Raw genomic sequence first — 114,828 nt, 5'->3', positions numbered from 1 at the left:
ACAACGGCGGCGCGATGATGGCCAGCTCAGAAGTGACCATCGCGGAGCTCCTGAAGGACAAGGGCTATGCTACCGGCATATTTGGGAAGTGGCATCTCGGCGACAACTATCCCATGCGGCCCAGCGATCAGGGCTTTGATGAGTCGCTGATTCACCTGTCCGGAGGGATGGGGCAGGTCGGCGACATCACGACCTATTATCAGGGGGACCGTAGCTATTTTGACCCGGTACTTTGGCACAACGACCGACAGGAACGCTACCAAGGCTACTGCTCAGACATCTTTGCGTCGGAGGCGATCAAGTTTGTTGAGAAGAACAGGGACAGGCCATTTTTCACCTACCTCTCCTTCAACGCCCCCCACACGCCGCTTCAGGTACCCGAGGAATACTATCAAAAATACAAGGACATAGACCCTGGGGCTGGATTTGGCCGGGACGGAAGACCTTTTTACCCCATGTCTGACAAAGACAAAGAGGATGCGAGGAAAGTCTATGCGATGGTGGAAAACATCGACGACAACTTGGCCAAGCTTTTTTTCAAACTCAAAGAACTCGGAATCGAGGACAACACCATCGTGATCTTCATGACCGACAACGGGCCGCAGCAGCAACGCTATGTGGCAGGCCTGAAGGGAAGAAAGGGGAGCGTTTCCCAAGGCGGGATCAAGGCACCTTTTTTCATCAAGTATCCCGCAGGATTTGAAGGCAACCGAGACATCTCTGGCCTTACTGCACACCTGGATGTGCTGCCGACTTTGGCGGATCTCTGCGGATTTGATGAGCCAAAAGACCGTGTGATCGACGGCCAGAGCATGATGCCGCTCATCGAAAACAGGAAAGTAGACCCTGACCAGCGAAGCTACTTTTCCTACTGGACCAGGAAGTCGCCCGAGCTGTACCAAAACATTTCCCTGCAAAGGGGCGGCTGGAAGCTGGTTGGCAATACCGCCTACGATGCTGAAATTGACGCTTTTGAACTGTATGACTTGGACAGCGATCCCTACGAAGAACATAATCTCGTTGCAACCAAACCCTCGAAAGCGAAGGAGCTAAAAGGGGAAATGGATGAACTTGTTGAAGTCCTTGCACAGGAGGAAAACCTGCTCCATCCTCCGCTTATCCAGATCGGCTATGGTGTGGAAAATCCCGTTTTCCTCAATCGAAATGATGCCTCCGGCGAGCGGGGGATCTGGGATCAGGAGGACATCTACGGCTATTGGAGAGTGGAGGTAGCCGCGGGGGTGTACGATATTCGGTTCAAGTTTGTGAAGCCCGTGCCTGCTGGCGGAAAGATGACTCTGGAGCTCGGTACCCAAGCGCTGGTTTTCGATGAGCCGTCTACGGGCACTATCGAGTTGATGGAAGTGAAGGGCGTTCGATGGGGGGCCAGCCAGGGGGATCTGCTGCCTTTCTATACGGTGGGAGGCAAGCGTTACTTCCCTTTTTGGGTGGAGCTGGAGAAAAAATAGGTCAGGCGGAGCTCGGCAGGGAGTCGGATTGATAGGAAAAAAGCGGTCATTAGACCGCTTTTGCTGTTTCCATCTGGTTGATGATGTCCTCGTAGTCGAGCTTGTCCCAGTTTTCTGTGATCAGGGGATTGGCCATCACCTTGTTCATCACTGCTTCTTGGAGCTTGCCCTGCGCATAGGCCTCTGCGTAGCCCATGTCGGAGAAAGTGACCATGGTGTAGAGCGGGATCCAGTCATTGGGATAGAGCTCATGCAGTTTGGCTTCGATTTTCTTGCGGAGCAAAAACTTCGGATCTCCCACCGAATCCCTCATTTCCTTGAAGTTTTCCATGGCCAGCTGGCAGATGGCATCGGTATCCGGCTTGCGCTTTTTCTGGAATTTCTCAAAAACCAAATCCCAAGCGTTCGTTCCCAGTTTCTCGATCAGGCCGTTGAGGATGTAGCAATCCTCAAAGCCGCAGTTCATGCCTTGTCCGTAAAACGGCACCATCGCGTGGGAGGCGTCGCCAAGGAGAAGGGCGTTGCCTTGTACCCAAGGGAAGCACTCGATATTGATCAGGGCGGCGGTTGGGTTTTTGAAAAACTCTTTTTTCAAATCCGGCATCAGCTGGTAGGCATCGTCGAAATAGGCCCGGAACATCGTTTCGAGGTCTTTTTCGTCACGGATTTTTTCGAAACACACCTTGGAGCCTTCAAAAGGAAGGAAGAGTGTGCAGGTAAAGGACTTGTCGGGATTGGGCAGGGCGATGAGCATGAATTTGCCTCGCGGCCAGATATGCAGCGCATTGGGATCCATGGCAAACTCCCCTTCGGCGGTCGCCGGTATGGTCAGTTCCTTATATCCGTGGGGGAGGTATTCTTGGGTGTAGTTGAAGCGGATCTGCTTTTGCATGGACATGCGGAGGGCAGAGTAGGCGCCGTCCGCCCCGATCACTACGTCGGGTTGGAGTGATTTTTCCCCTTCAGAAGTTTCGAACAGGATTTCGTTTTTTTGAAAATCCACATCCAGGCACTTATGCTCAAAGTGCACCGTTGCGCCCAGCCTCTCCGCCTCTTCGACCAGCATTTGGTTAAACTTCCCCCTGGAGATCGAGTAGATCGCCTGATTGGCTTTGCCATAGGGGATAAAGGTCGTCTTGCCATGCTCGTCATGGACCTTGCGCCCATACATGGGAATTGCCAGGGGAAGGACTTTGTCTTTCAACCCCACCTGTTCCAAGCTTTTCCAGCCTCTATGGCTGAGGGCCATATTGATGGATCTGCCGGCTTCGGAATAGGGGGTTTTGCGCTTGTCAGGCCGCTTGTCGTAGACGGAGACGTCCAGGCCTTGACGCTTGAGATATATGGCCATCAGGCTGCCGATCAGGCCGGCACCCAGGATGGTGATTTCGTTTTTTTTCATCGGATAAGTTTACCCACGCTTCTTTCAAGCGAATTTCTCCAAGGATTGTTCCAAAATCTGTGCAAATCGAAACACGTCCATGAAGCTGTTATACAGCGGAGTGGGAGCCAGACGGATCACATTCGGGTTTCTCCAGTCGCCTACCACTCCATGTTTATAAAACTCATCGAACACGGCTTTACCGCCCCGATGAATCAGCAAAGATAACTGACAGCCTCTTTCTGCGGGATTTTTTGGGGTAATAATTTCCAAAACGCCTGATTCTCCGCTGATTTCACGGATCAAGAATTCGAGGTATCCCGTGAGCTTTTCGCTTTTTGCCCGGAGGTTTTCCATCCCGGCTTCTTGGAAAATATCCAGGGAAGCCTGATGTGCCGCCAGTGCCAGCACGTTGTTGTTGGCCAGCTGCCAGCCGTCGGCGCCAAACATGGGCACGAAGCCTTTTTCCATCTTGAAGCGTTCGTCTTCGTCGTGTCCCCACCAGCCTGCAAAGCGCGGCAGATCGGGACGCTCGGCATAGCGCTCGTGCACGAAAATGCCCGAAATATTGCCCGGGCCGGAGTTGAGGTACTTGTAGCTACACCAGGTGGCAAAGTCCACATCCCAGTCGTGGAGCTTCAGAACGGCATTTCCGGCGGCATGGGCGAGGTCAAAACCTGCCACCGCGCCGACCTCATGCGCCGCAGCGGTGATCGCCTGCATGTCAAAAAGCTGCCCGGTGTAATATTGGAGGCCCGCCATATTGACCATAGCCAGCTTGTCTCCTTGCTTTTTGATCTCTGTAAGAATGTCCTCCGTGCGAAGCGTGTGCTCTCCCGGTCTTGGGGTCAATTCCACCAGCGCATCTGCCGGATCCAGGCCGTGAAACTTGATCTGCGACTCCAGCATGTATTGATCTGAAGGGAAGGCTCCCGCCTCCACGATGATCTTGTACCGCTCTTTGGTAGGGCGGTAAAAAGAGACCATCAGCAGGTGGAGATTGACCGAAAGGTGGTTCATCGCCACTACCTCGTGCTCGTGGGCACCGACGATTTCGGCCAGGGCTGGCTTGGATTTTTTACGCACGTGATACCAAGCGTCCTCCCCATGAAAATGCCCGTCCACCGCCAGATCCGCCCAATTGTTCAGCTCCCGCTCCAGGTGGTCTTTGACCGATTTGGGCTGTATGCCGAGCGAGTTGCCACAGAAGTAGATGGCCGCTTTGCCATTGACCTTTGGGAAATGGAATCGGGATCGGAAGGATGCCAAGGGGTCTTGGGCGTCCAGCTGTTGGGCAAAGTGCTCTGAAAATTGGTAGGGAAGAAAACTCATAGGTGGTTGAATCAAGTTGTAAAGTGGCAAAGTGGCAAGGTTGTAAAGTGCTTCGCTTCGACGATGTCAACTTTGCAACTTTTAAACTTTGCCACTTTTCAACCCTTACTTTTCCATATAAGTCCCGCAGGCTTTGCAGGTTCGCAACGCATCGTTTGACCAGAAGCGATCCATGATCGGAGGAAGCTGGGTGACGATATCGGTGAGCTCGACGTATTCCTCGTGGAGCTTTTCCCCGCAGTTTTCGCAGTGCCAGATAAAGCCGTCCAGCTCTCCGGCTTGGCGGTATCGCTCGATCACCAGGCCAACGGTGTTAGCCGGGCGGCGTGGCGAGTGGGGCACTTTGGCAGGAAGAAGGAAGATCTCTCCCTCCTTGATCTCGATGTCCTTGGGCTTGCCGTCCTCGATGATTTTCAAGACGATGTCGCCTTCCAACTGATAGAAAAACTCCTCGCTTTCGTCGTAGTGGTAGTCCTTGCGGCTATTGGGCCCGCCCACGACCATGACGATGAAGTCGCCGTTGCCTTTGTACACCTGCTGGTTGCCGACGGGCGGCTTGAGGAGGTGGCGGTTGTCATCAATCCACTGTTTGAAATTGAAGGGTTTTGCTACGGCCATGGTATGTTTAGGTTTGAAAAGGGATTTGTGCCAAAGATAAACATTGAAGCGAAAAACTCGGCCTCGGTTTCCCTTGACACTGCAGTAAGTTCGTCAATCAAAAATCCTAGCTCGTAACTCCATTTTGCCTTATTTTGTCCGAAAATCCCCCGCATCCATGACCTACCCCATAGCCGATATGCACTGCGATCTCTTGTCTTTTATGGCAAAAATCCCCGGTGCCAATCCTTTTGACCCCGAGCAGATCGCCTGCGCTTTTCCCTGGATGAAAAGCGGGGGCGTGAAAATGCAGGTGACGGCGATCTACACCGATGTGAAGCCCGGCAGCATGGAGATGGCCAGCAGGCAGGCGGGGATTTTTGCAGATTTGCTGCGCAAAGAAGCCGAAACCGTCACGCGTTTTGACTCGGAATACATCCAAAATGCCGAAGCCCGGGAATCCCTCGGTATCATCGCCTCCGTGGAAAATGCCGCGGGATTCGGCGATGAAACTGCCGACTGGAAAGCCATCTACTCCCAGTTTGACGCGATTGTAGACACTGTCGGGCAGCTGGCGTATGTCAGCCTGACCCACCATACCGAAAACCGCTTTGGCGGAGGCAACTATACGGAGGGGATCGGCCTGAAAGACGACGGAAGAAAAATCCTCGACTATATGGCCGGCAAGCGGATTCCCATCGACCTTTCCCATACGTCGGATTTTTTGGCCGAAGGCATTTTGGCCCACATCGACCAAAACTCGCTGGAGATTCCCGTGATCGCCAGCCACTCCAATTTCCGCTCGATCTGGGATCACAAGCGCAATCTCAGCGACGAGTTTGCCCAAGAAATCGTCCGCCGTGGAGGCATCATTGGGGTGAATTTCCTTCGAAACTTCCTGGACCCAGAGGTGCCGGAACGGCTTTATGAACATTTGCTTTTTGGCCAAAAGCTGGGAGAAAACGCGATCTGCTTTGGCGCCGATTTCTTCTACACCCAGGACTTTCCGGACAAGAGCCGCCATCCTTTTTACTTTCCCCTGGCGGAAAATTCCAGCAAATACCCCGATATTCTGGAGTATTTGGCCACGAGCCTGTCAGAGGCCCAGCTTCGCAAACTGGCCTTCGAAAACGTGTTCAACTTCTACCAAAAACTCTGGAGCTGATGTCTAGCCATCATTTTGTCAAGGAACAGCAGGAGCCCGCCGTCTTTATCCTGAGCACCGAGGGACTGGCTTTTGATTCGGTTTCGCCGCTGCTGGAGTGGGTGCCGACGGTACTGGTGTGGCAGGATTGCCTGGATACCGTGCTGAGCTGGGGGATCAAAGTCGACGTGATTCTGGCCGAAGAGAGCTTCCAAAAAGACAATATCCAGCTGCTGCAAGAGCAATATCCCGTTCGTTTTCTGACCGCAAGCCCGGCCAATTTCCTCCACGAAGGCCTGCAATACCTGCTGGCCTCCCAGCATCGGGGAGCGCATCTGGTGGGTTTCGACCATTCCAAGCTCGACAGCTTGACTGCCGAATTGGAGTTCTTGGAGTTGACCGTCTTGGACGAGGGCTGGAAGTACTACCCGGTCAAGACTAGGGATTTCAAAAAGTGGTTTGTAGCCTCGACCATCCGGATTCTTGGGCGGGAAGGCATGCCACTGGAGGTCGCCAACTCAGACGGCAAACTCTTTCTGCCGCTTTTCTACCTGACCCAGGTGGAAGTGCCCGAAGGCATCACCGAGATCAAGGGAGCTGAGCTTTTTTGGGTGGGGGAAGAGGTGTAACGATTGAAAAATTGGAAGATTTGAAAATTGGAAAATTGGTGTCGGATGGTGTCAGACTGAGCGGAGTCGAAGTCTTCAAAATTCAGTTTTCGTATTTTTAGAGTCGGGTACAACAATTGAAAAAGGCGGTTATAATTAAATCCCGCCAGATGAACTAGACCCATCATCTTCTTGAAATGACAAATTTGAATTTAAAGTCTTGCGATTTTCACGAATAATATCATAAAATCGACTGAGCTTTTTTGCGTTTTCATTTTTCGCAAGGTCAGCAAGAATGGCTGAATTGTAGTCAGACACTAGTTTTTCTTCTCCAGTTCTTTTTTCCAAAGATGCGACTCTATTTGAGAGGCTTCTTAATATAGTTAACATTTCGTTTTGAATGTCAGCCGAAGATCTTTTAGCGGTTTCCTCTTTAATTGGCCTTTTTGCGATAGTATTGTTAATTGTTAGCTGGAGATCGGGGTAGTATTTATCAACCACCTTGTTTAAAATATGATGACTAACCTTGTTCTCCTCGAGAAGGTCATTGAGATTTAAGATTAATTTTTTAATTCCATCCTCGTCAGATTTTGAAAGGTTAAAATTTGAAAGAGGTCCCTCAACCTGATGTGGTTCCAAGTCGATCAACAGCACGAAAACTCGGTTTGCGGAAAATCCTTTTGCTAGTGCTCCAGCTTCAAACTGAATCCATGGTTCATGTTGATTTTCAGGAGTGAGGAAAATAATCCCTGCATTGGTTTTTGCCAACTGGGTATTTAATTCGTTAATCCAAACAATGCCGCCAGACAAATCTTTTGGAGAAAAAAAAGGAATTATTTTTTGATTGACGCATTGAATCCACTCGTGGAATGCTTCAGCAACAGCTTGACTACGATCTTTTGACCAGCTAAGAAATAGATTCATAATGCGATTTTATATGAAAAGTAATAAAAAAAAATAGTCAATTGGCAAGTTAGAGTTTATGACTAAGGTGCATACTAGATGTAGTTACTTTAGGGATTCAGAAAAATTTCAAATTACCAAAACAACTAGAGTGAATTCGCCAGCTCTGTCAATTTAAAGCAATTAAAAAAAGGAAGACCTTCGCCTTCCTTTCCAATAACTTATAACTCAATTACTATTTCTACTCCCTCACCCAGCCTACTTTTTCAGCCAGTGATTCTCTTTTGCCTTCCGGCCAGTTGTCGGAAGCGGGTTTGGCCACGTAGAAAAAGCCCATCAGCATATCCTCGCCTTCCAGGCCGAAATCTTCTCTAGCCTCTGGCCAGAAGGTTGGCCCGCCGGTTCCCCAGTAGCAAGCCAGGCCATGCGCGCACGCAGTCAGGTACATATTCTGAACCGCCATGGCTGTCGCTGCGATCTCCTCCATTACCGGAATGCCGGATCCTTCGGTGCGCTTCATCAAGATCGCGATGATGTGCGAAGACTTCAGCGGCATTTCCTTAAACTTTTGATAGGTCGCCTCGATGAAGTTGGTGCCGTTTTTCTCCGCTCTGTGCTTGTACAGTTCCGCCTGATAGTCGGCGAATTTCTTCAATCCCGCGCCGGTATAGACGATGAATCTCCAAGGCTGGGTCAGCTTGTGGGTAGGCGCCCAGTTGGCGTTTTCGAGGATTTCCTCGATGATGGAGTCGGCTACGGGATCGTTTTCCTTAAACTGTGCGGCAAAAAGCGAGCGGCGTCCGCGGATGATTTTGTTTACTTCTTCGATGCTGAAATCGGGTCTTTGCATGATCTATTCTTGGTGTATTTTAATCGTTCAATTGAATTTAGGAGCTGTAAGTTCGTCAAGGCACTAAAAACCGGATTCGATTTTTAGAATCGCTTCTTGCTCATGGGATAAAAAGTCACGGATTTCGCTTTTCCTCGAAAGCAAGGTTTGGGCGATGTTCTTGGTCGACGTGTTACCCAGTCGGAGCCATATTATTTTCGGGGGAGAATTGAGTAGTACAGAAAGGTCGGCGAAGTCAGAGTCAAATGTTACTATAGCGAATCCGGCTTGTTTTGCCCAACTCCAAATCTCTCGATCCGTTTTCCCTTCCAATCCGACTTCCCTGACCTGCTTGCAATCTGGGAAATCAGCAGAAATCTCCTTTAGAATCCGATAGGAAATATTTTGGTCAAAAAGTAAGGGCATAGGGCTGACTAAGCATATTTCAACTTCTGCTCCCTGTCAGCAGCGTAGGCCAGACAGGCTCGGATTTGTTCAGAGCTCAGTTCGGGAAAATCTTCCAATATTTCCTCCAACCTCATTCCCGAAGCCATCCAGCCTAGGACATCCGAAACAGTGATCCTAGTACCGACTAGATAGGGTTTTCCAAAACGAACATTTGGATCTATGGCGATATATGTTGAATAGTCCATGGGGGAATTTACGAATATTTCGTCCAAATGATTTTTCCTAGGGCAGTTTCCAATCCTGGCTTTCTTCCAATTTGTAGCAAATCCACTGTCTCAGATCTTAAGTCTAGCGTCTAAAGTCTTACTCTCAATAATTCCACCCCAGCTTCACTCCCCCATACCAGTTCCTCGTCGGTGCAGGCTGATAATATCTCCCTCCGAATGCGTTGAGGTCATTGCCCAGGGAATAGCTTTCGTCCAGCAGGTTGTCCACCCCGGCAAAGAGCTCCAGATCCCAATCGCCCAGGCTTTTCACCCAGCCAAACCGTAGATTGACCAAGTTGTATGCGTCCTGATAGACCGTATTGGCATCGTTGAGTGGGATTTCGTCGGTAAACTGATGGGTCAGATTGAGGTAGATCCCAGGCCGGGTACGCAGGTCGATCCGGCTCACCAGGTTGTTGGGCGGCACGCCGGTCAGGTCATTGCCAGAGAAGTCATTGTCCTGTTTTTGGTAGTCCTTGAAAGTGAAAAACTGCCCGGTGTAGGCGGTTCCGATCAGCAGGTCCTTGACAAATCCACCGGCATTTCTCAGTAGGGCATAGTCCAAAGAAGCTTCGATGCCCTTTTGGTCGGTCGAGCCGGCATTTCTGAAAAGCACCACCCCGTTTTCATTGGTATAGGTGGTGATGGTCTGGTCGAGTTGGAGATAGTAGGCAATCAGCTCGATGTTGATTTTCTCCCGTCCAAGTCTATAGCCCAGTTCGAAGTTGGTGCCTTTTTCCGCTTCCAGATCCAAGTTGACGCTGCCCTCGTTGGTGCGGATCTCGTCTATGGTGGGAGGGGAAAAGCCTCCGCTGACCGAGGCATAGACTGAACTGAATTGATTCAGGCGATAGTTCAGCGCCACTCTAGGCACTACCACGGGATCAAAATCGCGGCTTTGGACACCCGTCGCGCCCCCGGAAGCATTGATCTGTCGGTCGATTTCATAGCCGGAGAAGTTTTCGCTCAGCCCAAGTGTGAAAAGCAAGGCCTCTGTCAGATCCCACTCCGCTTGCTGGAAGAGGAATCCCTGATACGCGCGCAGCTTGTCTGCAAAGCGGACCGTATCGGCCACGCCGGAGCGGTTTCCAAAGTTCTGCGCATCCGTCAGGCTGTTTTGGTATTCACCGCCAACCACGAGGCGCAGCGTCTTTCCCGCCAGCTTTCCGTCGTGGACGAACTTCGTGCGAAGCCCGTATCCGAATCCCAATTCCTTCTTGTAGTCCAGAATAAAGGGGTTTTCAAAGTCGTTCGTATTCAGGTAAAGCGTAGTCGTGTTGCTGGTTTTCTCCGAAAAACGGTATAAATGTCCCAGCGAAAACAAGACCGCCTGCTGGGAAATGGAGCTGTTTTGCGCTACCGAACCCGGACGGGCCTGGGTTGGATCGGCCGCCAACTGATCGGCATTCAGCGCTCCGGGGATCTGATAGTCGAGATCAGAAACCAGTAATTGCGTGCGGATTTCCTGTTTTTCCGACACCGGAAAGAAGCCGCCCAACTGGAATACTTGGCGGTCCACGGCGGAGTGCTCGCGATACCCGTCGGACTTTTGGGACACAACCGAAGCCTCTATCCCACCTTCTCCCACTTGCTGGGAAATCCCTACCCGAAACCGAGAAAGTCCGAAATCTCCGGCCAAAAAGTCCGTGGAGACGCGATTGCCAACCAAGCTGGGCTGGCTGAAAAGAGAGATCGCACCGCCATTTCCCGCGCCATAGATACTCCCGGAGGGGCCTTTGACCACTTCAGAGCTACGGATATTGGACAAATCGAGAAGATTTAAAGCCGTAGTCCCATCCGGCGCGGTGAAAGGCACCTCATTCCAATAGACTTTGACATTCCGCACCCCAAAAGGCGAGCGCAAGGAACTGCCCCGGATCGAGACCCGATAGCTTGCCGGAGCTCGTTCCTCGATACGGACGCCGGATTTTTGGTTGAAGGCATTGACCGGCGAGTTTTCATTGAACCTGCTAAAATCACGTTCGGTAAGCTGCACTACCGCCGCCGATTGCTCCAGCAGGGGACGCTCCGACTCGAAGGCTGTCACCGTCACCGAGCCCAGATTCATCACCATGGGCTCCAATCGCACCTCATGCTCACCTGCTTCAAAAAGCCGCTCAAAGGACTCGTATCCTTCCAGCGCAAAGGAAATCCTCAGCGCGTTGCCAGGGAAAGCCAGAGTACCGGAAGCGTTGGTCCGCTGTAGGGGAAGATTCGCCACCTTCACCCGCACGTTTTCCAAAGGAACGCCTGTGGACTTGTCGGTCACGCGGACTTGGATTTGCGCCTGTAGGCCGAGGCTAGCCAAAAAGAACAATAGGAATAGGGCTTTTTTCATGTGGGAAATTAAGACGAAAGCCAGAGAAAATGGCTCGAATATTTTTTGGCGGTACGATTCGGGTTTTAGCCAAAAGCTTCGACATACAGAAGTTGTCGAAAAGCTATCCCCTTGATTCCTTGGAAAAAACGAATTAAAAAAATACTTTTTGCAAAGGGACAGAGCGACGGCGTTTTTTTAGATCAGTACAAGCACAGACGTCTCCAAATACTACATACCAAATACCACTTACCCAAAAGCCATGAACCGCCTTCGATACGTTCTGTTTTTTGCGCCAGCGCTCTTGCTCACCCTCGGCTGCGATGCCCAGCTCATGGCCGACCGGGACAAAAGCGGCGACATTCCCTTCAAAAAGACTGTACTTTTCGACCACTTCGTCACCGAGGGTGTGGCGGTCGGCGATGTAAACCAAGACGGTAAGATCGACGTGATGGCGGGGCCTTTTTGGTTTGAGGCACCTAGCTGGACCAGGCATGAGATCTACGAACCCAAACGCTACGTCCCCGAGAAGGAATGGAGCAACTCCATGCTGAACTTTGCCTTGGATGTCAATCATGACGGTTGGGTGGATTTGATTCGGGTGGATTTCCCGGGCAAAGCGGTCTATTGGCATGAGAACCCAAAAGGGAAAGATCAACATTGGCCGGTTCACATGATCCACGAAACCGTGGGCAACGAGTCGCCCAACTTCATCGACATGGACGGGGACGGTCGAAAGGACATCCTCTGCGGGGACGTGGCCAACAAGCAGATGATCTGGCTGAAAGCTCCGACCGATGCAGGCGACTTGATTTGGAAAAAGTACACCATCAGCCTTCCGGGTACGCCCGGTTCGGAAAACTTTTCCCACGGCTTGGGCTATTCCGACCTCAGCGGCGATGGGAAGCCGGACGTGATCGTGCGTGAGGGCTGGTGGGAAAATCCCGGCGATCCCACCCAGCCCCACTGGAACTGGCATCCTTCCAATCTTGGGGAACCAGCTTCGCACATGTATGCCGCGGACTTCAACCAAGACGGATTTGCCGATGTCTTCGCGGCTTCGGCCCATGAGCGGGGCATTTGGTGGTATGAAAACAAAGGGGATGGAAGCAGCCAAAACTTTGTCCGACACATCCTCACGGAGGAAATGTCCGAGACCCATGCGGTGGCCTTTGAAGACGTAAACGGGGATGGGCAAAAGGACTTTGTCACCGGCAAGCGCTACTATGCCCACATGCGGGAGGGCACGGGTGCTCTGGAGCCCGCCTATCTCTACTGGTTTGAGTATGTCGCAGGAAAGGAACCCCAGTGGCTAGCCCACCAGATCGACGACGATTCCGGAGTCGGCCTCAACGTGGTCGCCGAGGACATCAACGGAGATGGGCTTTTGGACGTGGTGATCGCCAACAAGAAAGGGATTTTTGTGTTTGAGCAGTTGGATTGAAAAAGTGGAAAACTTGAAGATTGGAAAATTCCACCGGCACTTTTAAAGCCAACCTACACTTCCGTCAAACCAATTATCAATAGACATTGATCAATTTTCAATAACCAATAACCTATTATTTCTAATAACACTCAGGTACTTCCTGTAATTTTTTCTTTATAATCCCGCTTAAAATCGGTAGGTTTTCGCCCAAATACTACCCTATGAAAAAGTACGTCTGGCCATTTTTAGCCCTTGGATTAAGCTACTGTCAAGAAAAAGCCGCTCCCCCTGCCCCGGTTTTGCCGGTGCCACACGAGCGCCAGATCGCTTGGCAGGAGATGCAGTTTTACGGTTTTGTCCATTTCAACATGAATACCTTCTCCGATCGGGAGTGGGGATTTGGGGACGAAAAGCCAGAGCAGTTTAATCCTACCGAGCTGGACGCCAGACAGTGGGCCCGCGTGGCCAAAGAAGCAGGCATGAAGGGCCTGATCATCACTGCCAAGCACCACGACGGTTTTGTGCTTTGGCCCTCGGCCTATACCGAGCACTCTGTAAAAAATAGCCCATGGCGTGATGGAAAAGGCGATTTGATCCGCGAATTCGTGGATGCCTGTAGGGAATACGGCCTGAAGGTGGGCATCTATTATTCCCCATGGGACCGCAACCATCCCGACTACGGCAAGCCGGAATATGTCACTTACATGAAAAACCAGCTCACCGAGCTCCTGACCAATTACGGGGAGATCTACGAGGTGTGGTTTGACGGAGCGAATGGCGGTGACGGCTGGTACGGCGGCGCCAACGAGGAGCGAAAAGTGGAGAAGCGAACCTACTACGACTGGCCGACCATGCATGCCCTGGTGCGTGAGCTGCAGCCCAACGCGATGATGTTCAGTGATGCGGGTCCGGACGTGCGATGGGTGGGCAACGAGCACGGCTTTGCCTACGAGACCACCTGGTCCAACCTGATGCGGGACTCCGTCTACGCCGGAATGCCCGGTTTTGAGAAATGGGCAGGCGGGCAGGAAAACGGAACCCACTGGGTGCCTGCCGAGTCTGACGTGAGTATCCGTCCGGGATGGTACTACCACCAATACGAAGACCACAAAGTGCGCTCCCTGCCGGATCTGATGGAGATCTATTACCATAGCATCGGCCAAAACAGCTCGCTGCTGATCAATTTCCCGGTCGATACTCGAGGTCTGATCCACGAGAAAGACGAGGAGGCTATCCTGAAGATGGCTGCCAAAGTGAAGGAAGATTTTGCGGTAAACCTGGCCAAAGACGCGAAGCTGCAAGCAAGCGCGGATCGCGGCTATGGCTATGAGGCAAAAAACCTCAACGACGGTGACTTTGACACCTACTGGACCACGGCAGACGGACAGGTGCAGGCGTCCGTGGAGATCGACTTTGGAAAGGAAGTCTCCTTCAACCGCCTTCTGCTCCAAGAGTATGTGAACTTGGGACAGCGTGTGAAGTCTTTTTCCCTGGAAAAAGAAGCCAATGGCAGCTGGGAAAAAATCGCCGAAGGCACCACGATCGGCTACAAGCGCATCCTGAGATTTGACGATACCCAAGCCCAGAAAATCCGGGTGAATTTCCTTGATGCCAAAGACATTCCAGTAATCTCCGAAATCGGGGTTTATTCGGCTCCAGCCCTGCTTTTTCCTCCCAAAATCGAAAGAACTCCGGCAGGCAAGGTCAGCATTGCCGCTGCCGAGTCGGATCTGGAAATCTACTACACCACGGATGGCTCGGCCCCCGAAAAGGGCAAAAACGCCTATTCCGGGGATTTTGACGTGCTTTCTGCCCAGACTGTCCAGGCGATTGCGGTAGATCCAAAAACCAGGAATGTCTCCGAGGTCGCCCGTGTGGATTTTGACCTGCCAAAAGCCGGATGGAAAGTGGCTAGCTCGGACGAACGCTCCGGCCGCGCCATCGACGAAAACATCCACTCCTACTACACGACTGAAAACGACGTCTTCCAGGTTGACTTGGGCACAACTGCAGCACTGAGCGGCATCTCCTACTTCCCCATGCAGGCGCGCTATCCGAGTGGATTCATCGCGGACTACACCGTGGAGGTGAGCGAAAACGGCAGCTCTTGGAAGGAAGTCGCCCGGGGCGAATTCTCCAACATCGCGGCCAGCCCCATCGAGCAATATGTGCGCTTCGATAAGGTGCCTGCCCGCTACGTGCGCCTGAAATCCCTGAAAACCACCGACGGCAACAAGGCCACCGTGGGGGAATTCGGCGTGATCACCCGCTAATACTGAAAACAATTTTGTGGATTCTGGGCAAATTGGCTACTTTCTCGGCTCAATTTGCCTAGAGCCCAAACAATCAACCTATGAACAGACGCATCGCCCTGCGGCATCTGGCTTTGATCTCGGGAGGACTTGTACTGATTCCTTCCTGTGATTTCAGCAAAGAGGACATCCTCGCCGCGTACGACAATCTCAAAGTCACCGCCTCCCAAAAGACGCTTTTGGGCTTGATCTCCGACACCATCATCCCGGCTGGGGAGATCAAGGGAGCCCTCGATTTGGAGGTGCCTGATTTTATCCTGGTCATGGTAGACGATTGTTTTACCCAGGAAAACCAGGAGAAATTTTCCGCAGGTCTCGCCGCCTTCCCCGAACAGGTGAAAGCAGCCACCGGGAAGAAGTTTGAGGAGCTTTCTACCAAGGAAAAAGAAGAGGCCATCCTCGCGGCGACCAAGCTGGAAGGGGACGATACCGAGGAGGGGAAAAAGAAAGCCGCCGTGGCCTATTTCCTCAATTCCACCAAAAGACTGACCATCCAAGGCTACATGGCCTCCGAATACATCCAAACCGAAGTCATCCCCTATTCCCTCATTCCCGGTGAATACAATGGAGCAGTTCTCATCTCCGACCTCCAAAAACCAAGAGTAAATGGCTAATCTGAATATCCGCAACAAACAGGAACGAACCTATCAGGCTATTGTCATCGGGTCGGGGATCAGCGGAAGCTGGGCAGCCAAAGAGCTGAGCGAGCTGGGTGTAAAAACCCTGATGCTGGAGCGTGGCCGCAATGTCGAGCATGGCAAGGACTATCCGACCACGACCATGCTTCCTTACGAATTTGAGCACCGTGGACAGATCCCCGAGAAGATCAAGGAGGAAAACCCCGTGGTCAGCCGCTGCTATGCCTTTCGCGAGGATGCGATGCATTTTTTTGTGAAAGACAAAGAGCATCCCTACGTGCAGGAGAAGCCTTTTGACTGGATCCGTGGCTATCAGGTAGGAGGAAAATCCCTGCTGTGGGCGCGCCAAGTGCAGCGCTGGTCCGACTTTGACTTCGAAGGGCCGGCCAGAGACGGATTTGCCGTGGACTGGCCGATCAGGTACAAGGACATCGAAAAGTGGTACAGCTATGTCGAGAAATTTGCCGGAGTCTCCGGTTTCAAGGACGGCATAGACGTACTGCCGGACGGGGAGTTCCTTCCCGGATATGAGCTCAACATCGTGGAAAAACACTTTGCGGAGCAGCTGAAAAAAAACTACGGCGGTACCCGCCACATGATCTCTGCCCGCTGCGCGCACATCCACGGCAATGCGGAATATTACGCCCAACAAGGCAGAACGCTTTGCCAAAACCGAAACCTCTGCCAGCGGGGCTGTCCCTTTGGGGGCTACTTCAGCGCCAACTCTTCAACCATCCCCTGGGCCTTGAAGACCGGAAACCTGACCCTGAGACCGGACTCGGTGGTGCACTCGATCATCTATGACGAGGAAAAAGGCAAGGCGACCGGCGTTCGCGTGGTGGATCGCCTGACCAAGGAGACCGAGGAGTTTTACGCGGATGTGATTTTCCTAAACGCCGCCGCCCTAAACTCCAACCTGGTTCTGCTCAACTCCACCTCCAACCGCTTTCCCAATGGCCTAGGCAACGACAACGGCCTACTTGGCAAGTACGTCGCTTTCCACAACTACCGCGCACAAGTGTCCGGGACTTGGGAAGGACACAGCGAATACACCACTTCGGGCGGGCGTCCGACCAGCGGCTATTTCCCCAGATTCCGAAACGTGTACAAGCAGGAGACCGACTTCCTGCGCGGCTATGCGGCGGGCTTCTCCGCCAGCCGAGGAGTCAGGTCAAGCCAAGACGGAATCGGCATGGAGCTCAAAAACAGCCTGCTCAATCCAGACCAATATGGCCCTTGGCACGTGGGTTCGCACATGATGGGCGAAACTATCCCCAAGGAAAGCAACTACGTCGCGCTCGACATGAGCCAAAAAGACGAATGGGGCATGCCGCTGCTCAAAGTTAGCGTGGACTACGACGACAATGACGAGAAGATGATCAAGGACTACCAGGAGCAGATGTCTGAGATGTTTGAAAAGGCCGGGATCACCAATATCCGGGTCAATGACGACCATAGAATCCCAGGCCTCGATATCCACGAGATGGGAGGCGTGCGCATGGGCAGAGACCCCAAGACCTCACTTTTGAATGCCAATCACCAGCTCCACGCCGTACCCAACGTGTACGTGACGGATGGAGCTTCTATGACCTCCACTTCTACGCAAAACCCTTCCCTGACCTACATGGCCTTTGCAGCGAGAGCTGCGCACCATGCGGTGGCAGAAAGCAAAAAGTGAAGGCTGAAAGCTGAAATTCAAAATCTGGATGTTGACGACGTCGGAGAAATTGATTTTTGAGTTGTGAGCCCAGTTTATAGCCCTGAATTGGGCGAGGATGTCCCCTGTTGTCATAGGGACTGATTTTTCTGATTTGTACCATTTGGGGCGGGGGCGGGCTTGTGTCTTGGCAATTTCTGAGGCCAGCAAAAGCATGGAATGAAAGGCGGTGAGGAATGATGCCGGGCGGACGATGGCCAGTTTCAGGTGTCTAGCAAATAGCCAAACTAAAGGAAACAGCAAAAGCGGTCGCTAGACCGCTTTTGCTGTCTTGGGACACTTGGTGAAATCGACAGCTTTTCTCAGAAATCAAGTTTCAGTTGTCCCCCAGTTCCCTTTTTTCCTCGAAAAACAAAAGTTGTGACTTTTTCAAAACGGTTTCTCTGTTCATGATGAAAAGGTCTACGTAGTAGTAACATTTCATTGACGTCGGAGGAAGCTTTGAATGCTTTGTCCTTCCAGTCTCGCCAAGCATTTTCAAATTGCTCGGCGTTCATAGATCTCGCGATTGTCAGGTGAGCATTGAATGAAAAATGGGAGTTGTCGTTATTGAAGCGGCTCGATGAGTCCCTCGAACCCTTTGACAGCTCATGGAAAGGTTCTTTGTTGGCGATATCGAGAAATACTACTTTCTTCGGGAAACTTCCGAAACCATCAAACTCAGCTGTAAAGGGTGTGACAGTCATCGCAAATTCCCTTAGCTTATCGACAATTTTTGATTCCAGTTTTTTACGAAGCAAAAAAGTGCCAACGGTGATGTGGGGAGAAAGCATGTCCGCCTGGAGGCAACGGTAGTTCTTAGTAAACAATCGCTTTAGGTTCCAAGCGAAACGGCCAACTGTCTCGTTGGGGGTGGTCAGCAACAGATATTCATAGACGCGTTCCGATGCCAAATACTTTGGTTTTTCGTTTCCCATGATAAAGATGACTGGTTGGAATTGTCAGCTGAAAGTAGAAGTCTCTATTGCTCGACTTCCTCTACCTGCGCTATTTCATAGGCATTTTTGCCATCGACTTGGACTGGCAAGTAGTAGGTGTCGCCATATTTCACGTAGGTCTGGTCGCCAACTTTTACTTCTTCGGCACCCTCGGGCAGATTGTCCACCACCGCCCCCGCCGGAGGAGGGACTACCGTGTATTCACCGTTTTCTTTCTCGTAGAAAGTCCCTCCATAGTAGTAGTTGTTTACGGTAGGGCTGACCTCCACCGTCTGTGCGTCGCTGGGGATGACCTTTACCGTGGCGCCTTGTGGGGCTTCCACTGCCACGTATCCACCATCCGATTCGGTGTAAAAGACTCCCTCATCGTAGTGGTATTTCTGGTTTTCGACGCTGACGACGATCGCGGTGACCGCCAGGGTTGCCACGAAGAATCCCCATGGGTGCCAAGCAGGGCCCCAATAGAAAGGCGTGTAGGGATGATAGTAGTAAGGACGGAAGCATGAAAATCCATACCCTCCCCAAACCACCGGGGGGCGGGGGTAGGGACGATAGGGAGGGCGATAGGCCACATTTCGGGTATTTCTTACATTGATGTTGACGTTTCTGCTGTTGTCGATGTTGACTCGGTTTCCCACATTCGTGTTGTTACCCACCCGATTTCCCGAGTTGTTGCCCACTCGGTTTCCGTTGTTGCTGCCGACTTTGTTGTCCTTGACACTGGCCACCTTGCTGTTGTTGGCCGGTTTGGAAGTCACCCTGCTGGAGCCCCCGTTGACGGTGGCTCGGGAACTGGAATTGGCGGGTCTGGTGGAGGTCTGAGGCCGGGAGCTGGTGGCCGGTCTTGAGGTAGCACGGCTCGGCGTACGGGAGGGGGGCTGGGTGCGCTGGGGTGCGCTGCGGGTAGTGGTGGGTCTGGCTCCACCTCGTCCTGAAGCGGCACCGTGCATGCGCTGCGCTGAGGCAAAGTCCGGCAGGATCAGCATTGCCATGATTCCCATCATCAATATTGCGAGTTTGGTCTTGTTCGTTTTCATAGGCTTAGCTTAAAATGTTCAGTCCTTTTTTATCCAAGTGATCTGTCGGGCACTGGGAGGAGGCAAAAATTCAAAAATGGAAGAAGGATACTCGCGATTGAGCTCCCAGTCGTAGAAGTCGGTTTCGTGTTGGTGGGAGTAGGGGCCATCCAAGTAGGTGATCAGCACCTTGCGGGGTAGGAAATAGCCGTCGTCGGAGATCCAGAGCTGAAAAGTGGCGTTGGCATTGGCTGCGCCGATATGGAAGGCGCGAGTGCCGTCGATGTGGGTGACTCCCAAAAACTCGACATGGTCCATCTCTTCGACAAAGTCTTTGGAAAAAGATGGGTAGAAAAGATCCGCCAAGGTCATCTCCACGCCAAAGTCGTCGTACAGCCAGGCGATGGTTTCGATCAGGTTGTTGGGGGCGTCAGCGACCGCATACAGGTTGTTGGCAAAGGAATAATACACGACCTGCGAGCCGTTGTAGCTGTATAGGTCGTCTTTTTCCTCGCCGGACACCCGCACCGAAAACTTGTCCGGACCGAGAAAGCGGGCTTTGCTGGAGCCAAATTCCTTGATGAAGAAGTCTTCGGAGTAAACGACGTCCTTGGCTACGTCTGTGCTGAACCCTACCGACTTCAGCTCGCCAAACAAGCCGCTCATCTTGTCCAAGATCATGACAGCGGTGGAGTCTATTTTTCCTTCCTGGGCTTGCGCAAAGTGGCTTGTGAAAATCAGCGCCAGCCCCAAACAAATCTTTTTGAGCATAGGTAAAAATTATGGTAAATGAAAAAACGCTTTCTAAAGCTAGCGAATCGAGCGGGGATTGTTATTACCGAATAGTTAAAAAGAAAAGCAAGCGTGTTTAGTTTTTGCAAAAAAAGGGACACTTCGGAGCAATGCATAGCGGTGAACGGACTCTTGGCCCTGCCTCGCCTGATCGGATTTTGTTTGCCTGGAGAGAAGGTTTGTCAGATTTTTCGGCTGAGCCAGGTCAGGAAACCGAATGCCAGCAGGAGCTTCAGGCAGATCGCGAGGAAAAAATAGACGAGGATAGTGTCGGGGTTTTGTCCGGGCACCAAGTCGGCTAAGCCAGCGTCAAACTCCCAATCCCATCCTGTGAAAAAGCCCTCCGAGGCCAAGTAGGCCATGTATCCGCTGCCCATCAGGAGAAGGGCCAACAGCGCTTGGGCGATTTTCACGAATGTCTTGCCCAGAAGGGCGCCGGGGTCGGAAAGGGAAAGTGTCGCGCTCATGGGGTGGGAGTTTGCTCCAAGGTAGCAAAAACAAAAAAAGGAATCCAGAGATGGATTCCTTTTTGGGATATCGGGCAAGACGGATCTTAGTGTCTTGGTCTGATTTTTTCCTTGATACGTGCAGCTTTACCCTGACGTCCTCTCAGGTAGAACAGACGGGCTCTTCTCACTTTACCTTCTCTCAACAGGTCGATTTGCTCGATGGCTGGGGAGATGATAGGGAAGATACGCTCTACGCCTACACCGTTGGAGATTTTGCGTACGGTGAACGTCTCACCGTTGCTGTTAGGGTTTTTGCGCTGGATCACAGTTCCCTGAAACTGCTGGATACGCTCCTTGTTACCTTCTTTGATACGTACGTGTACGTTGATGGTATCACCGGCTTTGAAAGAAGGGAATTTAGCTCTTACCTCGCTGTATTCCGCCTCTACAATTTTCATTAGATCGCTCATAGCTTTATGTTTTTATGCTTTCGCAGTTCCCGCCGCAGCGGTTTAAATGAATTACTTTTTTATACTCTTGCCTCGCCTACTCCCATCCGCTGCCCTCGAGCAGGTCAGGGCGTTTTTCCTTGGTGCGGCGAACCGACGCTTCAAATCTCCACTGGTTTATCTTGGCTTCATGGCCTGACAGCAGTACTTCCGGTACGCCCATTCCCTCGTATTCCGCGGGGCGGGTGTACACTGGCGGCGCCAGCAGGCCATCCTGGAAGGAGTCCGTCAATGCCGAGGTCTCGTCATTGAGCACGCCAGGGATCAGCCGGATGATGGCATCGGCGACTACCGCCGCGGCCAGCTCCCCTCCGGAGAGGACAAAGTCCCCTATGCTGATTTCCCGGGTGATGAACTTGTCCCGCACGCGCTGATCGACCCCCTTGTAGTGACCGCAGAGGATCAGGAGGTTTTTCTGCAGCGAGAGCGAGTTGGCCATGGGCTGGTCAAAGGTGTCTCCGTCAGGCGTCATGTAGATGATCTCATCATACGTTCGGTCTTTTTGGAGCGCCTCGATGCATCGGGCGATGGGCTCGATCATCATGACCATCCCGGCACCTCCGCCAAAGGCATAGTCATCGACTTGGCTTTGCTTGCCGATGGCATAGTCGCGGAGATTATGCACTCGGACGGTAGCGAGTCCCTTGTCCTCTGCTCTTTTCAGAATAGAGTGCGAAAAAGGTCCCTCCAGCAGGCCCGGCACCACGGTGATGATGTCTATGTGCATGGCTCAGTCTTCCAGATAGATGTCAAGTAAACCTTCGGGCAGTTGGCAGAAAACTTTTTTTGCTGCCTTGTCCACCTGGGAGATGATGCCATCCTGTATGGGGATAAGCACTTCCTTGCCCTGGTGGATGACCCCGAGGAGATCCTGTGTTTCCAGGTCGTAGATGACTTGTACGGGTCCGATCAGTCCCAAAGTCTGGTCTATGACTTCAAAACCGACCAGCTCGTGGTAGTAGTATTGGTCGTCTTCGAGCTGGGGGAGTTCGGTCAGGGGGAGAAAAGCCTCCGCGCCCACCAGGTTTTCCACCGACTCTATCGTGTCCAGTTCCTCAAACTTGGCCAAAGCCTTTCCTCCGGGCTGGATCACAAAGTGCTCCAGGAAGAAGGGGACCAAGCGGCCTTTCTGTTCGAGGAAGAGGTGCTCCAATCCCTCGTAATCCTCGGGATAGTCTACATCAAGCACCACATTCACTTCACCACGAAGTCCATGAACTTTGGCAATTCTGCCTACTTGAAAGCACTGATCCTTGTTCATGGAGGGTTGTTCTATTAAGCTTCAGCTTCTCCGCCTTCTGCAGGAGCTTCGGTAGCGGCCTCTTCGGCGGCTGGAGCTTCAGCAGCAGCTGCGGCAGCTTTTGCTTCTTCTTCTCTTGCTTTGATAGCGTCCAGACGAGCCTGGTTTTTGGCAGTCTCGGCAGCCAGTGCTTTTGCACGGACATCAGCCTTGGCAGCAGCCAGCTTGTCAGACTTGGAAGCGATTTTCGCGTCTTTCTCCTGCAGCCAAGCGCCGAATTTGGCGTCCGCCTGCTCTTGGGAGATCGCGCCTTTCAGGACACCGATCTGCAGGTGTTTTTTCAGCATGATACCTCTGTAGGAAAGCATCGCTTTCACGGTATCGGTAGGCTGAGCTCCGTTCAACAACCAGGTAAGAGCGCGCTCATTGTTGATGTTGATGGAAGCGGGGTTTGTGTTCGGATTGTAAGTTCCGATTTTCTCGATGAAGCGTCCATCTCGTGGAGCTCTTGCATCAGCTACAACGACGTCATAGATGGCTTGCTTTTTTCTGCCTCGACGTGCTAATCTGATTTTTACGGACATAATTTTTTAGATTAAGTGAGTGGATGGAACCCGTCCATCCTAATTTTGGAGTGCAAAGATAGGGTAAATGATTGGAAACGCACAAGTTGCCTTCGGAATATTTGCCTGTAATTTCAGAATTCGTTTATCTTGCGGCTCGAAAACCGACGCTCCGGCAAAAGCCTGGGTCGTTTTCCGGAGATTCGATCCCGTACGGGCTTGTACCTGCCTGCCGGCAAGCAGGGTCCAACGGATAGAGCAAGCGTTTCCTAAGCGCTATTTGGCCTTGTAGTTCAACGGATAGAACAAGCGTTTCCTAAACGCTAGATCTAGGTTCGATTCCTAGCTAGGCTACAAAAAAAAACCGTCTCTACGCCATGTGGAGGCGGGTTTTTTAAAATGGGGGGTCGGTCTGGGGATCGAATTGGGAGGAACTGATTAAAAAATAGTATGTAATTTTATTTAGTTTAAAAATCCCTTTGCTCAATAATTGGTGAGTACCAACAAATGCAACTTGGGAAAAAGGGGATTTTAGGGACTTTGTCCAATTCTTTCCATGAGTATTTCGTTGACCTTATTTTACTGCACTTTTGACATCTTGAGTCGTTACCGGTCATTACTTCCACTCCTTTATATCCGTATTTCGTTTTGTCACGGTAGGTAAGGATTTCTTGAAGTTCTGCCTTGTTGTAGCAAGTAAATTGGACGTAGTGAACAAACAGACTAACTATATCTCGTTGACTTGTTGGGTCTAGATTTCCTGCAAATCCATCCGGCTGATCTCTTAGATAACGCTCAATGAATTTGCTTTCAAAGTCAGGTAGTTTCAGAAGAATCCTGTCTTCAAGCTTATGAGACTGTGAATAACCGTATCGAAATAGATTAGAAGTAGCCAGTTCGGATCTAATTTCCTCGACATGATTTTTCAGTAAATTTTCATCAAATTCAAACTCCCTCATTAGCTTGGTTGAGAGCTTTTCCTTTTCGGAAAATCCAAGATTCCAATCTTTTCCCATTCCAATGGGTCGGGCTGAGTTGCTAAAAAATGTCGCTACGAGCTTAAAGGCATCTTCAAATTTTTTTAAGAAAATTAGTTCGTAGATCTTGTCATAAAATCCGTCTAATTCTTTGTTGAATCTTTTTCTTTGTTGAATCTTTCATTTTCAAGAAAGACAAATTCCTTTCCGTTGGCGGTTAAAAGGATTCTCTCTAGTTTCGATTTTGGACTTTTAAGGTTGTTTGGGTTGATATTTGATACAATCCGATCTATCAAATCGTCTTTTTTTCCTGAAACCTTTAAATCATTATCCCTTAAGATTTCTTTTAATTCTGGAAGCAAAAACTCTCTCTTCAGATTTTCTTCTACTGTTGAGATTCTTAGATAGCCTTTCTCGAAAAGTTGGCTCACTTTCTTACCATTTTCTTTTAAAATGGGGTAATTCGCCATTTCCTCCCTTAAGACCTTATTCGCCATTTGTAGTAGTACCGCATCTAGACTTTCTTTGGGGAGGTCATCAGGTTGCGAATTGGAGAGGTCTTCTGAATTCGAAATGTTGAAAAGTTTTTTTAGAAACAGCATTTTAAAATTTTTAGGTGGGGCGGGTGTTTTCCAGCTTTGCCGATTTTCTCCAATAGTTTCAGGTATTTCTTAGTCGGCTTTTCGGAGTAAAACCTCCTTCGAATATAAATTTAGCTAGGCTACAAAAAACCGCTTTCATTAAGTTGGAGGCGGTTTTTGTTTTGGGAAGAAAGAATCCCTTGCACTAGCCGGCGTGGGCTGCTAAAACGTATAGGCCACTCCCAGGCTGAGTCCAAAGCTGTTGTATCCATTGATCTTGAAATCGTACACCAGACTGGCCAGGAGCTCGAGCCGCTCCCGGATCTCCATCGAAGGCTCTATCCCCAGCCTCACCATTGCGAAATTCTCTTCTTTGGCAAATTCCCCTCCGGCCCCAGCAAACAGGGTGAGGTATTCCCAAGGCCGGTACCCAGCGACGAAAATGCTGGACAAGGGAGTGGATCGGGTAATCACCTGTCCGTTGCCTTCCTCGGATTCCACTTCGAAATCGCTCAGGATAAGTTCGTTTTGCATCCCGATGTTCCAGCGGGGATTGATCCGGTAGTTGTAGTCTAGGGCCCAGCTTGGCAGAGCCAGCCACTTTTTTTGTCCTTCTTGAAAACCTTTGGCTACTTGGATGTGGCCCAGGCCTACCGATACACTATGTTTTCTCGGCAGTTCGGTCTCTTCTGCCCGTTCTTCCTGTGCTCGGCAAGGATGGTAAACCAAGAGGAAGGCCAGCAGCATGGCAATGCCAATTGCCATAAGGGGGTGTTTTTTGGAGTTGTCCATAGACCTATTGGTTTTTTTCGAAAGGATAGATGGTTTTCCAGTCACTCTTCATGTCCACCAGGGTCCAGCCCTTTGCTTTAGCCTCATCCAGGCCGGTGTCAAACCTGCCAATGGGCGAGTCCCGATCGTAGGCCCACTCCCGGATGGAGTCGGTGTGGTGAACGTAGAGCTTGAGGGTTTTGAGCTTGTTGGAGTCGGTCCAGCGCAGCATTTGCAGGTCTCCATCAGAATTGCCCGCGGCAAAAACAGGCCTGCGGCCGATGTATCGGTTGATTCCCACGGGCTTGCCCTCCTTGTCGTCTATGAGGTCGATCTTTGCGAGGCGCTTGATTATCGGGTTGCCGTCGTTGTACTCGTATTCGGTTTGGATGCTGCTGCCGACCACCTGGTCTTTGGGGATTCCATAGACGCTTTCCACCCAAGGACGCATAAACTCTATCCCCCCGCCGGAGACGATGAAGACTTTGAAGTCATTTGCCCGCAAGAAGTCCAGCAGCTCCAGCATGGGCTGATACACCAGCTCGGTGAAGCGCCTCTTTTTGACCGGATGCTGGGCGGTAGCGACCCAGCTGGTCACCAGGCTGTCAAACTCATCGGTCGTCGTCCCCGCATGGGTAGCCATTACGATTTCCAGAAGGCCTTTTTCCCCTTGCTGCATGAGCGTTTCCATGTCGTTTTCGAGCACGGCCTTAAACGGCTGCTGGTTTTTCCAGCCGGGGTGCGTGGCTGCCAAGGCCTGCACGCGATCTAGGGCAAAGTAAAACTGGAAGTAGATCGGCTGCTCGGACCAGAGCGTGCCGTCGTTGTCAAAGGTAGCGATGCGGTCGGCCACAGGAATGAAGCTGGAGCTAGTGCTGTCGGTGACCTCCTCGACGTAGGCGATGATGGCTTGCTTGCGCGGCCCATCGACCCAGGAGGGAAGCGGATCGGTGGCAGCGGGGAGGGGCGTGTCCGTGCTTTGCTCCGCGGGCGGCGAACATGCCTGAAGTAGTCCCACGACAAAAAGCACGACAAAACAGAACTGGACGCTTGGGTTGGATTTCATGGTATGGTGGTTAAAAATCTGGTCTTCCAAAAAAACGAGACAGGGGCGACGCCAGCAAGGGGGCTTGGTCTTAGAGGGAGCCGTCTGTACAAAATCCAAATTAATGAAAAATAACCACAAGAAAATCCGATACTCCCCTGCGCTGGTGAAATATAAACGTGTTTGGGTGAAAAACCGGAATAGGGACTAAAGCCGGCCCAGCTCCGTGACTGCCCTATTTCAGCAAGTTCTCGAAAATCGGTTGCAGCTCATCCGCAATGATCCGGTAGCCCTTGTCCGAGGGGTGCAGGCCGTCGTAGGTGATTGCGATGGTCTTTTCCGGATAGGGATACTCGTCCTGCTCGGGGTCAAAGGGCAGATTGGCAAAGTCGGGGTAGCGGTATTTTTGGTATTTTCCGGTCTCTGGGTTTTTGAGCCACTTGTAGTTTACCAGGTCGGGGAAGTCCATTTTTCTCTGGTGATAAAGGTTCACCACCGGCAGGTTTTTGGCAGTGCCGATGCCTTTGATCGCGTCCGCAAAATCCTCGAGGTCCTGCCCGTTTTTCTCCTGATAGGATCCAAAGGCGTTGTTTTTGGGGTTGTTGATGTACACAAAATCCACCCGCTTCATGGGCGTGATCAGGATGATTTTCGCTTCGGGATTGAGCAGATAGATCTTGTCGAGGATGACCCGAAAGGCACCGTTGACCGTCTCATGCCCGGTTCCGTTTTGGAAGTCCGAGAGGCTGCCTAGGGGCTTTCCTCCCCACCAGTCGTTGGTACCGAGGAAGATGCTGTAAATGTCCGCCCTAGGGATCTCCAGCTTGTCAAACTCCTGCGCGATCCGCACGGCAGTCCAGCCGTTGTAGCCTTTGTTGACGACCTGGAGCTCTGGAAATTTTTCCCTGATGAGTGTGAGATAGCCCTTGCTGATCCTGTTGCCGGTTTCGTCGGGATGGTCGTTGAGGTAGGTGATGGAGTCGCCGATGGCGACCCAAGTGACGGGATCGGGGTTTTTCGCTGCGAAAAAGAGCAGGCAGAGGGATAGGAAGAGAAGCTTTTTCATAGGTGGTTTTAAAAACAGGGGCGCGGATTCGGCTTTCCAAAATAGGATTTCCCGCCAAATAGCCCGTCCGGATCTTTCCGGGAAAAAGTGCTTCCGCGCAATTTTTTGCAACGAAAGCGGGCTTGGGGCAAGGGATTGCCTATTTTTAGAAAAATCCATCCTCATGAAAATACGCTTGCTGCTGTTGGTTTGCCTGATGTCCAGCCAAGCCCTGTCCGCCCGGCAAGGGCAGTCCCCGCTCCAGTCCCACAGCTTTTCGCAGATCCAGATCACGGATTCTTTTTGGAAGCCCAAGCTCGAAAAAGTGGCCCAAAAGTCCCTGCCTGCCGCGATCTACCAGACGGAAGTCAAAACCGGGAGAATCCGCAATTTTGAAAAAGCCGCGCGAAAACTAGGGGAGGCGCACGAGGGTATCTACTACGACGACAGTGACGTGTACAAACTGCTGGAGGCCATGGCCTATTCCCTGCAGAATTTTCCGGATGCCGAGCTGGAGCGTAAAGCCGACGAATGGATCGCCAAAATCGCCGCCGCCCAGGAGGCAGACGGCTACCTCAATACGTACTATACCCTGACCGGCCTGCAAAATCGGTGGACGGACATGGAAAAACACGAAGCCTACTGCGCGGGGCACCTGATGGAGGCGGGCGTAGCCTACTACCAGGCTACCGGCAAGCGGCAATTGCTGGAGGTGGCGACCCGGATGGCGGATCACATCGACGGGCAATTTCGCCAGGCAAACCAGCCTTGGGTGACGGGGCATGAGGAGATCGAGCTGGCGCTGGTGAAGCTGTACAAGACCACGGGAGAAAGGCGATACCTGGATCTGGCGGATTGGTTTCTTGACCAGCGGGGCAGGGGATTCGGCAAGGGGGCCATTTGGGACAAGGCAGAGTGGGGGCCGGACTATGCCCAGGATGGCGTGCCAGTCAAACAGCAAAAAGAAATCACCGGACATGCCGTGCGTGCCATGTACCTCTACACTGGTGCCGCGGACGTGGCCGTGAGCAAAAACGACCCAGGCTACATGAATGCGATGAAGACGGTGTGGGAGGATGTGGTCTATCGCAATATGTATGTCACCGGGGGGATCGGTTCCTCGGGGAGCAACGAGGGCTTTTCCCTAGACTACGACCTACCCAATGAGCATGCCTACGCCGAGACCTGTGCGTCGGTCGGCATGGTGTTTTGGAACCAGCGTATGAACCTGCTCGAAGGGCAGGCCCAGTACATCGATGTGCTGGAGCGGAGTCTCTACAATGCCGCCTTGGACGGGCTGAGCCTGACGGGGGATCATTTTTTCTACGGAAATCCTCTGGCCTCCTCCGGGCAGCATGCGCGCAAAGAGTGGTTTGGCACGGCCTGCTGTCCTTCCAACATCTCCCGGCTGGTCGCCTCGGTGGGCGACTACATCTATGTGAAAAACGAGTCGGCGCTCTGGGTCAACCTGTTTATCGGGAATCGGACTGAGTTTGACGTCGCGGGGACCAAAGTGGCGGTGGAGATGGAGACGGAGTTCCCCTGGGACGGAAAGGTGTCCCTTTCCCTCGATCCTCAAAAGGCCGCCCGCTTTGCGCTCAATCTCCGGATTCCCGGATGGGTGGGTGGTGAACCTGTACCAGGCGAGCTTTATCGGTTTTTGGATGAGGGTACGGATGGACTGACGCTTCTGGTGAACGGTGAAAAGGTGGACTTTCAGACCAAAAACGGCTATGCGGTGCTGGATAGGGAATGGAAAAAGGGCGACCGCATCACTTATGCCATGCCTATGGAGGTGAGGGAGCTGCGATCGCGTCCGGAGGTCTTGGCCAATACCGACCGAGTCGCCATACAGCGGGGCCCCTTGGTGTATTGTGTGGAGGGCGCGGACAACGGGCCTGGGCTGTCAGAGCTGATCGTGCCGGAGAATGTAAGCTTTGAAGTGGTAGATGCGCGGGTCTTGGACGAAGCCGTCCGAGCGGTGAGGCTCACGGGTTCGTTGGACTCTGGGCCGGTGTCGGCGCTGGCTATTCCCTACTATACCTGGGCAAACAGGGGGGCAAACGACATGTATGTCTGGCTCCGCAAGGAAAAATGAGCCTGAGCCGATCTTTGAAGCGAGTTACAGGTTGGAAATTACTTATCTTTCTAGTCTCTAAACCATCACTTTTATCCTAAATTCTTTACAGCATGAAAAAATTAGCTTTAGTGTGCCTATTGTTTTTGGCAGGAAATCTGGCTTTTGCCCAAACCGCCCCGAGCGCAAATCCCTGGTATCTGGTCTCGGCTTCAGAAACCATCCTTTCCTGGGGAAATGTGGAGGCCACGGGGCTGGAGACAAAAAACATCGCGCGCTTCACGCCTTTTATCAACATTGGCCTGCACCTGCATCGCGACTTCAATGAAAAGACCGGCTTCTACACCGGGATCGCCTCGCGGAACGTCGGTATCATCACCGACCTCAACGACTCCATCCGCATGAAGCAGCGGGTCTACACCGTGGGCATTCCCGTGGCGTTTAAGTTTGGCGACATGAAGGGCAACCTGCTCGCTGCCGGCATCGACAATGAGTTTGCACTGAACTACAAGCAGAAGAAATATGTGAACGACGAGAAGTCCAAGACCAACGTCTGGTTTAGCAACCGAACCAACATTTACCTTCCCTCGGTCTTTGCGGAGCTGAAGTCCAAAAAAGGAAACTACATCCGCTTCAAGTATTATCTGACCGACTTCCTCAAAGAGAATAATCAGGCGGTCAATGAACCGGGAGTGAGCTATGTGCCGACCCAAAGTACGATGATGTATGTCTCGGTGGGCTATATGATCAAGACACGGGAGCTGGTGAAGTAGTCTGGACAACACATTAAATCTCAGGGCTGCGCCAATCGCGCAGCTTTTTTTTTGCCTTCCGGAAAGGCGGCGGATTTTACCTTGAAGGCGGCTTTTTGACGAGGGCGGAAGGGGAGCGCAGAAGCGGGAAAATCCCGCGGTGAAGCCAAGGGTTGGCGTTTCGTTTTTTAAAATCTAATTTTGGGGCCGTTTTCCGCCTTTTCCAGGTCCTTTCCCGCAGGTGGTTTTGGGCCGGATTGCAGGACTTGTTTTGTGTTCTTGCCTGCGGAAAAACGCCGCCCGACATGACCGCCCTCCCTTACCCCATTTCTGATGAAACAGTATTTGAATCTATTTGACCTTTCGCAAAAGGTAGACTACAAAACCGAAGTCTTGTCCGGGCTGACCGTCGCTTTGGCACTCGTGCCAGAGGCCGTGGCCTTTGCCCTCATCGCCGGGCTGTCTCCGCTGACTGGCCTCTATGCGGCATTTATGATGGGGTTGGTGACCTCAGTTTTCGGAGGCCGTCCAGGCATGATCAGCGGTGCGACCGGAGCCGTGGCCGTAGTTTTGGTGACCTTGGTCAAAAGCCACGGCGTGGAGTATGTCTTTGCCACGGTCGTCCTCGCTGGGATTTTGCAACTTGCCGCGGGTCTCCTGCGACTGGGCAAGCTCATCCGCCTGGTGCCCCATCCGGTGATCTTTGGCTTTGTCAATGGCCTGGCTATCATCATCTTCATGTCACAGCTGGACCAGTTCAAGGACGCCTCCGGCAACTGGCTCACTGGAAGCACGCTCTATATCCTGTTGGGATTGGTGCTGCTGACCATGCTGATCATTTGGGGATTGCCCAAGCTGACCAAGGTCGTTCCCGCTTCGCTTACTGCCATTTTGGTCGTTTTTGGCCTGGTATTTTTCCTGGGCATCGATACGAGGACCGTCGGCGACATCGCCTCCATCCAGGGTGGTTTTCCTCCCTTTCATATCCCCAGCATTCCCTTTACCTGGGAGGCTTTGATGACGATTTTGCCTTATTCTGCCATTGTCGCGGGGGTAGGTCTGATCGAAAGCTTGCTCACCCTGAATATCGTGGACGAGATCACCGAAACCCGTGGTCGGGGCAACAAGGAGGCTGTGGCCCAAGGTACGGCCAATATCCTTTCTGGGCTTTTCTCCGGCATGGGAGGCTGCGCGATGATCGGCCAGAGCTTGATCAACGTGTCCAATGGCGCGAGGGCCAGGCTTTCGGGAATTGTCGCCTCGGTGATGCTGCTGGTGTTTGTGATGTTTGGGTCGGGATTGATCGAGAAAGTACCCATGGCGGCGCTCACCGGACTGATGATCATGGTGTCCATCGGGACCTTTGAGTGGGCGAGTTTGAAGACGTTCACCAAGTTTCCGAAGTCGGATATTTTTGTCATGGTATTGGTCACACTAGTCACCGCGGTATTGCATAACCTGGCCCTGGCTGTGGTGATCGGAGTGGTGATTGCCGCGCTGGTTTTCGCCTGGGACAACGCCAAGCGCATCCGTGCCAGGAAGTACGTCGACGAGCAGGGCGTGAAGCACTACGAGATCTATGGCCCGCTGTTTTTTGGCTCTGTGGCGGCTTTCAACGAAAAGTTTGAAGTACTCACCGATCCGGTCGAGGTGATCATTGATTTTGCCGAGAGCCGCGTGGTGGACATGTCCGCCATCGAGGCGCTTAACAAGATCACCGAGCGCTATCACAAGGTGGGCAAAAAAGTACACCTCAAGCACCTCAGTCCCGACTGCAGGCAGCTGATCCGAAACGCCGAGGCAATCATCGACGTCAACGTGATCGAGGATCCGACCTACAAGGTCATTTCCGACTGATCTTTTTGAAGATTTTAAAAAAAAAACCAAAAGCCCCAGGGTAGTGAACCCTGGGGCTTTTGTGTAAATGCTGCACCAATGAAGCGGCTTAGTTGCTTTCGATCACCTGGCCGCGCTCGCGATAGAGGTCGACCGGCCCGTCCAGCAATACGGCCAAAACGGTGATGTCCTTGTCGTACACGTTGTCCGGGATGTCGATGTATTTCATGCCCGGTACGGCGCTCCAGTACATCTTTCCGACCTCGCGGGACTGGAGCTTGGTGCCGTTGCCCACGACCCACACGCGCTGGATTTTGTTTTTCAAGCCTTTGATGGCCAGGGACTCGTTGACTTTGTAGTCCAGGTAGATGTAGAGGATGGTCTTGTCCGCGGAGAGCGTCGTCGGAGCGTACACGTGCCCGTCGGGGATACCGGCTTGGGTGTCGTAGATCGCCGATTCGTGTTTGGAAGTCCAGCGGCCAAATTCCTTCAGGATGTTTTCTGCCTCAGTTGGGATGGAGCCGTCAGGCTTTGGGCCGAAGTCCAGCAGCAGATTGCCGCCCATATGGAGGCAGTCTACGAAGATGCGGAGCAGTTCGCTCGGGCTTTTGTATTGGTGGTCGTTGCCCTGGTAGCCCCAGCTGTTGTTCATGGTCATGCAGAGTTCCCAGTAGTCTTCCTTTGGACGGGAGACAGGGACGCCCTGCTCGGGGGTGGCGTAGTCGCCAAATCCCGGACCGAGTCGGGAGTTGATAATCAAGTTGGGGTTGTAGCCCAGCAGCTTTTTCTTCAGCTCGGCGCTTCTCCACTCCTCGGGCTTGTGCTCCCAGTCCCCGTCAAACCAGTAGAGATCGGGCTTGTATTGGGTGGAGAGCTCGCTCAGCTGCGCAAAGTTAAAGTCGGTAAACTTACGGAAGCGCTCGGGGTCGTTTTTGTAGCGGAAAGTCTCGCGGGTCTGCCGATCATAGTCTGGGTGTGACCAATCGAGCACGGAGAAGTAGATGCCTTTTTTCAGGCCTTGGGATTCCAGGGCCTGCATGAAAGGCCCTACGAGATCCTTGCCAGCCGGAGTCTTTTTCACCACCGAGAGCTCGCTGGCCTGGGTATCCCAAAGTGCCACGCCATCGTGGTGTTTGGCCGTCAGGACGGCGTATTTGGCACCGCTGTCTTTGATCAGCCTCGCCCACTTCTCTGGATCGTAGTTGGCGGCGGTGAAGCCAGCCGCCTGTTTCATGTAGTCCTCGTACTGGATGTAGTCGTTGAAAAATGACCAGGACTCGTCGATCCCGTTGACCGAGTAGATGCCCCAGTGGATAAAGATGCCCAGCTTCGCTTTTTGAAACCAGTCCATCTTTTCTTTTTCGGGATTGTCTTGGGCTTGGAGGGGAAGCGTGGCTAGGCCTGTGAAAAGAAAGGCCAAGAGAATGACGCTTCGGAGTCGTAAATTGGGGTAGGGTGTCATTAGGATAAAATAGATGCTGTCCCAAAACTAGGTGATATGCCCTACTTTTCAACTTTAATGAGCGGATAAAGTGCGTTTCAGGGAAGCAAAGCCTTCCATTATTTCCGCGAATCCTATTGTTTTTCAATTGGGTTCCTTACCTTTGCCACCCGAAAGGAGGTGTATACTATGATCATTGTAAACGTAAAAGAGAACGAATCCATCGAAAAAGCGCTGAAGCGCTTCAAAAAGAAGTTTGACAAAACCGGTGCGGTTCGCGAACTCAGAGCCCGTCAGGCGTTCACCAAACCTTCTGTCGTAAGAAGAGCACAGGTCATCAAGGCTGCTTACAAACAACAACTTCGCAACGAAGAGATGAAGTAATCAGAACTGATTCCCCATACAGACGCACTTGTCCCTCAGGCAAGTGCGTTTTTGTTTTTATATGCCTCTGATTTTTGTCAGCCAAGGCTTCCCGTTTTTCCGTTATCTTTTCAGTAATGATCGACTCTTTCATCAACTACCTCGAGTACGAAAAGCGGAGCAGTCCGCACACCGTCATCGCCTACCGCAAGGACCTGGAGCAGGCCCAGGATTTCGTAGGCCTTTCTTTTGACGGGATGTCCTTGGACACCAGTACCCACTCGGAGCTGAGGGCCTGGGTGATCGATCTGGTGGAGCAGGGACTGAGCACGACGACCGTCAACCGCAAAATCGCTACCCTGAGGTCTTTTTTCAAGTTTTTGCTCCGGTCAGGGATGGTTTCCCAAGACCCCACCTACAAGTTAAAGTCCCTTAAAAACCCGAAAAAACTCCCCGAGTTTGTACAAGAAAAGGCCATCGAGGCCGTATTAGAAGAAAGCGTGTACCAGCCGGATTTTGAGGGGCAGCGGGACAGGATGGTGATGGAGTTTTTGTACCTCACAGGCGTCCGTCTGTCGGAGCTGATTTCGCTCCGGTGGAAAGACCTAAATCTGATAGAAGATCAGGTAAAGGTATTGGGCAAGCGCAACAAAGAAAGAATAATCCCCCTGACGAAAATGCTTCGGCAGAATATCATTTTGTATCGCAAAGTATTTGAAGAAAGATTTTCAAAAATTGGGGGGAATGAGTACTTTATTACGAGCAATCGGGGAGAACAAGCCTACTCAATGATGATATATCGGATTGTTAGACATTATCTGGATCTTTTCGCGCAAAACACCCGGCGTAGCCCCCACTTGCTCAGGCACACCTTTGCCACACACCTTCTCAACAAAGGAGCCGATCTCAACGCTGTCAAGGATCTGCTCGGCCACGCCAGCTTGGCCGCCACGCAGGTCTACACACACAATTCAATGGAAAAACTGAAGGCTGTGTTTGAACAGGCACACCCTAAAGCGTAAATAAATCAATTGTTCAACCACTTAAATGCAAATCGCTATGAAACTGCAGATGCACTCCATCCACTTTGACGCGGATATCAAACTGATCGACTTTATTCAGAAAAAGGCTGACAAACTGGACACCTTTTACGACAGGATTATCGATGGAGAGGTTTTTATGAGGCTCGATAAAAACGAGAAAAACGAAAATAAGATAGTCGAAATCAAACTCAACGTTCCCGGAAAGCAGTTTTTTGCCAAAAACCAGTCCGACTCCTTCGAGGCGGCGGCAGACGAGGCAATCGAGGGCTTGAGACGCCAAATCAAGAAACACAAAGAAAAAGTCGTGCTGGTCAAACAGTAAGACGGACAAATAAATAGATGAAAGCCCCCGGGAAACTGGGGGCTTTTTTATTTTTGCCTTCCCGCATGAAATCAGAATCCCGCTACACCCTAGGCTTTTGGACCATCACGCTTTTGCTGGTGGTCGTGAAGGTACTCTTCACCCTCCGTCCGGAAGTCAACCTGTTTACCGAAGAGGCCCAGTATTGGCTTTGGTCGCAAAACATGGCCTGGCACTACTACTCCAAGCCTCCGCTCGTCGCCGTCCTCAACTACCTGAGCACCGCCATCCTGGGCAATACCGAGCTGGGCGTGCGGATCAACGCGATCCTTTCGGGGGTCGGGATCTCTTGGGTGACCTTCCTTTTCGGCTCGTATTTGTATGACAAACGGGCCGGCTTCTGGGCGGCGATGGTCATGAACGCGATGCCCGTCTGGTGGCTGGCTTCTACCTTCCACATGACGGATTCTTCGCTGACTTTCTTTTGGGCGCTGGGGACTTATTTGGCCTTTCGGGCGATCCGGGAGGGAAAAAAGTCCTGGTGGATCTGGGCGGGGATCGCCACGGCCTTTGGCTTGATGGCCAAAGTCGTGATGGGCTTGCTGCTGCCCGTGGTCTTTCTGTACTTGCTTTTTACCCGAAGCCTGAAAGCAAATCTGGGCAATTTCGCGCTTTTCGTCGGGGTGAGTTTGCTGGGTTTTGTGCCGGCGCTGATCTGGAACTTTCAAAACAACTTCGACACCTTCAAGCATCTCGCCACGCTGGGTGGAGCAGGAGGAGGAGAGTCGAAGTCGCTGGATTTGGGCAGCTCGTTGAAGTGGTTTTTGGAATATTTCTCCGGGCAGCTGGCGATCATTTCCGCGTTTTTGCTTCCTGCCTGGGTGGCTTGCTTTCGGGAGCTTATCAAGACCAAAGACAAGCCTTCCATCTACCTCGTTTTGCCCGGCCTGCTGACCTTTTTGGCTTTTGCGGCATTGAGCTTTATGAAAAGAGTCGAGGTCAATTGGCCGGTTTTTGCCTACACCGGCTTTGCCGTGGTGCTGGGAGCCTGGATCGTGCGACAAAGCGCAGCATGGAGAAAGTACGCATCGGTGGCGATCGTGCTGAGTATCGTGATTCCGGCAATTTTTATCCTGCCGGATGTCACTGGTTTGAAGTCCATTCCCGCTTTGGAAAAGGGCGAGCAAAAGGCTTTCAATCGCCTCAGTGGACATGAAGCACTGGCTGAGCGACTCGATTTTCTCCAAGACAGTCTTGAGCTGAATGGGGAATTTTACTTTTCGGACTCCTATCACACCGCCTCCGAGTTGTCCTTTTATCTCGATGGCCATCCGCAGAGCTACGTGATGAACATGGGCTCGCGCAAAAACCAATGGGATCTCTGGGAGGATATGAGCCAGTTTTTGGACAAAGGAAATGTGGGCGTGTTTGTGAGCATGAACCACGAGACCATGGACGGGCGAGCCGCTTTTGACGAGCTGATCCACGAGGAGACTTTCGTGCCTTATTTTGGGGAATATCCAATCCGAAAAGTCAAAATCCAGATTTGGAGGAATCTCCGGTCCTATCAGCCTTTCATCCCGGATTCGTACTAGCGCAGGCCTCTCCCAGCTTAATTTTTGTCCCCCAAGCGAAAATGGGCTACTTTTGGGGAAATTTTCGCACATGACCAAGCCGCTGATTTCCGTTGTCATCACCGTGTACAACGAGGAGGATAACATCCAACCGCTCCTGGAAGCCACCTATGCGGCTCTGTCCGAGATCGACTACGAGGTGATTCTCGTCGAGGACGGCTCCACTGACCGTACCGTGTCGGAGGTGAAAAAATACGCCAACGAGCGCACCAAGCTGATCATCTTCAACCGAAACTATGGTCAGACCACGGCTCTGGCTGCGGGAATCGATATGGCCACCGGCGAGTATATTGCCACGATGGACGGGGATCTCCAAAACGACCCAACAGACATTCCGGTGATGCTGCAAAAGGCGATAGATGAAGACTGGGACGTAGTGGCCGGCCGTCGCGCCAACCGAAAAGATGGTTTTGTCCTGCGAAAAATCCCGAGCAAAATCGCCAACTGGGTCATCCGAAATACCACCAAAGTTTACCTGAAGGACTACGGCTGCACGCTGCGCGTCTACAAGGCCGACATCGCCCAAAACATGGGGCTGTACGGGGAATTGCACCGCTTCATTCCCGTTCTTGCCAAGCAGCAGGGCGCGAAGATGACCGAAATGGATGTGAAGCACCACCCACGCATCCATGGCGAATCGAAGTATGGGTTGAGCCGCACATTTAAGGTAATGTCGGATCTCATTCTGATGCTTTTCTTTCAAAAGTATTTCCAGCGGCCGATCCATTTGTTTGGGGGGATAGGCTTGATTTCTTTTTTGCTGGGCTCGCTGATCAGCTTTTACCTATTGGTGTTGAAGCTCCTTGGCGAAGACATCTGGGGAAGGCCGATCATGATTTTGGGTTTTATCCTCATTCTCGGCGGGATACAGCTGATCACCACGGGCATCATCGCCGAGATCATCGTCCGGACTTATTTCGAGTCACAGGATAAAAAGACCTACAAGATCAAGTCGGTGTATCAGGGAGTTGGAGCTGCAGTGGGCAGTCTCAGCGGGCAGTAGGCAATATTTTTTGTAAAATCTAATTTTTGCCACGCTTGAGCCAAAAGAGCCGTATCGGAAACCAGCTGAAAACCGCGCTGAAGCTGTCATTGACTGGCCTGGCGCTGTATCTGGTGTTTCGCAAGATCGATACGGAGCAGCTGTTGGGATTGGTGAAGACCATCCATTGGCTTTGGCTGCTTCCGGCGGTGCTGCTTTTTGTGCTGAGCAAGGTGGCCACCGCTTTTCGCCTCAATGGCTATTTCAAAAACATCGGACTTCACATTTCTGAAGGCCAAAACTGGCGGCTTTACCTCGTGGGGATGTTTTACAATCTCTTCCTTCCTGGCGGCATCGGCGGCGACGGCTACAAGGTCTATCTGCTGAATAAGCATTTCAAAACTCCCGTCAAAAAGCTGATCCAAGCGGCCCTTTTGGACAGGCTGGGAGGCTTGGTGGCGATTGTGTTCCTGCTCTTTGGGTTCTTTTTGCTGGTGGAGGTCCAGATCGGCTGGCTGGAGTCTGGTCTCTGGAACGGCCTGATGGTTGCTGGGCTGGTGCTGACTATCCCCGCATTCTGGCTGGCGCAAAAGCTGTTTTTCAAGGATTTTCTGCCTTCTTTTTGGTTGGGCAATGCCTGGTCTTTCGCCGGGCAAGTGGCGCAGTTGGTGTGCGCATGGTTTATCCTTTTGTCGCTCGGTATCCATGAAAAGCAGCTGGCCTACCAGTTGGTCTTTTTGCTTTCGTCCATCGTGGCGGTGTTGCCGCTGACGATAGGAGGAGTGGGTGCCCGAGAGCTGGTCTTTGTCTATGCCCATACCTACGCAGGCATCGAAGAGACGGCCGCGGTGGCTTTCAGCATGATCTTTTTCCTGATCTCCGCGCTGGTTTCGCTGGTCGGGGCTGGGATTCGTGTTGATTTTTCAGAAAAATCGTAATCGTCAATAAATCAGTAAAATAGGTTTTTGTCATCCTTGCATATTTAAAATGCCACTTTAAATATGCAAGGATGGATCTTGGTTCAAAAGTGGATAAAAGCTCCTTTTTCCTACCTTTGCCCAAATTCCGAAATCCATGACCAGAGCCGAGCTTTTTGCCCAAATCCAGAAAAAATCTTCCTTTCTATGTGTAGGACTTGATCCGGATCTGGCGAAAATCCCCGCTCGCCTTCGCTCCGAGCCTGATCCGATTTTTAGCTTTTGCAAGGCAATCATCGAGGAGACGGCTGACTATGCTGTCGCCTACAAGCCGAACATTGCTTTTTTCGAAGCCCTAGGATCAAAGGGATGGGAGACGCTGCAAAAAGTACAGGAGCTCATCCCCCGGGATATTTTTACCATTGCCGATGCCAAGCGGGGCGATATAGGCAATACCTCGAAGCTTTATGCGAAAGCTTTTTTTGAGCAGATGGATTTCGACTCCGTGACCGTCGCCCCTTATATGGGCGAGGATTCGGTGAGTCCCTTCTTGGAGTTTGCCGACAAGTGGGTGGTGCTGTTGGCGCTGACCTCCAATGCGGGTTCGCTGGACTTTCAGCTGATCAAGGACGAGACCGGCAGGCCGCTCTACCAATCGGTGCTGGAGAAAAGCCAAGAATGGGGTACGCCTGAAAACCTGATGTATGTGGTCGGCGCGACGCGGGGAGAGCTGATTGGAGAGGTGCGGAAGGTCGTTCCGGATAATTTTTTCCTTGTTCCCGGAGTAGGTGCTCAGGGCGGGAGCTTAGCGGACGTGGCCAAGTATGGGATGAACTCGCATTGCGGGCTATTGGTCAATTCGAGCCGGGGGATCATATATGCTTCCCAGGGCAAGGACTTTGCCGTGGCTGCCAGGTCTGAAGCGGCTAAGCTTCAGGCAGAAATGGCCGGGCTTCTGGCGCGGTATCTTTGATTGTCAAGCCATACAAAGAAGGTTTTATTAATAGGGCAATTGGACTAAATGCAAGAATCCAATTGATTTATTTTTAGTTGTATTGGGTTTTATATAGGGGCTTTGATAATTTTTTTTCGCAATTATCCCCAATCGAATTCTTTATCCCCTTGAATCACAGGAAGTAAATCCCCTTTCAAAAAATTTGGAATCGCGTGCAGGTATCTAGGTTCTGTACAATTTTTTGCATCTGAAATGGCTGATGGCCAAATAAGTATTTGTCAAAACGGATTTTGGAGTGATGTATTCGGCGGTGTTTTCGCAGGCCAGTGAAATATTTTTTTACCAAACTGCCTTTGTTCGATAGTTTTTTTCTTCTAAGTGACTTCCATTATTCAAAAAAAATTATTTGTTTTCGGGTACTTTTAAAAGAAATTTCATTTTGAAGTAACATTCTTTTAAACAAATTGAATAACCCCTAACTACTTATTGCATGAAAACAAAGAATACCAAGTCAACTTCAGTAAACTCCAGTTCTTTTTAACAAATGAATTTTAAGTAACTCAACCCAACAGCAAATGAAAAAACAAGTACCCCAGCAATTGAAGCAAAAGGGCCTTTTCGGAAGAACAGGGACTATCCTTTTGGCTCAGGGCATGTTTTTGGGAGCCGTGTTTTCCACACAGGCGGCGCCAAAGACTGCTGCAAGTCTGCTTCCCTCCGTCACTTACTCGGTGAAGGCAGAGGCGGACGTTACGATCAAAGGGACAGTGAATGACGCGACCGGAAACCCACTTCCGGGAGCGACGGTTACCGTATTGGGTACCACCAGAGGTACTGTCACCGACCTAAACGGTGCGTACTCCATCGTGGTGCCGGAAAATTCCACCTTGGTGTTTTCCTATTTGGGATATGCTTCCCAAAACATCGAAGTAGGAAGCAGAACAGTCATCGACGTGACCCTCGAAGAGGAGACGTCCAACCTGAACGAGTTTGTGGTGACCTCCTTTGGTATGGCCAAAGAGCAAAAGTCCCTCGGCTACGCAACTACCACCATCAAGGCCGACGAGCTGATCAAAGTGGGTACGCCAAACGTGGCGACCGCTCTCTACGGTAAGGCTCCGGGTGTACGTATCCAGACAGGTGCCGGTGGAGCTACCTCAGCGGTAAACATCACCATTCGCGGTATCAACTCCATCACCGGTAAAAACCAGCCGCTGATCGTCTTGGATGGGGTTCCGATCCGAAACGAAGAAGTGACGAACACCAACTACTGGGGTGACCAAAGACTGAGAGGTAACGGCCTCTTGGACATCAACCCTGAGGATATTGACAACATCTCCATCCTGAAAGGTGCATCAGCAGCCGCCCTTTATGGTTCTGAGGCCGTAAACGGTGTCGTATTGATCACCACCAAGAAAGGTACTGCCGGAGCCAAAGGCTTCTCGGTTGACTTCAATGCCAACGTGTCTTTCGATAAGATTGCCTATCTGCCAAGATATCAGACGGTCAGAGGTTTGGGTGCCCCTAAGCACGTGGCAAACTTAGGCCAGAGCGAAGATGGCTTCAACTACGAAGCCGGAACCGGTATCAGAATCCAGCCCAACACTTCCATCAACTTTGGCCCAGAATTCGACGGCCAGCCGATGATGGCTTGGGATGGGGTACAGCGCCCTTACGTAGATCAGGGAGACAACTATGCGGCATTGTTTAACAGCCCGGTGAGCTCCCAGTTCAACGTGGCGGTATCCAACAGCTCCGACAAGGGAAGCTTACGCCTCTCCCTGACCCGTCAGGACAACGAGGCGCTGAGCTTGAACTCCAAAAACAGCAAAAACATCATGAACCTGAACTCCACCTATAACCTGAACAAAAAGGTGAAAGTGGACCTGATGGTGAACTATATCAATCAAAATACAGCCAACCGCCCCGTATCGGTAGACCGTATGATCAACAACTTCTCCGGTATGATGTCCCGATTTGACAATGGGGCTTGGTATCTGAACAAGTACCAGACCAGCGATGGCTACAGATTTGTCACCGGAAACGGTCAGAGCTCTACTCCTGACGAAAACATTGTCTACAACGGTTTCAGGGGAGATATCGCTGACTACGTATGGAGAGTAAACAAAAACCTCGCTTCCGAGCTCAGCAACCGTGTGATTGGTAGCTTGACCACCCACTATCAGATCACTGATGAGTTGAACTTCCGTGCACGTCTCTCTACCGATATTACTTCCAGATACTCTGAGACCAAAGACTACACCACTCGTCCTTTGGCTTTCGGACCTTCAGGAGGTTTTGGGATGCAGGACGAAAACTACAGCATCCTTTACGGAGACTTGATGCTGACCTACAGCAAAAAGCTCACAGACGAGATCACGCTGAGCGCAATGGCTGGCTACACCGCCAGAAAGGATGAAGCAAACATGATCAGCAGAAGCACCAATGGTGGTCTGAGCAGTGAAAACCTCTTCGACATCGTAGCTTCGACTAACCTGCCTAACAACAACTCCTGGAGAAGATACCAAGTGATCGACGCAGCGATCGGTACCGTGAACTTTGACTACAAAAACATGTGGTTTGTGGAAGGTACTGTGCGTAAAGACCGTACTTCTACCATGAATCCGGACAACAATGCCTTTGTCTATCCTTCCGTAAACACGGCTTTGACGCTGTCAGATGCATTTGAACTGCCAAGCTTCATTACCTTCTCTAAATTGAGAGGATCTTGGGGTATTGTGGGTAACTACCCCGATATCTACGGCGCCAATATCGCGTATACCCAAAATACACTGGGTGTGCAGCAAACGGGTGGATCTGCGGTACTGTACACCACAATCCCTACCTCTTTCGGAAACGACGGAATCAAGCCGGAGCAAAAGCATGAGTTTGAATTTGGATTGGATACCCGTCTGTTCAACAACCGCCTGGGAGTCGACCTTTCTTACTACAACGCCCAGATCCGTGACCAGATCCTTCCTTTGACCCTGCCTGCCAGCTCCGGAGCGAGATCTGTATTGACCAACATCGGTACGCTGAGAAACCAAGGAATTGAACTATCCTTGAACGGTGCCATTTTCTCCACAGCCGATTTCAGATGGGATATGACCCTGAACGTCGCCAGAAACATCAACAAAGTTGAACAATTGGCAAACAATGCTACCGAACTCCTGCATGCTGACTATGATGGCAACGCCGCTCAGCTTCGTTCTGTGGTAGGCCGACCAATGGGTGACTTCTATGCACGTCCGATTGAGACAGATGCCAACGGCAACAAAATCGTGCAGCCAAACGGACTGTATAAAATCGACCCGAACAACTGGATCCAGGTAGGCAATGCCATGCCGGATGCTGTGGGCGGATTTATTAACAATCTGGAATATAAAAACTTCACCTTTTCTGCCACCATGGACTTCCAGATCGGTGGGTCTGTGATGCCTACCGGTATCAACTGGATGACCTCCAGAGGTCTGACCGAGCAAAGCTTGAACAACAGAAACGAAGCGACCGGAGGATTGGCCTACTACCTGGTAGACGGCAAGGGAGTACAAGTGCCCCACTCTACTGCTGCTGGACCAAACGGCGAGACCGTCTTCCACGATGGTATGCTGATGGATGGCGTGACTGCAGACGGACAGGCAAACACCAACGTAATCTCCCAGGCCTACTACTACTGGAATACCTACAACTGGGGAGGTCCACAGTACAGCCAGTCTAGATATGAGCTGTACATCGAGGACAATACCTACCTGAAAATGCGTGAGCTTTCTTTGGGCTATACCGTGCCAGCACACATCTCTTCCAAGATCGGAACCAGAAACCTGAACATTTCCATGTACGGAAGAAATCTCTTCTTCCTCTACAGAAATATCAAGGACCTCGATCCGGAAGTATTGACTGGGGGATCCAGATGGACTCAGACGCTGACGTCCGCAGGTACCAACCCGGCGACTAGAACCCTCGGATTTATGCTGAGAGCTAAATTCTAATCATCAGAATGAATTTTATCCAAGAAAAGTCATGAAAATCAAGAGTCTATATTTATATGTCGTGCTGGCTGCCGGTTTGGCTTCCTGTGCGGAGTCACAATTTGAGGACGCTTACACCGACCCCTCTAAATTGGCTGAGACCACGGTAGGAAAGCAGTTTTCCGGTATGATCTACTCCAACAGGGAGTTTGTCCTTCCCAGCTACTGGAACTACTTCGTCATCCACCGAATCACCAACAACCGCTACAACCAAGCGACCGGTTGGGTAAACGAGGAAAACCAGTACGTACCCGGCTCCGCGGCCATCAATGACCGATGGAATGCCTACTACAACGTGCTGGCTCAGTACCGCGAGATCGAGAAAGTGTACAATGCGCTTTCCGATGCCCAAAAGGCGGATCAGCGGATCTACATGATCACTGCGGCTACCTTCTTCTATGACTATACCCAGCAGGTGATCGACTTGCACGGGGATATTCCATGGAGTGCTGCAGGCATGCTGAGCACCAACGGTGGCGACTACACCCAGTCCTATCCGGCGTATGACACCGCAGAAGGCATCTACACCAAGATGCTGGACGATTTGAAGACCTTCGCCGACGAGCTGAACAGCATCACGGTGAAGGATGCCGTTGCTGCCGAGTTCAAAACCCAGGATTTGATCAACAAGGGAAGCATCGCCAAGTGGAAGACTTACGTCAACTCCCTTCGTCTGAGAATGCTGACCCGAGTGAGTGCATCCAGCGCTTTCAGTGCAAGAGCGCAGTCTGAGATCGGAAGTATCCTCTCTGCCCCTGCGACTTACCCTGTTGCGTTGACCAACGCGGGCAACATCCAATGGGACGTGTATTCACTGGGTACCATCCTGCCTGCCAATACGTTCCAGTCAGGATTGGAAGACTGGAATGGCAACATCGCCAGCAAGGCGCTCATCGACCACATGGTAGGCAACGACGATCCAAGATTGGAGTATGTATTTGAGCCAGGCACAGCAGCCAATGGACAGTATTTGGGATTGGATCCAATGATGAATGGTACCAGTCAGACCGAGCTGATCGCTACCAACACCCTGTCTATCTACAACAGATCTACTATCAGCAGAAACCAGTACTTCCCGGGCGTGATCATCACCGCTTCCGAGGTGCACCTTTTGGCTGCGGAGTACTACCTGAAAAACGGACAGGCTGCCACTGCGAAGGCCCACTACGAGTCAGCGATCAAGCAGTCTTTGGCCTTCTACCAAAACCTGAGAAGCCTCAGCAACAACGGAATTACACCGGCACCGACTCCTCCGACCGAGGCGGATGTGGCGGCTTACTTGGCAAAGACTCCGGTCTCTTGGGATGCCGCGGCTTCTACCCAGGCTAAAATGACCCTGATCGCCGAGCAGAAGTGGATCCACTTCAACGTCGTTCAGCCTATCGAAAACTGGGCGGAGCTCAGAAGACTGGATCTGGTGAAGCTGAATTTCTGGACTGACCAGTCCAACCAGCAGAGCTTGCCACCAAACCGTTGGGTATATCCAGGTTCAGAAGCGACCTACAACATGCCTAACTACTCTGCCGTGCAGGGTGAGGACAACCTGACCAACAAAATCTTCTGGGACGCGAATTAACTTGCAGACCAGCTGATTCATCAAGCCGTATCCTTTTTGGATACGGCTTTTTTGTTTTTCAGCCAGAGCAGCAGAGTAGATGTCCTCGACGATGCGATGGTATTTCCCATTGATTTCGAATTCACAATTGTTTAATTTCCAGTAGCTTTTAGTCGATGTTTCTATGCAGTTCAAGGAAGATTTTTTACAGCTGGTCTGGAAGTACCTCTATTTTGACCGAAAGACGCTCCAGACCGTGGATGGGCAGTCTCTCGAAATTTTGGCGGTCGGCTTCCACAACCAAGGTGAGGGGCCGGACTTTCGTGACGCCAGCGTCGTGATCGATGGAGTGACGTTTCACGGCCATGTGGAGGTGCACCGCCTGGCTTCGGATTGGAAACAGCACGCCCATGGCGGAGATCCGGCTTACAATTCGGTCGTTCTCCATGTGGTCTGGGAAAATGACCGGGAGGTCCTGCGCAACGATGGCACGGCGATGGCGACCTTGGAGCTGAAGGGCCGGATTTTTTTGGAGGTTTGGAGAAACTACGAAAGCCTGCTCGATTTCAAGGCTGACCTGCCCTGCGCCCATGCCCTGTCCAAAGTGCCCGACATCATCCGCTTTTCCGCTTTGGAAAAAGCCCTGGTAGGCAGGCTCTACGACAAATCCGGCCTGATCCTGGAAATCCTGGAGCAGACAAAAGGGGACTGGGAGGAGACGGCCTATCGTTGGCTGTTCACCTGCTTTGGGTTCAAAGTCAATTCGCGTCCCATGGGCGAATTGGCCTCCCTGGTTCCCTACAGGGTTTTGCAAAAGCATCGCACGCAACCCTCGACTTTGGAGGCGATGTTGCTGGGGCAGGCGGGCCTTTTGCCCGAGTCCTCCGAGGAGCCCTATGTCAGACATCTGATCAGCGAGTACGCTTTTCTCCGAAAGAAATTCAATTGGGAAACGCCGCTTTTGCGACAGCATTGGTCCTTCATGGGAGCGCGGCCGACCAATTTCCCCACCTTGAGGATAGCCCAGTTGGCAGCGATTTTGGGCCAGGCCCCGAGCCTGCTCCAGTCGGTGATGGAGGACAGCCGGGAGTTTCTGGGCTTCAAAAAGCTCTTCCAAGTCGCGCCGTCGGACTATTGGCGCTACCACTATTCCTTTGGCAAGCCTACGGAGCGAGTAGCTTCCAAGGGAGTCTCGGGAGGAACTGTGGAGCTGCTCATCATCAATTTTGTGATGCCGCTGTGGTTTGCCTATGGGCGTTATTTTCAGCAGGAGGAGTGGCAGGAGCGCTGCTTTGATTTGCTCCAGTCCATGTCCGCGGAGCAAAATTTCATCACTCGGAAGTTTGCCGACAAGGGCTTCAAGCCCGCCAACGCCTTTGACTCCCAAGGGATGATAGGCCTGTTTCGCAGCTTCTGCGAGCCCCAAAAGTGCCTTTCCTGCAAGATCGGCCAGAGTCTGCTCAAGGGACAGAACAAATGAAATTCCGGGGTATCGAGAAGATTTTGGTGAGTGGTAGGTTGTAAGTAGTGAGGGAGGCGAAAATAATATTTAACGCCGACGCATGGCATTGATTTTCGCAAAGGCCCAAAGCCAAAATCTCTGCGGAAACTCCGCGACCTCCGCGTCTTGGCGGTGAAATCCAAGCGAAGCGCGGCAAGGACTACCTGGCTTTTTCTTGCTCTCCCACAAAAAGGGTGGCGAAGCTGGGGCTGCGATCCAAAGGAAATTTTGCGCAAGCGAGTCATTTCCTGTACTTTTGCAGGCCTAAACCAACGCATCCATGGACAAACCGGTGATCATTCTTGGCGCAAAGGGCATCGCCCATCCTGCGCTTGAAATATTCAACTCCAACCAAGTCATCGTGTATGGCTTTCTGGACGAAGATGAAAGCATCTACGGTACCGAGATCAACAACATTCCCGTGCTTGGGAACACCGAGGACGAGGGATTTCTGAAGCTGGTGGGCAAAAAGACCGAGGCATTTGTAGCGGTGGACGACACAAAGTATCGCAAGTTTCTAGTGGAAATGCTCCATGACGTCCGCAAAGTCCAGCCCGTCAACGCCATCCATCAGCGCGCGTACATCTCCACCGACGCGAGCATCGGCCATGGGAACTTTATCAATGCCAACGTGACCGTGGGAGCTGGCTCGGAAGTGGGTAGCCACTGCATCCTGCACACGGGCGCGATCATCGACCACAAGGTCAAGATGGCGGACTTTGTGCAGGTCGGTGCCGGATCCATCATCAATGCGGAGGTGACGATCGAAGAGGGCGCTTTCATCGGAAGCGGAGTGACTATCGTCGGTGGCGTCACCATCGGCAAGGGCGCTCGGGTCGGAGCCGGCTCTGTGGTGATCGCTTCGGTGGGCAAAAACGAAACCGTGTTCGGCAACCCGGCAGCCAAAGTAAAGTAATTCGAGATTTGATATTTAAAATTTGAGATTGGAGGTCGAAACATTCGACACTTGTGCTGAGCTTGCTCAAGCATCCGACATCCGACCTCGGACATCCAACATCCCAAAACACCCTGCCGAAACAGGGCGCTAGTTATGGAAAAGACAAACAACAAACCTTACAGCATCCTGCTGTACTACTGCTACGCCAAAATCGAAAATGCCGAGGCGTATCGCGAGGAACATCACCTCTTTTGCGTGCAAAACAACATCCGCGGACGGATCATCATCTCCGACGAGGGGCTCAACGGTACCGTGTCGGGCCTGCACGAGGACTGCGAAAAGTACATGGCCTACATCCATGCCGATCCCCGCTTTGCCAAGACGGAATTTAAGATCGACCAGCACGAGAAGCACGCTTTTGCCAAGATCCACTGCCGCTACAAGCCCGAGATCGTCCACTCTTCCCTGCGCCATTTGGATCCCAACGTGCGGACCGGCAAGCACCTGGAGCCCGAAGAGTTCAAGGCGCTCAAAGACCAGGAAGACGTGGTCATTCTTGATGTGCGCTCCAACTACGAGCACGAGCTGGGGCACTTCAAAAATGCCCTGACGCTCGATATTGACAACTTCCGGGACTTCCCTGAGAAAGTAAAAGAGCTCGAACACCTCAAGAGCAAGAAGGTACTGACCTACTGCACCGGTGGGATCAAGTGCGAAAAGGCCTCCGCTTTCCTGCTGGAGCAAGGGTTTGAGGATGTGTACCAGCTGCACGGCGGCATCATCAAATACGGCATGGAAGCAGGCGGAGAAGACTTCGAAGGCAAGTGCTATGTCTTTGACAACCGCATTGCGGTCGATGTCAATTCCGTCAATCCCACCGTGGTCTCCAAGTGCCACGTCTGCGGCACCGACTGCGACCGCATGGTCAACTGTGCCAACCCAACCTGTAACGACCACCTCGCCATCTGCGAAAAGTGCGGCTGGGAACTGGAGGGGGCCTGCTCTGTCGAGTGCAAGGAAAACCCAGAAAAGCGCACCTACGACGGCACCGGCTACTACCAAAAAAATTCCAACGGATACAATCCCTTCAAGGGCCTTTACCGTACCTCAACGCATGAGCCGCACCAACATGGAGAACCGACACATTCCTGAGTCTGAGCTGATCCTCAATTCAGACGGAAGCGTTTACCATCTACATCTGAAGCCAGCCCATCTGGCTTCTTTTGTTTTTACCGTCGGGGATCCGGATCGCGTGCCTTTGGTTTCGCGGTATTTTGATCAGATCGATTTCAAGGTTAGCAAGCGGGAGTTTGTGACCCACACGGGTTGGAAAAACGGCAAGCGCCTCACGGTGATCAGCACGGGCATGGGCACGGACAATGTGGAGATCTTGCTGACCGAGCTGGATGCTTTGGTCAATGTCGACTTGGAGACCCGAGAGGCAAAAGCAAAGAAAAGCCCGCTTCAGATTGTCCGTCTGGGGACCTCGGGTAGCTTGCAGCCGGATATCCCGGTCGGATCGCTGCTGGCCTCTGAGGTGGCAGTAGGGCTGGATACGCTGATGGCGTTTTATCCGGAGCTGCCCGGCAGGCAGGACTTGGCAATGGCAGTGCAGGAGGAGTTGGGTTTGGCTTTTTCCCCCTATCAGGCTGCGGCAGATCCCAGTCTGCTCGCAAGGTTGGGAGGGGAGTTTCTTCGCGGTGTCACCCTTACCTGTCCGGGCTTCTATGCGCCGCAGGGGCGTCATGTCCTGCTCAAGCCACGGATGGACCAGATGCTGGAACGATTGGCCGCGTTGGAAGTCGGTGGCAGACGACTGACAAATTTTGAAATGGAAACGGCGGGATACTATTCGCTCGGGGGACTGCTCGGACACCAGATGCTCAGCCTCAACGCCATCGTGGCCAACCGGCCGCTCAGTAAATTCGACTCCGAAGCGAATCAAACTGTGGACAGGATGATCCAAAGGGCGATGGAGATTTTTGGCTTTTGAGGGGATTTTTGACTCTTTTTTTGTCCGCTTAGACCAAAATAACCCAATTCATAAGGCTCAGTCTCCGACTGGAAAGAAAACGGGTTTTTTTAAACCCTAGGCTGGGGTGATCAGTTTGATTAGGTAGGTGCTAGTCTGGAAGATGTTGATTTTGAAGTAATTGCTCCTTTTTGGGTTCTTGACGTTTTCCGGCAGTTTTTTCCAAACCTCCAAACCTACCCGAAATGACCAAGACCTTTCTACTTCTCTGCTTTCTCATCTTTGCCTCGGCCAGCCAGGCGCAAGAGGTGATGCTCAGGGGCCGAGTGAGCGACGTTGCCGAAAACAAGCCCCTGGAATTTGCCAATATTTCCCTCCTCAGTCCAGAGGATTCGGTGCTGGTCTCTGGTGGGATGACTGACCTGAACGGTCAGTTTGACTTTGGGGCGCCGGTCGGGAGGTATTTGCTGAGGGTAGGCTTCATCGGGTACCAAAACTATTTTGAAACCATCAACCTGGACGGAAAATCCCCGGTGCAACTGGGTACCATCCGTTTGGAGGCCGATACCCAAAACCTCAATGAGGTCGTGGTGGAGGGCGTGAAGTCGATCTTTGAGTCCGACGTGGACAAGCGGATCTACAACGTGGAAAACAACATCCTGGCCAACGGTGCCACCGCTTCGGAGCTTTTGGCCACGCTCCCATCTATCCAGGTGGATGACGAAGGCAGCATCAGTATGCGAGGCAGCGGCAATATCCTTATCTACATCAACGGTCGCCCTTCCAACCTGTCGGGCGACGACATGGCCAGCATACTCACGCAGTTTCCCGCGAGCAGTATCAAGGAGGTAGAGCTCATTACCAATCCTTCCTCCAGATACGATGCCGCTGGGGTAGGGGGGATCATCAACATCGTCCTGAAAAAGAATGAGGAGACCGGCTTCAACGGCCAGGTCAATGCCTCCATCGGTACCCGCGAAAAATACCAGGCGGGCATCAACCTGAACTACGGCACAGAGAAAGCCAACTACTTTTTCTCCTACAATTGGCAGGATAGACGCAGGATAGAGACGGGCAGCGGGACACGCATCGCCAATCTGGAGGGCTTTTCCCCGACCCTTGACCAGACGCAGGACGGCTACGAAAAGGAAAAAAACCACCTAGTCAGGACGGGAATAGATTGGACGCTGGACGAGGGCAAGATTTTCGGTTTCTATTTCCAGGGGAATTTTGAAAACGAAAAGGAATTTGAGGATATCAACCAGCAAAACCTGAGTGCTTCCGGTGCCGTGGATTCCTCCTTTGTAAGAATCAACGAAGAACTTAGCAAAAGCAAAAACCTAGAGGGAGGGCTGAACTACACTTGGGACATCGATTCGCTGGGGCAAAAGCTTTACTCCTCGCTCTCCTACGCCTACGATGACCGTAGCCAAGACGAATACTACCGGCAGCAGTTTTACAGCTCCTCCGGGGAGCTGGATCCCTCCAAGGGTTTGGTGCAGACCAACCAGCGCCCGGCCACCAGTACGTTGGTCGTAGCGCAGTTGGATTACGAAAGGCCACTTGGGAAAAACTCCAGCATGGAAGCGGGGCTGAAAGGGACTTTTTCTGATTGGCTTTCCGGGCAGACCTTTGCGACCGGGGATGTGGACACGGATTTTGTCCCCATCGTGGTGGACAGCCTCAATGAAAGCTATGACTACTCGGAAGACGTCTATGCGGCCTACCTGACTTTCAAGCATAAGAAAAACAAGTTTGGCTACCAGCTCGGTCTGCGCGCAGAGGCGACACAGACGCTCGGTACCACCGTGAAGGGCCAAAGGGAGATTCCCAATGACTACTTCAACCTCTTTCCCAGTGCCTATCTGACCTACTCCCTCGGTGAGGAAAGCGAATTCAGCCTCAACTATTCCCGGAGGATTTCCCGTCCCAGGATTTGGGATTTGGCACCGATCTACCGGGTGAGGGATCAATACAACGTCAGCATCGGCAATCCCTACCTCCAGCCGGAATTCACCGATTCGTATGAGTTTGGCTATCGGAAAGGCTGGAAAAACTACCTGCTCCATGCCACGGTCTATCACCGCTACAGCACCGATGTCCGTACCCGCATCACCTATCTCAACGACAACAACGTGGCCGTGCAGACCCGCCAAAATGCGGACACCCAAATCTCGGATGGCTTGGAGCTGATCAACCAGTTTCAGCTGGGGAGAAATTTTGACGCGACGCTGACCGGAAACTTTTTCTACTCCCAAGTCAACGGGGAGAATATCGAGGAGGGCTTCAGCAATGAGAACTTTAGCTGGACGCTCAGCCTGCTGGGCAATCTCCTCATCCCCGACTGGTTTAGCCTGCAGTTCCAGGGAAACTACCGCGGGCCGATCGTTTTGCCGCAGGGAGAGATCCTTCCCCAGTGGTCGATCAACCTTGGCATGCGCAGGGAGGTGCTGGCTGGCCGTGGATCGGTGAGCCTAAACATCAGCGATATCTTCAACACCCGGAATTTCCGAATCAACACAATCGACCCGAGGTTTGTACAGAGCCGTACGTTCCAGCGGGAGACCCGCATCGGCACGCTATCCTTCATCTACCGTTTTGGCGGGTACAAGGAGAAAAGCGAGGGCAGAAGCCGTCGGGAGGGCGGTGACGATTTTGGGGGAGAAGATTTCTGAGAGAAAAGGTGTTCCTGATTCTTCGCCTCGTTAAATTGAGGCATGAGCCTATTGACCGAACAGATCATCCATTCCCTCCAAGATCGGGCGATCCCCGAAAAGGCGGAGTTTTTTCCCAGGTTTTTCAAGACCGGCCCCGGAGAGTACGGGGAAGGCGATGTTTTTTTGGGGGTGAAAGTGCCCGACCAGCGGAGGATCGCCAAGGAGTTTTACAAGGATATCCCCTTGGGCGACCTGTCTGAGCTGATCCAAAACCCCTACCATGAAGTTCGTCTCACTGCCCTGATCGCGCTGGTATATCGCTACGAAAAAAGCAAGTCAGAGGAAGAGCGGAAAGAGCTGGCCGACTTTTACCTCCATCACCTGGAGTGGGTGAACAACTGGGATCTGGTGGATACCTCCTGCCATCCCATTTTGGGGCATTTTTATTGGAAAAAGGACAAGACGCTGTTCCACCACATGGCCGGCTCCCACGGGCTATGGCGCCAGCGGGTGGCGATGATCAGCAGTCTGTATTGGATCAAAAAGGGCGATTTTGACGATGCGCTGGCTTTGGCCGAAGCCCTGATCGACCATCCCCATGACCTGATGCACAAGGCCGTCGGCTGGATGCTCCGGGAGATAGGCAACCGGGACTTGGAGGTAGAGCTGGACTTTTTGAAAAAACACTACAAAGCCATGCCCCGCACCGCCTTGAGGTATGCGATAGAAAAGTTTCCGGAGGATTTGCGGCAGGATTTTTTGAAGGGGAGCGTGTGAGGCCACGATGACCCACCCTTAAAAGACCTCCTTGAATAGGTAGGCAGATCTGTCCGCTTAGCCTTTCTTTCTGAAAAGTCCAGCGATGCGTCGGGCGATTTGTTTTTCTTTTTCCCAGAAGAAGCTGAACTGGCCGAAAATGAAGCCGTAGATCAGCAAAAAAACCTGGTAGAGGGGAAGTACTAGCAGAAGGTAGAGCAGGGTGTTGACAAAGCCGCCTTTTTCCACCCCAAAGAAATCAAGGATAGGATTCTTGACAAAAAGGATGGTAAAGCCCGTGCAGGCAAAGACCACCAAGACCATGACTACCTGAAAAAGACTGTCCAGTTTCCACTTGGTCTGCAAGCGTTGCAGAAATCCGGGCTTTTGCTCTTGGTCTACCATGGCCGTAAAGGTAATCAGAATCGATCTAAATAAAAGAGCCGGAAAATCCGGCTCTGTTTAAAAGTGCGATTTGCGAAATACAAGCTACGCAGGCGATGGTGTACCGCCAAGGGCGGGGGTAACTTTACAATCTTACCACTTTCCAACTTCTACCAAGTAAACACTCCGTTGTTCAGGTTTTGGAGCGCCTGTACTTTGTATTTCGCATCCACGAGGATAGACACGTTGTGGCGGCTACCGCCATAGGACACCATGCGCACAGGGATCTCGGTGAGCGAATCCATCACTGACTTGATGGCTCCTTTGGTCTCGGAGACCATGTTGCCCACGATGCAGATGATGGTCTGGTTTTGGTCGACTTCTACGGTACCCAAGACCTGCAGCTCTGCCAAGATTTGATCCAAATGGTTCAGGTCATCGATGGTCACGGACACGGCGACCTCGGAGGTGGTGATCATGTCGATCGGTGTCTTGTATTTCTCAAACACCTCAAAGATTCTTCTCAAAAAGCCATAGGCCAGCAGCATGCGGCTGGATTTGATTTTGATGGCCGTGATTCCATCCTTGGCGGCGATGGCCTTGACGCCGGTGGTTTCTACCTTTTCTTTGATCAGGGTGCCGTGGGCGCTCGGCTCCATGGTGTTGAGTAGCCTTACCGGCACATTGTTCAACTGGGCAGGCCAGATGGAAGCCGGGTGGAGGATCTTGGCTCCAAAGTAGGCCAGCTCCGCTGCCTCGTCAAACGAAAGCTCGGCGATGGGACGGGTGCGGTCCACGATGCGGGGATCGTTGTTGTGCATGCCGTCGATGTCCGTCCAGATCTCGCAGACGGAAGCGTTGATCGCGGCGGCGATCAGGGACGCGGTGTAGTCGCTCCCCCCACGCTTGAGGTTGTCAACTTCGTTTTTGTGGTTTTTGCAGATGTAGCCTTGGGTGACGAAGAGTCTGGCTCCGGCGTTTTTCTCCAAGATCGCTCCCAATTTCTCTGAGATCTTGCCGAGTTCCGGCTCGGAGTTTTCGTCGATGCTCATGAAGTCCAGAGCGGGCAGGAAGACTGCCGGGATGTCGAGCTCTTCCAGCAGGGTGTAAAACAGCTTCGTTGAAAGCAGTTCGCCCTGGGCGAGGATGTCGCGGTTGATGGCCTCGTTGAAGGAGATTTTCAGCAAGATATTGAGAAACTCAAAGTGCTCGCGTACGATCGCAGCAGCTTTTTCTTGAGCTTCTTTGGTGTCCAGTAGTGCTGGGTAGAAGGCCTCATAGTGGGCCAGCAGCGTATCGATGCGGTCTTTTGCAAGCTCCTTGTCTCCCGCTGCCAGTGCGTCGCCGATCCCGACCAGCGCATTGGTGGTGCCGGAGAGGGCAGAGAGCACGACGATGGTCGGTTCGTCGCCACGGGTGACCAGGCTTTTGACCTGGTGCATTCGTTCTGGGCGGCCTACGGAAGTACCGCCGAATTTCATGATCTTCATAGGGTCTATGATATGAGGTATTATAGGTTTGGAAATTAGAATCCGAGCATTTTGACGGCGGTGATGGCAGCCTCGTCGCCTTTATTGCCGTGCTTGCCACCGGCACGGTCCATGGCCTGCTTTTGGGTGTCCGGGGTGAGGACGCCAAAGATCACGGGCTTGTTGTACTTCAGGCCTACGTTGGTGATGCCATGCGCCACGGCATCGCAGATGAAGTCGAAGTGGCGCGTCTCGCCCTGGATGACGCAGCCGAGGCAGATTACGGCATCTATGCTTTCATCCTGGGCACACCACTGGGCTCCCAGCGTCAGCTCAAAAGAGCCCGGCACGTTTTTGCGGATGATGTTTTCTTTCTTGGCGCCGTTGTCAAGGAGCGTCTGGTAGGCACCGGAGTAGAGGGCTTCGGTGACTTCCTCGTTCCACTCGGACACGATGATGGCGAATTTTTTGGAGCTGATATCCTGGATGTTTTTGGAGCTGTGGGCGCTCAGGCTTTTGAGGGCAGTTGCCATGGATTTTCTTTTATAAAAAGGGAATGAACAAAAAAAGAGTAAGACCCCTTGGCCTTACTCTTCTAAACTATGCGGTACACACCTGCATTACTTAGCGGCAAGGCCTTCTAAGCGAGCTTTGTGTTTTCGTGCAGCAGCATATTCAAATGACTCGTAGTATTTCTCCTCGATCTCGGCGTAGGTAGCGATGGCATCGGCGATTTTGCCGGCCTCTTCCTGTGCCACGGCCAGCTTGGCCAAGTATTTTGGAGTGGTGTACTTGTTTTCGTTGGTACGGGCAGCCTTGGTATAGCTGGAGATAGCCTGGTCGGTCTGACCGAGCTCCAGCTGCGCATCACCGATCAGGGCGATTGCCTTGGACTGTACGAGGTAGTCATCGGCAGAGAAGTCTTCCAGATGGGTCAGTGCCTCTTGGAAGTTCTTTTGGGAAAGATAGATCGATCCGATGTAGAAGTGCGCCAGGTTGGCAGCGTCGGTTCTTGGATAGTCTTCCGCAATGGTCAAAAAGCCTTTGTTGATTCCGTCGCCATTGAGGGCGAAGTCTATGCTGTCCTGCTCATAGAAGTACACCGCCTGAAACATCTCGGCCTGGGCCTTCTCGTTTTGGTTTTGGTTGTTGATCTGGAAGAAAAGAATCCCTCCGATCAAGATCACCGCCGCAGCCAATACGCCTCCTAGTACTTTGCTATTTTGCTTCAAAAAAGCTTCACCTCTTCCGATTCGCTCTGCTAGTACTTCCGGGTTTTCAAGTACTTCGTTTTGATGTGCTTTATTGGATTCCTTTGTCGCCATGTTACTCAAATTTCGGTCGCAAATATACGGTTTTTATCAAATACACAAGTCCCAACAAAAAAGCCATGAAATCTTGGAAGACTTCATGGCTTTCCAGGGAATTAAATCAGGTGTTATTCCATCACGAAAGGATAATCCTCCTGTACGTACACGTCCTTGAAGGCGTCCTGTCCGTCAGGCCAAGGCGACTCCTCGGCAAATTTCACCGCTTCGTCCACCTGTTTTTTCACTTTCTTGATGATTGCTTCGATCTCCTCTTCGCTCAGGATGCTGTTTTCCCTGATAGTCATCAGCACCTGCTCGATCGGGTCGCGCTGCTTGTACTCTTCTACCTCCTCCTTGGTACGGTACTTTTGGGGATCGGACATGGAGTGCCCTTTGTAGCGGTAGGTTCGGAATTCCAGCAAGGTCGGGCCATCGCCTCTTCTCGCTCTTTCGGCAGCCTCGGACACCGCCTCGTGAATCGCCTCCACGTTCATGCCGTCTACCGGGAAGGAGGGCATATCGTATGCCTCGCCGATCTGGTAGAGCTCGGTGACATTGGAAGTACGGGCTACGGAGGTACCCATGGCATAGCCGTTGTTTTCGATCACGAAGATCACTGGCGTCTTATACAGCATCGCGAGGTTCATCGCCTCGTGAACGGCACCTTGGCGTACGGCGCCATCACCCATGTAGCAGATCGCCAGGTTTTTGGTACCTTTGTATTTTTCGGCAAAACCCAATCCCAAACCCATAGGCACTTGTGCACCTACGATTCCGTGACCGCCTGCGAAGTTTCTTTCTTTGTCAAAGATGTGCATGGAACCACCCTTGCCCTTGGTGGTGCCGGTAGCCTTGCCAAAAAGCTCGGCCATCACAGCTCCCGGGTCAGTTCCCAAGCCCAGCGGATGGGCATGGCAACGGTAGGCAGTGATCCATTTGTCGTCCTTGGTCAGGGCGCTGATAGAGCCTGAAGCACAGGCCTCCTGACCAATGTAAAGGTGGCAGAATCCACGGATTTTTTGCTGACCATAAAGTTGCCCCGCTTTCTCCTCAAACCTTCTCATCAAGAGCATGCTCTCGTACCAAAATGTGTACGTTTCTTTCGAATATTTTACCTTGGACTTGGTCGCTGCAGTTTTCTTTGCCATATCGTAATGATCAAAATATGCTATTTTAGGCCCCAAATATAGTAATCCCCACCTAAAAATCAGGGGACTGCCAAAATAAATCCCGCTGCATGCACCTGGAGTCCATCGACCTCATCCAGTTTAAAAACCACCTCAAATCCCGCCTGCTCTTTAGCCCCCAACTAAACTGCATCACGGGCCTGAACGGCAGCGGAAAAACCAACATCCTCGACGCAATCCACTACCTCTCCCTTACCAAGAGCGCCGTGCAGAGCAGCGACACGCTCAACATCGCCCATGGGATGGGCTTTTTCACGATCAAGGGAAACTTCCAGCTCAACGGCAAGGGCTTGGAAGTGCGCTGCTCCTTCGAGGGAGGGAAAAAGAAGCAGATCCTGCAAAATGGCAAGGCCCTCGTCAAAATCAGCGAGCATGTCGGCCAGATCCCACTGGTGCTGATCGCGCCCGACGACACCGAGCTGATCAAAGGCGGAAGCGAGGGACGCCGCAAGTTTTTTGACGGCTTACTTTCGCAGCTGGATCACCCCTACCTGGACCAGCTGATCCGCTACCATCATTTCTTAAAGCAACGAAACGCCCTGCTCAAGCAGTTTGCGGAGACGGGAAGAAGGGATCTAACGCTGCTGGGCAGCTACGACCAAGAGCTGATCCGGCTGAGCACGACTTTGGCCAAGCGTAGGGCAAGCCTGCTAGCCGAGGTTTCCCCCATGCTTCAGCGCTACTATGCGGAGATCTCAGGGGGGAAGGAGGAAGTCTCCATCAGCTACGAGACAGAAGCGCTTCGGGAGGATTTCGAAGTTTACTTTCTCAGCCTTCGTCAAAAAGACTTGGCCACCAAAAACAGCAATGCAGGAATCCACAAGGATGATTTTGACTTCCGCATTGGGGAGCATCCCATCCGAAAGATCGGCAGCCAGGGACAGCAGAAATCTTTTATCATCGCGCTGAAGCTGGCGCAGTTTCAGGTTTTCGAGGCGGCCAAGGGCGAGAAGCCCCTGCTGCTGCTGGACGACATCTTTGACAAGCTGGACGACCTACGGATCGCCAAGCTCATGGAGCTGATTTCCAGGCACACCTTTGGGCAGATCTTCCTGACCGACGCGCGGCCGGAGCGGTCCAAGGGTATTTTGGGTGGGCTGGACTCGGAGGTTTTCTTTTTTGAACTGGAAAACGGGACGGTAAAAAACTAAAAAGAGGCCGAAGCCTCTTTTCTTATTTCAAGCGATATCCAAAGTTAAACTCCAGATTGACTGGCCAAAAACCACTACTGCCCGTCAGATCAAAGTAGTAAATAGGCCCTACACTGCTCAGCAGTGCCCACCGTCCATATTCCCGCTTGAGCCCCCAGGTCGGGCCAAGGGCCATGGTATAGTTCTCATTTGGCCGGACGTTGCCGGCGATTCTCGGGCCGTAGTACAGGTAGCGCAAAGCAAGGAAATTGCCCCCCTTATGACTATTCCCTTCCCGTTTGTCGAGGTTATAGTAGCTTCTTCCTTGAACGTCAACAAAGGGCGCAATTATCCCCTGGAAACCAGACTCGCCATACATAGTGTTCAGCTCAGGATAGGAATAGTTGTATCCGATGCCTGCATTGAGCTCCAATGTGGTGTGTTGACCTAGTGGGCTTTCCCACGCGATCCCGGGATTTAGGAAATTCAACCTTAACTCCTTGTTCTGCTGGGAATACAAATTGGGACTTAGCAACAGCAAACCCAGCACGGCGACAAAAAACTTACCCATTGACCTGTCAGACTATTTTAATCGCGCAAAGATTGCCGAAAAAGCAATCCCCAAAAATACCCTGCTCAGGGTATTTTTGGAGTTTTTATCTCAGATCAATACTCACGAATCAACACTTCCGCTGGAATTTTGAGCTTCTCGTTGAGTTTCCGGATCATGCTCAGACTTAGCTTCCGTTTGCCGGAGAGGATTTCGGACTTCCGTGACCTAGCACCCAATATTTCGGAAAGCTCCGCTTCAGAAATGCCCAACTGATCCAAGCGAAACTTGATGGCCTCGATGGGGTGTGGCTTAGGGATCGGAAAGTGCTCGTTTTCATATTCCTTGATCAAAATGGAGAGCACCTCCAGCTCATCCGAATCCTTGGACTCCGGCTGAAGGTTTTGCTGCATCAGGGCATAAGCACGATCCAGCGCCACTTCATATTCCGCCTCACTTTTTATTGGTCTGGTCATCTTGGCTAGGATGGAAGATTTTGTTGAATATAAAAACACTAAAAACTCTCCAAGGGTATCGAACCCTTGGAGAGTTATGCCATACAAAAAAAGAGGCCGAAGCCTCTTTCCGTCACTTATTTCCACAAGTCTGCGGGATATTCGCCCGCATCGTGCAGCTTTTGCAGTGCCTCGATCACTACGGGACGGTCGTCGGTGTAGGTGACCCCAAACCAGACCTTGCCACCCTCTAGGATTTCAAAAGCGGCTTTGTCCGCCTTGATCAGGTTGTTAGCGACCGTCGGGATATAGAATTCCGACTTAAGATTGTCCAAGTTGGCCGGAAGAAACGCTGACCACATCTGCTCGATCTCCGCAAATACCGAATGGTGGAAGCCCCAGAAATTCATGCTGACCGGAGTGCCTTCGGCAATCTCCAGCACTTCGCCTTCTCCACGGCTGACGATCTTTTCACCCTCCCGGGCAATGGAGGTGCGCTCCACCATGCCGACCAGCTGCCCTTTGGCGTTGGTCTCGCAGACGCCGCGGCTCACGGTTCCGTTTTCGGAAAGCACGTTTTGGATCGCATAGCCCACCATCGCGTGCAGGTCGGGCTTCACCTCCGAGGAGAGAAAGCCTCCGAGGGCAGCAAAGGCCTCTCGGCCGTAAAAATCATCCGCGTTGATCACCGCAAAAGGCTCCTTGATCACGTCTTTGGCACAAAGTACCGCGTGGGCAGTTCCAAAAGGCTTTTTGCGATCCGCCTGCTTCAGCTCTGCCGGCACGAAGCTGTCCAGGGACTGGATCACCCAATCCACCTCGATCTTTCCCTGGAGCTTGGGCATGAATTTTTCCTTGGCCACTTCGAGGATCTCTTGCCTTACGATGAACACCACCTTGCCAAAACCGGAACGGATGGCGTCGAAAATCGAGTATTCAAGAATGGTCTCCTCGTTGGGTCCAAATCCATCAATTTGCTTGTTTCCTCCATATCGGCTACCGATCCCCGCAGCCAATATCAGAAGTGTTGGTTTGTTAGTCATAATCTTGGTTAAGAAAGGTCACAAAAATAGGGCTTTATCTCTCGGAGCCAAATCGACCCCTAAAATCGACTTTCGTTTGAAATGCACCGTAATTCCGTCGATATTTTGGTGAATCATCGATAAAGCAGGTTCAAAACATTCCATTTTGTACAAATCCGACACTATTTTTGAAAAAAATGGTCTTTTTTTAAACCTAATTTCGATTCGGTTCAAATTTTATCTTACTTTCATGCCATAATCTCAAAAAACCACTTAATCTATTGTGAAAAATGAAAAAAATAGAAGCGATCATCCGTACTTCTCGATTTGATCAAATCCACACCTGCGTCTCCAAGCTCGGTGTCAAATTCCTCTCTTTTTCCGAGATCAAAGGGATGGGCTTCGAACATGCCCGCCAAGAGGTGTATCGGGGAGTGGCCTACGAACCTACCTATATCCCCCGCACCAAGCTGGAAATCGTCGTGCCTGATGAAGTCGCGCCGTCAGTCATCCAATGCATCCTCTCCGAAGGCAAAACCGGCGAAGTAGGTGACGGAAAAATCTTCGTCTACGAGGTTTTGGAAGCCTATCGAATCCGAAACAACGACACCGGCGAAGCCGCTCTCTAAGACCTATTGACAATCACCACACCTATTTAGACTCATGGAAGAAATACCTGTACAAGACCTATTCACAACCCACAACCTGTGGATGATGATCGCCACGACCATGGTGTTCGTCATGCACCTGGGGTTTGCGACGCTGGAAGCCGGACTTACCCGCTCCAAAAACACCGTCAACATCCTTTTCAAAAACACCATCATCCCGGCCATTGGCCTGCTGAGCTATGCCATCGTCGGATTCAACCTGATGTATCCAGGTGCTGACTTCGCCGGAAGCTTCTTCGGCTTTGCCGGCTTCGGACTCAGCCTCCCTGAGGGCTGGGATAGCAGCAACTACAACGCTGGCTACACTTACTTTACCGACTTTATCTTCCAGGCGATGTTTGCCGCCACGGCAGCGACCATCGTGTCCGGAGCAGTGGCAGAGCGCGTGAAGCTCGGGCCGTTCATCACCTTCTCCGTCCTCTACGTGGCGTTCATCTACCCCATCGTAGGCATGTGGAAATGGGGCGGTGGCTTCCTGAATACCTTGGAAACGCCTTTCTACGACTTTGCCGGATCTACCATCGTGCACTCCGTGGGCGGCTGGGGAGCTCTGGTAGGTGCTTACCTCCTCGGTCCAAGAATCGGCAAATACACCCCGCAGGGCATGAAAGCCATCCCGGGCCACAACCTTCCCATGGCCACCATCGGTGTGTTCTTGCTGTGGTTTGGATGGTTTGGGTTCAACGGCGGGTCGGTCCTGAGTGCAGATCCCGGATTGGTGTCCAAAGTATTTGTGACCACCTGTATCGCTGCGGCGGCAGGAGCACTGGGAGCGCTGTTGGTTTCCTACCTGAAATTCAAAACCTATGACATCACCATGGTGCTCAACGGTATCCTCGCCGGCTTGGTGGGCATCACCGCTGGTGCTGACCAGATGGGCATCTGGGACTCTGTGATCATCGGAGCTGTAGGCGGCGGACTTGTCGTCTTCGGTGTGGTCCTGTTTGACAAGATCAAAGTGGACGATCCTGTGGGCGCGATCTCCGTCCACCTTTTGGGCGGTATCTGGGGTACCTTGGCCGTCGGTCTCTTCGGAGACCTTGCAGGCATGGGCCAGGTGATCTCCCAGCTCATCGGCATCGTGGCGGTAGGGGTATTCTGCTTCGTGGCCGCATTTGTGATCTTCTTCACGCTGAAGAAGACTGTGGGTATCCGTGTCGATGAAAAAGAAGAAATCGAAGGCTTGGACATCAACGAGCACAGCATGCGGGCCTATCCGGATTTCGCGACAAGAGATTAACTGCCACTACCAACAATCAACCACCAACGCAAAGCCCCGAAGAATATTCGGGGCTTTATTTTTTTACCATCAGTAAAGAGGGCTAAAATAACGGTTGAGGATGGGGCGATGGCTGAAGCCAAAAGAATCGTAACACCAGTCCCTAAACTCCTCGAGCTCTGCCGGCAGCAGATAGCGAATCCCTTTTTTCAATTCCCGTTCAAACAAATGCTTGCTAAAGCTTACTTTCTGTAAAATGGTCTTCACGTATTCGAGCATGGCCATCAATATTTGGGGTTATTAACTGATTTTAAGCTAGGAAACGAAGGCTTTTCTTAAGTTGTTGCGTTATTTTTGAAACCCCTAAGTATAGAATAATCCCTACTTTCGCATCCATGACCAAAACGATGCTCCGTCTCGCTTTCGTATGCCTAAGCTTTCTTCTTGTGAATTTTGTCCATGCCCAAGATGTCAAAATCGACCTGGGTCCGGACGAAATAGGACTGAATGAGACGTTTACGATCAAGGTGACCCTGTCCAACGACAAGATCAAATCCTACGACCAGTTTCCGGAAATCCCCGGATTCCAGAAGCAGGGCATCTCCCAGTCCTCGTCCATGAACATCATCAATGGACAGATGAGCAGCTCCAACAGCATCATCCAATACTACAAGCCCAGCCGCAAGGGACAGTTTGCCTTGGGCAACTTCTCGGTGCTGATCAACGGTGAATCCTACAGCTCCCCCGGCAAATCCATCACCGTGGGGGACGCGTCGAGCAATCAGGGCTTTGGCGGCAACACCACCGACCCTTTTGCGGAATTTTTTGGCCGCACGGCGGAAGAGCCTGAGTATGTGGAGCTCGATGACGATGCCTTTTTCTCCGTATCGGTGGACAAAAAGGAGATTTTTGCCGGCGAGGGCTTCAATCTGAGCGTGGCCTTCTACATGTCCGAGCAAAACCAAGCGCCCTTCGACTTCTACGAGCCAGGCAGGCAGCTGGACGCCATTCTCAAAAAGCTCAAGCCAAACAACGCCTGGGAGGAAAACTTCAACATCACCAATATCCAGCCCGAGCTGGTCGTGATCAACAACAAGCGGTGGATGCGGTACAAAGTCTATGAGGCTTCCTTCTTCCCCTTTTCCGAAGGCACCATCGAGCTGCCGCGGGTGCCTTGGGAAATGATCAAATACAGGATTGCGAAAAATCCGACCTTCTTCGGAGCCAATCGCCAGGAGGACTTCAAGACCTTCTATTCCACTCCCCAAACGATCACCGTGAAGCCCCTTCCGGCACACCCGCTCAAAAACGAGGTGAGCGTGGGGGTATTCCAGCTGCGCGAAAACATCAGCAAGCTGGAAGTGGAGACTGGCCAGGGCTTTGAGTACAATTTTGGGATCAGCGGCGTGGGCAACATCAACTCCATCTCTCCGCCCAAGCGCCTCACGGGCACCAACCTCAACACCTTTGACCCGAACGTGCGCCAGCAGATCAACCAAGGCTATGGAAGGGTGTCCGGCATCAAGGAATACAACTACTACATCACCATCAACGAAGCCGGAGAGTACGACCTGGACGACCACTTCCAGTGGATCTACTTTGATCCCGTGCGGGCAGTCTACGACACCCTTCGGCCGGAGGCAAAAATCATCGTTTCGGGGGAGAGCAAAGTGAATCAGGCCATTTCCGGCCAAAGACTGGGAGGCATCTACGACCGAATCGGCTCGGAGAGCAACCAGTTTTTAAACGAGCAATATAAATACTATTTTACGACCGCAATCAACGTGCTCCTCCTGGGAGCAGTCGCCCTGCTGGCGGTCTTGATAATCAAGAAAAAATAATGGGAAATTCATTTGGCAAGCTTTTCAAGATCACCACGTTCGGTGAGTCACATGGAAAAGCCCTGGGAGCTATTGTGGAAGGGTGTCCAGCGGGTCTGGAACTGGACGAGGAGAAAATCCGGCTCGAAATGCAGCGAAGGAAGCCCGGCCAATCCAAGATCACTACCCAGCGCAAGGAAGAGGACGAAATCCAGATCCTCTCCGGGGTATTTGAGGGCAAGACTACCGGGACGCCCATCGGCATCGTGATCCAAAACTCCGACCAGAAGAGCAAGGACTACTCCCACATCGCGGACAAATTCCGCCCCTCCCATGCCGACTACACCTACTTCGAAAAGTACGGCATCCGAGACTACCGGGGTGGTGGACGATCCAGCGCTAGGGAGACGGCCGCCAGGGTAGCTGCCGGTGCGATCGCCAAGCAGTTTCTCCAGACCAAAAACATCCAGATCCAAGCCTTTGTCTCCCAAGTCGGTGAGTTGGGTCTGGAAAAAGACTATACTGAACTCAATCTGGATCTGGCCGAGGAAAACATCGTCCGATGCCCCGATCCGGAGATAGCCGACCGGATGATCGCGCTGATCGACCAGGTAAGGCTCGATCGTGACACCATCGGAGGCGTGGTCACCTGCGTGATCAGAAATACCCCTCCGGGACTCGGGGAGCCGGTCTTTGACAGGCTCCATGCCGAGCTGGGCAAGGCCATGCTGAGCATCAATGCCGTGAAGGGCTTCGAATACGGCAGCGGCTTCGAGGGGGTCAAGATGCGGGGCTCCGAGCACAACGACGCCTTTGTCAAAGAAGGAGAAGAAATCCATACCGTGACCAACCACTCCGGCGGCATCCAAGGCGGCATCAGTAACGGGGAAGACATTTATTTCCGCGTGGCTTTCAAGCCCGTGGCCACGATCATGCAAGACCAAGAGTCCCTCAACGAAGCTGGCGAGACCGTGACCGTGAGTGGAAAAGGGCGGCACGACCCCTGCGTGGTACCCCGTGCGGTACCGATTGTGGAGGCGATGGCGGCGTTGGTAATTTCCGACTTTCTGCTGATCGCCAAAACCAATAAACTTGCGGAAATATAAACTCACCCATCCCTTGAAAAAGAAGAAAAAGATACCCTTACATACCCAGATCATCATCGGTCTAGTCCTCGGACTTGTCTTCGGCCTGGTGGTGATCAAAACGGGCCTCCCCAATTCATTTACCCTAGACTATATCAAGCCTATCGGCACCATCTTTATCAATGGACTGAAGATGATCGCCGTACCGCTGGTATTGGCGTCGCTCATCGTGGGGGTATCCAACCTGGGAGATGTCTCCAAGCTCAGTAGGATCGGTGGCAAAACCATAGCGATTTACCTTTGTACTACAGTCATCGCAATCACGGTTGGGCTGGGACTGGTCAACGTCTTCACTCCTGGAAAAAGCCTTCCGGCAGACACCCGCGAAAACCTGATGCAGCTCTACCAGGGCGACGCGGGAAGCAAAGTGGGCCAGGCTACGGAAATCCAACAGCAAAGCCCACTACAACCCCTCGTGGACATTGTGCCGGAAAACATCTTTGCCGCCACCACCTCCAACGGAGCCATGCTTCAGGTCGTCTTTTTCGCTTTGCTGGTAGGCGTGGCGCTTTTGCAAATCCCGAAATCGAAGGCAGATCCCATCATCGCCTTTTTTGACGGGTTCAATGATGTCATCATCCAGATCGTCAACTACATCATGATGGTGGCTCCCTACGGCGTGTTTGCGCTGATGGCTTCGCTGATCGTGGAGATCGCCGGCAACAACCCGGACTCTGCGGTGCAGCTCCTCTTGGCCCTGCTCAAGTATAGCTTGGTCGTACTCGGCGGACTGGCGATGATGGTACTGTTGGTTTATCCGGGTATCCTGAGGCTTTTCACCAAGGTGCCTTACAAAGAGTTTTTCAAAGCCATTCGCCCAGCCCAGCTTCTGGCCTTTACCACTTCCTCCAGCTCTGCCACCCTGCCGGTGACCATGAAGCAGGTAGAGGAAGAGATCGGCGTATCTGAAAACATCTCCAGCTTTGTCCTCCCGCTCGGCGCGACGGTCAACATGGACGGTACCAGCCTCTATCAGGGTGTAGCGGCCGTGTTCATCGCCCAGGCTTTGGGCATGGATCTGAGCATCACCCAGCAGCTGATGATCGTCTTGACTGCTACGCTGGCCTCCATCGGCTCGGCGGGGGTGCCGGGAGCGGGACTGATCATGCTGATCATCGTATTGGAAGCCATCCAAGTCCCCGCGGCGGGCATTGCGCTGATCATCGCCCCGGACAGGATCTTGGACATGTTCCGTACGGTGGTGAACGTCACCGGTGACGTGGTGGTGACGACGGTCGTCGCCAGCACAGAGGGCGAGCTGCCCGAGGGACTCATCCGAAAAAGCAATCCCTTCACCGCCAACGAAAGCGTGCAGGAAGAATCCTAAAACATGATTATCCGCAATCTTACCAGTAAGCGAATTTGCTTCTTCACTCGAGCCTGTCTGCCCAGGCAGGTCGGAAGACCGATGACCGAAGACCGAAGTAGGGCAAAGCCCCAATTTTAGCGTTCTTTCGGAATGTCGCGGCTTCCTACTGGCATAAAAGCGGATAGTCATATCCTAAAAACACCGAAGCCCGGATCAAAAAGTCCGGGCTTCGTTTTTAATAGCTTTTCAGAAAACCGATCAGCCGGTCAAACTCGGCATCGGTGATCGCCGGGAAATTGGCGATGCGGAAGCTGGTAGGCTTTAGCGGGCCGTAGCCGCTTCCCAGCTGCATGCCTTCCTTTTCTGCTGCCTTTTTCACCGCTGCGATCAGCTCCTCAGAGCCAGCTACCGCCAGTACCGTCGTGCTTCGGGTCAGCTCATTGTCCACCAGCAAGCGAAACTTGTCAGACTGTGCCACGGCCGTCTCCAGCTTGAGCATTCGCGCTCTGAGGCGCTCGTCCACATGCTGGATTTCCTCCAGATCACGCAGCACGCGATTCAGCAGATAGATCCCGAAAACGTTTGGCGTGTAGTGGGTCTGGTAGCCCGCCGCGTTTTCGAGCATGAAGTTGAGGCTGTTGTAGCGCCCTCGTTCTCCTTTTTGCTCGGCCTTGGCTATGGCTTGCGGAGACACCACCAAGATCCCCAAGCCTGCCGGGAGGCCAAAGCATTTTTGCACCGAAGCGTACCATATGTCCGCTAGGGAAAAGTCGAGCTCAATGCCTCCCATCGAGGAGGTGGTGTCGACAGCGATCATTTTTTCAGGGTATTTCTCGCCGATTTCGGCGATCACGCCCATCGGCACTTGCGTGGCGTTAGCCGTTTCGTTTTGGGTAATGGCGATCAGGTCAAAATCTTCGCCGATCTCCAATCCCGCCACATCGAGGGCTTGGTTGGCTTCCAGCTTCAATGCTCCGGTCGCAGGCACGATGTGTTTGGCGTATTCCAGCCACTTTTTTCCGAAGGAACCGGAATAGATATGAAAACTCGCCTTCTCCACGATGGACTGGGTGATGATCTCCCAGTTTTCGGTCGCCGAGGAGGTAAAGAGCAGCTTGTAGTCCTCGGGCATGTGGAGTTTTTCGCGCATCAGCTTTTCGGTCTCCTGATAGAGGTTCATGAAGACCGAGCTGCGGTGGTTGGCGCTGAGGATTCCCTGTTGGTAAGCATCCTGCATGTATTGGGGCAGCGCGTCATAGACTTTGGACGGGCCCGGAGCGAAAGTGATCATAGTGCTGGCGTGTTGAGAAAGTAGGTAATGCCGAGTTCGTAGCCCTTCAGGCCCAGGCCGGAGATCATGCCGACGCAGGACTTGGAGATGATGCTCTTGTGGCGAAACTCTTCGCGCTTGTAGATATTGGAGATGTGGACCTCCAGCGTCGGAGTCGTCACGCCCGCGATGGCATCGGAGATCGCCACGGAGGTGTGGGTGTAGCCGCCCGCGTTGAGCAAAATCGCATCAAAGGAAAAGCCCACTTCGTGGATTTTGTTGATCAGTTCTCCTTCCACGTTGCTTTGGAAGTAGTGGAGTTCTACCTGGGGAAAGCGCTTTTTCAGTTGTTCGAAATAGTCTTCGAAAGACTCGCTCCCGTAGATTTCGGGTTCGCGTTTTCCCAGTAGGTTCAGGTTTGGGCCGTTGATAATTTGGATTTGCAAGACAGAATAGGTTTAAAGCTTTGGCCAAAGTTAAGTAGTCCCCCGAAGCTTGCAACGCCCAGAGCACGCTACTTTTCTACTTCCATTCTTTTATTCGGAAAAGATAGGCCAGAGTAAATTCCAGATTGGTGGAGTTCATGTCGTAGATTCTGTCTTGGCCCTCGGGGTTGGTGAAGTCGTATGCAAACCGGACCTCGCCGGAGATCGTGCTTTTCCCAAACAGCTTCGAAATCCCCGCTCCGGCGGTCAAGCCGTACATCAGCTTGTTTGGGGAGTCGCCGGCGCCGCCATACGTGGGCAGCTCAGGGGGCGTAGCCCCGGAATATTCCCGGCTGATGTCCTCGGCCTTGAGCAGATAGCCCAGATGGGGCCCAAACTTGATCTGAAACCTTCCCGATCTTCCTGCGAAAAAACTTGCCAAGAAGGGCGCTTTCAAGTAAGTCAGCTCCGTGTGGTTCAGCTTTTCGTCGGCATTGAACTGCCGGAATCCAAGCGTCAGCTGCTGGAGATTGAGCTCGACCCCCGCATTTTTCGAGCTGAAATACTCCACCACAAAAGCAAAAGTAGGCGCTCCGATCCCGTCCACCGAAGTGCTGCGGGTAGAGGAGGTGCCTTGGTAGCTGTAGGAGGAGGTGGCGTATCCTCCCCTGATCCCCACACTGAGCTGCGCAAAAGCCCCGAGGGGCATGGCGAGCAGCAGCAGGGCAAAGAGAATTTTATTCATGTCCAAAAGTAAGGGAATTCGGCCACTCCGGGCTAGTCCCGGTTGAGGATAAGCGTCCCGCTGATGATTTCTCCATTCACACCCAAGCCCTTCACTTCGACGACCACGGGGCCCCCGGAGTCGTTGGAGTAGAAGGTAAGTGTAGCCTCCCCCTTCTCATCCGTCACCAAGAACGGATTCCAGTAGAGCGTTTGGCGGTCGTCTTTTTCGATCTTGTCGGTGAGCTGCCCGTAGTCCAAGACTACAAAGTTGCCCTGAGGCTGATAGCCCTGCACGACAAACTCCGTCACCCCCGGCATGCCGGACATGTCCTCCGCCTGCAGCTCATCCTTGAGATAGACGGCGATGATTCCATTCCGGCCCTGGTCTCCGAGCATGGGCGCCATTCGGGTCACGATCTCCACGCGGTCGATGTCGTAGGGGTTGATGCCGCGCAGGTTGTTTGCCGCATTGGATCCGCCAGTAGCACCCATGATCGCGCCGTTGAGCATCACGATTGGCTCCATGGAAGAGCCTCCCGACACTGCCCCCGCACGGATGCGGATCTGTTGCTGCCCCGTGGCGCCGACCTGGGTCACGCGCATGCTGGGCACGTGGCCCGAGAGGCTGTTGACCAAGTCCGAGTTCACCCCGGTCTTGGCGAGGTCTTCGCCCTTCACCACAAAGTCCGGTGCGCCGTAGATGGCTGGCTTTTCTTGGGGACGGGTGTTTGCGGGGCGATCAGCGGGTAGCTCGGGCTCGGATGCCGGCGTCCTGACCGGCGTGGCGAGGATGGTTACTTTTGGGAAAAAAGCATCGGCGGGCAGGGAGATCGGGGCCTTCAGGGCTTGCTCTATCGTCACGTTGAGCGGTTTTCCTTTTTTGTCCAAAGCAGAAAAAGCCAGCTGCATAGGTCCATAAAATTCCATGTCCTCCAGGACAAAAGCCCCGTCACTTCCCGATTCCAAATCGATCATTCCCTGAAAGTCATTGACAAAGGCTGTCACTGCGACGGCGGCTCCCTTGCCTTTTTCATCGGTCACCTTGCCCATCAGGCTCAGGCTGTGCTCTATGCCGTAGGAGAAACGCTCCAAACCCAGCTCCTCCGGTACGCGCTGCAGATCGAGGGCGTCCTCCATTTTCACTGTTCGTTTCATCGGTACGAGCTGCCGAGCATCCCAAGCCCCTACGGAAAGGGTAGCCGGGACGGCACGTCCATCTTTGTCGCTGGCTTTTATCGTCAAGGTCACCTTTTCCCTAAGGCCAAAGCTAGTCTTGTCGGCGCGAAGCACCGGACTGGTGCCTGGCCAGTTGGTTTCGGCTTCTTCGGGAGCGATACGTTTGTACGGATCGAGGATGGTCAGTGCTTGGAGGAAATATTGGTTGGGGCCGTAGTTGCGCATCCAGTTGGTGTAGGCACGGAGGAAGTACTTTTCACCCGCCATGGAGTCGGGCAAATAAAAATCACCTACTACTATTCCATCCCGAATCGGGAATTTCTTTTCAATCACCAAATCCCTTTCTTGGCTGATGATTTCCAAATGCAGTACACGGCTGAGCTCGTCCCTCAGGTAGGGATTGCCATAGGCGAAATATCCCTTGAAAAAAACCTGGTCGCCGGCGTAGTAGTAAGGCTTGTCGGTGTGGAGGTAGACTTTCTCCTGGTAGTTTTTGGCGGTCTTGGCGAGATCCTGGAGCATGATGGCCTTTTGGGCGTCATAGTCCAAAGGCAAGAGATTGGAGATCCGCTTGCGGTCCATGTCGCCGGAGAAGACCAGATCCTGGGGATTCATCACCGTCCCGTTTTCACGAACGCGCACTTTTCCCCCGCTTACTTCCAGCCAAGAGATGGGGTAGGGGGCGTCTTTGTAGGTATTGGCTTGGGAGTAGCCCTTTTGGTAGTGGATTTCGATGCGGCCCTTGAGATTGATGATGGACTCTCCCGCGGTATTGGCGGGGGAAATGAGCGGATCGGCCTTGTAGGGCACGACCGACTTGCCCAGCTCGTTGGCAAAGATGTCCGAGCGCATGTTCATGCTGGCTGAGCCTCCCGCCTTGTCCCCATAGAGGTAAAAGCCCTCCCGCTCCTGCGTGCCCTGTAGCATCGCACGAAACATGTTCATGGGCGACTTGCGGTACACATCCGCTCGGTTTTTCTCCCAAGCGGACTTTTGGGCGTCCGTGCCCGCCTCCATCTCCTCAAACCTCGCCGCTCCCGCGATGCGATAGCTGGTGGGGGAGTCGAAAAAGTCCCTGAGGTTAAACGTGATCTTGTAGCCCAGGTAGCGGTTTTCGATCTCTATGGGCTGATCGGCTTTGGCGGTAAAAGCGCCCTTCTCCTCCGCCGCGGGAAAGTCTATCACCCACGGGTTCATGATCTGGGTTTGGGCGGCGGCTTCGTCTATGCCTAGGAAGAGGTTTTGAAACTTGCGCAGGTCGCGCTCCCAGTTTTTGTCCCGGGAAGCCTTGATCTCCACGTCGCTGAGCTCTTGGGCAAAGGGCTTCAGCGCAAGGTGGAGCGTCATCGTTCCTCCGGGGTTTAGCGTGGTCTTTTTGGTTTCTGCGATGTAGCCGGTGAAGGAAAAGCCGATTTCCAAGGCCCCTGGTTCCAGTCCTTCGAGGGTATAGTTTCCCTCCATATCCGTGGTGGTGGAGATGGTGGTATTGTTGAGGAAAACGCTGCAAAAAGGGAGGGGCTCGCCGGTTTCTGCGTCTTTGACCGTACCGGTGAGCCGCCCGGTTTGCGCAAAAAGCTGCAGGACTAAGCCCAAACAAAGGCAGAGGCTAAGGAGGACTTTTTTCATCTTGTAAAGGCTGGGGAAAGTGATTTCCAAGTATATGAAAAAAGCTCCGATGCGGAGCTTTTAGTTCTGTTTTTTAACATTCGAAGTACCTACTCGTCCTTGCTCAGGTCGTCACGGTCCTTCAGCTTTTTGTCCTCGACGTTTTTGTTGAGAAACTCGTTGATCTTGTCAATCGAGAAACTGGAGGAGATCTCCCCAAAGGAATTGATCTCCATCTTGAATCCCTTCAGCTCCTCGTGGACCTTGGGATCGGTATCTTTTTTCTTTTTCTTGGTCATCTTTATGCTACGACTGTCAATCTGCTTAACGCAAATCGGATTCTTTTGGCCACTTCTTCCTTGCCCAAGATAGCAAAAACCTCCATCAAATCCGGGCCTCCACCCATCCCGGTCACCGCCAAGCGGACGGCCTGCATCACCTTGCCGAGCTTGATGCCCTCGGTTTCGGCGGTGCTTTCCAGCAGGGATTTGGCGCTGACTGCGTCAAAAGTCCCTTCGAACGTGTCCAGTGCCGTAGCGTAGGCTCCGAGCAACTTCACCGCGTCGGCATTCCATTTCTTTGCCGCCACGCCCTCGTCAAACTTCTCCGGCGCCGAGACCATAAACTTGCTCTCCTTCCACAGATCCGCGGGGAAAGTCACCCGTCCTTTCACCAGATCCACGATAGCCGCGGCTTTGTCGGCGGGCACTTCCAGTCCCTCGGCTTTCGCGTCAGCGAGCAAGAAACCGGTCAATTCGGAAGTCGGCTTGGAGCGAAGGTATTGCTCGTTGTACCACTTGGCCTTGGCGATGTCAAACTTGGTCCCGGACTTGCCAATGCGCTCTACGGAGAACGCTTCCACCAAATCTTCCAAGGTGAAAAGCTCCCGGTCGTCACCGGGATTCCAGCCCAGAAACGCGAGGAAATTGATAAAGGCATCGGCCAAATACCCTTGCTCGCGGAATCCGGAGGCTTTTTCCCCAGAGAAAGGATCTGTCCAGTTCAATGGAAAAACCGGGAAGCCCAGCTTATCGCCATCACGCTTGGAAAGCTTGCCGTTGCCATCCGGCTTCAGCAAAAGTGGCAAATGCGCAAACTGTGGCATGGTGCTCTCCCATCCAAAATACTTGTAAAGCAGCACGTGAAGCGGTGCGGATGGCAGCCATTCCTCCCCTCGGATCACGTGGGTGATGCCCATGAGGTGGTCATCCACGATGTTGGCCAGATGGTAGGTCGGCATGCCGTCGGACTTCATGAGTACTTTGTCGTCGAGCGTACCGGTATTTACCATCACCCAGCCACGGATCATGTCGTTGAGGCGAACCTCCTCGTTTCTCGGGATCTTCACGCGGATCACATAGGGATCGCCCGACTCCAGCCTCGCCTTCACCTCCTCGGCGGAGAGCGTCAGGGAGTTTTTCATCTGGGTGCGGGTGATGCTGTTGTATTGTGGCGACACCACGCGGGCAGCGGTCAGGCGCTCGCGCATGGCCTCCAGCTCTTCGGAAGTATCAAATGCGTAGTAGGCGTGGCCTTTTTCCACCAAATCGAGCGCATACTGCATGTACATGGGCTTGCGCTCGGACTGGCGATAGGGGCCGCAGTCACCGGGATTCCAGGGGCTCTCCTCGGGGGCGATGCCCAGCCATTCCAGGGATTCCTTGATATATTCCTCCGCGCCGGGTACGAAGCGGGTCTGGTCGGTGTCCTCGATGCGGAGGAGGAACTTGCCTCCCATCTTTTTTGCAAAAAGATAATTGTAAAGGGCGGTGCGGACGCCGCCTATATGCAGGGCTCCTGTGGGTGAGGGGGCAAATCGTACTCTAACTTCTCTGCTCATGGGTTGTCTTATGTGCTAGCAGCCCTCCAACGGGCTGGGTTTGGATCAAATCAGGCAGCAAAGTTAGGGAATTGTCGGGGAAAGGGGGAAGGCAAATGTACTTCCTTCAGCTATCGGCTTCCTCATCCTTTCTCTTCTGCCCCTCGATTTTCGCTTTTTCCCACTCCAAGATCCAGCCCTTCCCCAGCGCGTGCTTGGCGGCTTCCAGGGTGTCTTTGACCAATACCAGCTCCACGCCTTTTTCCAAATACTCCCGAGCCAATAGGGAAAGGTCCGCCCCGGACACATCCCGGATATAAACCGCCAAGATCCTGCCGGGAAACTTCCCGATGATCTCGTGATAGATAGTCGGATCCTCCTGTCCACTGTCCCCGATCAGGACAAATCGTAGCTCCGCAAACACCTCCAAAATATGCTCGATCTGTTTCAGCTTGTGCTCTCGGTGCGGACCGGCAATCCACTGATCCCGGGACAAGCCCAAGTCACGGAGCATCAGCGGTCCTTTGGGAATGTGGTGGATATCAAGAAACTCCATCAGGAAATCGTAGAGGTTCCAAGGGCTGCTTGACACGTAAAAAATGGGATTGCTCAGGATGCGGTCATCGCCTCGGCGCAGCGCGTCGTAAAACTCCGACACCCCGGCAAAGGGCACGCGCGTATGGGCATTTTGCCCAAACGTCACCTTTAGCATCTCCCAAAGCCGCATCGCCCCGGTAGTCAAGATGGTGTCGTCGATATCTGAAATAATGCCGAAGTCCGCGTCCTCGGCAGGGATATACACCTCGCCCAAGGCCACCACTTCCGTCTGTCGCCCCAGCAGGTCGTGCAGCAGACGCAGGCGGACGGGATGCCAGCCCACCGGCAAGGGGCCATTTTCCAGAACCATTTTGATCTCAAAATAGCCTTCCTCATCCGTGGTGGTTTGGATGGTCTTTCCCTGAAACTCCGCCTCCAAACCCACTCCGGGGAAGACGATGGAGAAAAAGCGCCGCCTCATCTTCCCGAAATTCCTCCAAAAACTATCCTCCGGTGCCGCAGCCTGGATATTGCGGTCCGCCAGCACCCGACCCGCCAGATAGATCTCCCTTCCATTACCATAGCCTGCGTAGGGCTGGATCAGGACTTTTTTCACAAAGCCCAGCTTCACCAGCAGCCAGAGCTTGAGCTTGGACACCTGCTGCTTGAGGTAGTACAGGGCGGGAAGGATGCGGGATTTTCGGGGTGCTTTATCCGACAATTTTAATCATGATTACAACTTTCCTGATTTTAAGCAAAAGTTATAAATACAATTACAACTTTTTGATCTCTTTTGAGCTGGATTAAAAAGGCAATTTCCCCAAGTCCACGTTGCCGCCCGAGAGGATGATGCCGACTCTTTTGCCTGCAAAACGCTCCTTGTTGGCCATAAGTGCCGCCAAGGGAACCGCCCCGGAAGGCTCTACGACCAGCTTCATCCGCTCGTAGAGCAGGCGCATGGCTTCGACGATTTGGGGGTCGGTGGCCAATAGAATCGCTTCTACGTGCTGTTGGATCACTGCGAAAGGCAACTTGCCCACCGACGTCAATAACCCGTCGGCGATGGTTTGGGTCTTTTCGTTGGGAAGGATCGCCCCTGCCTGCATGGAACGAAATGCATCGTCTGCGCCGCTGGGTTCGCCGGCTATGACTTGGATAGACGGATTCAGGTAGTGAACCGTCAGGGCCGTTCCAGCCAAAAGTCCGCCTCCACCAACCGGTGCCATGACGATATCAAGGTTGGGCTGCTCCTCCAGCAGCTCCAGCGCACAAGTGGCCTGCCCCTCGATCACATCCAAGTAGTCAAAAGGCGGGATAAAGGTCGCTCCGGTTTTCTCGACCACATCCTCCAGCGTGGATTCCCGCGCCTTCAAGGTCGGCTCGCACTCGACGATTTCTCCTCCATAGCCGCTTACCGCCTTCTTTTTGATCTCCGGAGCATTGGATGGCATTACGATGTAGGCGGGAATTCCCGCTACGCTAGCCGCCCGGGCGAGGGCGGCGGCATGGTTGCCAGAGGAGTGGGTTGCCACGCCTTTGGCTTTTTGTTCGGGAGAAAGCTTCAGCACGGCATTGGCAGCACCCCGCGCTTTGAAAGCCCCCACTTTTTGGAAGTTTTCGCACTTGAAAAACAGCTCGCAACCGGCGATTTCATTGATCGCTGATGAGGTCAAAACGGGTGTGCGATGGACAAAGGGTTGGATGCGGGCATGCGCCGCGCGGATATCGGAGAGGGTCGGGAAAGTCATGGCTTAAAGATAGGTTTTCGGCCATTGTCTAAAAAGCTATTCAGCAACAGCTGTCTCCCACGGATTTGCACAGATACGATCACAGATAAACGCAGATCAAAAATCGGATGAAAATCTGGGGAGATCCGTGTCTTTTTCCGTGAAGATCTGTGGGGAAATTGTTGTCAACCTTTCCATCGAAATGATTTCTCGTCAATCGCTCGCATCGTGCACAATACTCCATTGAGATGATCGTATTCATGCTGGATCAATTCTGAAATGGCTCCTTCTACTTTCCAAGACTGTGGCTCCCAATTTTCATCTAGGTATTCCAAGGTAAGACTTTGGTGGCGCTGCACCCGAACGAGCAGATTGGGAAAACTCATGCAGTCATCCCAGAGCTCGAACTGATCCTTACTGAGATCCTTGAGTTCGGGATTGAGGACGATGTAGGGTCGATCCAAATTCAGGTAGAACATCCGCTTCATGATCCCCAATTGCGGCGCTGCTATCGCACGGCCGAATCCATAGACTCTTCGAATATCCTCCATGGCTTCATGGAGTTGCTGCACCCAAACAGGAACCAGTTGTAAATCAGATTCGACCACAGGTTCACAAATTTCATAAAGTCTGGCGTCTCCCAGCTTGAGGATGTCATGGATGGTTTTCATGGTCGGAAGTTATTATTTCCGCTAAAGAATAAAAGGCAACACGTTTAAAGGCTGGCTTTTCCCTACTTTTGCGGCATGAATTACCTATCGGTTGAGAACCTCAGCAAGGCTTTCGGGGAACGGAAGCTGTTTTCCAATATCTCTTTTGGCATTTCCCAAGGGCAAAAAATCGCCCTGGTCGGCATCAACGGTGCCGGCAAGTCCACCCTCATGAAGATCATCATGGGTCTGGAGATCCCCGACACCGGCCAAGTCGCGCTTAACCAATCGGTGAAAATCGCCTACGTGCACCAAAATCCGGTCTTCGAAGCCAACCTGAGCATCTACCAGACCATCTTTGACCAGAGTAATTCTGAAGTGCTTCGAGTGATCGAGGACTACCACAAGGCCATGCTGGATGCGGAGCGCGGCATCGACAACTCGGACAAGATGTCCAAGCTGTTCGAGAAAATGGACGCTTTGCAGGCTTGGGATTTTGAATACCAAGTGAAGGAGGTTTTGGGAAAACTCGGCCTCCACGACACCGAGCTGGCTGTGGGCAATCTCTCCGGAGGTCAGCGCAAGCGCGTTGCTTTGGCGAAAGCCATCCTAGAAAAGCCGGATTTGTTGCTACTTGATGAACCGACCAACCATCTCGACCTGGAGACTATCGAATGGCTGGAGGACTATCTGGCGAAAGCCAACCTATCCATCTTCATGGTGACGCACGACCGCTATTTTCTCGAAAAAGTCACCAACGAAATCCTCGAACTTGACCAGGGAAAGATCCACCGCTACCAAGGCAACTACGGCTACTTTCTCGACAAAAAGGCCGAGCGAATACAGATCGAGGACATCGAGATCGAAAAAGCCAAAAGCCTCTACAAAAAGGAACTGGACTGGATCAGACGCCAGCCCAAAGCCCGCGGCACCAAAGCCAAGTATCGCGTGGATGCCTTCGAGGAAACCAAAGAAAAGGCCTTCACCAAGCGCGAGGAGCGGGATATCGAACTGACCGTTTCTACCCAGCGATTGGGAAACAAGATTCTGGAAATCGACAAGATCAGCAAGTCCTTTGACGAGAAGACCTTAGTCAAAGATTTTTCCTACATCTTCAAAAAGAAAGACCGCATCGGGATCGTCGGGCCAAACGGAGCCGGAAAGACGACTTTCCTCAAGATGATCACCGGTCTGCTGGACCCAGATGCCGGAAAAGTCACCGTGGGACAGACGACCGCTTTTGGCTACTACCGCCAGGAGGAAGACCGATTTGACGAGGAAAAGCGCCTGATCGACGTGGTGAAGGAAGTCGCTGAAGTCGTCGTGCTGGACAAAGGTCAGACGATCACGGTCAGCCAGTTTTTGACGCAATTTGGCTTTCCGCCCAAGCAGCAATTCACACCCATCGGCAAGATGAGCGGAGGTGAGCGCCGCAGGCTCCAGCTCCTGATGGTCTTGATCAAGAACCCGAACTTCCTGATCCTCGACGAACCGACCAACGACCTGGATCTGATGACGCTGAATATCCTCGAGGAGTTTCTCGACACTTTTCCCGGCTGCCTGATCATCGTGTCCCACGACCGCTACTTCATGGACAGGCTGGTGGAGCACCTCTTTGTATTCGAAGGAGAAGGAGTGATCCGTGATTTCCCGGGTAACTATACGGACTTCCGGGAGTGGGAAAAGGACAACAGTAGCAAGTATCAAGAAGCTAGTATCAAGACTGCTGAACCGAAAGCGGAGCCAAAGGCCGAGAAGCCGGAAGCAGCCGCGAAAGTGAAGGCCAGCTACAAGCAAAAGCAGGAATTCAAGAAAACCAACGAAACCATCGCCAAGCTGGAAGCGGAAAAGGAAGAGCTGAACGGGAAGATCATCGCAGGTACTTCCGACATGGATCAGCTGATGACCTGGTCTAGCCGACTTCAAGCCATAGACGGGGAGCTGGAAGAACTGGAACTTGCCTGGCTGGAGCTCAGCGAACTGGACGGGATAGCCGATTAGGCCTCATGCTTGCTGCCTCTAGCTGATTCTGCTCCAGTTTACCGCCGTCTTCTTCTGCTGCTTGATCTGTCGCAGAATGGGGGCATTTTCTGGCTGGCTGAGATCGGGGTCATTGGCCAGCAGCTGTTGTGCCGCATCCCTTGCCACCGTCAAGATCGGAGCGTCCTTGCTCAGGTCGGCGATGAGCAGGTCGCTGATTCCGCTCTGCTGGGTGCCCATGAGGTCCCCTGGGCCGCGGAGCTTTAGATCCACATCGGCGATTTCGAAGCCGTCATTGGTGCGAACCATGGTCTCCAGGCGTATGCGGGAATCTTTGCTCAGCTCATATTTGCTCATGAGGACACAGTAGCTTTGCTCGGCTCCACGTCCTACCCGGCCGCGCAGCTGGTGGAGCTGGGAGAGGCCAAAGCGCTCGGCATTTTCGATGATCATCACCGAGGCATTGGGTACGTTCACGCCGACCTCGATTACTGTGGTGGCAACCATGATCTTGGTTTCCCCTTTCACAAAACGCTGCATCTCGAAGTCCTTGGCATCGGCCTTCATCCCGCCATGCACGATGCTGAGCGGAAACTGGGGGAAGGCCCTGGCCACGCTTTCGTAGCCGTCCATGAGATTTTTGAGATCCAGTGTCTCTGATTCCTCGATCAGGGGATAGACGATGTAAACCTGGCGGCCTTTCAGCACTTCGTCACGGATAAAGCCGAAGACCTTCAATCTGTCCTTGTCGTAGCGATGGACGGTTTGGATGGGTTTTCGCCCAGCCGGCAGCTCGTCGATCACCGACACATCCAAGTCTCCATAGAGCGTCATGGCCAAAGTCCGGGGAATCGGCGTGGCGGTCATGACCAAGACATGCGGGATGTATTCTTTGTTTTTTGCCCAAAGCTTCGCCCGCTGCGCGACGCCGAACCGATGCTGCTCATCGACGATGGCTAAGCCGAGGTTTTGGAACTGCACCACATCTTCGAGCAGGGCATGCGTGCCGATCAGGATTTTCAGTTCGCCGGAGGAGAGCTCCTCGTGGATGATGCTTCGTGCGGACTTTTTGGTGGATCCGGTCAGCAGAGCGATTTTTATCCCCATCATGTCGGCGTATTCTTTCAGCCCCTCGTAGTGTTGGTTTGCCAGGATCTCGGTAGGCGCCATGAGGCAGGCCTGCGCGCCGGAACTGATGGCGATCAGCGTGCAGATGAAGGCGACCATGGTCTTGCCGCTGCCCACGTCGCCCTGGATGAGTCGGTTCATCTGCTTGCCAGACTTCATGTCGGAGAAGGCCTCGCGGATCACTCGCTTCTGCGCGTTGGTCAGCTCAAAGGGGATGTGGTTTTTGTAAAAGTCCGTGAGCAAGTCCGTGTTGCCGAGGATTTGTCCCCGCGACTTCTCTGTACGCGCGACCTTCATCGTGAGCAGGCGGAGCTGGAGGTAGAAAAATTCCTCAAACTTCAGCCGCTTTCTCGCCCGGTTGAGCAAGTCGGGAGCCGTGGGAAAGTGGATCTGCCGGACTGACTCCGCTTTGCCGATGAGCTGGTATTGCTGCATAAGCTCGGCGGAGAGCGTCTCCGGGATCTGCGCCTGCACCAGCGGGATCAGCTGCTCCATGATCTTGGAGATGCCCTTGGAGTCCAGGAATCTCGCCCGGAGCTTCTCTGTGGTGGAGTACACCGGCTGGAAGTTGTTTCGGGTTTCGTTGGCAGTGGAGAGCGGCTCCATCTCGGGGTGGGCGATGCTCCATTTGCGGCCGTATTGGGCAGGTTTTCCCAGGAAAACATACACCGCTCCCGGCACCAGCTTCTTTTGCACCCATTGGATGCCCTTAAACCAGGTCATCTCCATCTCGCCCGTTTCGTCAAAGACATGGGCGACCAGGCGCCGCTTTCCTCCGGCTCCGAGCAGCTCCGTCCGCTTGATCCGCGCGATGAGCTGCACGTTTTCCAGCTCCTCGCTCAGGTCTCTGACCTTGAAGAATTTGGTGCGGTCCTCGTAGCGAAAAGGGTAATGCTGGAGCAGATCCCCGTAGGTAAAAATGTTCAGCTCCTTGTTGAGCAGCTCGGCCTTTTGCGGGCCGACGCCTTTGAGGTACTCGATGCGGGTATCAAAAATTCCGGTCAAGGGGCTGGGGTTTTGCGAAAAGCAAATTAACCCCCGGCAGGCTCAAAAGCCAAGTTTTTGAAACCAATTGTCGTGGATCACGGCTTCATTCCGGTGCTCTTTTCCCAGAAGGACTTCAGCGTTTCGCGGTTTTCCTGCTGGTTTTTCAGCAAAATCATCTGGTTTTTAGCCCGGTGAAAATTCTGCTCGGGATAGGCGACGCGGTAGTAGATATTGCCTTGCAAGTGGTCGGTGAAAAAGCGCAAGCCCATGATCAGCGTCATGATCTCGCCGCCAAGGATCAGTGACCTGGCTTCCTCTGGAGTAGCCATGTCTTTCACCCCCTCCCAATACCCGGTCAGCAGCTCGCGGAAGAGCTCCGGGATTAGGTGGATGGCATCCCACTGCGTGGCGGTCTCGGGTAGGCTACAGGCAACCGTGCGCACTAGGTCTCCGAAGTCATACATCAGATAGCCCCCCATCAGCGTGTCCAAGTCGATGAGCGCCTGTACACTTTGTAGGTCTTCTGCAAAGATCAGGTTGTTGATCTTGGTGTCGTTGTGCGTGATGCGCAGAGGCAGCTGGTCGATCTGCGTCAGGTACCAGTCCACCAGCGGCTGCTGGCTCAGGTAGAAGTCGAGGATTTCGGTCTCTTCGGGGCTGAGCGTGGATTTTTCTCCCGACACGGCGACCAGCTTTTCAAAGCGTAGGTCCAAGCGGTGGAAGTTGGGGATGGTCTCCTGCATCCTTTCCCCGCCGACCTCATGGCTCCAAGCGGCAAACTTCCCATAGGCCTGGGCGGCGATGTAGGCTTGGTGAGGATGGTTTATTTGCTGCAGGGTGGCGCCTTTGACGAAATCAAAGAGGCGGTACTTTTTTCCTCCGATCTCGGTTAGTCCCTTCCCGTCTTTGTTGGGTATTGGAAGGGGGAGTAGAAAAGCCAAGGGCTCGGTTTCCGCATGGATGCTCAGTAGCCCAAGGTTGTAGTCGATGCGGTCAGGATAGTTAAACACCGCCTCGTTGAAGCCCTGGAGCACCCACTGCTCGGAGCCGTTGTCGAGCAGGAGGGTCTCGTGTATCAGTCCCTCGCCCAGGGCTTTGATGGTAATGGCTTGGTTTTCAAGAACCGGATAGTTGCTGGTCAGAGCAGGGATGAGGCTTGGGATCATCTGGCGAAAATAGGAAAGAAAAGAAAATTTGTTTCCCTGAGGACTTACCAAAAACAAAGGGAGGCGTAAAGATCCACAACCGCCTTTATTTTTCAAAAAAATTAAAGAAGACTTCATCCGATAGAAAAAAAATTTGTTAATTGTCCGCCAATTTAAACTCAGACTCTATGAATGTCACTGCCTTGGATTGGGGCATTATTGCAGCCTTCTTTATCATATCACTGCTCATTGGCCTTTTCACCGCAAAGTCCGCGGGAAGCTCAGCCAAGGAGTTTTTTCTTTCTGGCCGAAACATGCCCTGGTGGCTGCTCGGCGTCTCCATGGTAGCGACCACCTTCTCCGCCGACACGCCAAACCTGGTGACTGACATCGTCCGGAAAAACGGCGTGGCGGGCAACTGGGCTTGGTGGGCGTTTTTGCTGACCGGGATGCTGACGGTGTTCGTCTATGCCAAGCTCTGGAGAAGGTCCGAGGCGACGACTGACTTGGAGTTTTATGAAATGCGCTATTCCGGCAAGGGAGCGGCTTTTTTGAGAGCCTTCCGCGCCATTTATCTGGGGGTGTTTTTCAACGTGGTCATCATGGCGACCGTATCGCTGGCGGCCATCAAGATCGGCGGGGTCATGCTGGGACTTTCTCCCTACCAGACCCTCCTGATCGCATCCGTGGTGACCGTGGTGTACAGTTCCCTGGGTGGATTGAAGGGAGTTTTGCTGACAGACTTCTTCCAGTTTTTCATTGCGATGATCGGCTCCTTTGGGGCGGCCTATTACATCCTTGACCTCCCGGAGATCGGCTCGCTCAACAATCTTTTGTCGCATGAGGTCGTGGCTACCAAGCTGGACTTCCTGCCTGACTTCAGCGATCCCAACCTGTACATTCCGCTTTTTCTGATGCCTATCGCCATCCAGTGGTGGGCGACTTGGTACCCAGGTGCTGAGCCAGGCGGTGGCGGATACATCGCACAGCGTATGCTCTCCGCCAAGGACGAAAAGAACGCCATCGGAGCGACCCTCTTCTTCAACGTCGCCCACTATGCGCTCAGGCCATGGCCTTGGATCCTGATTGCCTTGGCTTCCCTGGTGATCTATCCGAATATCTCTGACCTGCAGGTGGCATTTCCGCACATCCCAGTGGACAAGCTGGGCGATGACTTGGCCTATCCCGCTATGCTGACCTACCTGCCCACAGGTCTGATCGGTATCGTGCTGGCCTCCCTGATCGCCGCGGTGATGTCCACGCTTTCCACTCACCTCAACTGGGGCTCCAGCTACGTGGTAAACGATTTCTACCTGCGGTTTGTGAAGCCTGACGCCAGCGACAAGCAGCTGGTGGCAGTGGGACGTATCTCTACCGTCGTCCTGATGGTGCTGTCCGCGGTATTGGCTTTGGCGCTTTCCTCGGCTTTGGATGCCTTCAACATCCTCCTGCAAATCGGCGCCGGTACCGGCCTGATCTTCATCCTTCGCTGGTTTTGGTGGAGGATCAACGCCTACACCGAGATCTGGGCGATGGCGATTTCCTTTGTTGTGGCGATTTTCTTCGAAGTGATCAATCCCAAAGTCAACTGGATCATGATCCCGGAAAACCAGGCCTACCTCAAGCTGATCTACTCGGTTTCCATCACCACCGTGGGCTGGATGCTGGTGACCTTCCTCACCAAGCCCGAAAAAGACGAGGTGCTTCTCTCTTTCTACCGCAAAGTGAGACCCGCTGCCTTGGGCTGGAAGGCCGTCTTGGACAGATACCCTGCGGAAAAGCAGGAGCAGGGCTCTTTGCCTAAGGAGATAGGACTGATGCTCACCGGTACGGTGATGATCTATTCCGCGCTCTTCTCCACGGGCTTCTTCATCTATGGCAATACGGTAGCCGGAATCATCGCCGCCGTAGTCGCCGTGATAGGTGGTGGGGTGATCCTTAGCTCTTGGAAAAAGCTGAGCTAAATCCTCCGATTGACATAAAGAAAGCCTCCAGATCTTTTGGTCTGGAGGCTTTTTCATTGGCGCTTGGATGGGTTTTGCTACTTGTCCAAAAACTCGACGGAGTTCATCAGGTGAGTCATGTCGATCTTGATGTATTCGATCACGGGTGCCAAAGAGTCGTTTTTCATCGCGGTGTTGAAATACAGCGCCCCTCGGAGAAAGTGCTCGGTGGAGTCGGTCACAAAAAACTGAAACTGGGTGGGCACTTCGCCGGACAGCTCCGCGACGACCGCCGTGTAGCCGTTTGGTGTGACCAGTACTCCCTCCTCTATGCCATAGGCTTTGATTTGGTGCTTGGCAGTGAGCTTGAAGGCATCGCTGGACAGGGTCTCAAAGTCTCCCTTGCCTTCTCCGATTTTCTTGTACGTGAGGTGCACTTTGGCCCCAAAGTCCCGGTAGTTGAGGTTGATCCAGGCCTTTTCGGAGAGGTTGAAAGAGTCCGGCTCCACCTGGCTGGAGGCCGAATAGTCCAGTCGATAGGGGTAGTCTCCTTCTAGGTTTTTAAAGGAGTGTTGGGGAAGGTCGATCTTGTTGTAGCCGGTCGGTTTGGGGAGCCAGTTGTTTTCACAAGAGGCCAAACCCATCAGGATGAGCGGCAAAGCCAGCATTTTCTTCATGGATCAAAATTAGGTTTTCCATTTGAATTGAATCGGGAATAGCGGAACTTTAACTACGAACCAAAATCACTTACCCATGAAAAATTTTATGAGACTAGCGGCTGCAGCGATGTTTGCAGTAGCCTTTTTGCTTTCCTCGCTGGCAGTTGAGGCCCAGACCAGCAAGGATGAGTTTTTGGCGAAATTTGAAAACAGCAAGAAATTTACGCTGGACGTTTTGGCCAAAATGCCCGACTCCGAGATGGACTACAAGACCGACCCGGGTGCGATGTCCTTCAAGGAGCAGATCCACCACATCGGCACCGCCATCGTCGGCATTTCCCAGGGTTTTCTCAAGGGATCCGAAACAGCCCCATCCTTGGATGTCGCAACCGCTTCCAGAGCTGATTTGGCCAAGTTCGTCGCCGACGCCTATGACTATGGCATCGCCACCAGCAAGGCCCTGAGCGAGGCGGATGCAGCCGAGACCATCGAGGTCTTTGGCAACAAGGTAACCCGACGTCAGGTGGAGGCGCTGCTGATCGACCACAGCACCCACCATCGGGGATCGGCCATCGCTTACCTCAGAGCCAAGGGCGTCGAGCCTCCTGCCTTTGTGGGATTCTGATCAGGGAATATTGCAGCAAAAAGGCCAAACCCCATGGGGTTTGGCCTTTTTGCTTTTTGGAGCTGGGCTTTTCGAGAACTGTCGAAAGTGCCCTAGCCTTACAGGTTGTTACTTTCCTTTTCCTCCGATCATCGTTCCCACGGTCTTGAAGATGATCTCCAAGTCTCTGAAGAGGTTGACATCCTCCAGGTAGGTCAAGTCGAGAGACATACGCTCCACCATTTGGTCGACGTTTTCCGCGTAGCCATAGCCCACTTGTCCGACGGAGGTGATGCCCGGCTTCAGCGCCAGCAATCTCCAGTAGGCCGGAGCCCGCTCGGTGATCTGACGGATAAAGTGCGCCCGCTCCGGACGAGGCCCCACGATGGACATCTCGCCTTTCAGCACGTTCCAAAACTGGGGTAGCTCATCCAAGTGGGTTTTTCTCATGATCTTTCCCCAAGGGGTAATCCTCGGGTCGTCGTTGGTCGTCGTTTGGGGACCGTTGACCTCAGACTCCACGATCATGCTTCTAAACTTGTAGATATAGAAAGGGTTGCCACTGCGGCCGATTCGTTCCTGCTTGTAGAAAACCGGGCCCTTGGATGTCAGCTTGGTGATCAGCATCACGGTCAGGAAGACCGGTAGACCCAGCAGCATCACGATGCCGGCAAACGCGATATCAAAGGCTCGCTTGAAAAACCGCGTCGTAAGTTCGATTCCTTCAAAGATCACTTCCCGGACGGTGTCTGTGGACACCCGATACATCGCCACGAAAGTGGGAAGTGGAGTTTCCCGTCCGAAGTCTCGGAAGGCAATTTCCTGGTGTTGGTTAGCTCTCATCGTTCAAATAGTTTATTGTGGTAGTTGGTGACAGCAAATTTTCAATTTGCATACCACTGCGGGGGAAATGGGATGGAGGACTCTTGATTTTTGGGAAAAACAGTTTGCTTTGCCAGACGGCTAAATACCAAAAAAGCCCTTTATGGGCTGTTTTGAAGGGTTTTTCACGAGGTTGTAAAAATTTCCTAAATGGGGCAATGCCTGGAAAATCGGTCTTTCTTGGAAATTGGATGTTCCACACATTGTATATAAGCGCTACAGTATTTTGTTGCCCACGGGAGCCAAATCGGTTTTTTTTCTCCAATGCGCGCGGTGCATGGAGAGGGGGATTTTGGCGGACTGAGGCAGGGAATTGTGCATCAGACCGAGTCGGTAGCCTATCCATTTTGCAAAAAGTGACGCGAAGGTCTTGGGCAAAAGCACAGGCCGGTGCTGGGCCACGTAGGCGAGCTCTGAGCGTAGGTAGCTGAATCCCTCTTTGCCGGCCTTGCCGAATTTTTCGAAAATCCAGGGATTGTCCCGATGAAAGACCCCGATGTCAAAATACCTCCGAAACTCCTCGCCCAGGCTGTAGTCATGGGAATGGCGCACTTTTGCCTCCGCGAGGTAGGCCATCTCCCAGCCCTTGAGCAGCATCTGCCCAGCGATCAGCACGTCCTCACCGAGGATGGTGCCCGAGGGAAATCCCCCCGCGTCAAAGTAGGCTTCCTTGCGGTAGGCCGCAAAGGAATTGGAACAGGAGATCGTGCGGATGCCGAGCCGGTGCCTGTCCTCGAAGGTTCTGAGGCTCGACTTCGCGGGATAGTTGAAGATGCGGGAGTGGGCTTCCAGGACTTTTGCGCCGTGGTGTGGCAGCTGTCTGCCGTAGCACATGCCGAGTTTTGGATTGGCTTGGAAGGCCGCGACCATTTTTTCCAAACCATCCGCATTGTCCGGGATGGCATCTTGGGTCAGGAAGACAAAAATATCCGCATCCGGAAAGGCCTCGATGGCCCGATGGCGGGTGCCTCCGTGGTCAAAGTCCTTTTTGTCGAGTCGGATCAGGTCGTGGGGCAAGTCGCGGAAATAGGCCAGCGTCCCATCCGTAGAGCCGGAGTCGACGACCACGAGGCGATGGATGGGATAGCTTTGGGCTTTGAGACCATTGACTACCTCCTCCATGCGGGGGCCGGCGTTGAGCGTAGGGATATAGAGATTGACCTTCATGATTTTGCGTTTAGTCTTTTTCCACTTCCACGGCGGCATAGTCAGCCGTTCCGGTGACCAATTTGTCGCTGATCTTGGCAGTCCCTTTTCCTACCAATACGAGCGTAGGCTGCCCGGCGATGCCATGGTGTTCGTTGCCCAGTAGCTGTATGCCGTTGGGATAGTTGCTTTTGAAGGTGAGCGACTCCGAGTCGCCGGGAAGGAGCTCGAGGCGATTGTCCTGGAGCAGGAGTCCGGGGCTGCCTTCATCCAGGATCACGGGGCCGGGGGAGCGGAGGCGGTTTCCCTTTAGTTGGATGTTTTGGGCACTTTTCTTCACCAAAACAGCCGGGGCCTGGGTGCTTTCCAGTTCGTTGTCCTCGATGAGGGCGCTGCCCGCTCCGGCGATGAAGAGGAGGTTGGAGCTGCTGCTGTTTTTCAGCGTGTTTTTTCCCAAGGTCAGATTGCCTTTCATGTTGATGTTGAAGCGCGCATGGGAAAAGGTGTTGGACAAGACCTCAAACTGCTCGACTTGGATGCCATTGGGGAGGGAAAGGGAGCCGATATGGCTGTCCCGGATGAGGATGTGCCGAGCCTTGGTGTTGGCCATGAGGTTGATGCTGCTATACTGGCTGGACTCGATGAGGAGTTCGTCCAGTCCCAGGGTGATCTCGACTTGGTTGTCCGCATGGTTTTCCTTCGAAAGAATGGTTCCGCAGTCCTCAATGTAGAGCGCGGGCCGGTTGTTGGAGATGGCTTGGTTGCGATAGAGGAGGATGTTGGACACGTTGATGAGCGTGCCAAAGCCCGATCCGTCCGGCGTCGATTGGCCCTGGACAAAGCCGTTGCCACAGCTCAGGTTGTAGGCGATGGTGGTGGAGATGTCCTTGGCCTTTTCGGGAGAGCGGTTGTTGATGTCGATGCCGTCCGCGGCGTTTTTGTCCAGGACGTTTCCTGTGAAGATGTAGTCGCTTTCCTTCCCGCTGTTCCCAAAGGCCACCTGTATGCCCGACATGCCGTTGTGGTGGATGGTGTTGTTCAGGACTTCGGCTTTGCGGCAGCCGTGTAGAAACACGCCGTTTTCGCCGTTTTCGTAGATTTCAGAGTCGCGGATGGAGATGGTGTTGCTGGAGAGCACGCGAATGCCCGTGCCCGGCTGGTAGGAGTGGGTCTCTTGCCGCTCGCTACCGAAGTGGTGGATTTTGGAAGAAAGCACTTCCAGTCCGCTGCACTGGAAGGCCAAAATGCCAGGGTAGGCCCGCAGCTTGGTCGAGTCTCCGCCGAGGTCGGAGTTTACGATGCGGATTTGCTTGCAGCGGTCAAGGTAGATTGCCTCGTTTTTGGATCTGGCGCGGACGGAAATATACACGTCGGTGATGCCAGTTCCCTTGAGCAGGGGATTGGGGGAATTTTGTTTTTCGATAGAATAGTCCCCCGCCTTAGCTTGGGAATGGTGCGTCAAGAGGCCCTCGGACACCAAGTGGACTCCAGATCTCAGCTGTAAGGTGCGAACGGGGAAAGTGCCCTCAGGAATGTAAACAGTGTCACCCGGTGCCGCCTCGTCGAGCGCCCGCTGGATCGCCGAGGTATTGTCGCGCTCTCCGTCTCCGACCGCTCCAAAATCAGTCACCAGAACTCTAGTGCCAGGTTCGCTTGGCTTGATCTCAGTATTTTCTTGGAAGAAAGCCGATAGCAAAAGAAGTATGGAAATAAGCAGATGCATGCAAATCAGTTTTTAGGCGAGGATGGTATCCCAAGTTTGTGCCGCGGTCTTTTCCCAAGAAAAGCCGCTCGCTCTGAGCAGGCCCTTTTCCACGCAGGAAATGTAGGCTTCCTCGTCTTTGACCAGCAGCTCTATGCCATGCTGGATGGCTTTGGGGCTTTCGGGGTCCACACAGATAGCCGCTCCACCGGCGATTTCCGGCAGGGAAGAGCTGGAAGAGGTCAAGACCGGCGTGCCCGAAGCCATGGACTCCAAGACCGGCAGCCCGAAACCTTCCATCTTGGAGACAAAGAGGGTGGCATGGGCTCCCTTGTACACCGAGGGGAGGTCCTCCTCTGGGATCATTCCCAAAAACCTTACCCTTCCCTCAATCCCGAACGCCCGGATCTGGCGCTCGATCTCGGGATCTGGATGTCCGGAAAGCGCGAAAACAAAGTCTCGGGGGATATCCGCGAGGGAAAAAGCCTCAAGCATCGCCGGGAGGTTTTTGTAGTTGCGGCGATTGCCCACGTAGAGAAAGTACGGGCGGTCAAGCGCGTACTCCCGCTCGTTTTCAAAGAAGTTTTCGCCGACCCCATTGTAGATCACACGGATCAAATCGGCCGGGATTTCCAGCTTTTCCACCAAGAGAGACTTGCTGTACTGGGACACGGTGATGATTTTTTTGGCCTTTTTGGCCAGCGGCCCGATCACCCAGCGATAGTACTCCCGGTGCAGACGGGTGTAGTAAAACAGGTGCATGAGGTCATGGATTGTAAACACAAAAGGCATTCGTGAAAAAAGCGGAGGGATGAAGGTGGGGCTGTAGAACACCTCTGCCTCGCTTGCCTGGATTTGCCTGGCGAGATGAAACGGAGCCAGGAAGCCTGAGGGATTCTTTTCCACCCGCAGGGGAAGCGCGTCCACAGCGTCCGGCTTTCGGGCCATGATTTCCCGATAGAGCCTCCCGATTCCGGTCTCCCCATCCCAGCTGGCGTCAAACAACACTTTTCTTTTCATAGCACCTTGATTTTGGTTTGGTGAAAGGCGATTTCCCGCTGGGTACCGACCAGCCAGACTAGGGAAAGGTAGACCATGATGTCGTTGTCGTAGCCCGAGTACAGGATCATCATGATGGAGACGATGGGGAGAAAAAGCAGCAGCCAAAGTGACCAATGCGGGCGAAGATGCAAACCCTCCAAGGATTCAAAACCCTTGGAGGGTTCCTTGCGAAAACGGCAGCAGTGACGGAAAAACAAGCCGAGAAACGCGAGGAAAGCCAGGAAGCCGATCAAGCCAAACTCTACATAGGTCGTCATGAAGGTGTTGTGGATGTGGGGCTCACCGCGGTAGAATTTGGCGTTTTCGCCAAGAAACCTTTCCGCTTCCAAAAATCCCCCGCCCCAAACCGAGAGGTCTGAAAAATGGCTGAAGAAAGCCGTCCAATAGACCAGTCGGATGCCCATGCCGTCGTTGGAAGAGGTGATGGACTCGATGCGTATGACTTGGGTGAGGAACACAGGAAGCGATACCGCTAGGGCCAGCAGCAGGACGATTCTCCACTTTCGCTCCAAAACCAACCAGCCCAGTGCGGAAACCCCAAAGAGAAGTGCCACCATCGGCGTCCTGGAAAGGCTGAGAAAAGCGACCAAAAAGACAAAAAGCGTTCGGGCGATGCTGAGCTTTTTCGCTCTCAGCACCGGGATGAAGATGAACACAAAGCCCAACAGGGCGATCCGGGCTCCAAACATGTTTTTGTCATCCAAGCCCCAGAAGTAGAGCGAAGGCCGATAGAGCGAGCTGGCTTGGCCAGAGCTGTCGGAGCCAAGGGCCAGGCGAAAGTCGAATGAGGCGTGGTACACCAGCAGCTGCACTAGGCTCAGCAAGAGCAAAGCGCCCAATGTCCAGTCCAGAAAATAGGCCAAACGGGCGTTGTCCCGCAAGCTCAGCCAGTGGACGGAGCAGATCAGGAAAAAGGGATTGATCGCCAGCTTGGCGGCATTGGACAGCTCTAGAGACTGGCCGGTATAAGTGAGGCCAAAGACAGCCAGCCCATAGGCTATATAGACCGAAAGGGCGAGCATCCAGGAAGTAGGACGGAGGGGCCTGGCTTCGTAGAGAAAGAAGAGAGAGGAGGCCAGAAATACGGCAGGATACACTTTCCATGGCAGAAAAATGGAAAGCAGCGAAAGCAGGAAGAGGCATTCGCCCAGTGTCGCAGACTTAAGCGCGTGCTTGGTTTCCGTCGTTTCTTCTGGCATCGGATGGGGACTCATACCGTGGGACTGGTGGATAGGCTGACGCTGCGGTAGATTTGGTCGTACTCGGAGATCAAGCGGTTTTTATCCAGAAAGTGCGCTACGGAGGCGGGCGCCGCGGCACTCAGGCGATTATAAAGTTCAGTATCCTCATACAGGCGGCGCAGGGATTGGCCCAAAGACTCCGGCTGTTCCGGCGGGCAGATCAAGCCATTGAGCTCATGCTGGACGCTCTCGCTCAGCCCGCCTTTGCCGGAAGTGACGACGGGCACGGCCCCGGCCAGGGCTTCGATCGCCACCATTCCCAGCGGCTCTTCCCACAGGCTTGGCACCACCAGCACGTCTAGTTGCGAGAGGAACTGCTGCGGCTGCACATAGCCGACAAACTCCACGTCCCCTTTTTTGGCGAGGCCACGCAGCGTCGAGACGGTGTGTTCGTGGCCTTTTCCGGCGATTTTTAGACTAGCCGGGATCTCCAATTCCTGAAACTGGCGGATAAGCCACTCCACGCCTTTGACTCTGGAGATCGTTCCCAGATATCCGACTGTCAGTTTTTGTCCGGGCTCTCGCAGCTTTGGCGCTTGGGCTGCGGATACGCTGCGTATGTTGTAGATGACTTGTTTTTTTGCCTTGGGAAAATAGCCATAAGAACCAAAGCGGCTCAGGATACTTTGGCTGATGCCTACCACCGCGCTCAGCTTGGCGGACGCATGGGCATGGCCGCTTCGGAGGACTTGGCAACTCAGACACTGCTTTTCGCAGGGTGTTCCGCCCCGGTTCATGTTGCTGTTGGGGCAGAGCAGGTAGAAGTCATGGAGCACCTGGACAATGGGAATGCCTGCCGCCTCGGCCTCATCCCAGGCAGCGACGGACCAGCCGGCGAGATTGTGACAGGATACGAGGTCTGGACGTTCTTTTTTGATTATTTGCCCTAGGACTTTCCCCATGGCCGCATTCCGGCGGTCACGGATGTGCCAGGACAACCTGGACAGCGCAGAGGTCTTGACGTCGCGATAGGGCCAATAGGCGTTTTTCAGTGGGACGCGGATCACTCGTACTCGATTGACCCGATCCGTGATCAGGGTCTGCTCAGGATGCAGGCTCGCCACGACCACCTCATGGCCCAAGCTCTGCATCCCCTCCACGATCAGCTGGAGGGAAAGCTCTGCGCCGCCCTTGACCAGCGGCGGATACAGGGAGTTGATGTAAAGAATTTTCATGTCGCTAGATCAAGACAAAAGTTCACGGTACAGCCTATCCAGGCCCGCTGCTGCGATACTTGGGTCGTTTTCCCTTTTTACGAATTCCTTCATCGCCTTGCCCCTTTGCAGCAGCGATTGGGATTCCGCTTGCTTTGCCTCGCAGGCCTGGGCAATCGCCTCGCGGAGCTTGGCCTCGTGCTCAGATTCGGAAGCATAGGTGTAGGTGAAAACTTCCCCTTGCTGCACTCCCAATTCATCAATGGTGCCAATTCTGGGACAAATGACCGTGCGGCCGTAGGAAAAAGCCAAGAGGGCCGTTCCCGAGTTGAGGCTGCTTCGCAGGTCATAGGGAAGTACCAAAAGGTCCGAGGCGCCGATCAGCTCGGGGATTTGCTTGTCCTCTACAAAGCCCAAGCGAAGCTTTATGGATTCAGCACCAGCTGAGAGGTGACGGAGACTGGCTTCGTAGGCATCGGATGCAGCTTTGCCGGCGATGGTCAGCTCTACCGCAGCGCCCAGTTCCCGGCACAGCCGGATCAGGAGCTCCAGGTTTTTGTAGGGCTTCACCGCACCCAAAAACAACAGGCGCAGCGGAGCTGGCCCGCTGGAGGTAGTTTCTTTTTCCTGACCATAAGCTCCAATAAAGTGCGGATGGGGTACCTTCAGGATCTTTCCCGCAAACCTAGGGTGGATTTCCTTGAGGATGGTTTCCGTTTCCCCGCAGTGGATGACCACAGCGTCGACACTTTTCAACAGGAGCTTGATCAAGATTCCGCTTAGCTTTCCGGAGCCTTTTTCGTGGGAAAGCCGGTTGTGCATGGTCCAGACCAGCTTTTTGCCTGATCCCTTGATGAGCAGGATAGCGGAGACTTTTCGGAAAAAGCTCTTCCACATTGCAGCCGCTGAGCTTTCGTCCAGGTTTTCAAACCAGTTGAGATGGACTAGCCGTATGGATCGGAAGTGCGCCGAGCTCTTCAGAAAATCGTCCAAAGAATTGACGGCAAAGCCTTTTTGCTCGATTCCCTCCACTAGGATGCGGATGTATTGGTTTTCCCGGTTTTCGGAAGGGTTGAAAATAATGGGGATCGCCTGCTGTACCGGATTCATGGTTTGAGGATGCTTTTAAGAAATGCGACAGCAATGTCCCGGCTGGAAAGTCCGTACTCCCTGCGTTTTTGCCACCACTTGGAGGCCTTTTCCCAGCGACTGCTGCCTAGCGAAAGAAGAAGGGTGTAGGCCTTTCTTTTGGCCATCAGCCGATCAAAGTGGGTAAGCAGAAAGTCCCGGGCGACGCTGTCCGTCTCGTCGGCTGCTTGGCGTTTTAGAAATTGCCGCAGCCAGTCCGCATAGTCCAGATTGGCTTCCATCTTCACCAGGTCGCTTCCGGTGGAGGTGATCGACTGCGCGTTGCTGCGGTATTCGAAGACTGGACGGTTCGTATGCGCGATACCCAACTCGGCGGAGGCGATGAAGGCCGTGATGTCGTCAGACCCCCAGGCCAGCGGCAAATCATAGAAGCCGCCCTGAACCCGAAGTGCCTCCGTGCGGTACACGTAGTCCGAGATATAGTTGGAGCGAAGCTGCTCGAGGCGCTGCCAGATGGAGTCGAAGGCATGCTCAAAGGCCGGAAGTGCCGGAGTGAGTCGGAGGGTGTGGCCTTCATCGTCGATGATTTTGCTGCGGCAGTGATAGACGTTCAGCCCGGGAAATTTTTCCATCAGTGTGGAAAACTCGCTAAGGTAGTCGGGGTGTAAGCGGTCGTCGTCCCCCATTATGAGGAAAAATTCCCCATTTCCCAGGGACAGGCACTTGTTCCAATTGTCCACCAAGTGGTAGGCACCCACATTTTTTTCATTGGAAAAATAGCGGATGCGGGGATCGGTGAATTGCTCCACGATCTCGCGTACCGGCTGGGGAGAGCAGTCGTTGAGGATGATCAATTCAAAATCCCCGAGTGATTGGTCGAGTATGCTTTGGATGCACTCTCGGAGAAAAGCGCTTTTGTAAGCGGGGATGCAGATCGAAAATTTTACCATGATCGCCTTAGCTGTATCGTTGGACAAGTCGCTTCAGATAGGAACTGAGCAGGAGTTTTTCTTCCCGTCGGATCACCCACAGGAGCAGGCAAAACAGGAAAATCAGGGAAAACACGGCCGATTGGAGGGTCATGCTCAGCCAAGGCGAATCTCCAAATCCAAGCCAATATTGCAGTGCGTAGGCTCCTCCAAAGGCGAGCAGCCCCGCTGACAAAGCAGGGAAAAAGGAGGTAGTCAGGATTTTCCAGCTGTGCAGGTTCAGGACTTTGGGGATATAATAGGCGTAGAAAAAGCCGATCTGAATGGCCATGTACACCAGATAGCCCAAGACCGCAGCGCCGACGTTCACGGTGGGTGCAAGCATCACTGTGATGGGCAGCGATACCAGGCAGGAGATGGCCGATGAATAGATCAGGGCCTTTGTTTTTCCGGAGGAAAGCACCAGGCTTGCCACGGGGGTATTGTGCATGTTGAGCAGGACGGTGAGCAGCCAGAGATTGAGCCAGGGGGCCAGATAGAGGTAGTCTGGACCCATGTAGAGACCGAGCAAGTCGCTGGAATTGAGGATGAGTATGAACACGACAAAGCAGAGAAAAAGCGAGATGTAGCGGGTCGCCTCCAGCACCATGCGCTCAATCTTTTCCTGGTTTCCCTCCCCGTAGATCTTCGATGCGGAGGGCAAAAGCACCTGTAGGAATATGCTGCCAAAGGAAATCACCAGCATCGCTATCGTCTGGATCACCCGGTAGTCCGTCAGCACGTCGATGCTGGAGGCGTATCTCGCCAAGAGGATGGGTCTGAGTTCGTTGGCTGTGAGCTGGAAGATCCCCATGAGGAAAATCGCCGCACTGTAGCCGATGATCTCCTTGAAGATGGCGGCGTCCCATTTGGGCAGCAAGAGGTGGGAGACTCGGATGGGGAAAGTCCGGAGCCTGAGGATGTTGAGCGGGACAGGAAGCAGGGTTGCGAGGGTGTAGCCCAGAAAATACACCGGCAGAGACCACTCGAAATAGATCGCGGCCAGCGCCACGCCAAAGTTCACGAGGCTACTGGCCAGGAAGGAGCGGTTGACATGGGCGAGCTCGTCTTTGGCACTCAATAGCTGCACGACCACGTTGGAAAGCCAGTTGGGTATGGTGCTGAAGGACAGGATGATCATCATCGTCCGGTAGGTGGGGATCTGCTCGGGGGAAAGCTTGAAAAAGTACGAGCCATTGAAGGCCATAAAGAGAAATACCGCGGCGTTGACCAAGCCGATGAGGCCGTAGAAGATCACGCCGGATCGGGAGGCCTTGCTGATGGAATCCCAGTCTCCCTTGGCTTCCCACTGGGAGAGAAACTTCACCGAGCCCACATTCATTCCCAGATCCATCAGGCGCAGGTATGCGTTGAGGGAAAAGGCGAGTGCGATCAACCCATAGTCACCCTTGCCGTAGAATCCTACGAGCAGGGGAATGGTGACAAACTTGGCTCCTGCGTCCAATATCTTGGCGAAGATGCCCCATGCCGAGCCGGAAAAAATGCGTTTTGCTGTAGGGGATGGGCGTTTCAATTCAAAAGGTTTTGGTCAACTAGCTACAGCCCGCCTTTCCAAAACCCGGCCAAAACCTCGGCCGTTTTCCGGCTTGAGATAGGGCCATTCATTTTGGAATCCCGGAAAAAGACAAACGGGTTTCAGGCTTGGCAAGGAATTTAAGGATCTTTTCCCAATGAATCCCGCGGCAATGACAAAGCTGCTGCGGGCTAAACGGAAAATGCTATGCAAGACGTACTCATCATCGGAGCCTTTGACAGATACAACTACGGGGATCTTCTTTTTCCCATCATCCTCGAAAAGCAGCTCGAGACCTATGGACTTGATTTCAGGTTCCGCTTTTTTGGGCTCGTCAAAAGCGATCTGAGTGCGCAAGGCGGACCACCCACGGAAGACATCCAGGAGTTTTACCGGGCTTGTTCGGATGCCAATCATCCGGTGCATGTGATCATTGCCGGAGGCGAGGCCCTGGGCGTGACCTGGAATTCCCTCTACGCGGCCTTGAGTCCGCTTTTCCAGAGGGTCAATAAGCGCCATAAGAGGATCAATAGGCTGTTTGATCTGAATGCGGCCACGAAGCTGCTCCTGCGGGGAAGGACCACGCTTCCTTTTCTTTTGGACAAAGCCGAGTTTCCGGGCATACGCTCCATCCTCCTCAACTCCCTGGGAGGGTCGGGCCTGAATGAGTCCACGTTTTCCAAGTTCCCCGAGCTGAAGCCAAAACTGAGGCAGGCGGATTACTTTGCAGTTAGGGATAGGCTCACACTTCAAAACATCCAGCAGGCGGGCCTCAAAGCCCATCTGTTTCCCGACTCGGCGATTCTGATGTCGGACTTTTTTCCACTGGAGCATTTGAAAAACCGCGCCAGCACTTCTGTGCGGGCCTATGTGGAGGCCCACAGCGGGGACTACGCTTTTGTCCAGATCAACAAAAAAACGACCAGGGGTCACGAGAAGACCATCGCCAGCCAGCTCGATTTGGTCTATGGCGAGGGCAAGACCGAATTGTGCCTTTGTCCTATCGGGAAAGCGCTGGACCACGACGACCACGAGGCACTGCACGGGCTGGGCAAGCTGCTGCAGTCTCCCTTCGTCTATTTTGATGCCGACACGATCTGGGACATCATGTATCTCATCGCCAACGCGAAGTGCTATATCGGCACCAGTCTACACGGGGCGATCACGGCGATGAGCTATGCGGTGCCGCACGTCGGGCTCAAGGTAGAAAAGCTGAGCGCTTACCTTGCTACCTGGGGCGTGGACGGCAATAGGGACGCGGTTGAGTTTTCGGAGTTGTTTGGCAGATTTAGCAGCGCTACCAAAGTGGGCAAAGCAGAGCTCGAAGCGTCGAGGGACTTGCAGTTTGCGGAGATCCGCATGGCCTTCGACCTGATGGTGGAGGTGATGAATTCACGGGTCTTGGTGAATCACTAAAAAGGCAATTCACTTTTTTCGTAAGATTTTCGTGAATCAAATCACTTTTTTCACCCTGAAAAAGTGAATCATAATTATCCGCAATCTTGCCATTAAGCGAATTTGCTTCTTCAATCGGGTCGGAAGACCGATGACCGAAGACCGAAGTAGGGCAAAGCCCCAATTTTAGGTTCTTTTGGATTGTAGCGGCTGCCTACTGGCATAAAAGCGGATAGTCATAATACTACAGATTTAGCTGAATAAAAAAACAGCGGGACATCCCGCTGTCTTTCGTTTAGTTGACCTACCTAGTTTAACTTTTATGAATATCTGCTTTTGTTCCTATGAATGACAAACTCTAAGATTGCCGATACTTCGGTCTTCGGTCTTCCGACCTTTTCGATTAGACAGGCCCAAAGGGGTCGGCGAATAAAACCACTTGAAAGATGGTAGGGAGGTATGCAAAGTCAAGCATATCGTCCCACTTCAAAGCCGGCTAGCTCTAGGGAAGTGTCTTTTTGTTGGTGTAGCTCGGCGAGGAGTTTTCCCGTGGCAGGTGCCAAGGAAACCCCCATCATGGAGTGCCCGCTTCCCACCAGTACATTGCCATAGCCCGGTGCGAAGCCGATGTAGGGCAGACCGTCCGGAGAGCAGGGGCGGAGTCCCTTCCAGATTTTGTTTTCCTCGGGAAACTTGGCCTGAAACTCTGGGTAGTAGCGGTTGATCGCCTCGAAGATTCCTTTCACGCGGTTTTTGTTGACGGACTGGTCCGTCCCGGCGATTTCCATCGTCCCGCCAAATCGGATCGTCTGTCCGTAGGGGCTGACGGCCACTTTTTGTTCAGTAAGGATGGTGGCTTGCTTGATTTCCGGTTTGTTTTCTTGAAGGAATGAATAGCCTTTTCCTCCCATCATGGGCAGGGAGAAGCCCAGCATTTGCGCGAGCTCTGCCGACCAGGAGCCGGTGCAGATCAGGACTTTCTCGGCTTCGACTTTTCCTTTGTCCGTGAGGACGGCGCTGACCTTGGTTCCGGACTTTTCGAAGCCTTTCACTTCGGTGTTGGATAGGAAGTTCACGCCTTTTTCCGTCAGGTATTTTTTCAAAAAGCCATACAAAGCTCCCGGATCCAAATGCGCATCCCCGGGAAACAGCACCGCCCCGCGGGCTCTCAGCTCCAGGTTGGGCTCGACGGTTTTGAGGTCAGCGGCACTCAGGATTTCGGCTTCCAAGCCGTGCTTTTTGGCCAAATGCGCAAACTCCACCTCTTCCTTTTCCATCGCCTCGGTCTGGTAGGCCATCATCAGGCCTTTCTCCTGCAGTGCCAAGGCCGCCCCTGGATGCTCGGCCTTAAAGTCCAAGTAAAGGGCCTTGCTGAGCAGGCTGAGGTTTTTGAGATAGGGGATGGCACGCTTGACTTGGCTTTCGTTGGCGGCCTTGAAGAACAGCATGCACCATCTCGCCAACTTTATGTCCAAGCGGGGATGGATGTAGAAGGGGCTCTTGGACGAAAACATCCAGGAGATGCCCTTGCTGATCATGCCCGGTGCCGCCAGTGGGATGATGTGGCTGGGGACGATCATGCCGGCATTGCCGGTGGAGCAGTTTTCGCTCAGGTCGCTGCGGTCGATGACCGTGACCTCGATGCCTTCCTTGCTGAGGAAGTAAGCCGAAAACAATCCGACGATACCGCCGCCGATGATGAGGGTTGGTTTCATGAATAAGTATCAAGTAGCTAGTAGCAAGACGCTAGACCCAAGGGGTGCGGAAGTCTTGATACTTGTGTCTAATGTCTTGCGTCTTTTAAATCACTTGAAATCCATGCACGTACGGGTCGTCGTCGTCCAGGATGATGGTATTGTATCCGTACACTTTGGCCCAGCCTTCTATGCTCGGGACGATGGCGGGCTTGCCAGCGATCTCGCACACTTCCTCGATGCGGCCGATGAACTTGGACCCGATGAAGCTCTCGTGGACGAATTCATCCCCGGGCTTCAGCCAGCCTTTGGCAAACCATTGCGCCATCCGGGCTGAGGTGCCGGTGCCGCAGGGTGAGCGGTCGATGGCTTTGTCTCCATAGAAGACGGCGTTTCGGGCTGTACTCGTTGGGTCAAGCGTTTTTCCCGTCCAGAGTACGTGGGAAAGGCCGCGGATCTTGTCATGCTCGGGATGGACGAAATCATAGCGCTCGTTCATCTTTTGGCGAAGGTCCCGGGCCATGGCGATGAGCTGCTCAGCCTTGAAGTGCTCTATGCCGGGAAAATTCTCCTGTGGATCGACGATGCAATAGAAGTTGCCGCCATAGGCCACATCTACGGTCAGCTTGCCGAGGGTCTCGATTTCGATCTCGAGGTTTTCAGCTGCCAAGAAACTCTTGACGTTGGTGAGTTTCACCGATTTGACCTTTTTGCCCTCCTGTTTGTACTCGATCAACACGAGTCCGGCGGGAGCTTCCATTCGCAGAAAGCCCGGCGTTTTGGGATGGATCAGGCCTTCCTCGATGGCGATGGTGATGGTGCCGATGGTGCCATGCCCGCACATGGGCAGGCAGCCGGAAGTCTCGATGAAGAGGACGGCGAAGTCATTTGCCGGATCGTGTGGGGGGAAAAGCATGGAGCCCGACATCATGTCGTGACCCCGCGGCTCAAACATGAGCCCAGTGCGGATCCAGTCCAGGTTTTCGAGGAAATACTGGCGCTTTTCCAGCATGTTTTCGCCCTTCAGAAAGGGGACGCCGCCGGAAACGACCCGAACAGGGTTGCCGCAGGTGTGGGCGTCGATGCAGCTAAAGGTGTGGCGGGAAGACATCGTTAGGATTGGAAAATTCTAAAATTGCAAGATTGTAAAATTGTGTCAGTCCGAGCGGAGTCGAGAACCCTTCGACTCCGCTACCAATGACGGACTGCGTTTTGTTTTGAAATTATTGGTATTTCGAAATTTTATCTTGATTTAGGCATCTCTAGAGCGGTAACTCTTGTCATTTTCTTTTTGTTAATTCCTGAGTTATTCAGACTCAGGGTGACACAATATTGCTGGAAGTCGAAGGGCATAAACTTACTTTTCGTATTGTCCATTGACCAGTCTCCAGATTCCGAGCGGGTTGCCGTCCTTCAGTGCGTCGGGGAGCAAGTCCTGCGGCATGTCCTGGAAGGCGATCGGACGGGCAAAACGCTTGATCGCATGGGCTCCGACGGAGGTGCTGTTTGGCGCAGTGGTCGATGGGTAAGGTCCGCCGTGCTGCATGGCATAGCCGACTTCCACTCCGGTGGGCACGCCTCTGAAGAGCAGACGTCCGCATCTTTCTTCCAAGAGGTTGAGCAGGAAAAGCTGGTTTTGCAGTTCCTCAGCTTCAGCCCAAACGGTGATGGTCAGCTGTCCGTGGAGCTTCTTGGCGATTTCCAGCAGTTCGTCTTCTGTTTTGTACACCACCATCATGGCAAATGCACCAAAGACCTCTTTTTGGAAGACCGCATCCGACAGCCAGTCTGCGGCTTTGATCTCTGCCAGAGCCGTGCTGCCGTTGATCAGGTGCTTGGGATCGGCGACTTTGACCCAGCGAAGTTCTTCTCTGGATTGCAGGTATTGGATGGAGTCGTAGTAGGCTTGCGCAATGCCCGGATGGAGCATGGGCGCGGAGGCGATGTCGTTGAGCTCAGCGGAAATGGCGTTTTCGAAGGCCTTGGCCTGCGCTTCCGGCACGAAGATCAAGCCTGGGTTGGTGCAAAACTGGCCCACACCAAGGGTGAGCGAGCCGATGAAGGCTTTCGCCAGGGGCACCAGTTCGTTTTCCAGCTTTTTCGAGAAAGTGAAAATCGGGTTGACGGAACCCATTTCCGCATAGACTGGGATGGGTTCGTCGCGCCGGTTGGCGAGGTCGAAGAGCGCCATGCCACCGACGTGGGAGCCGGTGAAGGCGACGGCTTTGGCCAGGGGATGCTGCACCAGCGCCTGTCCTTCGGCGATGCCTCCCTCCACATGGGTGAAGAGTGCCGAGGGCAAACCGGATTTTACAATCGCTTCGTGGACGCACTCGGAGACCTTGCTGGAGGTTTCGGGATGGGCTGGGTGGGCTTTGTAGATCACTGGGCAACCTGCCGCCAAAGCGGAAATGGTGTCCCCCCCCGCCGTGGAAAAGGCCAAGGGGAAATTGCTCGCGCCAAAGACGACCACCGGTCCCAGTGGCGTGAGAAATCTCCGAATGTCCGCTTTCGGCAGCGGGGCACGGTTTGGATCTGCCGGATCAATCGTCGCTTCGACCCAAGATCCCTCTTTCACCATGTTGGCGAAAAGACGGATTTGCCCCGTAGTCCGGCCCAGTTCGCCGTTGATGCGGCCTTCGGGCAGATTGGATTCTTTTACGGCCAGGGGGACGATCTCGGATCGCTTGGATTCCAGGATTTCAGCCAGGGTGTCCAGGAAGGCTCCTTTTTCCTTACCGGGAAGGTTTTTGTAGAAAAGAAAGGCTTCTTGGGCGGCATTGAAAATTGGGTCGAAGTTCATGAAAAGGGAATTTGAGATTTGAACGATTTGAAATTTGAAAAGGGGTAAACTGGAAACCGAAGGCTTCTTCCGTCTTCGGTCTCCGGTCTTCCGTCTCTGTTACAATTTCGGTCTTTTTGCCAAGCCTGTGGCAATGATCGCCTCGATTCTTTCCCTTTCTTCGCCGATCAGGGTCAGCCTTGGCGCGCGAACGTGCTCTGAGCCGATGCCGCAGTGCTGCTCGGCCAGCTTGATGTACTGCACCAGTTTGGGATGGATGTCCAGTTCCAAAAGAGGCAGGAACCAGCGGTAGATTTCCCGGGCTTCTTCGATTTTGCCTTCCTGCACGAGGTTAAAGATGGTGACGGTCTCCTTCGGAAACGCGCAAACCAAACCGGCAACCCAGCCTACAGCTCCCATGAGCAATTCCTCCAACGCGAGCGTGTCCACGCCGCAAAGCAGGGCGTAACGGTCTCCGAATCGGTTGATCATGCGGGTGACGTTGGAGATGTCGCGGGTGGATTCCTTGATGGCTTGGATGTTTTCGCACTCGGCCAGCTCGGCAAACATGTCGATGGTCACCAGAGTCTTATAATCTACCGGATTGTTGTAGATCATGATCGGGAGCTGGGTGGAGTTGGCGACGGTCTTGAAGTAGGTCACGACCTCTCTCGCATCAGCGGCGTAGCGCATCGGAGGCAGGATCATGAGGCCGGATGCGCCAAGTTCTTCGGCTTTCTTCGCCCAAAACAGCGCGTCTTGGGTCGCGCCCTCGGCGATATTCAGGATCACGGGCACACGTCCGTTGATGTATTTTACGGTTTCTCCCGTAAGGGTGATTTTTTCTTCCTGGGACAAAACGGAACTCTCGCCTAGGGTGCCGCCTAGGATGATGCCATTGACGCCGGACTCTAATTGGAAGTCCAGGTTTTTGAAAAATAAGTCCATATCCAGACTGCCGTCTGCGTGGAATTTGGTGGTGACTGCGGGGAATACGCCTTTCCAGTTCATAGTATCTGTGTTTTGTTGATTGCTGATGGGAGGGACAGTGTCCTAAACTTACCCCAAAAGTAGTCTCCAACTCGTGTCGGGTCTTCCACGCGATTGGTTTATTGTGATACGATATTGATTTATTGTTTGTATGATTGTGCTGAAACTGTTCAATTGGGTATCAGTACAGCGCCATGGCCAAGATCATTTCCTTCCAGATCCCCAAGTCCCAGAGTGAGTTTGTACGCTATCAGGAGGACAGGGGGAGGCACTTCTATGACAAGCTCCACCAGCACCCCCAGCTACAGCTCACGGTGATCCGGGAGGGGGCTGGGCAGTTTCTCAGCGGGGATTATCTGGGGCGTTTTCAGGCCGGGGATGTGTTTTTCTTGGGGGAAAATGCCCCGCACGTGTTCCGTAGCGATCCGGAGTATTTTGCCACCGAGCGGGAGCTGAAGTCGACCGGAGATACCGTTTTTTTTGATTTTCAGGCCTTCGGCAAAGCGCTAGGGGAGCTGGAGGAATTGGAGTCGCTTCGGAAGTTTGGGGATTTTGCGGGATTGTGCTTTCAGGTTTTGGGAGAAGGGAAAAGGCAGGTCGTGGAGATTTTTGACCGATTTCCGAAAAGCTCGGGGCTTGGGCGATTTCAGCTGGCCCTGGAGCTATTGGCAATCCTGGATCAGGCGGGCGAGGAGCTTCAGCCGCTCAACCGGCCGGCGTTGATCCGTGGACTCTCGGAGCGGGACGGGAAGCGCATGGACCAGGTGATGCAGTTTGTTTTCGAAGAAAGCGCCCGCGCGATCACCCTACAAGAGGTGGCCGACCGTGCCAATCTGGGAAAGGAGGCCTTTTGCCGATTTTTTAAGCTGCACACCCGCAAGACCTTTACCCAGTACCTCCAGCAAGTACGGATCTCCCAGGCGAAAAAGCTGCTGCTCGAATCCGACCTCGGCGTGGCGGAGATTGCCTTTCAGGTAGGCTTCGAAAACCTCTCCTATTTCAACCGCAGCTTCAAATCTCTGACCGGCCTAAGTCCCCTGGCCTGGCGAAAGTCAGAAAGAACTGGGGCATAGCGGGGAAAATTTTCCCCGAAATCAGTGCTGGCTTTCTTTTGCTTTTTAGGATGGTTTGTTTTTCAATCTGTTGAAATTCAATTCGTTGAATTCCTGTATGCACTGCTTGGCTTGGTCGCGGCATTCGCTTTGGAAATGGAGCGGTAAACCAACAAACTATGAAAAAGCTATTGCTAATGGGTGCGTTTTTACTTGCTGGACTTGCTGTACACGCACAGACTACGAGAGATTTGGAAGACATCAACGAGGACAATTCCTGGTTGAAGCTCGGGATCAACGCCGGGGTTCCGCTTGGCGATGTGGCAGACTTCTCCTCCTTTGCTTTGGGATTGGACGCTGCGGGACAATTTATGAGGACCGACAATTTCGGTTTGGGTATCGCCTCCGGTTACACGCACTATTTCGCAAAGTCTGACGTGATGGGTGCCGAGGACTTTGGCGTGATCCCCTTGGGGGCGATGTTTCGCTATTATCCCCAGCCCGCCGGGGTATTTGTGGGGACTGACCTCGGGTATTCCTTCTATACCGGCGATGGCATGGCCGAAAGCGGAGGTGCCTACGTGAGACCACAGCTGGGCTACCACAATTATGACTGGAATATTTTCGGCTACTACAACCATGTATTCGGTTCCGACACGGCGATAGACGTGCAGACCTTCGGGGTGGCCGTCACTTACAATATCCGATTCAAATAAGTTAACCTTAACCACTTTTTACCATGAAAACGCTAATCATAAGACATTACAAAATCGCGGTCCTGGCAGTGCTGGGCATGATGATCTCTTTGCAGATCTTTGCGCAAGACGGAGGGCTTGACATCGACATCGATCTGGGCAAGCCAGAATGGTACGAACAGCCTTGGGTCTGGGTAGTCGGCGCGGCGGCATTTATCCTGATCCTGGTAGCGCTACTGAGAAGGAAGCGCTAGCCAAAACCCTAGCTATTCTCGAGTACAAAAGGCCACCTTGAAGGGTGGTCTTTTGGTTTTGAGTGAAGCTGAGGTTTGGATTTAGGGGCCTACAAAGAAGAATTTCCGTGACTGGTCGAGCAGAAACCAGAAAAATAGCCCTAATTGGTGAGTTCCTTGTTCGAAAAGAAACCAGAGAAAAAATTCCTAACCATGAAAAAGACCTTACTATCATTCGTGCTTGTTTTTTGCACGACCCTGACCTGGGCTACCGAGCTGGTCAACCTGATCACGGCCTACCAGGCGGATCGAGGCGCCCTTGGCCGACTCTACACCAACCGGCTTTCCGCCGAATATTTTACGCGAATGCTGGCGTTCAATCAGGATTACCTGAAGACCTTGCAGGCGCAGAACTATAATGGGCTTTCCGAAGACGGAAAGATCGACTACGTTCTTTTTAGGAATTTTCTGGAAGAGCAGCTCGCCACCTTGGATCTGGATCAGCGGGCATTTTCAGAAGTCAGCTCGGTAGTTGCTTTCGGAAAACCCCTGGAAGACTTTGTCGTGGCTCGGCGTAGAGCTAAGCAGCCCGACTCCCAAGCGCTCGCTGCGACATGGAATGAGGTTGCCAAGGCAGTGGATGCCCAGCTCAAGGCCGTTCCTTCGACCTCAAAATACACCTCTTGGCAAAAAGCCGAGCTGGCCGCCCAGTCGGTAGAAAGCCTGAACAAAGTCGTGAAAGAAGCCTATGACTTTTACTTTGACTACGATCCTTCCTTCACTTGGTGGATGCCTGAGCCTTGGAAAAAACTCGATGCCAGCATGAAGGCCTATGCCAAGGCTTTGCGCGAGCACTACACCAACTCCGTGAAGGACGACGGCTCAGGGATCATAGGAAAGCCGATTGGTCGCGAGGCGCTTGAAAAGCAATTGGGCTTTGAAATGATCGCCTACACGCCCGAGCAGTTGATTGCGGAAGCAGAGAAGCAGTTTGCCTGGTGTGAAAAGGAGATGCTCAAAGCCTCCAACGAGCTCGGCTTCGGCAATGATTGGAAGGCAGCCTTGGAGATGGTGAAAAACACCTATCTGCCCGCTGGAGCATGGCCGGAGGAAGTGGCCAGATTGGGTGAAGAAGCTATCGGAATCATGGAGAAAAACGACTGGATCACCGTGCCGCCTTTGGCGAAAGAGACTTGGAGAACGACCATGATCTCTGCGGAAAGACAGCGCGTGAGCCCGTTTTTCCTCGGGGGAGAAGTCATCCAGATCTCCTATCCCACCTCCGAAATGAGCCACGAGGACAAGATGATGTCCATGCGCGGCAACAACCCGCATTTTTCCCGAGCGACTGTACAGCACGAGCTGATCCCAGGACACCATTTGCAGCAGTTTATGAACCAGCGCTACATGACGCACCGCCGCATGTTTGGAACGCCTTTTTGGACGGAAGGCTGGGCGCTGTATTGGGAGTTTGTGCTTTGGGATCGCAATTTTCCCCGGGATGCCAAAGACAAAGTGGGCATGCTCTTCTGGAGAATGCACCGCTGCGCAAGGATTATTTTCTCCCTCAGCTACCACCTGGAGCAGATGACCCCACAGCAATGCATCGACCTGCTGGTGGACAAGGTGGGCCACGAGCGCGCCAATGCCGAGGCGGAAGTGAGAAGATCCTTCGAGGGTAACTATGGGCCGCTGTATCAGATTGCGTACATGATCGGCGCTTTGGAGATCTACTCGCTACGCAAAGAGATGGTGGACTCCGGCAAGATGCCTGAGAAGGAATTTCACGACCTGATCATGACCCAAAACGCCATGCCCATCGAGATCCTGCGGGCCAAGGTCACCGGCAAGCCGCTGGACAAAAACCACAAGGCAAGCTGGAAGTTTTTGGATTGAACTTGATTTAGGGAAAAAGCGTATTTTCGATTATGCTTCAAGTTAATTTATGGAAAACATGGAAGTGGAAGAGCTAAAATCAATGCTGATCCAGCGCCTGATGAAGGTGGAGAAAGCCGCTACCCTAGAGCGGATCGAGGATATTCTCGTGCAAGAAGAGATGCAGAGGAGGCTGGATGAGTCTTTGGCGGACATCAAGGAAGGAAGAGTACATTCATTGGAAGAGTTTAGGCAAATGAATGAGAAATGGCTGAAGGAGCGGGGGATAAAGTAGGCCTGTATGATCTACATTTTCCCGACCCGGATGGACTCAACGAAAATGAAATTAAACTAAAAAGAGGAAGGCCCAGCCTTCCTCTTTTGGTTTTGGTCGGTTTGAGTTCGCTTACTCTGGCTTGTCCTTCAGCTTGATCACGATCACGCCGTTTTCGCCTTCCTGGCCATACTTCTTGATCGCTTCTTCTCCTTTGAACACCGACATGCTTTCGATGTCCTTAGGCTCGATGTTTTCCAAAGTTGCTACTTTCTTTAAGCCCGATTTGGTTTCGATATAGTAAGCAGGTTGCTTTCCGCTTCCCGCCACGCTTACGGCAATCTTGGGCGATGTGCTTACTGAAGTCGTTCCGTTTACGGAGCTGGCAGTTGCGTTTCCTGTGCCAGAAACCACCTGGACTTGGCTGCCTGAGATCGATGATGCCTTTCCCACAGCCAGTACCTTGCGTGCCTCCAGTTTGGTGATCTGCTCGGGACTGAGCTCGTTTTTGATGGAGACCATGGTGTTGAGCTGGGTCTTTTTCATCTGGTTTTCCAGGCGGAGGACTTCGTCCATTTGTCTGGATACAGCGGTCTGGTCGATCTTGGGCTGATCCAGCATGCTTTTGAGTTTTTTTGTAGCCTCGTCCAGATCCCATTTGAGTGTGGAAAAGGAGCCTGCATTGTCGGCGTGGAGCTTTTTGATCTTAGCGACTTGCGCGTCGGTGAGGCTGATTTCGTCGCGCATTTCCATCAAGTGGTCTGTAGAATAGATCTTCATTTTGAAGATGTCCTGCGCCTGGGCCACGCCAGTGCCCAGAAGGAACAATATTAAGAGGAGCTTTTTCATAAAAAGGAGGTTTTAGAAATAGTTGGTTTAGTATTCGGTAAGGAGGGAAGCCGTGGGCGATTCCCAGATTTCCATTTCGGTGGTTTCTTCGATGTTGAACAGCAGTTCTTGGTCAGGGCCTTCCTCCAGCGTGATGATGATCACCTCGCCGATGGGAGCCTGTGGAGTGGGCGCTGGTTCTTTTTCTCCCAGGAGAAAAAATCCCGCCGCCAAGGACGCGGCAATCCCCGCCGGAATCCACCAGCTGATTGTTTTTGGCTTTTTCACCTCCGGAAAATCCGGAGTGGGGATGTCCAGGTCTTTCTCGATCATCGCATCGAAAAAGCCGCGTAGGTCTTGATCTTCTTCTGCTCGGTTCATGACGTCACTCTTGTTTTTTCGATCCATTCTTTCAGTCTCTTCTTTCCCCGGTCGTAGTGGGTACGCACCGTGCCGATGTGGAGCTGCATCACAGCCGCGCATTGCTCCAGCGTCATTTCGTGGTAGAAAACCATCAGCATCACCTCCTGCTGCATCTTCGGAAGGCGCCGGATCATCGCTTCGTAATTTTCCGGCTCAGGCTCCTGCTCCTCCCAGAGGATTTCCACCTCCTGCTCCAGCGGCTGCGTTTTGCCGTTTTTCCTGAGCTCGTCTATGGCCGTGAAGCGGATGATGGAGAAGAGCCAGGTCTTGCAGTTGCCGTCGTGCTTCAGGCGGGCTTTTCCCTCCAGGATCTTCAGGTACGTCTGCTGGACCACGTCCTGGGCCAGTTCCCCGTCAAAACCACAGCACTGCCTGGCCCAGAGGAAGGCCTCGCGGTGGTGCTGGCGGAGAAAAGTGTCTAGCTGGTTGCGGTTCATTTACAGTGGTTGATCGGGGAAGGGGCTGCTTTGTATGACAAGGAATTAAAAAAAGTTGGAAAGTTGTCAGGTGGTAAAGTTGTAAGGTTGGCCCAACTTTCCAACTTTACAACCTTACAACTTTGCCCTCCAAGGGTTTCAAAACCCTTGGAGGGCTGACTGAACCTACACCCTATGTGGCCCCAACTTATCCGTCAATTTCGCCATCACCTCAAGCTGGAGCGCTCCCTGAGCGAAAACTCCATCGAAGCCTACACCCGTGATGTGGAGAAGCTGGCCGACTTTGCCGAGCGGGAGTTTGCAGGCAAAAGTCCGCTCGAGCTCGATCTGGAGCATCTCCGCAGGTTTGTCAATGCCTTGGCCAAGCTGGAGATTTCCCCATTTACCCAGGCCAGAATCATCTCCGGCATCAAGGGCTTCTACCGCTTTCTCATGTACGAGGACCGGATCAAGTCCGACCCTTCCCAGCTGCTGGAAGCGCCGAAGCTGGGGCGAAAGCTGCCCGATACGCTCAGCTATGAGGAGATCGTGCAGCTGCTGGAGGCGATTCCTTTGGGAGAGCCGGAGGGCCACCGCAACAGGGCCATGCTGGAAATGCTGTACAGCTCCGGCCTTCGCGTGAGTGAGCTGGTGGAGCTGAAGAAGGGGCAGGTTTTTGCGGAAATCGGCTTTTTGAAAATCCTCGGAAAAGGCAACAAGGAGCGGCTCGTGCCCATAGGCAAAGACGCGCTGAAATACCTCAAGCTCTACGAGGAGTACATCAGGGTTCACCAGGCTCCGGCAAAAGGACACGAAGAATTCGTCTTTCTGAACCGGCGCGGCCAAAAGCTCACCCGGGTCATGATCTTCCTCATCATCAAAAAGACGGCTGAAAAGGCCGGAATCCACAAAAACATCAGCCCGCATACCTTTCGGCATTCCTTTGCCACGCACCTCATAGACGGGGGGGCAGACCTGCGGGCCGTGCAGGAGATGCTCGGCCATGAGAGCATCACGACCACGGAAATCTACACGCACCTGGACCGGAACTACCTCAGGCAGGTGCTGACGGATTTTCATCCCAGAAAATAAAAAGGAGCTGGCAAACCGGACCTTGCCAACTCCTTTGGGGAATCTTTTTGTGTTATCTACTAAACGGCTCTACGACGCTAAACCTTGGGAGCCCAGCTCGCACAGAGCATGCCGTCGGCGGCCAGGTCAGGGTGGGCGCAATCCGGACGGTGGTGGCGCTGGCAGCTGTTGCAGTGCATGGACTTATCGAGCTGCTGCAGGATGGAAAATTGGTCGCAAGTATATTCTTCACTTACCTTCAGCTCATGCGTCTTGCAGAGATTGGCTTCGGTGAAGGAGTTGCAGTGGTTGCAGCTGGAAGCGATTCGGATAGACATGGCGTTTGTGGTTTTGGTTCTAAGGAATTTACCCCAAAAAATCCGATAATGTTTTGTCTGTCAGCTAATATCAATTTTTACTAATTAAAAATAAGAACGGCGGTTGACCTCTTTTCCTAGCTGCTTAGCCTGAGGAAATGGCCGAAAACGTCTGAAAACTTGGCGGTTTGGGTGTCGGTCTTCTAGCCTTTTGCGGTACGTTGCGTTTCACTTCAGCCGCTCCAGACGTCCTTTCCGTTTGACGATGTTTTTGTAATCCCACTGGATAGCCCGGGATTTTTGGAGCCAGCGCTTGAGTTCTTCCGGGTTGATCTCGGACACCTCGTGGTAGAAGATGGACGCGTCCTTGAATTTTTCCCCCAAAACAGCCAGGCCTTCCTCTTCAAAGTCCGCCCCGCTCCAAAACATCAGCCGCATTCCCTTTTTCTGCTTACTGTATCCCACAATCGGGTTGCCGTCCAGAAACCACACCGGATGGGCATGCCAGACCTTGTTTTCGGCATCTGGAAGTTCTTGGGAGATCGTCTCGGCGAGTAGTCCGCAGATCTCCCGGTCAGGGGAAAGCTGGGCTTGGTTGTAGGCTTGGATTTCGGGGTTCATGGCTTGGGATTTAGGGAAGGAACTTCGAAAGAAAATTGGTTAGGTGGTGCGGGCAGTAAAAACTTTTTTCACCGGCTAGGCCTAGTCTCCTGTCAGGCGTATTTTGATCTGGGTTTTGCCTCCCTCCACCACCCAGGCAGGAATGCGTAGCTCGATGCGCTTCAGTCCCTCTATTTGTCGGTCGAGCTCCAGCGGGGCAGGGTAGAGGGATACCACGGAAAGGGTCAGATCCGGATGGGAGAGGTTTTCGAGCCTCAGTGACTTCCCATCCTGTGTCAACACAGCGCCTCCATTCCCTATCTCCACCTCTGCGGTGGTCATCATCTGCCAGGTGATGAGCTTGGTTTCCTCCAACAGCTCAATCTCGTCCTCGATGGTGATGGAAGTGGGGCTGTCCTTGGTAAACTTTCGCGAAGCGGACTTCACCAAGCCCAGGGTCGCAGTGAGGTCAAAAGTCGCCTCGGGGCGCTGCCCGTCCTGGAAGTCCGTCAGCGTAGCCAGGCCTGCGGTGTGGTGCAGGGAGTCGTTGATGGTGAGGGTGCTGTGGCCAAAATTGTTTTTGGTGAGCAGGGTCCAGCGTTCGCAGCTTTGACAGCGGCTCCAGAGGTCGAAACCCGTTTTCTCCAGCTCATGGTAGTTTTGGTTGCCGGGATCGACAGACCAGCGCACGCCATCCAGTTCAAAAATGAAGGAACCCCCGTCCATGTTGCCGTGGTTGACCATGCCGCGGCCGCCTTTTCCCCCAAAATAATAGCCATGGGGATCATCCTCTCCGTCGGTGAAGATCACGATGGGATTGGACCCCTCGCCTTTCCAGGCGGTGGGAACTTGCGCTCCGCCTTTTTCCTGGTACTGGGAAAGCCAGGCCATGGAGGCACCGCTCAGGCGGGAGAGGCGATCAGACACCTCCGAGGCGGCAAGGAAGCGCTGTTTTTCGAAGAAGTTCCTGTTGCCCGACTTGGCGGCAAACCAGGCCAAGACCACGTCCCCTCCCTCGCTCCTCTGGTCTCCGCAGTCGGCAAAGTTGTAATACCAGCCCGAGGGCGCGTTGGAGAGGCTGCGGAAGACGGCGCTCTCCTTGAAGGCGGGGAAGTCGTAGTGGCCAAAATCCTGCCCAAAGGCAGACTCCAGCATGGCCGCCGTGATCACGGAAAAGCTCGTGCCATAGGCCCAGTAGGTGGAACCCTCGGGATAGACGCCGTCGGGCCCATACTCGACGAGGGAGTGCGGCAGCCCGTCCAGCGCCCGGGAGATGGTCTTGGCGGCCAGCTCCGGATCGAGCTCGGCGATGGCTATCGAGGCGGCGATCATGCCGCCGTTGCAGACCTGGTTCCAGTTGTTGCTGCCAGAGGCCCAGCCGGGGGAGCCTCCGTCAGCCGGCCAGCTGGGGAGGATGCCTTTCTCGATCAGGGCCTTTTTGGCGATGCCTTGGGTGGATTGGGGCAGGTCTCCGGCAGTCCAGTCCAGGGCAAAAGCCACCCCGGTGGCCATCTCCGCCACGTCGAGGTAGTGGGAGGGATTCCAGTCCGTAAAGCTGCACACGGCAAGCACCTCTTCGTTGATCCGGCGGAGGATCTGCGGCTCCTGCTCGATCAGGTAGCGATAGCCCAGCATGTTGATGCGCCAAAGCAGCTCCCGGGAGACGGCCAACAGGCGTCGGCCCTCCAGCTCCCGCTGGAGCAGGGGCTGGTCCAGGATGGATTCCGCGTTTGCCCAGATCACCGCATGCATGCTTTGCAGCACGGGATCGGTCTTGAGTTTGGATTTGAGGTTTTTGAGGACTTTGGCATCGTACACCAGACGGGGCTGGGAGCGGCGCAGGTTCTTTTTCAGATAGGCCAGCGACATGGGATTTTCCAGCTGGGGGATGGCCTGCTCCTGGGTTAAGCCGGGCAGGGCGAAAAAGAGAACGAGCAGAAAAGAAAAAAGGCTGGGGGAAGGTTTCATCCGCGGTGGTTTATTGGGTTTGCCGATAGTTTGACAGGGCGTTTTCATGCGCCTTGGTCTAAGATATCGGGAAAATGGCTTTAGGCTATTGCCCAATCCCGACACTTGGTTTTGGTTTGAATGGGGTGTCAGAGTCCTGCCACAAAAATGCCCTTCCAAACAGGCTTGGAAGGGCTGGGATAGTTTTTACTGATTGCATTTTTTATGAGGGAAGCCGCGCAGAATTGCTTTTCTTTTAGCGTTGGAGGCTCTTTAATCCCTAAGAACCACCGACTCAATCCCCGGTTTTTCCGATATCGCTACGCGAATCGGGACGGGCTATGCAACCTGGTTTTCATTGTCCGTCCTGCGGACGCAACGAAAACCTAGTTGTTATATGCCGTTTTTCTCTCCATCGTCAAGTTTGTATAATATTATTCCGATTATTGCTCCACTTAAAAGTCCACCTATATGTGCTGCGTTGTCTATGCCACCAGTTAAACCCCAAAGTAGATTTATCCCAACGTAGATTCCAATCATCATAAAAATGCCTTTCTTACCTTCCTTTGGAAATGCGTTTGTCAATAATAACCCAAGTATTGCACCATAAAGTCCGAATATTGCACCTGAAGCACCGACACTTATTGTGTTAGGATACCACCAAATACTCGCAAGACTTCCACATAGTCCAGATAAAAGATATAAAATAAAATACTTTTTACGACCAAGTAAAGGCTCAACGAAAATTGCAGCAATTACAAGTCCGTAAATATTTAGGAATAAATGCATAATTCCTCCGTGCAAAAACATACTTGTCAATAGTCGCCACCATTCACCACCTGTAGTTTCAAGTCGTCTATTTGCACCCCATTGAAGTAGTTCTATTCCGTTTGGTGATATTATATGAATCCCTGAAAAAATCATTAATAGGAATACTAAAATATTTAGGTCTAAAATAATTGAGGTTGCAAAGTGGTCGCCTTTTGGAATTAAATAGTTTAGCATATCTACTAAATCGTCTTGCTTTGGCTTTTTTCCTGATAAAAATCTTTTTTTTTCAGTTTCGCTATATCCTGGCCATATTAAGGAAAATAAAAGAACTCCAAGTCCAATACCAAATGAACCGAAAATCCAAGCGAATTTGTTTCCGTTTCTATCTTCAAATTTTTCCTTTATTGGCTCTAAAACAATAAAATTATCATCTGCTGTTTGTTTTGTTCTTGCTTCAATTGCTTTCAAAAAATTCTGTCTATCGTCCGAGGTTGGTTTTCTTTCAAAATGGTCTAAAGAATGAAATTTATACTTGTTCATTTTTTCGATGCAATCATTATAAAATGTTTGATATTTATTCTCTTTCTCTTCATTGCTAATTTTATTACTTATTTGCTCTTTGAATTTTACACCATACCAATATTTTGGAATGTCCTTAATAATCTCAGTTGAGTCTTTAAGTATTGGTGTAACAAAATAAACATCGAAATTTAAGTATTGATTGTATTTTCCACTTGTTCTAAAGTCTGTGTAAGAACCACCAAAATATGGAGCAACAGCGAAATCTGTCAATTTGTAATAACGTGCCTTCTCTGTTTTATCAATGTCGCTGATGGTGGATAGTTCTTTTAGTTTACCTGTTGCTGTCGTTAAGTATGCTTGTGAAACAAAAAGCATTGCTGTCATTACTCCCCAAGAAATAATTTGAAAGAAAAATCTTGCTTTGTCAGTATCGCCCTTTTTAACAGTTAATACACGAAAACGCTGTCTAAGCCAAAGTGTAATTGGAATCCAAGGAAAAATTAGCGGTAACCATAAAACCCAAATTTCTTCTTTGATGTCAAGCAGAGAAAACTGAATACAGAGTAACCATCTAAAAAATGCAAGTCCGAAAACTGTTCCAAAAGTAACAGTTAAAAAAGTCGGTAGAATGTGTTTTAGTTTTAAAATATATGTTTCCAATGTCTTGTATTTGTTGTTTGTTGTGTCGTCCTAAAATGGCATATAACGTTTTGCGTATATGTGCAGTACGCAGGAACGAAACTTTAAATTATTACTAACCGCTTGAAAGCGTATTGCACATATACGTTGTTGCACTAAACCTGCGGTAGTTTCTCCGATAAGCAGCCCAAAAGCGGTAATTTTTTGATTCATTCTTAACCGTTTCAATCATGAAAAAAAAGAAAACCTCCTCCAGGCCGCCTGCTCCAAGATAGCGGGATTTGGTGAACTACTGGCCAAGTTCGAGCAGAAAGTTGTCGTGGCCGGCAAGAGCAAAAGCACCCTGTCCAACTATACCCGCCACCTGGCCAAGCTGGCGCTCCACTTCAACGAACTGCCCACCGAAGTCGACCCAGACCGGATCAACGACTACCTGCATCTGGTCAAGCGAAGCCACAACACCCCCTCGGACTCCTACTTCAAGTTCACCGTCTATGCCCTGCGCTTCGCCTACCGCATCGAGGGCATGAAGGACA

General features: G+C 52.7%; 104 protein-coding genes, 1 tRNA gene and 1 pseudogene (1 of these 106 only partly in view). 43 read left to right on the top strand and 63 right to left on the bottom strand.

What is annotated here, in order from left to right; genetic code table 11:
- Positions 1 to 1,469, top strand: the 3' portion of a protein-coding gene (locus tag J0A68_RS00530) for an arylsulfatase (protein WP_206576224.1). Its footprint begins 289 nt before the window's first position; only the last 1,469 of its 1,758 coding nucleotides appear in the window; its start codon lies off the left edge, out of view; its stop codon occupies positions 1,467 to 1,469.
- 49 nt (positions 1,470 to 1,518) lie between these two features.
- On the opposite strand, the gene J0A68_RS00525 is transcribed toward J0A68_RS00530, so the two are convergent.
- The 3 genes from J0A68_RS00525 to J0A68_RS00515 form a co-directional block, all read right to left on the bottom strand.
- Complete coding sequence (locus J0A68_RS00525) at positions 1,519 to 2,871, bottom strand: FAD-dependent oxidoreductase (RefSeq protein WP_206576223.1); 1,353 nt, start codon at positions 2,869 to 2,871, stop codon at positions 1,519 to 1,521.
- Positions 2,872 to 2,895: 24 nt separating this feature from the next.
- A complete protein-coding gene (kynU, locus tag J0A68_RS00520; RefSeq protein ID WP_206576222.1) occupies positions 2,896 to 4,182 on the bottom strand; it encodes a kynureninase in 1,287 nt (428 codons plus the stop codon).
- 105 nt (positions 4,183 to 4,287) lie between these two features.
- Positions 4,288 to 4,800: a 3-hydroxyanthranilate 3,4-dioxygenase gene (locus tag J0A68_RS00515; protein ID WP_206576221.1), complete on the bottom strand. Its 513-nt coding sequence runs from the start codon at positions 4,798 to 4,800 to the stop codon at positions 4,288 to 4,290.
- A 157-nt stretch (positions 4,801 to 4,957) separates the two neighbouring features.
- Here J0A68_RS00515 and J0A68_RS00510 point away from each other — a divergent pair, with 157 nt between their 5' ends.
- Entirely contained in the window at positions 4,958 to 5,944 is a 987-nt protein-coding gene (locus tag J0A68_RS00510; RefSeq protein WP_206576220.1) for a dipeptidase, read from the top strand.
- Positions 5,944 to 6,552: a thiamine pyrophosphokinase gene (locus J0A68_RS00505; RefSeq protein WP_206576219.1), complete on the top strand. Its 609-nt coding sequence runs from the start codon at positions 5,944 to 5,946 to the stop codon at positions 6,550 to 6,552. The genes J0A68_RS00510 and J0A68_RS00505 overlap by 1 nt, the downstream gene beginning before the upstream one ends.
- A 135-nt stretch (positions 6,553 to 6,687) precedes the next feature.
- Here the strand turns inward: J0A68_RS00505 and J0A68_RS00500 are convergent, their stop codons facing one another.
- From J0A68_RS00500 to J0A68_RS00480, 5 genes are all read right to left on the bottom strand, one after another.
- Positions 6,688 to 7,455 (bottom strand): toll/interleukin-1 receptor domain-containing protein, encoded by a 768-nt coding sequence (locus tag J0A68_RS00500; protein ID WP_206576218.1) that lies wholly within the window; start codon positions 7,453 to 7,455, stop codon positions 6,688 to 6,690.
- Between the two features lie 220 nt (positions 7,456 to 7,675).
- Positions 7,676 to 8,284, bottom strand: a complete 609-nt coding sequence (locus J0A68_RS00495; protein WP_206576217.1) for a nitroreductase family protein — start codon at positions 8,282 to 8,284, stop codon at positions 7,676 to 7,678.
- Positions 8,285 to 8,347: 63 nt separating this feature from the next.
- On the bottom strand, positions 8,348 to 8,689 hold the full coding sequence (locus J0A68_RS00490; protein ID WP_206576216.1) for a DUF5615 family PIN-like protein: 342 nt from the start codon (positions 8,687 to 8,689) through the stop codon (positions 8,348 to 8,350).
- Positions 8,690 to 8,697: 8 nt separating this feature from the next.
- Positions 8,698 to 8,916, bottom strand: a complete 219-nt coding sequence (locus J0A68_RS00485) for a DUF433 domain-containing protein (protein ID WP_206576215.1) — start codon at positions 8,914 to 8,916, stop codon at positions 8,698 to 8,700.
- Between the two features lie 124 nt (positions 8,917 to 9,040).
- Complete coding sequence (locus J0A68_RS00480; RefSeq protein ID WP_206576214.1) at positions 9,041 to 11,275, bottom strand: TonB-dependent receptor family protein; 2,235 nt, start codon at positions 11,273 to 11,275, stop codon at positions 9,041 to 9,043.
- Between the two features lie 241 nt (positions 11,276 to 11,516).
- Between J0A68_RS00480 and J0A68_RS00475 the strand changes: the two genes are divergently transcribed.
- The 4 genes from J0A68_RS00475 (at position 11,517) to J0A68_RS00460 (ending at position 17,308) form a co-directional block, all read left to right on the top strand.
- Positions 11,517 to 12,698 (top strand): FG-GAP repeat domain-containing protein, encoded by a 1,182-nt coding sequence (locus J0A68_RS00475; RefSeq protein ID WP_206576213.1) that lies wholly within the window; start codon positions 11,517 to 11,519, stop codon positions 12,696 to 12,698.
- A 203-nt stretch (positions 12,699 to 12,901) separates the two neighbouring features.
- On the top strand, positions 12,902 to 14,953 hold the full coding sequence (locus J0A68_RS00470) for an alpha-L-fucosidase (protein ID WP_206576212.1): 2,052 nt from the start codon (positions 12,902 to 12,904) through the stop codon (positions 14,951 to 14,953).
- An 80-nt stretch (positions 14,954 to 15,033) separates the two neighbouring features.
- Positions 15,034 to 15,606, top strand: coding sequence for a gluconate 2-dehydrogenase subunit 3 family protein (locus J0A68_RS00465; RefSeq protein WP_206576211.1), 573 nt, complete (start codon positions 15,034 to 15,036; stop codon positions 15,604 to 15,606).
- Entirely contained in the window at positions 15,599 to 17,308 is a 1,710-nt protein-coding gene (locus J0A68_RS00460) for a GMC oxidoreductase (RefSeq protein WP_206576210.1), read from the top strand. Before J0A68_RS00465 ends, J0A68_RS00460 begins: the two co-directional genes overlap by 8 nt.
- 341 nt (positions 17,309 to 17,649) lie before the next feature.
- Here the strand turns inward: J0A68_RS00460 and J0A68_RS00455 are convergent, their stop codons facing one another.
- The 8 genes from J0A68_RS00455 to J0A68_RS00420 all read right to left on the bottom strand — a co-directional run bounded on the left by J0A68_RS00455 (position 17,650) and on the right by J0A68_RS00420 (position 22,875).
- On the bottom strand, positions 17,650 to 18,264 hold the full coding sequence (locus tag J0A68_RS00455) for a 2'-5' RNA ligase family protein (RefSeq protein WP_206576209.1): 615 nt from the start codon (positions 18,262 to 18,264) through the stop codon (positions 17,650 to 17,652).
- 44 nt (positions 18,265 to 18,308) lie between these two features.
- On the bottom strand, positions 18,309 to 19,322 hold the full coding sequence (locus J0A68_RS00450; protein WP_206576208.1) for a DUF6515 family protein: 1,014 nt from the start codon (positions 19,320 to 19,322) through the stop codon (positions 18,309 to 18,311).
- An 18-nt stretch (positions 19,323 to 19,340) separates the two neighbouring features.
- On the bottom strand, positions 19,341 to 20,072 hold the full coding sequence (locus tag J0A68_RS00445) for a DUF2092 domain-containing protein (protein WP_206576207.1): 732 nt from the start codon (positions 20,070 to 20,072) through the stop codon (positions 19,341 to 19,343).
- A gap of 203 nt (positions 20,073 to 20,275) precedes the next feature.
- A complete protein-coding gene (locus tag J0A68_RS00440) occupies positions 20,276 to 20,560 on the bottom strand; it encodes a hypothetical protein (RefSeq protein ID WP_206576206.1) in 285 nt (94 codons plus the stop codon).
- 86 nt (positions 20,561 to 20,646) lie between these two features.
- Positions 20,647 to 21,012 carry a 50S ribosomal protein L19 gene (rplS, locus tag J0A68_RS00435; RefSeq protein ID WP_206576205.1) on the bottom strand — a complete coding sequence of 122 codons (366 nt, stop codon included), beginning with the start codon at positions 21,010 to 21,012 and terminating at the stop codon, positions 20,647 to 20,649.
- A gap of 76 nt (positions 21,013 to 21,088) precedes the next feature.
- Entirely contained in the window at positions 21,089 to 21,778 is a 690-nt protein-coding gene (gene trmD, locus J0A68_RS00430) for a tRNA (guanosine(37)-N1)-methyltransferase TrmD (RefSeq protein ID WP_206576204.1), read from the bottom strand.
- Between the two features lie 3 nt (positions 21,779 to 21,781).
- Entirely contained in the window at positions 21,782 to 22,312 is a 531-nt protein-coding gene (rimM, locus tag J0A68_RS00425; protein ID WP_206576203.1) for a ribosome maturation factor RimM, read from the bottom strand.
- A 14-nt stretch (positions 22,313 to 22,326) separates the two neighbouring features.
- Entirely contained in the window at positions 22,327 to 22,875 is a 549-nt protein-coding gene (locus J0A68_RS00420; protein WP_206576202.1) for a 30S ribosomal protein S16, read from the bottom strand.
- Between the two features lie 261 nt (positions 22,876 to 23,136).
- Between J0A68_RS00420 and J0A68_RS00415 the strand changes: the two genes are divergently transcribed.
- Positions 23,137 to 23,208: transfer RNA gene (locus J0A68_RS00415), tRNA-Arg, on the top strand.
- A 113-nt stretch (positions 23,209 to 23,321) separates the two neighbouring features.
- On the opposite strand, the gene J0A68_RS00410 is transcribed toward J0A68_RS00415, so the two are convergent.
- The 5 genes from J0A68_RS00410 to J0A68_RS00390 form a co-directional block, all read right to left on the bottom strand.
- Positions 23,322 to 23,870 (bottom strand): hypothetical protein, encoded by a 549-nt coding sequence (locus J0A68_RS00410; RefSeq protein ID WP_206576201.1) that lies wholly within the window; start codon positions 23,868 to 23,870, stop codon positions 23,322 to 23,324.
- Positions 23,871 to 23,974: 104 nt separating this feature from the next.
- Positions 23,975 to 24,433 (bottom strand): SAP domain-containing protein, encoded by a 459-nt coding sequence (locus tag J0A68_RS00405; RefSeq protein WP_206576200.1) that lies wholly within the window; start codon positions 24,431 to 24,433, stop codon positions 23,975 to 23,977.
- Between the two features lie 201 nt (positions 24,434 to 24,634).
- Positions 24,635 to 25,177 (bottom strand): hypothetical protein, encoded by a 543-nt coding sequence (locus J0A68_RS00400; RefSeq protein ID WP_206576199.1) that lies wholly within the window; start codon positions 25,175 to 25,177, stop codon positions 24,635 to 24,637.
- Positions 25,178 to 25,208: 31 nt separating this feature from the next.
- Positions 25,209 to 26,249, bottom strand: coding sequence for an HAD family hydrolase (locus J0A68_RS00395; protein WP_206576198.1), 1,041 nt, complete (start codon positions 26,247 to 26,249; stop codon positions 25,209 to 25,211).
- 214 nt (positions 26,250 to 26,463) lie between these two features.
- Positions 26,464 to 27,294: an SGNH/GDSL hydrolase family protein gene (locus tag J0A68_RS00390; protein ID WP_206576197.1), complete on the bottom strand. Its 831-nt coding sequence runs from the start codon at positions 27,292 to 27,294 to the stop codon at positions 26,464 to 26,466.
- Positions 27,295 to 27,457: 163 nt separating this feature from the next.
- Here J0A68_RS00390 and J0A68_RS00385 point away from each other — a divergent pair, with 163 nt between their 5' ends.
- The 3 genes from J0A68_RS00385 to J0A68_RS00375 all read left to right on the top strand — a co-directional run bounded on the left by J0A68_RS00385 (position 27,458) and on the right by J0A68_RS00375 (position 31,959).
- Positions 27,458 to 29,371: a glycoside hydrolase family 127 protein gene (locus J0A68_RS00385; RefSeq protein ID WP_206576196.1), complete on the top strand. Its 1,914-nt coding sequence runs from the start codon at positions 27,458 to 27,460 to the stop codon at positions 29,369 to 29,371.
- Positions 29,372 to 29,463: 92 nt separating this feature from the next.
- Positions 29,464 to 30,123, top strand: a complete 660-nt coding sequence (locus J0A68_RS00380; protein ID WP_206576195.1) for a hypothetical protein — start codon at positions 29,464 to 29,466, stop codon at positions 30,121 to 30,123.
- A 312-nt stretch (positions 30,124 to 30,435) separates the two neighbouring features.
- The gene (locus J0A68_RS00375; RefSeq protein ID WP_206576194.1) at positions 30,436 to 31,959 is read left to right on the top strand and encodes a SulP family inorganic anion transporter; all 1,524 of its coding nucleotides are present in this window, start codon (positions 30,436 to 30,438) and stop codon (positions 31,957 to 31,959) included.
- Between the two features lie 88 nt (positions 31,960 to 32,047).
- On the opposite strand, the gene J0A68_RS00370 is transcribed toward J0A68_RS00375, so the two are convergent.
- Entirely contained in the window at positions 32,048 to 33,400 is a 1,353-nt protein-coding gene (locus J0A68_RS00370; RefSeq protein WP_236021312.1) for an alpha-L-fucosidase, read from the bottom strand.
- Positions 33,401 to 33,568: 168 nt separating this feature from the next.
- Between J0A68_RS00370 and rpsU the strand changes: the two genes are divergently transcribed.
- From rpsU to J0A68_RS00295, 15 genes are all read left to right on the top strand, one after another.
- Positions 33,569 to 33,763 (top strand): 30S ribosomal protein S21, encoded by a 195-nt coding sequence (gene rpsU / locus J0A68_RS00365; protein ID WP_206570000.1) that lies wholly within the window; start codon positions 33,569 to 33,571, stop codon positions 33,761 to 33,763.
- Positions 33,764 to 33,879: 116 nt separating this feature from the next.
- Positions 33,880 to 34,764 (top strand): tyrosine-type recombinase/integrase, encoded by an 885-nt coding sequence (locus tag J0A68_RS00360; RefSeq protein ID WP_206576193.1) that lies wholly within the window; start codon positions 33,880 to 33,882, stop codon positions 34,762 to 34,764.
- 37 nt (positions 34,765 to 34,801) lie between these two features.
- The gene (hpf, locus tag J0A68_RS00355; RefSeq protein WP_206576192.1) at positions 34,802 to 35,107 is read left to right on the top strand and encodes a ribosome hibernation-promoting factor, HPF/YfiA family; all 306 of its coding nucleotides are present in this window, start codon (positions 34,802 to 34,804) and stop codon (positions 35,105 to 35,107) included.
- A 65-nt stretch (positions 35,108 to 35,172) separates the two neighbouring features.
- On the top strand, positions 35,173 to 36,681 hold the full coding sequence (locus tag J0A68_RS00350; protein ID WP_206576191.1) for an ArnT family glycosyltransferase: 1,509 nt from the start codon (positions 35,173 to 35,175) through the stop codon (positions 36,679 to 36,681).
- Between the two features lie 70 nt (positions 36,682 to 36,751).
- Positions 36,752 to 37,723: a glycosyltransferase family 2 protein gene (locus J0A68_RS00345; protein ID WP_206576190.1), complete on the top strand. Its 972-nt coding sequence runs from the start codon at positions 36,752 to 36,754 to the stop codon at positions 37,721 to 37,723.
- A 35-nt stretch (positions 37,724 to 37,758) separates the two neighbouring features.
- Positions 37,759 to 38,640 (top strand): lysylphosphatidylglycerol synthase transmembrane domain-containing protein, encoded by an 882-nt coding sequence (locus J0A68_RS00340; RefSeq protein WP_206576189.1) that lies wholly within the window; start codon positions 37,759 to 37,761, stop codon positions 38,638 to 38,640.
- 136 nt (positions 38,641 to 38,776) lie between these two features.
- The gene (gene pyrF / locus J0A68_RS00335; protein ID WP_206576188.1) at positions 38,777 to 39,592 is read left to right on the top strand and encodes an orotidine-5'-phosphate decarboxylase; all 816 of its coding nucleotides are present in this window, start codon (positions 38,777 to 38,779) and stop codon (positions 39,590 to 39,592) included.
- 557 nt (positions 39,593 to 40,149) lie between these two features.
- The gene (locus J0A68_RS00330; RefSeq protein WP_236021311.1) at positions 40,150 to 43,563 is read left to right on the top strand and encodes a SusC/RagA family TonB-linked outer membrane protein; all 3,414 of its coding nucleotides are present in this window, start codon (positions 40,150 to 40,152) and stop codon (positions 43,561 to 43,563) included.
- 31 nt (positions 43,564 to 43,594) lie between these two features.
- Positions 43,595 to 45,178 carry a SusD/RagB family nutrient-binding outer membrane lipoprotein gene (locus tag J0A68_RS00325; protein ID WP_206576187.1) on the top strand — a complete coding sequence of 528 codons (1,584 nt, stop codon included), beginning with the start codon at positions 43,595 to 43,597 and terminating at the stop codon, positions 45,176 to 45,178.
- Positions 45,179 to 45,341: 163 nt separating this feature from the next.
- The gene (locus tag J0A68_RS00320) at positions 45,342 to 46,637 is read left to right on the top strand and encodes a DUF2851 family protein (RefSeq protein WP_206576186.1); all 1,296 of its coding nucleotides are present in this window, start codon (positions 45,342 to 45,344) and stop codon (positions 46,635 to 46,637) included.
- Between the two features lie 301 nt (positions 46,638 to 46,938).
- Positions 46,939 to 47,574, top strand: a complete 636-nt coding sequence (locus J0A68_RS00315) for an acetyltransferase (RefSeq protein ID WP_206576185.1) — start codon at positions 46,939 to 46,941, stop codon at positions 47,572 to 47,574.
- 135 nt (positions 47,575 to 47,709) lie between these two features.
- Positions 47,710 to 48,708: an oxygen-dependent tRNA uridine(34) hydroxylase TrhO gene (gene trhO, locus J0A68_RS00310; protein ID WP_206576184.1), complete on the top strand. Its 999-nt coding sequence runs from the start codon at positions 47,710 to 47,712 to the stop codon at positions 48,706 to 48,708.
- Complete coding sequence (locus J0A68_RS00305) at positions 48,671 to 49,549, top strand: nucleoside phosphorylase (RefSeq protein ID WP_236021310.1); 879 nt, start codon at positions 48,671 to 48,673, stop codon at positions 49,547 to 49,549. Before trhO ends, J0A68_RS00305 begins: the two co-directional genes overlap by 38 nt.
- Before the next feature lie 224 nt (positions 49,550 to 49,773).
- Positions 49,774 to 52,203 carry a TonB-dependent receptor gene (locus tag J0A68_RS00300; protein ID WP_206576183.1) on the top strand — a complete coding sequence of 810 codons (2,430 nt, stop codon included), beginning with the start codon at positions 49,774 to 49,776 and terminating at the stop codon, positions 52,201 to 52,203.
- A gap of 42 nt (positions 52,204 to 52,245) precedes the next feature.
- Complete coding sequence (locus J0A68_RS00295) at positions 52,246 to 52,962, top strand: DNA alkylation repair protein (protein ID WP_206576182.1); 717 nt, start codon at positions 52,246 to 52,248, stop codon at positions 52,960 to 52,962.
- Between the two features lie 57 nt (positions 52,963 to 53,019).
- On the opposite strand, the gene J0A68_RS00290 is transcribed toward J0A68_RS00295, so the two are convergent.
- The 5 genes from J0A68_RS00290 to pdhA all read right to left on the bottom strand — a co-directional run bounded on the left by J0A68_RS00290 (position 53,020) and on the right by pdhA (position 57,252).
- The gene (locus J0A68_RS00290; RefSeq protein ID WP_206576181.1) at positions 53,020 to 53,346 is read right to left on the bottom strand and encodes a DUF6787 family protein; all 327 of its coding nucleotides are present in this window, start codon (positions 53,344 to 53,346) and stop codon (positions 53,020 to 53,022) included.
- A 149-nt stretch (positions 53,347 to 53,495) separates the two neighbouring features.
- Positions 53,496 to 54,815, bottom strand: coding sequence for an aspartate kinase (locus tag J0A68_RS00285; protein WP_206576180.1), 1,320 nt, complete (start codon positions 54,813 to 54,815; stop codon positions 53,496 to 53,498).
- Positions 54,816 to 54,850: 35 nt separating this feature from the next.
- Positions 54,851 to 55,327 carry a 6,7-dimethyl-8-ribityllumazine synthase gene (gene ribH / locus J0A68_RS00280; RefSeq protein ID WP_206576179.1) on the bottom strand — a complete coding sequence of 159 codons (477 nt, stop codon included), beginning with the start codon at positions 55,325 to 55,327 and terminating at the stop codon, positions 54,851 to 54,853.
- 87 nt (positions 55,328 to 55,414) lie between these two features.
- Positions 55,415 to 56,119, bottom strand: a complete 705-nt coding sequence (locus J0A68_RS00275) for a tetratricopeptide repeat protein (protein WP_206576178.1) — start codon at positions 56,117 to 56,119, stop codon at positions 55,415 to 55,417.
- Between the two features lie 113 nt (positions 56,120 to 56,232).
- Positions 56,233 to 57,252, bottom strand: coding sequence for a pyruvate dehydrogenase (acetyl-transferring) E1 component subunit alpha (gene pdhA / locus J0A68_RS00270; protein WP_206576177.1), 1,020 nt, complete (start codon positions 57,250 to 57,252; stop codon positions 56,233 to 56,235).
- 89 nt (positions 57,253 to 57,341) lie between these two features.
- Between pdhA and recF the strand changes: the two genes are divergently transcribed.
- Positions 57,342 to 58,442 carry a DNA replication/repair protein RecF gene (gene recF, locus J0A68_RS00265; RefSeq protein ID WP_206576176.1) on the top strand — a complete coding sequence of 367 codons (1,101 nt, stop codon included), beginning with the start codon at positions 57,342 to 57,344 and terminating at the stop codon, positions 58,440 to 58,442.
- A gap of 22 nt (positions 58,443 to 58,464) precedes the next feature.
- On the opposite strand, the gene J0A68_RS00260 is transcribed toward recF, so the two are convergent.
- The 3 genes from J0A68_RS00260 to J0A68_RS00250 form a co-directional block, all read right to left on the bottom strand.
- On the bottom strand, positions 58,465 to 58,992 hold the full coding sequence (locus tag J0A68_RS00260) for a hypothetical protein (RefSeq protein ID WP_206576175.1): 528 nt from the start codon (positions 58,990 to 58,992) through the stop codon (positions 58,465 to 58,467).
- A 95-nt stretch (positions 58,993 to 59,087) separates the two neighbouring features.
- The gene (locus J0A68_RS00255) at positions 59,088 to 59,447 is read right to left on the bottom strand and encodes a helix-turn-helix domain-containing protein (protein ID WP_206576174.1); all 360 of its coding nucleotides are present in this window, start codon (positions 59,445 to 59,447) and stop codon (positions 59,088 to 59,090) included.
- Between the two features lie 116 nt (positions 59,448 to 59,563).
- Positions 59,564 to 60,469 carry a sugar phosphate nucleotidyltransferase gene (locus J0A68_RS00250; RefSeq protein WP_206576173.1) on the bottom strand — a complete coding sequence of 302 codons (906 nt, stop codon included), beginning with the start codon at positions 60,467 to 60,469 and terminating at the stop codon, positions 59,564 to 59,566.
- Between the two features lie 269 nt (positions 60,470 to 60,738).
- Here J0A68_RS00250 and J0A68_RS00245 point away from each other — a divergent pair, with 269 nt between their 5' ends.
- On the top strand, positions 60,739 to 61,077 hold the full coding sequence (locus tag J0A68_RS00245; protein WP_206576172.1) for a P-II family nitrogen regulator: 339 nt from the start codon (positions 60,739 to 60,741) through the stop codon (positions 61,075 to 61,077).
- A 34-nt stretch (positions 61,078 to 61,111) separates the two neighbouring features.
- Positions 61,112 to 62,356, top strand: a complete 1,245-nt coding sequence (locus J0A68_RS00240) for an ammonium transporter (RefSeq protein ID WP_236021309.1) — start codon at positions 61,112 to 61,114, stop codon at positions 62,354 to 62,356.
- A gap of 69 nt (positions 62,357 to 62,425) precedes the next feature.
- Here the strand turns inward: J0A68_RS00240 and J0A68_RS00235 are convergent, their stop codons facing one another.
- Positions 62,426 to 62,614 (bottom strand): hypothetical protein, encoded by a 189-nt coding sequence (locus J0A68_RS00235; RefSeq protein WP_206577200.1) that lies wholly within the window; start codon positions 62,612 to 62,614, stop codon positions 62,426 to 62,428.
- 116 nt (positions 62,615 to 62,730) lie between these two features.
- Between J0A68_RS00235 and J0A68_RS00230 the strand changes: the two genes are divergently transcribed.
- From J0A68_RS00230 to J0A68_RS00220, 3 genes are read left to right on the top strand one after another with little or no spacing between them, the layout of a single operon-like run.
- Positions 62,731 to 64,176, top strand: a complete 1,446-nt coding sequence (locus J0A68_RS00230; RefSeq protein ID WP_206576171.1) for a BatD family protein — start codon at positions 62,731 to 62,733, stop codon at positions 64,174 to 64,176.
- Complete coding sequence (aroC, locus tag J0A68_RS00225) at positions 64,176 to 65,261, top strand: chorismate synthase (RefSeq protein ID WP_206576170.1); 1,086 nt, start codon at positions 64,176 to 64,178, stop codon at positions 65,259 to 65,261. Before J0A68_RS00230 ends, aroC begins: the two co-directional genes overlap by 1 nt.
- A 13-nt stretch (positions 65,262 to 65,274) precedes the next feature.
- Positions 65,275 to 66,627, top strand: coding sequence for a dicarboxylate/amino acid:cation symporter (locus J0A68_RS00220; RefSeq protein ID WP_206576169.1), 1,353 nt, complete (start codon positions 65,275 to 65,277; stop codon positions 66,625 to 66,627).
- A gap of 217 nt (positions 66,628 to 66,844) precedes the next feature.
- Here the strand turns inward: J0A68_RS00220 and J0A68_RS00215 are convergent, their stop codons facing one another.
- From J0A68_RS00215 to J0A68_RS00175, 9 genes are all read right to left on the bottom strand, one after another.
- Entirely contained in the window at positions 66,845 to 67,900 is a 1,056-nt protein-coding gene (locus tag J0A68_RS00215; protein WP_206576168.1) for an aminotransferase class V-fold PLP-dependent enzyme, read from the bottom strand.
- Positions 67,897 to 68,325: a type II 3-dehydroquinate dehydratase gene (gene aroQ / locus J0A68_RS00210; RefSeq protein ID WP_206576167.1), complete on the bottom strand. Its 429-nt coding sequence runs from the start codon at positions 68,323 to 68,325 to the stop codon at positions 67,897 to 67,899. Before aroQ ends, J0A68_RS00215 begins: the two co-directional genes overlap by 4 nt.
- A gap of 76 nt (positions 68,326 to 68,401) precedes the next feature.
- Positions 68,402 to 69,049, bottom strand: a complete 648-nt coding sequence (locus J0A68_RS00205; RefSeq protein WP_206576166.1) for an outer membrane beta-barrel protein — start codon at positions 69,047 to 69,049, stop codon at positions 68,402 to 68,404.
- Between the two features lie 32 nt (positions 69,050 to 69,081).
- The gene (locus tag J0A68_RS00200; RefSeq protein WP_206576165.1) at positions 69,082 to 71,832 is read right to left on the bottom strand and encodes a TonB-dependent receptor; all 2,751 of its coding nucleotides are present in this window, start codon (positions 71,830 to 71,832) and stop codon (positions 69,082 to 69,084) included.
- 89 nt (positions 71,833 to 71,921) lie between these two features.
- Positions 71,922 to 72,110 (bottom strand): hypothetical protein, encoded by a 189-nt coding sequence (locus tag J0A68_RS00195; RefSeq protein WP_206576164.1) that lies wholly within the window; start codon positions 72,108 to 72,110, stop codon positions 71,922 to 71,924.
- A gap of 2 nt (positions 72,111 to 72,112) precedes the next feature.
- A complete protein-coding gene (gene gltX, locus J0A68_RS00190) occupies positions 72,113 to 73,651 on the bottom strand; it encodes a glutamate--tRNA ligase (protein WP_206576163.1) in 1,539 nt (512 codons plus the stop codon).
- A gap of 106 nt (positions 73,652 to 73,757) precedes the next feature.
- Positions 73,758 to 74,888 carry an App1 family protein phosphatidate phosphatase gene (locus tag J0A68_RS00185; protein ID WP_236021308.1) on the bottom strand — a complete coding sequence of 377 codons (1,131 nt, stop codon included), beginning with the start codon at positions 74,886 to 74,888 and terminating at the stop codon, positions 73,758 to 73,760.
- 82 nt (positions 74,889 to 74,970) lie between these two features.
- On the bottom strand, positions 74,971 to 75,915 hold the full coding sequence (locus tag J0A68_RS00180; RefSeq protein ID WP_206576162.1) for a pyridoxal-phosphate dependent enzyme: 945 nt from the start codon (positions 75,913 to 75,915) through the stop codon (positions 74,971 to 74,973).
- A gap of 164 nt (positions 75,916 to 76,079) precedes the next feature.
- On the bottom strand, positions 76,080 to 76,565 hold the full coding sequence (locus J0A68_RS00175; protein WP_206576161.1) for a peptide deformylase: 486 nt from the start codon (positions 76,563 to 76,565) through the stop codon (positions 76,080 to 76,082).
- 75 nt (positions 76,566 to 76,640) lie between these two features.
- On the opposite strand from J0A68_RS00175, the gene J0A68_RS00170 reads away from it, so the two are divergent.
- Complete coding sequence (locus J0A68_RS00170) at positions 76,641 to 78,545, top strand: ABC-F family ATP-binding cassette domain-containing protein (protein ID WP_206576160.1); 1,905 nt, start codon at positions 76,641 to 76,643, stop codon at positions 78,543 to 78,545.
- Positions 78,546 to 78,563: 18 nt separating this feature from the next.
- Here J0A68_RS00170 and recG read toward each other — a convergent pair whose 3' ends face one another.
- Both recG and J0A68_RS00160 read right to left on the bottom strand, forming a co-directional pair.
- Positions 78,564 to 80,657: an ATP-dependent DNA helicase RecG gene (gene recG, locus J0A68_RS00165; protein WP_206576159.1), complete on the bottom strand. Its 2,094-nt coding sequence runs from the start codon at positions 80,655 to 80,657 to the stop codon at positions 78,564 to 78,566.
- A gap of 77 nt (positions 80,658 to 80,734) precedes the next feature.
- Positions 80,735 to 81,805 carry a phosphotransferase enzyme family protein gene (locus J0A68_RS00160; RefSeq protein ID WP_206576158.1) on the bottom strand — a complete coding sequence of 357 codons (1,071 nt, stop codon included), beginning with the start codon at positions 81,803 to 81,805 and terminating at the stop codon, positions 80,735 to 80,737.
- A 167-nt stretch (positions 81,806 to 81,972) separates the two neighbouring features.
- Between J0A68_RS00160 and J0A68_RS00155 the strand changes: the two genes are divergently transcribed.
- On the top strand, positions 81,973 to 83,748 hold the full coding sequence (locus J0A68_RS00155; protein WP_206576157.1) for a sodium:solute symporter family protein: 1,776 nt from the start codon (positions 81,973 to 81,975) through the stop codon (positions 83,746 to 83,748).
- A gap of 77 nt (positions 83,749 to 83,825) precedes the next feature.
- Here J0A68_RS00155 and gldD read toward each other — a convergent pair whose 3' ends face one another.
- Complete coding sequence (gene gldD, locus J0A68_RS00150; protein WP_206576156.1) at positions 83,826 to 84,404, bottom strand: gliding motility lipoprotein GldD; 579 nt, start codon at positions 84,402 to 84,404, stop codon at positions 83,826 to 83,828.
- Positions 84,405 to 84,480: 76 nt separating this feature from the next.
- Between gldD and J0A68_RS00145 the strand changes: the two genes are divergently transcribed.
- Positions 84,481 to 85,011: a DinB family protein gene (locus J0A68_RS00145; RefSeq protein WP_206576155.1), complete on the top strand. Its 531-nt coding sequence runs from the start codon at positions 84,481 to 84,483 to the stop codon at positions 85,009 to 85,011.
- 108 nt (positions 85,012 to 85,119) lie between these two features.
- Here the strand turns inward: J0A68_RS00145 and J0A68_RS00140 are convergent, their stop codons facing one another.
- The 9 genes from J0A68_RS00140 to J0A68_RS00100 form a co-directional block, all read right to left on the bottom strand.
- Entirely contained in the window at positions 85,120 to 85,833 is a 714-nt protein-coding gene (locus J0A68_RS00140; RefSeq protein ID WP_206576154.1) for a sugar transferase, read from the bottom strand.
- A gap of 255 nt (positions 85,834 to 86,088) precedes the next feature.
- Entirely contained in the window at positions 86,089 to 87,039 is a 951-nt protein-coding gene (locus J0A68_RS00135; protein ID WP_206576153.1) for a glycosyltransferase family 2 protein, read from the bottom strand.
- 10 nt (positions 87,040 to 87,049) lie between these two features.
- Complete coding sequence (locus J0A68_RS00130) at positions 87,050 to 88,741, bottom strand: right-handed parallel beta-helix repeat-containing protein (protein WP_206576152.1); 1,692 nt, start codon at positions 88,739 to 88,741, stop codon at positions 87,050 to 87,052.
- 12 nt (positions 88,742 to 88,753) lie between these two features.
- The gene (locus J0A68_RS00125) at positions 88,754 to 89,740 is read right to left on the bottom strand and encodes a glycosyltransferase family 4 protein (protein ID WP_206576151.1); all 987 of its coding nucleotides are present in this window, start codon (positions 89,738 to 89,740) and stop codon (positions 88,754 to 88,756) included.
- The gene (locus J0A68_RS00120; RefSeq protein ID WP_206576150.1) at positions 89,737 to 90,981 is read right to left on the bottom strand and encodes an O-antigen ligase family protein; all 1,245 of its coding nucleotides are present in this window, start codon (positions 90,979 to 90,981) and stop codon (positions 89,737 to 89,739) included. The genes J0A68_RS00125 and J0A68_RS00120 overlap by 4 nt, the downstream gene beginning before the upstream one ends.
- 11 nt (positions 90,982 to 90,992) lie before the next feature.
- Positions 90,993 to 92,198 carry a glycosyltransferase family 4 protein gene (locus J0A68_RS00115; protein WP_206576149.1) on the bottom strand — a complete coding sequence of 402 codons (1,206 nt, stop codon included), beginning with the start codon at positions 92,196 to 92,198 and terminating at the stop codon, positions 90,993 to 90,995.
- A 9-nt stretch (positions 92,199 to 92,207) separates the two neighbouring features.
- Entirely contained in the window at positions 92,208 to 93,287 is a 1,080-nt protein-coding gene (locus J0A68_RS00110; protein WP_206576148.1) for a glycosyltransferase, read from the bottom strand.
- A complete protein-coding gene (locus J0A68_RS00105; protein WP_206576147.1) occupies positions 93,284 to 94,216 on the bottom strand; it encodes a glycosyltransferase family 2 protein in 933 nt (310 codons plus the stop codon). The genes J0A68_RS00110 and J0A68_RS00105 overlap by 4 nt, the downstream gene beginning before the upstream one ends.
- Before the next feature lie 7 nt (positions 94,217 to 94,223).
- Positions 94,224 to 95,768, bottom strand: a complete 1,545-nt coding sequence (locus tag J0A68_RS00100) for a lipopolysaccharide biosynthesis protein (RefSeq protein WP_206576146.1) — start codon at positions 95,766 to 95,768, stop codon at positions 94,224 to 94,226.
- Between the two features lie 207 nt (positions 95,769 to 95,975).
- Here J0A68_RS00100 and J0A68_RS00095 point away from each other — a divergent pair, with 207 nt between their 5' ends.
- Positions 95,976 to 97,184, top strand: a complete 1,209-nt coding sequence (locus J0A68_RS00095; RefSeq protein WP_206576145.1) for a polysaccharide pyruvyl transferase family protein — start codon at positions 95,976 to 95,978, stop codon at positions 97,182 to 97,184.
- A gap of 446 nt (positions 97,185 to 97,630) precedes the next feature.
- Here J0A68_RS00095 and J0A68_RS00090 read toward each other — a convergent pair whose 3' ends face one another.
- From J0A68_RS00090 to J0A68_RS00075, 4 genes are all read right to left on the bottom strand, one after another.
- On the bottom strand, positions 97,631 to 98,878 hold the full coding sequence (locus J0A68_RS00090; protein ID WP_206576144.1) for an NAD(P)/FAD-dependent oxidoreductase: 1,248 nt from the start codon (positions 98,876 to 98,878) through the stop codon (positions 97,631 to 97,633).
- An 85-nt stretch (positions 98,879 to 98,963) separates the two neighbouring features.
- The gene (locus J0A68_RS00085; protein WP_206576143.1) at positions 98,964 to 99,968 is read right to left on the bottom strand and encodes a 4-hydroxyproline epimerase; all 1,005 of its coding nucleotides are present in this window, start codon (positions 99,966 to 99,968) and stop codon (positions 98,964 to 98,966) included.
- 246 nt (positions 99,969 to 100,214) lie between these two features.
- Entirely contained in the window at positions 100,215 to 101,678 is a 1,464-nt protein-coding gene (locus J0A68_RS00080) for an aldehyde dehydrogenase (NADP(+)) (protein ID WP_317195090.1), read from the bottom strand.
- Between the two features lie 81 nt (positions 101,679 to 101,759).
- Positions 101,760 to 102,650, bottom strand: a complete 891-nt coding sequence (locus J0A68_RS00075) for a dihydrodipicolinate synthase family protein (protein ID WP_206576141.1) — start codon at positions 102,648 to 102,650, stop codon at positions 101,760 to 101,762.
- Positions 102,651 to 102,823: 173 nt separating this feature from the next.
- Between J0A68_RS00075 and J0A68_RS00070 the strand changes: the two genes are divergently transcribed.
- The 5 genes from J0A68_RS00070 (at position 102,824) to J0A68_RS00050 (ending at position 106,779) form a co-directional block, all read left to right on the top strand.
- Positions 102,824 to 103,702, top strand: coding sequence for an AraC family transcriptional regulator (locus J0A68_RS00070; protein ID WP_206576140.1), 879 nt, complete (start codon positions 102,824 to 102,826; stop codon positions 103,700 to 103,702).
- Positions 103,703 to 103,860: 158 nt separating this feature from the next.
- Positions 103,861 to 104,397, top strand: a complete 537-nt coding sequence (locus J0A68_RS00065; RefSeq protein ID WP_206576139.1) for a hypothetical protein — start codon at positions 103,861 to 103,863, stop codon at positions 104,395 to 104,397.
- Between the two features lie 23 nt (positions 104,398 to 104,420).
- Complete coding sequence (locus J0A68_RS00060; RefSeq protein ID WP_206576138.1) at positions 104,421 to 104,630, top strand: hypothetical protein; 210 nt, start codon at positions 104,421 to 104,423, stop codon at positions 104,628 to 104,630.
- A 192-nt stretch (positions 104,631 to 104,822) separates the two neighbouring features.
- Complete coding sequence (locus J0A68_RS00055) at positions 104,823 to 106,505, top strand: DUF885 family protein (RefSeq protein WP_206576137.1); 1,683 nt, start codon at positions 104,823 to 104,825, stop codon at positions 106,503 to 106,505.
- A 49-nt stretch (positions 106,506 to 106,554) separates the two neighbouring features.
- Positions 106,555 to 106,779 (top strand): hypothetical protein, encoded by a 225-nt coding sequence (locus tag J0A68_RS00050; RefSeq protein WP_206576136.1) that lies wholly within the window; start codon positions 106,555 to 106,557, stop codon positions 106,777 to 106,779.
- 111 nt (positions 106,780 to 106,890) lie between these two features.
- On the opposite strand, the gene J0A68_RS00045 is transcribed toward J0A68_RS00050, so the two are convergent.
- Genes J0A68_RS00045 through J0A68_RS00035 form a run of 3 tightly spaced genes read right to left on the bottom strand, consistent with a single transcriptional unit; the run spans position 106,891 to position 108,446 of the window.
- The gene (locus tag J0A68_RS00045; RefSeq protein WP_206576135.1) at positions 106,891 to 107,607 is read right to left on the bottom strand and encodes a Spy/CpxP family protein refolding chaperone; all 717 of its coding nucleotides are present in this window, start codon (positions 107,605 to 107,607) and stop codon (positions 106,891 to 106,893) included.
- A 27-nt stretch (positions 107,608 to 107,634) separates the two neighbouring features.
- Positions 107,635 to 107,967 carry a hypothetical protein gene (locus tag J0A68_RS00040; RefSeq protein ID WP_206576134.1) on the bottom strand — a complete coding sequence of 111 codons (333 nt, stop codon included), beginning with the start codon at positions 107,965 to 107,967 and terminating at the stop codon, positions 107,635 to 107,637.
- Positions 107,964 to 108,446 (bottom strand): RNA polymerase sigma factor, encoded by a 483-nt coding sequence (locus J0A68_RS00035; protein WP_206576133.1) that lies wholly within the window; start codon positions 108,444 to 108,446, stop codon positions 107,964 to 107,966. Before J0A68_RS00035 ends, J0A68_RS00040 begins: the two co-directional genes overlap by 4 nt.
- Positions 108,447 to 108,620: 174 nt before the next feature.
- On the opposite strand from J0A68_RS00035, the gene xerD reads away from it, so the two are divergent.
- Entirely contained in the window at positions 108,621 to 109,517 is an 897-nt protein-coding gene (gene xerD, locus J0A68_RS00030; protein ID WP_206576132.1) for a site-specific tyrosine recombinase XerD, read from the top strand.
- 77 nt (positions 109,518 to 109,594) lie between these two features.
- Here the strand turns inward: xerD and J0A68_RS00025 are convergent, their stop codons facing one another.
- The 4 genes from J0A68_RS00025 to J0A68_RS00010 all read right to left on the bottom strand — a co-directional run bounded on the left by J0A68_RS00025 (position 109,595) and on the right by J0A68_RS00010 (position 114,313).
- Positions 109,595 to 109,834, bottom strand: a complete 240-nt coding sequence (locus tag J0A68_RS00025; protein WP_206576131.1) for a hypothetical protein — start codon at positions 109,832 to 109,834, stop codon at positions 109,595 to 109,597.
- A 207-nt stretch (positions 109,835 to 110,041) separates the two neighbouring features.
- Positions 110,042 to 110,434 carry a DUF1801 domain-containing protein gene (locus J0A68_RS00020; protein WP_206576130.1) on the bottom strand — a complete coding sequence of 131 codons (393 nt, stop codon included), beginning with the start codon at positions 110,432 to 110,434 and terminating at the stop codon, positions 110,042 to 110,044.
- An 81-nt stretch (positions 110,435 to 110,515) separates the two neighbouring features.
- On the bottom strand, positions 110,516 to 112,381 hold the full coding sequence (locus J0A68_RS00015) for a heparinase II/III domain-containing protein (protein ID WP_206576129.1): 1,866 nt from the start codon (positions 112,379 to 112,381) through the stop codon (positions 110,516 to 110,518).
- 372 nt (positions 112,382 to 112,753) lie between these two features.
- Positions 112,754 to 114,313, bottom strand: a complete 1,560-nt coding sequence (locus tag J0A68_RS00010) for a rhomboid family intramembrane serine protease (RefSeq protein WP_206576128.1) — start codon at positions 114,311 to 114,313, stop codon at positions 112,754 to 112,756.
- A 298-nt stretch (positions 114,314 to 114,611) separates the two neighbouring features.
- Between J0A68_RS00010 and J0A68_RS00005 the strand changes: the two are divergent.
- Positions 114,612 to 114,828, top strand: a pseudogene (locus J0A68_RS00005) (tyrosine-type recombinase/integrase); the annotation flags it as partial.

Source organism: Algoriphagus oliviformis, from assembly GCF_017254915.1.
Classification (GTDB): domain Bacteria; phylum Bacteroidota; class Bacteroidia; order Cytophagales; family Cyclobacteriaceae; genus Algoriphagus; species Algoriphagus oliviformis.
This window is presented reverse-complemented; position numbering and strand designations above follow the sequence as displayed.

Coding starts and splice junctions, on each gene's coding strand:
- J0A68_RS00110 (WP_206576148.1), bottom strand. CDS start 93,287: ATGAATCCGGTACAGCAGGCGATCCCCATTATTTTCAACCCTTCCGAA.
- xerD (WP_206576132.1), top strand. CDS start 108,621: ATGTGGCCCCAACTTATCCGTCAATTTCGCCATCACCTCAAGCTGGAG.
- recF (WP_206576176.1), top strand. CDS start 57,342: ATGCACCTGGAGTCCATCGACCTCATCCAGTTTAAAAACCACCTCAAA.
- J0A68_RS00205 (WP_206576166.1), bottom strand. CDS start 69,049: ATGAATAAAATTCTCTTTGCCCTGCTGCTGCTCGCCATGCCCCTCGGG.
- J0A68_RS00160 (WP_206576158.1), bottom strand. CDS start 81,805: ATGATCCCAAGCCTCATCCCTGCTCTGACCAGCAACTATCCGGTTCTT.
- rimM (WP_206576203.1), bottom strand. CDS start 22,312: ATGAACAAGGATCAGTGCTTTCAAGTAGGCAGAATTGCCAAAGTTCAT.
- J0A68_RS00025 (WP_206576131.1), bottom strand. CDS start 109,834: ATGTCTATCCGAATCGCTTCCAGCTGCAACCACTGCAACTCCTTCACC.
- J0A68_RS00315 (WP_206576185.1), top strand. CDS start 46,939: ATGGACAAACCGGTGATCATTCTTGGCGCAAAGGGCATCGCCCATCCT.
- J0A68_RS00465 (WP_206576211.1), top strand. CDS start 15,034: ATGAACAGACGCATCGCCCTGCGGCATCTGGCTTTGATCTCGGGAGGA.
- J0A68_RS00130 (WP_206576152.1), bottom strand. CDS start 88,741: ATGCATCTGCTTATTTCCATACTTCTTTTGCTATCGGCTTTCTTCCAA.
- rpsU (WP_206570000.1), top strand. CDS start 33,569: ATGATCATTGTAAACGTAAAAGAGAACGAATCCATCGAAAAAGCGCTG.
- J0A68_RS00445 (WP_206576207.1), bottom strand. CDS start 20,072: ATGCTCAAAAAGATTTGTTTGGGGCTGGCGCTGATTTTCACAAGCCAC.
- J0A68_RS00510 (WP_206576220.1), top strand. CDS start 4,958: ATGACCTACCCCATAGCCGATATGCACTGCGATCTCTTGTCTTTTATG.
- J0A68_RS00525 (WP_206576223.1), bottom strand. CDS start 2,871: ATGAAAAAAAACGAAATCACCATCCTGGGTGCCGGCCTGATCGGCAGC.
- J0A68_RS00400 (WP_206576199.1), bottom strand. CDS start 25,177: ATGGCAATTGGCATTGCCATGCTGCTGGCCTTCCTCTTGGTTTACCAT.
- ribH (WP_206576179.1), bottom strand. CDS start 55,327: ATGGCAACTGCCCTCAAAAGCCTGAGCGCCCACAGCTCCAAAAACATC.
- J0A68_RS00170 (WP_206576160.1), top strand. CDS start 76,641: ATGAATTACCTATCGGTTGAGAACCTCAGCAAGGCTTTCGGGGAACGG.
- J0A68_RS00470 (WP_206576212.1), top strand. CDS start 12,902: ATGAAAAAGTACGTCTGGCCATTTTTAGCCCTTGGATTAAGCTACTGT.
- J0A68_RS00050 (WP_206576136.1), top strand. CDS start 106,555: ATGGAAAACATGGAAGTGGAAGAGCTAAAATCAATGCTGATCCAGCGC.
- J0A68_RS00500 (WP_206576218.1), bottom strand. CDS start 7,455: ATGAATCTATTTCTTAGCTGGTCAAAAGATCGTAGTCAAGCTGTTGCT.
- J0A68_RS00235 (WP_206577200.1), bottom strand. CDS start 62,614: ATGCTCGAATACGTGAAGACCATTTTACAGAAAGTAAGCTTTAGCAAG.
- J0A68_RS00485 (WP_206576215.1), bottom strand. CDS start 8,916: ATGGACTATTCAACATATATCGCCATAGATCCAAATGTTCGTTTTGGA.
- kynU (WP_206576222.1), bottom strand. CDS start 4,182: ATGAGTTTTCTTCCCTACCAATTTTCAGAGCACTTTGCCCAACAGCTG.
- J0A68_RS00455 (WP_206576209.1), bottom strand. CDS start 18,264: ATGGGAAACGAAAAACCAAAGTATTTGGCATCGGAACGCGTCTATGAA.
- J0A68_RS00325 (WP_206576187.1), top strand. CDS start 43,595: ATGAAAATCAAGAGTCTATATTTATATGTCGTGCTGGCTGCCGGTTTG.
- J0A68_RS00200 (WP_206576165.1), bottom strand. CDS start 71,832: ATGAAAAAAGTCCTCCTTAGCCTCTGCCTTTGTTTGGGCTTAGTCCTG.
- J0A68_RS00405 (WP_206576200.1), bottom strand. CDS start 24,433: ATGCTGTTTCTAAAAAAACTTTTCAACATTTCGAATTCAGAAGACCTC.
- J0A68_RS00060 (WP_206576138.1), top strand. CDS start 104,421: ATGAAAACGCTAATCATAAGACATTACAAAATCGCGGTCCTGGCAGTG.
- J0A68_RS00450 (WP_206576208.1), bottom strand. CDS start 19,322: ATGAAAACGAACAAGACCAAACTCGCAATATTGATGATGGGAATCATG.
- J0A68_RS00115 (WP_206576149.1), bottom strand. CDS start 92,198: ATGAAAATTCTTTACATCAACTCCCTGTATCCGCCGCTGGTCAAGGGC.
- J0A68_RS00255 (WP_206576174.1), bottom strand. CDS start 59,447: ATGACCAGACCAATAAAAAGTGAGGCGGAATATGAAGTGGCGCTGGAT.
- J0A68_RS00195 (WP_206576164.1), bottom strand. CDS start 72,110: ATGACCAAGAAAAAGAAAAAAGATACCGATCCCAAGGTCCACGAGGAG.
- J0A68_RS00385 (WP_206576196.1), top strand. CDS start 27,458: ATGAAAATACGCTTGCTGCTGTTGGTTTGCCTGATGTCCAGCCAAGCC.
- pyrF (WP_206576188.1), top strand. CDS start 38,777: ATGACCAGAGCCGAGCTTTTTGCCCAAATCCAGAAAAAATCTTCCTTT.
- J0A68_RS00420 (WP_206576202.1), bottom strand. CDS start 22,875: ATGTCCGTAAAAATCAGATTAGCACGTCGAGGCAGAAAAAAGCAAGCC.
- J0A68_RS00260 (WP_206576175.1), bottom strand. CDS start 58,992: ATGGGTAAGTTTTTTGTCGCCGTGCTGGGTTTGCTGTTGCTAAGTCCC.
- J0A68_RS00145 (WP_206576155.1), top strand. CDS start 84,481: ATGAAAAATTTTATGAGACTAGCGGCTGCAGCGATGTTTGCAGTAGCC.
- J0A68_RS00250 (WP_206576173.1), bottom strand. CDS start 60,469: ATGACTAACAAACCAACACTTCTGATATTGGCTGCGGGGATCGGTAGC.
- J0A68_RS00395 (WP_206576198.1), bottom strand. CDS start 26,249: ATGAAATCCAACCCAAGCGTCCAGTTCTGTTTTGTCGTGCTTTTTGTC.
- J0A68_RS00490 (WP_206576216.1), bottom strand. CDS start 8,689: ATGCCCTTACTTTTTGACCAAAATATTTCCTATCGGATTCTAAAGGAG.
- J0A68_RS00275 (WP_206576178.1), bottom strand. CDS start 56,119: ATGGCGACAAAGGAATCCAATAAAGCACATCAAAACGAAGTACTTGAA.
- J0A68_RS00390 (WP_206576197.1), bottom strand. CDS start 27,294: ATGAAAAAGCTTCTCTTCCTATCCCTCTGCCTGCTCTTTTTCGCAGCG.
- J0A68_RS00095 (WP_206576145.1), top strand. CDS start 95,976: ATGCAAGACGTACTCATCATCGGAGCCTTTGACAGATACAACTACGGG.
- J0A68_RS00035 (WP_206576133.1), bottom strand. CDS start 108,446: ATGAACCGCAACCAGCTAGACACTTTTCTCCGCCAGCACCACCGCGAG.
- J0A68_RS00180 (WP_206576162.1), bottom strand. CDS start 75,915: ATGACTTTCCCGACCCTCTCCGATATCCGCGCGGCGCATGCCCGCATC.
- J0A68_RS00300 (WP_206576183.1), top strand. CDS start 49,774: ATGACCAAGACCTTTCTACTTCTCTGCTTTCTCATCTTTGCCTCGGCC.
- J0A68_RS00135 (WP_206576153.1), bottom strand. CDS start 87,039: ATGAAGGTCAATCTCTATATCCCTACGCTCAACGCCGGCCCCCGCATG.
- J0A68_RS00040 (WP_206576134.1), bottom strand. CDS start 107,967: ATGAACCGAGCAGAAGAAGATCAAGACCTACGCGGCTTTTTCGATGCG.
- J0A68_RS00015 (WP_206576129.1), bottom strand. CDS start 112,381: ATGAAACCTTCCCCCAGCCTTTTTTCTTTTCTGCTCGTTCTCTTTTTC.
- J0A68_RS00085 (WP_206576143.1), bottom strand. CDS start 99,968: ATGTCTTCCCGCCACACCTTTAGCTGCATCGACGCCCACACCTGCGGC.
- J0A68_RS00320 (WP_206576186.1), top strand. CDS start 45,342: ATGCAGTTCAAGGAAGATTTTTTACAGCTGGTCTGGAAGTACCTCTAT.
- J0A68_RS00330 (WP_236021311.1), top strand. CDS start 40,150: ATGAAAAAACAAGTACCCCAGCAATTGAAGCAAAAGGGCCTTTTCGGA.
- J0A68_RS00045 (WP_206576135.1), bottom strand. CDS start 107,607: ATGAAAAAGCTCCTCTTAATATTGTTCCTTCTGGGCACTGGCGTGGCC.
- J0A68_RS00440 (WP_206576206.1), bottom strand. CDS start 20,560: ATGAGCGCGACACTTTCCCTTTCCGACCCCGGCGCCCTTCTGGGCAAG.
- J0A68_RS00295 (WP_206576182.1), top strand. CDS start 52,246: ATGAGCCTATTGACCGAACAGATCATCCATTCCCTCCAAGATCGGGCG.
- J0A68_RS00105 (WP_206576147.1), bottom strand. CDS start 94,216: ATGGTAAAATTTTCGATCTGCATCCCCGCTTACAAAAGCGCTTTTCTC.
- J0A68_RS00070 (WP_206576140.1), top strand. CDS start 102,824: ATGGCCAAGATCATTTCCTTCCAGATCCCCAAGTCCCAGAGTGAGTTT.
- J0A68_RS00290 (WP_206576181.1), bottom strand. CDS start 53,346: ATGGTAGACCAAGAGCAAAAGCCCGGATTTCTGCAACGCTTGCAGACC.
- J0A68_RS00360 (WP_206576193.1), top strand. CDS start 33,880: ATGATCGACTCTTTCATCAACTACCTCGAGTACGAAAAGCGGAGCAGT.
- J0A68_RS00155 (WP_206576157.1), top strand. CDS start 81,973: ATGAATGTCACTGCCTTGGATTGGGGCATTATTGCAGCCTTCTTTATC.
- rplS (WP_206576205.1), bottom strand. CDS start 21,012: ATGAGCGATCTAATGAAAATTGTAGAGGCGGAATACAGCGAGGTAAGA.
- J0A68_RS00345 (WP_206576190.1), top strand. CDS start 36,752: ATGACCAAGCCGCTGATTTCCGTTGTCATCACCGTGTACAACGAGGAG.
- J0A68_RS00125 (WP_206576151.1), bottom strand. CDS start 89,740: ATGAAAAGAAAAGTGTTGTTTGACGCCAGCTGGGATGGGGAGACCGGA.
- trmD (WP_206576204.1), bottom strand. CDS start 21,778: ATGCACATAGACATCATCACCGTGGTGCCGGGCCTGCTGGAGGGACCT.
- J0A68_RS00305 (WP_236021310.1), top strand. CDS start 48,671: ATGAGCCGCACCAACATGGAGAACCGACACATTCCTGAGTCTGAGCTG.
- gltX (WP_206576163.1), bottom strand. CDS start 73,651: ATGAGCAGAGAAGTTAGAGTACGATTTGCCCCCTCACCCACAGGAGCC.
- J0A68_RS00140 (WP_206576154.1), bottom strand. CDS start 85,833: ATGAGAGCTAACCAACACCAGGAAATTGCCTTCCGAGACTTCGGACGG.
- J0A68_RS00515 (WP_206576221.1), bottom strand. CDS start 4,800: ATGGCCGTAGCAAAACCCTTCAATTTCAAACAGTGGATTGATGACAAC.
- hpf (WP_206576192.1), top strand. CDS start 34,802: ATGAAACTGCAGATGCACTCCATCCACTTTGACGCGGATATCAAACTG.
- trhO (WP_206576184.1), top strand. CDS start 47,710: ATGGAAAAGACAAACAACAAACCTTACAGCATCCTGCTGTACTACTGC.
- J0A68_RS00350 (WP_206576191.1), top strand. CDS start 35,173: ATGAAATCAGAATCCCGCTACACCCTAGGCTTTTGGACCATCACGCTT.
- J0A68_RS00120 (WP_206576150.1), bottom strand. CDS start 90,981: ATGCCAGAAGAAACGACGGAAACCAAGCACGCGCTTAAGTCTGCGACA.
- J0A68_RS00175 (WP_206576161.1), bottom strand. CDS start 76,565: ATGAAAACCATCCATGACATCCTCAAGCTGGGAGACGCCAGACTTTAT.
- J0A68_RS00475 (WP_206576213.1), top strand. CDS start 11,517: ATGAACCGCCTTCGATACGTTCTGTTTTTTGCGCCAGCGCTCTTGCTC.
- J0A68_RS00055 (WP_206576137.1), top strand. CDS start 104,823: ATGAAAAAGACCTTACTATCATTCGTGCTTGTTTTTTGCACGACCCTG.
- J0A68_RS00245 (WP_206576172.1), top strand. CDS start 60,739: ATGAAAAAAATAGAAGCGATCATCCGTACTTCTCGATTTGATCAAATC.
- J0A68_RS00230 (WP_206576171.1), top strand. CDS start 62,731: ATGACCAAAACGATGCTCCGTCTCGCTTTCGTATGCCTAAGCTTTCTT.
- J0A68_RS00285 (WP_206576180.1), bottom strand. CDS start 54,815: ATGAAGATCATGAAATTCGGCGGTACTTCCGTAGGCCGCCCAGAACGA.
- J0A68_RS00480 (WP_206576214.1), bottom strand. CDS start 11,275: ATGAAAAAAGCCCTATTCCTATTGTTCTTTTTGGCTAGCCTCGGCCTA.
- J0A68_RS00505 (WP_206576219.1), top strand. CDS start 5,944: ATGTCTAGCCATCATTTTGTCAAGGAACAGCAGGAGCCCGCCGTCTTT.
- J0A68_RS00380 (WP_206576195.1), top strand. CDS start 29,464: ATGAAAAAATTAGCTTTAGTGTGCCTATTGTTTTTGGCAGGAAATCTG.
- J0A68_RS00090 (WP_206576144.1), bottom strand. CDS start 98,878: ATGAAACCAACCCTCATCATCGGCGGCGGTATCGTCGGATTGTTTTCG.
- pdhA (WP_206576177.1), bottom strand. CDS start 57,252: ATGGCAAAGAAAACTGCAGCGACCAAGTCCAAGGTAAAATATTCGAAA.
- J0A68_RS00460 (WP_206576210.1), top strand. CDS start 15,599: ATGGCTAATCTGAATATCCGCAACAAACAGGAACGAACCTATCAGGCT.
- J0A68_RS00215 (WP_206576168.1), bottom strand. CDS start 67,900: ATGATCACTTTCGCTCCGGGCCCGTCCAAAGTCTATGACGCGCTGCCC.
- J0A68_RS00065 (WP_206576139.1), top strand. CDS start 103,861: ATGAAAAAGCTATTGCTAATGGGTGCGTTTTTACTTGCTGGACTTGCT.
- J0A68_RS00020 (WP_206576130.1), bottom strand. CDS start 110,434: ATGAACCCCGAAATCCAAGCCTACAACCAAGCCCAGCTTTCCCCTGAC.
- J0A68_RS00240 (WP_236021309.1), top strand. CDS start 61,112: ATGGAAGAAATACCTGTACAAGACCTATTCACAACCCACAACCTGTGG.
- J0A68_RS00375 (WP_206576194.1), top strand. CDS start 30,436: ATGAAACAGTATTTGAATCTATTTGACCTTTCGCAAAAGGTAGACTAC.
- J0A68_RS00370 (WP_236021312.1), bottom strand. CDS start 33,400: ATGACACCCTACCCCAATTTACGACTCCGAAGCGTCATTCTCTTGGCC.
- gldD (WP_206576156.1), bottom strand. CDS start 84,404: ATGAAGAAAATGCTGGCTTTGCCGCTCATCCTGATGGGTTTGGCCTCT.
- J0A68_RS00495 (WP_206576217.1), bottom strand. CDS start 8,284: ATGCAAAGACCCGATTTCAGCATCGAAGAAGTAAACAAAATCATCCGC.
- J0A68_RS00075 (WP_206576141.1), bottom strand. CDS start 102,650: ATGAACTGGAAAGGCGTATTCCCCGCAGTCACCACCAAATTCCACGCA.
- aroC (WP_206576170.1), top strand. CDS start 64,176: ATGGGAAATTCATTTGGCAAGCTTTTCAAGATCACCACGTTCGGTGAG.
- J0A68_RS00410 (WP_206576201.1), bottom strand. CDS start 23,870: ATGGGAAAAGATTGGAATCTTGGATTTTCCGAAAAGGAAAAGCTCTCA.